This window comes from Pseudomonas sp. B19125 (assembly GCF_044218855.1).
Lineage (GTDB): Bacteria > Pseudomonadota > Gammaproteobacteria > Pseudomonadales > Pseudomonadaceae > Aquipseudomonas > Aquipseudomonas edaphica.
The window spans coordinates 1,734,941-1,849,372 of record NZ_CP162589.1; the positions used below are offsets into that span (position 1 = coordinate 1,734,941).

Consider the following 114,432-nt stretch of genomic DNA (forward strand, 5'->3'; position numbering starts at 1 on the left):
ACCCGTATGCCCGTGAGTGGCAGGGGGGCAATAGTCGTTGGGACTTGATCGATGTGGTTCGTACGGCTTACGCACTGCGCCCCGAAGGCATTGAGTGGCCGCAGCAGGACGGGCGTGTCACCCTCAAGCTGGAGCGTTTGACCCAAGCCAATGGCATCGACCATGGCCATGCTCACGATGCCCTGTCGGACGTGCGAGCCACCATAGCCCTGGCGCGGCTGATCCGCGACAAGCAGCCAAAGTTGTATGACTGGCTGTTTCAACTGCGCAGCAAGCAGCGGGTGATGGATCAGATCCGCCTGTTGCAGCCCATGGTGCATATTTCCGGGCGTTTCTCCGCCGAGCGTCATTACCTGGGTGTGGTACTGCCCCTGGCCTGGCACCCGCGCAATCGCAATGCGTTGATTGTCTGTGACCTTGGTCTCGACCCGCAGGGTTTGCTCGACCTGGACGCCGAAACCTTACGCCAGCGGCTTTACACGCGCCGTGATGAGTTGGCGCAAGGTGAGTTGCCAGTGCCGCTCAAGTTGTTGCATATCAACCGCTGCCCGGTGGTCGCGCCATTGAATGTGCTGCGCGCACAGGATCGCGAACGCCTGAACTTCGATATGGACGTGTGCCAGGCGCGGGCGCTGCGACTAACTGACGCACAGGAAGTTTGGCGCGACAAGTTGGCAGCCATTTATGCCGAGGAAGACTTTGCACCGAGCACAGACCCGGAGCAGCAGCTCTATGACGGTTTTATCGGTGACCGCGACCGACGGTTATGCGAACAAGTCCGTGTGGCTGAACCGTCACAGTTGGCACGTCAGCAGTGGCCTTTCGATGATCATCGATTGCCGGAATTATTATTCCGTTACCGTGCGCGTAACTTTCCTGACACCTTGGACAACGATGAGCAACAACGCTGGAAACTTTTCTGTCAGCAACGTTTGTCGAGCCCGGAGTGGGGCGCACCCAATACCCTGTTGGCATTTAAGCAGGCACGTGAGGAGTTGGCTGTTAGTGCTACAGCGTTTCAGCGCCAGGTGCTCGATGAATGGCAAGAGTATGCCGACTCTTTAGCCGCTCGCCTGGGCTTGTAGTCAGGCACTTGCAAAATATTCGGACAATAAAAAACGCCAGCAAGCTGGCGTTTTTATTGTGTTGCATATCAGGCAGAAGCCCGATCAGGCTTAGCCCAGCAGGGTAGCCCAACCTTCTACCACGTCGCCGCCCCACTTGGCTTTCCACTCTTTCAGAGTCTTGTGGTTGCCACCTTTGGTTTCAATCACTTCGCCGTTGTGCGGGTTTTTGTACTGCTTGACCTTGCGAGCACGCTTGGTGCCGGTAGTTTTCACAGCGCCACGTGGTGCTTTAACTTTGGATTCCGGATCCAGCAGCGCGATGATGTCACGCAGGGATTTGGAGTACTCACCCATCAGGGTGCGCAGTTTGCCTTCGAATTCCAGCTCGGTTTGCAGCTTGTCGTCTTGTGACAGGTTCTTCAAACGGGCTTGCAGTTCTTTGATAGCTTCTTCGGTGGCGCGGTATTCGTTGATCAGGGACATGTGGACTACCTTATGTAGAGCGCTGATTGACAGTGAGTGGCCTAATAATAGTCAGGCAATTTCCCCAAGTAAACATTTAAGAAGGCATTTATGTGAATTACGTTGAATGTTTGTGGCAATGCTATGCAATCGAGTTAATTAATAGGTGGTAGGTGTAAAAATAATTCTGTTTATTTTGCATAACTGTCTGAGCCTCGGAAGGGCGTTCATATAGCGGCGGTAAAACCTTACGCTATTAAGGGGTGTCGCCAGGACCGGGCGACAGAATAAGGTGCAAGGAGTACTGCAGTTTTTCTGCGTAATCGCTAGAATGGCGGCCTTTGCGAAGTTCTGGAGTTTCCCCCTAATGCGCACTTTTCGGCTGGTGATTGCTTGCCCGGACCGGGTTGGTATCGTTGCCAAAGTCAGTAACTTTCTGGCCTCCCACAACGGCTGGATCACCGAGGCGAGCCATCACTCGGACGATCTCAGTGGTTGGTTTTTCATGCGTCATGAGATACGTGCCGACACGCTGCCCTTCGGCCTCGAAGCGTTTCGCGAGGCGTTTGCGCCGATCGCTGAAGAGTTTTCGATGACCTGGCATATCACCGACACCGAGCAGAAAAAACGTGTCGTGCTGATGGCCAGCCGTGAATCCCACTGCCTGGCCGACTTGCTGCACCGTTGGCACAGCGATGAGCTGGACTGTGAGATCGCCTGTGTAATTTCCAACCATGATGACCTGCGCAGCATGGTCGAATGGCATGGCATCCCGTACTACCACGTGCCGGTCAACCCACAGGACAAGGAACCGGCATTCGCCGAAGTCTCCCGCCTGGTCAAGCAGCACGAAGCCGATGTAGTCGTGCTGGCGCGTTACATGCAAATCCTGCCGCCGGAACTGTGCAGCGAATATGCCGGTCGAGTGATCAACATTCACCACAGCTTCCTGCCATCGTTTGTGGGTGCCAAGCCGTATCACCAGGCCTCCCTGCGCGGTGTGAAGTTGATTGGCGCAACGTGCCACTATGTCACCGAGGAGCTCGACGCCGGCCCGATCATCGAGCAGGACGTAGTGCGCGTCAGCCACAGCGACAGCATTGAAGACATGGTGCGTTTCGGCCGTGACGTCGAGAAGATGGTGCTGGCCCGTGGCCTGCGTTACCACTTGGAAGATCGCGTGCTGGTACACGGCAACAAGACTGTGGTGTTCTGACAGCCGCGTTTAAGTTGAAGAAAAAAGGGCCTGGGCGTTAAATCGTCCCAGGCCCTTTTTTTGTCCGCCATGAAGGATTAAGCGATGAGCGATCCACTCGATAAAGCCACCTCCAAGGCCCCAGCGACGCTGGGCGAAGGGTGTTTGAGCCGTTTTGACCCGGATGACCTGGACGCGGAGGACGGCACCGAGTTTCCCGGTGCCGCCGAGCTGTGGCGGCAGGAACACACTAAAACCGATCCCGAGCAAGCCTAGCGGTCCGCCGCCTTAACGCTCGGCGGGCGCAGGGATCAGATCCGGAAGCTGCCCACCAGCTGTTTCAAGCGTGCGGCCTGTTGTTCCAGGTCGGTACAGGCGCGCAGGGTTGATTGCAGGTTTTCCACACCTTCCTGGTTGAGGGTGTTGATCTCGGTGATGTCCATGTTGATCGACTCCACCACCGAAGTCTGTTCCTCGGTGGCGGTGGCCACGGACTGGTTCATCCCGTCGATCTCGCCAATGCGTTGGGTCACGCTGTTGAGACGCTCGCCGGCCAGGTTGGCGATCTCGACGCTCTCCAGGCTATGGCGTTGGCTTTCACTCATGGTGCTGACCGAATCCCGGGCGCCGACCTGCAACTCTTCAATCATCTTTTGCACTTGTTGCGCCGATTCCTGAGTGCGATGTGCCAGGTTGCGCACCTCATCGGCCACCACCGCAAACCCGCGACCAGCTTCACCTGCACGTGCCGCTTCGATGGCGGCGTTCAGCGCCAGCAGGTTGGTTTGCTGGGAGATGCTGGTGATCACTTCCAGAATCTGCCCGATGTTCACGGTCTTGCTGTTGAGCGCTTCGATATTGCTGCTGGAGGCGCTGATCATCTCGGACAGTTGGTTCATTGCCTTGATATTACGCTCGACCACTTGCTGGCCGTCCTCGGCCAAGTGCCGGGCATCGCTGGCCTGATGGGAAGCCTGCGCGGCGTTACGTGCAATTTCTTGCGCAGCAGCGCCCAGTTCGTTGATGGCGGCGGCCACGCTGTTGGTGCGGTTGGCCTGCTCGTCAGAGTTGACCATCGACGAGTTGGAAGCGCTGACCACTCGCAGGGCCACTTCATTGACCTGCTCGGTGGCCGAGGACACTTCGCGAATCGAGGTGTGAATGCGCTCCACGAAGCGATTGAAAGCATTACCCAGCGTGCCGAACTCGTCGTGATTCTGGATGTTCAGGCGGCGGGTCAGGTCACCTTCGCCATCGGCGATGTCCTGCATGGCGCGGGTCATCACGTGCAGGGGTTGCAGCAGCACTCGGATCAGCATGCCGAGCAGCGCGATGATGATCACAACCGCAATGATCGTGGCGATAACGGCCGAGGTGCGAAATTTGCTGAGCATGGCGAAGGATTTATCTTTATCCACCGAAATACCCAGGTACCAGTTCACCGACGGCAGGCCTTTGATGGGGGTGAAGGTCACGATGTTGTCTTTGCCATTGGCTTCGACTTCGCTGAAATCACCACTGATCTTCGGGGTGTTTTTCGGGTACATGTCGGCCAGCGTCTTCATCACCAGGTTCTTGTCCGGGTGCACCAGCACTTTGCCGTCAGCGCTGACCAGGAACGCGTAGCCCATGCCGCCGAAGTTCAGCGCGCCGATGTTATCCACCAGCGTTTGCAGGCTCAGGTCGCCGCCGACCACGCCGATGCTTTGCCCCGCCTTGGCGCTGGGGGTAGCGACGGAAATGATCAACTGGCCGGTCGCTGCGTCGATGTAAGGTTCGGTCAGGGTTGAGCCGTTACTGCTTTGGGCGCCTTTGTACCAAGGGCGCACCCGTGGGTCGAAACCGTCCGGCATCTTGGTGTCGGGGCGGATGGTGAAGGCGCCTTTGCTGTCGCCCACGTAGGTGGCCATGAACGAGGATGTCAGGGTTTTCTGCTCGAGCAGGCCAGCAACTACGGCGGGTTCAGGGTTGATCGCGATGTTCTGTGCAGCGTTTTCGACCAGGGCAATACGTCCGGTGAGCCAGGTTTGAATGTTGCTGGCGGTGACATCGCCCATTTCATGCAGGTAATTATTGAGGTCGTCGCGAATCGCGTTGCGTTGCAGGTAGTCGTTGTAGAGGGTAAACAGTGCAAAAGCGGCGATGACGATAAGGGAGGCTGCAAGCAGGATTTTGTGGCTGAAGCGCAGGTTTTTATTCATGGCTTGTAGGGTCCGCTAAGGTCTTAATATCCGAAGCGCGTCCTTGTAGGATGCGCAAAATGACAGCGTCAAAAAAGGTGTGATACTGCTTGTGATAATTCCGGTGGTCCCTGTGAGAACTATCTGACCTATTTTTAGACTTTGTGGGTCTTACCTCTGTCTGTATCGACCTGACGGCACTAAAGATTAACCAAAGGTGACGAAATGCCTGATTCCTCGCAACTCCTTATCGGCGCCGGCCTGGACGGCCAGCCCATCGCCCAGGCCATGCGCTTGGCCAACCGTCACGGGTTGATTGCCGGCGCGACCGGCACAGGTAAAACCGTCACGTTGCAGCGCTTGGCGGAAGCCTTCAGCGATGCGGGTGTGGCCGTGTTTGCCGCTGATATCAAGGGTGACTTGTGCGGCCTTGGCGCTGCGGCCAATCCTCAAGGCAAGGTGGCCGAGCGCATTGCGGGCATGCCCTTCCTCAATTACAGCGCGAAGGCGTATCCGGTAACACTGTGGGATATCCACGGGCAGTCCGGTCATCCGCTTCGCACCACCATCAGCGAAATGGGGCCGTTGCTGCTTGGCAGCCTGCTGGAACTCACTGACAGCCAGCAATCGGCGCTCTATGCGACTTTCAAGGTGGCCGACCGCGAAGGCCTGTTGCTGCTGGACCTCAAAGACCTCAAGGCCTTGCTCAACCACTTGCGTTATCACCCGGAACTGCTGGGCGACGACGCGGCGCTGATGACCACCGGTTCCAGCCAGGCGCTGTTGCGGCGTTTGGCGGTGCTGGAGCAGCAGGGCGCCGAAGCCTTGTTTGGCGAGCCTGCCCTGCAGCTTGAAGATATCTTGCAGCCTGCCGGCGATGGTCGTGGGCGCATTCACCTGCTGGACGCGAGCCGCTTGGTGCACGAGGCGCCCAAGGTCTATGCGACCTTCCTGCTGTGGCTGTTGGCCGAGTTGTTCGAACAACTGCCGGAGCGTGGCGATGCCGATAAACCGTTGCTGGCGCTGTTTTTCGACGAGGCGCATTTATTGTTCGCCGATACGCCCAAGGCATTGCAGGATCGCCTGGAACAAGTGGTGCGTTTGATCCGTTCCAAGGGCGTGGGTGTGTACTTTGTCACTCAATCCCCAGGGGATTTGCCTGACACGGTATTGGCGCAACTGGGCTTGCGTATCCAGCATGGCTTGCGGGCGTTCACCACCAAAGAGCAGAAATCCCTGCGTGCGGTGGCGGACGGTTTTCGCCCCAACCCGGCGTTCGATACCTTGTCGGTACTGACTGAGTTGGGCACCGGTGAGGCATTGGTGGGGGCGTTGCAGGAAAAGGGCACGCCGGAAGTGGTCCAGCGCGTGCTGGTGGCGCCGCCGCAATCGCGGATCGGGCCGCTCAGCGAAGCCGAGCGTGCTGCGATCATCGCCAGTTCGCCTTTATTGGGGCGCTACGACAAGCCAATTGACCGTGAGTCGGCCTATGAGGTGCTGATGGCGCGCAAGGAGCTTGGCCCGACCGAGGAGGCCAAACCGGCCGCCGAAGAGCCGAGCTTTACCGACAAGGCCGGAGCGTTCCTGGGGACTACAGCAGGTAAGGCGCTCAAATCCGCCATGCAACAGGCGGCCAATCAAATGGGACGGCAGTTGGTGCGCGGGTTGTTGGGCTCGTTGCTGGGCGGCAGTAAACGCAAGTAGCGGTTCAGGGCTTGGGCCTGGCGTGGGCGGCCAACCGCTCCAACGCTGCGCGCAGGCCCGGATCGCTGATGCCGTCGGCCGTGGCTTGAATGGTTTCGGCCGCGTTCTGCGACAGGTCCATGGTGTGGCCCACTGCACCTTGCTGCACGGTGGGCGGCTGCACCTTGAACTGGATGCGGGTCAGGCTGGCAAACTCTTCAAATGCCATTAATTGCCGCTGCAAGCGTTTTTGCTGGTAGCGCAGGCGGGTGGCCCAATGCCCGTCGGTGACAATTAACAGTAAATTGCCTTCGCGCCACGACGCCACATGACAATGTTCGCGGGCGGCAGGTTGCAGTTGGCTTTCTACAAGGCGTTGCAAATGGCCCAAGCGTTGCGCGTGGCCGAAGATGGCTTTCAACGGTTTGGCTTCGCGGAGCAACACGCTGGGCGCGCGGGCTGTAAGTGGGCGAAACGCCATGTTTAGACACCTTAAGTAACAGAGCCGCCATCTTAGCAGAAAGCGCCTGTGCGGCCCCAGGCAAAGCGATAGCAGGGCAATGCGAGTGAAATCAATAGGTAACTTCTGCGCTTGATGGGTTGAAGTTCCAGCAAAAGCCCTTATTTTAAACAGGCCCTCTCACAGCGCCATGCCAGCATCGGGGAATAACGCCACTTTCCTCACCCACGATTCCGGGTAGAATGCGCGTTCGCATGCGGCCGTGAGGGCTGCTCGGGCCACTCACGGTGCGCCCTCCATCCCTATGTGTGGAAGAACCTGCCGATATGTTTGCGCCTTTGTTAAAGAAACTTTTTGGAAGCAAGAATGAGCGCGAAGTCAAACGCATGCTCAAGACGGTGCAGCTGGTCAATGCCTTCGAAGAGCAGATGGTTGCCCTGTCGGACGAGCAATTGCGCGCCAAGACCCAAGAGTTCAAGGCCCGCATAGCCAAAGGTGAAACCCTCGACAAGCTGTTGCCTGAAGCCTTTGCGGTCGCCCGTGAAGCCGGTAAGCGTGTCATGGGCATGCGCCACTTCGACGTGCAGTTGATCGGCGGCATGACCTTGCATGAAGGCATGATTGCCGAGATGCGTACCGGTGAAGGCAAGACCCTGGTGGCAACCCTGGGCGTTTACCTCAACGCACTGTCCGGCAAGGGCGTGCACGTTGTGACGGTGAACGACTATCTGGCCCGCCGGGACGCCAACTGGATGCGCCCGCTGTATGAATACCTCGGCCTGACCGTCGGCGTAGTCACGCCGTTCCAGCCGCCGGAAGAAAAGCGCGCCGCCTATGCGTGTGACATTACCTACGGCACCAACAACGAATTCGGTTTCGATTACCTGCGCGACAACATGGCGTTCAGCATGGAAGAAAAATTCCAGCGCGAACTCAACTTTGCCGTGATCGACGAAGTCGACTCCATCCTCATCGACGAAGCGCGTACCCCGCTGATCATCTCCGGCCAGGCCGAAGACAGCTCGCGCCTGTACACCGAGATCAACAAGTTGATCCCGCGCCTGGTGCAGCACGTTGAGGAAGTGGAAGGCGTGGTGACCAAAGAAGGTCACTTCACCATCGACGAGAAGACCCGCCAGGTTGAACTCAACGAAGCCGGTCACCAGTTTGTCGAAGAGATGCTGACCCAGATCGGCGAGCTGGCCGAGGGCGAAAGCCTCTACTCGGCGCACAACCTGGGCCTGTTGACCCACGTGTACGCCGGCCTGCGCGCCCACAAGCTGTTCCATCGCAACGTCGAATACATCGTCCAGGACGGCCAGGTCGTACTGGTTGACGAACACACCGGCCGTACCATGCCGGGTCGCCGTCTGTCCGAAGGCCTGCACCAGGCCATCGAAGCCAAGGAAATGCTCAACATCCAGGCCGAAAGCCAGACGTTGGCCTCCACCACCTTCCAGAACTACTTCCGTCTGTACAACAAACTGTCCGGCATGACCGGTACAGCTGACACCGAAGCGTTCGAATTCCATCAGATCTACAACCTGGCTGTGATGGTGATTCCACCGAACAAGCCGCTGGCGCGTAAAGACTTCAACGACCTGGTGTTCCTGACGGCCGAAGAGAAATACGCGGCAATCATCAACGACATCAAGGACGGCATGGCCCAGGGGCGTCCGATCCTGGTGGGTACTGCCACCATCGAGACTTCCGAGCACGTGTCCAACCTGCTCAACAAGGAAGGCATCGAGCACAAGGTTCTAAACGCCAAGTTCCACGAAAAAGAAGCCGAGATCATTGCCCAGGCCGGTCGCCCAGGCGCGCTGACCATCGCTACCAACATGGCCGGTCGTGGTACCGACATCCTGTTGGGCGGCAACTGGGAAGTGGAAGTTGCGGCACTGGAAAACCCAAGCCCTGAGCAAATCGCCCAGATCAAGGCCGACTGGCAGAAACGCCACCAGGCTGTGCTGGAATCCGGTGGTTTGCAGGTAATCGCCTCCGAGCGTCATGAATCGCGCCGTATCGACAACCAGCTGCGTGGTCGTGCCGGCCGTCAGGGTGACGCCGGTTCCAGCCGCTTCTACCTGTCGCTGGAAGACAGCCTGATGCGTATCTTCGCCTCGGATCGGGTGAAGAACTTCATGAAAGCCCTGGGCATGCAGTCCGGTGAAGCGATCGAGCACCGCATGGTGACCAACGCCATCGAGAAGGCCCAACGCAAGGTAGAAGGCCGTAACTTCGACATTCGTAAGCAACTGCTCGAGTTCGATGACGTTAACAACGAACAGCGTAAAGTGATTTATCACATGCGTAACACGTTGCTGGCCGCCGACAACATTGGCGAGACGATTGCCGATTTCCGTCAGGACGTGCTCAACGCTACCGTCAGCGCACACATCCCGCCACAGTCCCTGCCTGAGCAGTGGGATGTTGCCGGCCTGGAAGCCGCGTTGAAGAGCGACTTCGGTGTGGACTTGCCGGTTCAGCAGTGGCTGGACGAAGACGACCACCTGTACGAAGAAACCCTGCGCGAGAAGCTGATGACCGAGCTTTTGGCCGCATACAACGAGAAAGAAGAGCAGGCGAGTGCCGAAGCACTGCGCACCTTCGAGAAACAAATCGTACTGCGCGTGCTGGACGACCTGTGGAAAGACCACCTGTCGACCATGGACCACCTGCGTCACGGTATCCACCTGCGTGGCTACGCCCAGAAGAACCCGAAGCAGGAGTACAAGCGCGAGTCGTTCACGCTGTTCTCCGAGCTGCTGGATTCGATCAAGCGCGATTCGATCCGTGTGCTCTCCCACGTTCAGGTGCGTCGCGAAGACCCGATCGAGGAAGAAGCCCGCCTGCGTCAGGAAGCCGAGGCACTCGCTGCGCGCATGCAGTTCCAGCATGACGAAGCACCGGGTCTGGAAGCGCCGGAAGCCTTGGGCGAAGAGGTCGATGTGGCCTTGGCTCAAGCCCCGGTCCGCAATGACCAGAAGCTGGGCCGCAACGAGCTGTGCTGGTGCGGTTCGGGCAAGAAGTTCAAACACTGCCACGGCGAAATCAACTAAGATTTTTGCCTGACGCTGCAACACCCTGCGCCGCGACCGGCCTTTGCCGTCGCGGCGTTTTGCCATTAATTTCACCGTTGATCGCGACGGTACAGACATCACCTATTCTTTAAGGAGCGCATTCATGGCTGTTGGTCTTGGTCCTTTGCCCACTTTGTACCCGGTCGCCGGTTTTGAACTCGGTATCGCTTCGGCCGGCATCAAGCGCCCGGGGCGCAAAGATGTAGTGGTGATGCGCTGTGCCGAAGGCTCGACGGTTGCGGGCGTGTTCACGCTCAACGCGTTTTGCGCCGCACCGGTCATCCTGGCCAAGCAACGCGTGGCAGGTTCGATCCGTTACCTGCTGACCAACACCGGCAATGCCAACGCCGGTACCGGCGAGCCAGGCCTGGTTGCCGCTGCGCGCACCTGCGCCAAGCTGGCCCAGTTGACCGGCGTGGATGCCAGCCAAGTGCTGCCGTACTCCACCGGCGTGATCGGTGAGCCGCTGCCGGTGGAAAAAATCGAAGGCGCGCTGCAAGCCGCACTGGATGACCTGTCTGTGGATAACTGGGCGGCTGCGGCCACCGGCATCATGACCACCGACACCCTGCCCAAAGGCGCTAGCCGCCAGTTTGTACACGATGGCGTGACCGTTACCGTGACCGGCATCAGCAAGGGCGCGGGCATGATCCGCCCGAACATGGCCACCATGCTCGGCTACATTGCCACCGACGCCAAAGTCTCCCGCGACGTGCTGCAGCGCCTGATGCTCGACGGCGCCAACAAGTCGTTCAACCGCATCACCATCGATGGCGACACCTCGACCAACGACTGCTGCATGCTGATCGCCACCGGCCAGGCCAACCTGCCGGAAATCACCTCCACCGAGGGCGCGCTGTTCGCCGCATTGAAGCAGGCGGTGTTCGAAGTGTGCATGGACGTGGCCCAGGCCATCGTGCGTGACGGTGAGGGCGCAACCAAGTTCGTCACTGTTGAAGTGAACGGCGGCGCTAACCACCAGGAATGCCTGGATGTCGGTTACACCGTGGCCCACTCGCCCCTGATCAAGACTGCACTGTTTGCTTCCGACCCGAACTGGGGCCGCATCCTCGCTGCCGTCGGCCGTGCCGGTGTGCCGGACCTGGACGTCAGCAAGATCGACGTATTCCTTGGTGACGTGTGCATTGCCAGCCGTGGCGCTCGCGCTGAAACCTACACCGAAGCCCAGGGCTCGGCGGTGATGCAGCAAGAAGAAATCACTATCCGCATCGAGTTGGGTCGCGGCGAGTGCAGCGAAACCATCTGGACCACCGACCTGTCCCACGAGTACGTGAAGATCAACGCGGAATACCGCACCTGACAGCCAAGAGGAAAGCGTGGTGAAACGAGTGCATGTAGCAGCAGCGGTGATCCGTGGCGTCGACGGCAGGATCCTGCTGGCACGCCGTGCCGATACCCAGCACCAAGGCGGCCTCTGGGAGTTTCCCGGCGGCAAGGTGGAGGCTGATGAGTCGGTCGCAAGCGCTTTGTCCCGCGAGTTGCAGGAAGAACTGGGCATCCAGGTCACCACGGCGCGCCCGCTGATCAAGGTGCAGCATGACTACCCGGACAAGCAGGTGTTGCTGGATGTCTGGGAAGTCTCGGCCTTTACCGGCGAGCCCCATGGTGCCGAAGGGCAGCCGTTGGAATGGGTGACGCCGCGGGACTTGCTCAACTATGAGTTCCCGGCGGCGAATGCACCGATTGTTGCGGCTGCCCGTTTGCCCGCTGAATACTTGATCACACCAGGCGAACTGGAAGCCCCCACCTTGTTGCGAGGTGTCCAGAAAGCCATTGCCGGTGGCATCAAGCTGGTTCAACTGCGCGCGCCCAACGGTTACGACCCTAAATACCGTGACTTGGCGGTGGACGCGGTGGGCCTGTGTGCCGGCAAGGCGCAACTGATGCTTAAAGGGCCGTTCGAATGGCTGGGGGATTTCCCTGCCGCCGGCTGGCACATGACCTCGGCGCAGTTGCGTAAATACGCGAGCAAAGGCCGCCCGCTGCCGAAGGATCGCTGGTTGGCGGCTTCTTGCCACAACGCCGAAGAGCTGGCACTGGCAGAGATGATGGACGTGGATTTTGTCACGCTGTCGCCGGTGCAGCCGACCCAGACTCATCCCGATGCCCAGCCGTTGGGTTGGGAGCAGGCGGTAGAGTTGATCCGTGGGTTCAGTAAGCCGGTGTTTCTGCTGGGCGGGCTTGGGCCGGCTGAGCGGGAACAGGCTTGGGAAGCCGGGGCTCAGGGTGTGGCAGGCATTCGCGCGTTCTGGCCTGAGGCATGATGATCGTTCCCACGCTCTGCGTGGGAATGCCTCTTGTGACGCTCCGCGTCACGCTTTGGGGCGCGGAGCGTCCAGGGCTGCATTCCCACGCAGAGCGTCACTAGTGTCCGGTAAACATGTTTCATAGCTGAAGGCTGCCTTGGGCAGCCTTCAGCTTTTCTCGCTCCTGCCTTCGTCGATCCCTCAATTCTGGCGTCGCGGGCCGTTCGTGCAGGACATGAGATATGCGAACCGTCAGCTCAAACAACGAACCGGTAAATTCTGAGCGACGATGGTAAAGGTGCAATAACAAGTAGCTGATCAAGGCACTGTAAATCTGCAGACGCACGGCGTTTTCAGAGAATGCGTAGAAGCGTTTGAGTTTCAGATGTTGCTTGACCCACTTGAAAAACAGCTCGATCTTCCAGCGATCTTTATACAATCCCGCGATTTCTTCGGCTGATCTTACGAAGTCATTGGTCACCAGAATTAACGGCGTGGCGTGTCCCTCGCGTTCTACCACCACGCGTCTTGCCGGCGTTTCTCGGTAGTCATTAAGACGCTTGCCGCCTAGATGCTTTTTTCCGAACAGGATGACTTCGTCGGTCATGACGGGGCTTTGCTCGGCTGCGATCGAGTGCTTGTGCAGCACTTTGATATTGGCGTTTTTTTTCAGGCGGGTGACGAAAAAGGCTCCTTTGGTCTGCAACTGGTGCCACCAGTTGTAATCGCAATATCCCTTGTCAAAGACATACGTCATGCCGACCTGAATCGGCATTTCCAGCGCATCGCTCAGGTCGTTGACGTTGGCAGGAGTGATGTTGACGTACACCGGGGCCAACTGCGCCAAATCTAGTCCGACATGTACTTTCAGGCCCTGCGTGATGCGGGTTTTCGTGGAGGCTGTCCAGTCATCAAAGTGAGGTCCGCGCAAAGTGATTGACGTGGAATCAAGCAGGCTAATCATGGCACCGACTTCTTTGCGCTGCTGGCGGCTGATGCCGCTCAACAGCAATTGGCAAAGATCCTGGAATGGCCGGTAGTTTCGCTTGTTCAAGGCATCTGACAGGGTCGATCGGGCGACGGGCCCCGCTTTAAGATGGTAACTATGCGGACTTAGCGTTTCGGAAAAAGTGGCCAAGGACCGCAGGCTTAAAGCTTGGGTTATATGGCCGCTGACCAGTGTCACCAGCAATTGCCAGCTCGTGCAGCGTTTGACGTAGCGATCAGCCTGGTGCTTTTCGGTGGATTGCCGAAAGAACTGGCGCGGGATCGCACTGAGTAGGTGGGCTAAACGGGTACTGGTAAACATGGGTCAAAATCGAGTCTGAAAAATCCGATTATGACTGACAGTCGCGAACAACAAGGGGGAGCAAGCTCCCCCTTTGGTTTTTACCGGACACTAGTGACGCAGAGCGTGGGAACGATCTTAGTGAGGCTTGGCCGCCGCCTGCCACAACACTTCCACTACACCCTGACGCTTGGCAATCACCCGCGCCGCCACAAACAGCACATCCGACAACCGATTGATATACGCAAGCCCCACGCCTTCCAACGGCTCAATCGCATTCAACTGCTGACACCGCCGCTCCGCACTGCGCGCCAGGCTGCGGCACACATGGGCCTGGGCAATCAGCGCTGAACCGCCGGGCAAGATGAAGTTTTCCAGCGGCCCGACTTCCTCATTCCAACGGTCAATCGCCGCTTCCAGCCGGTCGACTTCTGCGGCATTCAACGCTTTGTACACGGGCATCGCCAACTCACCGCCCAAGTCGAACAAGCGGTGCTGGCACGGCGTAAGCACCTCGATCACCTCCTTGAGTTGCGGGTGCTGGCCGCTCTGTTCTTCAAGGTTGGCCAGCAGCAAACCCAACTGGCTGTTCAGCGTATCCACCTCGCCAATGGCTTCCACGCGAGGGTGGTCCTTGGGCACGCGACGGCCATCACCCAGGCCCGTCTCGCCCTTGTCGCCGGTGCGGGTGTAGATCTTCGACAGGCGAAAGCCCATGGTCATTGCTCCAGTTGAGTCAGTTCATAGGGTGGCATCTGGCTGCCGGCCAACGGCAGGCGCAGGGTAAAACAGGTGCCTTGGCCGAGGGTGGAATGCACTTCCATCTGGCCTTTATGGTTGTTGGTGATGATGAAGTACGACACCGACAGCCCAAGCCCGGTGCCTTGGCCGATTTCCTTGGTGGTAAAGAACGGCTCGAACGTGCGTTTGCGCACGTTCTCGCTCATGCCGATGCCATTGTCTTCCACCTGGATCTCCGCCCACGGCGGGTTGAGGCGGGTGCGCAAGATGATGCGCCCCGGCTCGCTGTCGTCTTCACGCAGGTGAATGGCTTGCGCAGCGTTTTTCAGCAGATTGAGCAGCACCTGTTCCAGCTCGTTGGCGGTACCGGGCACCGGGCCCAGTTGCGGGTCGAACTGGCGGATGATCGCCTGGCCCTTGAAGTCGAAGCCGATGGTCAGGTCGAAGTCGTTACCGGCAATTTCCACGGCCTGGTCGATCAGTGCCGGTAAGTCGCACGGCGCCATCTGGCGGTTACTGCGGCGGCTGAAGCTGAGCATATGGGTGACGATTTTCGCCGCCCGCGCGCCGGCTTGCTGGATGCCATCGAGCAATTGCGGGACTTCGCGGCTTTGCAGGTAGTGGTTGACCGTCTCCAGCTCGATACCGGCCTGTTCGGCGTGTTCCAGGTTCTTCGGCAGGTCGGGGGACAGGCGCCGGCGGATGTTCTGCACGTTATGCAGGATCGCCCCCAGCGGGTTGTTGATTTCATGGGCCATGCCCGCAGCCAGGCCGCCCACGGAGAGCATTTTTTCCGACTGCACCATCATTTCTTCCAGGGACAAACGCTGGGTGATGTCGTCGATACGGATCACCACGCCGCGCCCGGCACCGCCCATCAACGGGTAGAAGGTCAGGGCATAATGCTTGGGTTCGTCATCCTTGATCCAGGTGACACGCTCAATGCGCTCCACCGTGTGCTGCTCCACCGTGGCTTTTATCTGCGGCAGGTACGGTTTGAGCGGCTGGAAGGCGAGGAAGATCGGCTGGTTCAGCGCTTCATCCAGGCGCGTGCCGGAAAGCGCCGTGGCTTCCTGGTTCCATTGGGTGACGTAAAGCTGTTCATCCAGGGCGATCAGCGCCGACGGCATCGAGTCGATGATGCTGTTGAGGTAGTTCTGGAAGCCGGTGAGCTTTTTCTCGATCTTGCTGCGCACCTGCACTTCCAGTTCGAGCTTGCGGTTGGTGTGGCGTGTTTCTTCGGCCAGGCCCTGGGCTTGGTCGTAGGCGGCCTGAGAGTCGTCTCGCGCACGTTTGAGCTGCTGCTCGCGGGCTTCGATGCGCGACAACATGGTGTTGAAGGCTTCGGCCAGGCTGCCGATTTCATCATGGTTGCCGCGCCCGGCGCGCAGGGCGTAGTTCTCTTCGCGCGTCACCTGGCGTGAGAGTTCTTCCAGCTCATGGATCGGGCGGGTGATCAGGCGTTTGATCTGGCGGGCGATGATCAGCCACAGCAATACGCTGAAAATCAGGATGCCGAGGCTGGCGGTCAATGTGCCGGTATAGAACGCCATAGGCAGCTCACTGCTGGCCACCAACAGCAAATGCCCGGACGGCTGGCCGGCGCGGGGCAGGGTGATGACCTGGTTGCTGCGAAACTCAGTGAGGCGCCAGGCTTCGATATGCCGGTAGTTTTCCGGCAGGTGCAGGCGGTTGCCATGCTGCATCTGCGCGAGCAAGGTGCCGTCGCCGTCGTACAGCGCGGCGGCGCGTAATGGCGAATAGCTAGTCAGCTCATTGAGCAGGGCGTCGGCCTTGGCCGGGGATTCAAGGGCTTCGGCGGCCAGCGACGGGTTGGACACCAATCGACCGATGGCCTGCAACGCCTGGGGCGCCATGCTTTCCTGGGAGATCCAATAGGCGGCACTGATAAACGTCAGGTTGGCCACCAGTAATACCGTGGTCAACAGCACCAGCAGGGCGGCCAGCAGTTTCTGCCCTACCGGTAGATTTTCTAGACGCTGGCGCAGTGGCATCAGGTTTTTTCCAGGTGATAGACAGGTAGGCAGGGTAGCGCGTGCCTCAGTCGCTGGCCAATCCGCGTGTGTGCAAGTAGTCGACCAGGCGCGCCCGCAACTGTTGCAGATGCGGCAGCACCAATTGATGGCGCTCTGCCGCCTGGCACGCATAACCGAGCAGGTAGCTGATTTCGGTGCGACGGCTGGAGGCCACGTCCTGATACATGGACGAATAATTGGCCGCGGTGGCCTGGATCACCCGTTGCACTTCGCTGTGCAGGTCCTGGGCGGCGGCGGGTTGGCCGCAGCATTCGAGCAACTCGCTGAGTTCGGCGCACAAGGTCGCGACTTCGCATTGGTGGGCTTGCAGGCCGCCGTTGCGGCACTGGTAAAGCACGGTCAATGGGTTAATGGCGCAATTGAGCGCCAGCTTGCGCCATAAACGCGTCAGGATGTCGGTGCTCCACTCATGGGGAATGCCGGCGGCGTGCAGGTCGTCCAGCCACAGCGGGGGAGTGGGGTGCCGCGCGTCTCCCAGCCAGGTGTAGCCGTGGCCGGCGAAGACCACGCGCCAATCGCCGTCGCGAAACGCGCCTTCGGTGCTGGAGGCAAAGATACAGCGGGCCTGGGGCAGTTGCGCGGCCACCGCATCCTGGCTGCCAAGGCCGTTTTGCAGCAGGATCAGCTCAGCGTCCGGTACCAATCGGTGTTGCAGCTGTGCGATGGCGCTTTGGGCGTCGTAGGCTTTGCACGCCACCAGCAGGCGATGAATCGGCCCGGGGCTGTCAGGTGTTTCGCCGATCACCAGGTAAGTATTTTCTACGCCGTGTTCCACCAGGGTCAGGCCGCCCGCCTGGTGATAGCTGGCCAGGCGCGCGGCATCCCGCACTATCAGCCGCACGGGCAGGCCCGCGCGCGACAATCGTGTGGCCCAGAGGGTGCCCAGGCTGCCGGCGCCGAGAATATGCCAGGTGGTCGACATCAGTTTGTGCTCCGTAGGGTCGCCTGCGATGAATGGTGCGAAAGAACCGCTATAATGCCTCGGCATTTTAGCTTGGGCGCGCTCCATCTCTACTGAGCCCGCCCCTTATATTGGAGAAATGACATGCCTTCGTTCGACGTGGTATCCGAACTGGACAAACACGAAGTCACCAACGCCGTCGAAAACGCCGTCAAGGAACTGGACCGTCGCTATGACTTGAAGGGCAAGGGCAGCTTCGAGTTCAAGGAAAAGGAACTGACCGTCAACCTGACCGCTGAAGCCGATTTCCAGCTGGAAGCGATGATCGAGATCCTCAAGCTGTCGTTGGTCAAGCGCAAGATCGACGCGCAATGCCTAGAAATCAAGGACGCCTACGCCTCCGGCAAACTGATGAAGCAGGAAGCCGTGCTGAAGGAAGGCATCGACAAGGAGCTGGCGAAGAAGATCGTCGCTCACGTCAAAGATGCCAAGCTAAAGGTCCAGGCCGCCATCCAGGGCGAGCAGGTACGTATCACCGGCAAGAAGCGTGACGACCTGCAGGAAGCCATTGCTGCCCTGCGCGCCAAGACCTTTGACATGCCGCTGCAGTTCAATAACTTCCGCGACTGATGGCACATTGGGGAACCTGTGGGCGTTTTTGACGTCCCACGCCCCAGAAACAGTGCCTACACTTGAGCCCTTCGGGGCTCATTTGCGTTTTAAGGCAGTCAATTAAGCCGCACATCCGCGCAACAGGAGAAGATAGATGGATTTAAACGTTGAAATGGATCACCTGATCAAGACCTCTGAGTCTTGGCTCCCGATGATTATGGAATACGGCAGCCGGTTTTTGCTGGCCGTGGTCACCCTGGCCATCGGTTGGTGGCTGATTAACGTGTTGACCCACCGCGTGGGGCGTTTGCTGGCGCTGCGTAATGCCGACCTGGCGCTGCAACATTTCATCACTAACCTTGCCAACATCGCGCTCAAAGTCATGCTGGTGGTCAACGTGGCCTCGATGATCGGCGTGGCCACGACCTCGTTCGTGGCCGCGATTGGTGCCGCTACTCTGGCCATCGGCCTGGCATTGCAAGGCAGCCTGGCGAACTTCGCCGGTGGCGTACTGATCCTGTTGTTCCGTCCGTTTCGCATTGGTGACTGGATCGAAGCACAAGGCACTTCCGGTACCGTCGACAGCATCCAGATCTTCCACACCGTGTTGCGCACCGGCGACAACAAAACCGTGATCATCCCTAACGGTAGCCTGTCCAACGGTCTCATCACCAACACCAACCGTCAGCCGACCCGCAAGGTGGTGTTTGATGTGGGGGTCGACTACGAAGCCGATTTGCAGAAAGCCCGTGAAGTGCTGTTGGAGCTGGCCAAAGACCCACGCGTGCTGGCTGACCCTGCGCCTGTGGCAGTGGTGTCGACCTTGGGAGACAGTTCGATCACTGTCTCCCTGCGTTGCTGGACCAATACCCCGGATTATTGGGATGTGGTGTTTATGCTCAATGAACTGGCGCGTGATCGTTTGAAAGGGGCGGGTATTGATATTCCGTTTCCACAGCGAGTTATTCGTGTGATGCAAGAACCGCTTGCCAAATAACTAAGCGCGGGTTGTCGAACTTGGCCGATAGGTCAAGTTTGATGCGTAAGGCCAATGTAGTTACTTAGCTTGCTAGTTATTTTTTTTGTGTAATAAAACTGAAATAAAAAAGCCGCTCCCTTGCAAAGCAGGGTAGCGGCTTTTTAGTTAAGGCTTACGCCTTAAGTCATCATTGTAATTAAACAGCTAATTACAAGATGTTCAGCGGGTATTGCGCGATCAGACGCAGTTCGTCGATCGACGCCGAACCGTAGTACACGCCATCAGACGAACGATAGGTCGCTTGACGAACGCGCAGGCTCAGGTCTTTTGCCGGGCCGCTCTGAACCACGTACTTGGCTTCGATGTCGCGTTCCCACTCTTTGCCGTTCGAAGTGGTGCCAGTGTTGGCGCCGCTACCGCTGACATAACGAGTCATGAAGCTCAGGCCTGGCACGCCGAAAGTGGCCATGTTCAGGTCGTAGCGAGCTTGCCAGGATTTTTCGTCTTCAGCGTTGAAGTCGGAACGGGCGATGGAGTTGGCCAGGAAAATCGTGCCGCCGCCGTCTACGCCGTAGCCGTAGTCACCGTCACCGCTGACTTTCTGGTAGGCCAGGGTGAACGTGTGAGCCTGGATGGTGTACGCGCCTTGCAAGCTGTACGCACGGTTATCCAGTTTGGTGGTGTTGTCTTTTTCTGCGCGCTGCAGGCCGGCGCCATCGCTTTTGGTGCTGTAGATGTTGAAGTCAACGGCCAGGGACTGTTCGTTGCTCAGCGCGTGAGTCCAGTTCAGGTTGGCGTAGGTCTTCTTCCAGTAGTCTTCGGTCTTCGCGTAGTAGAGGCTGGCGCTGACTTCCGGCGTCAGGGCATAGACACCACCGATAAAGTCGGTTTTGGTCAGACCCAGGCTGTCACGGTATGTCTGTGCTTGTGCCACGCTCGAGGTGAAGTGACCGCCTTCGAGTTTCAGGCCCTTGATCTCGTTGCTGGTGATCGAGATACCTTGCGGCAGCTCTGGCAGCAAGCGGCTGTCGTCGGACGCGAACACAGGCGCGGTGGTGTACTGGTCGCCGACTTTAAGCACGGTGTCGGAGATGCGGAACTTAACGGCGCCGCCGCCTTTGGAGTAGTCGTCTTGCGAGCGACCGTCGGCACCGGTAGGGAACAGGCCAGTGCCCGAGCGACCCTTGCCGCTGTCCAGTTTCACGCCCAGCAGGCCGATCACGTCAACGCCGACACCGATAGTGCCCTGGGTGAAACCCGATTGGTACAGTGCGTTGAAGCCCAGGCCAGTTTCTTCGACACGGCTTTGAGCCTTGCCATTGATGATTTTGTAGCCGCCAGCCGGCTCATTACGGAAATCACGGCTGAAATACAACATACGAGTATTGATGCCGAAAGTGCTGTCTTCAACAAAGCCTTTGGAATCGTCCTGGGCGGACGCCATTGCGTACTGCGAAACGCCGGCTGAAACAGCCAGGGCGATCATGCTCCACTTCATCACGCGCATCGTGATTTGCTCCTTTGGTTTTAGGAAGAGTACTGCCGTCCCACCTGTATTTTTATCTGGGCGGCTCTTTCTTTTTTGTGTCGGCGCAAAGTTATATCACGCAGACCCTATTGACGATACTTACTCATCTATCCTTTCAGCTTCTTTACGAGGCTGTCGTAAATTGCTATTTCCCTGTCGCAAATTCACAGCCCGAGTGTGACCAGGCTGACAACTAAAGTGCAGTATTCATACCCCTTGCGAAGTTTGAACTCATCCTTGAAATGCACCTGAACGCTACTGTTTCTTATCGCGTAACACCTGTATCCATACGGGTGCCGTTGCCGACGATACGGGTGTGAATGCAACAAGCGTGCACAAAACGGTAACCGAATGTCATTTTTTCGTGAAAAACGTTACGGCCGTGTAAAAACCGCATAAGCACGGGCTTTTTACGTCGTTTGGTTTGGGCTTGACGCCCCGCTGAAACACCTGTTGGGAGGTACAAAAATCCTGTGCCAGGGCAAAGCGTTACCGGTTCACCCCTTGAGTGGGTAATTGGCGGATCCCTTTGAGGCACGGGTGGGTCATTTTGGTGCATCCCGCTGAGGCCCGATTTAGCGTAGCTCAAATATTTGCCTGCCTCGAAAGGGTGCGTGCTTTTTTGCCCGGTTGCCTGAACGCTCCCGCATTCGCCGTGAAGCCTCGGGCATTCGAAGGTATGCTGGGCACCTGAAATTGACCTGCCGAACGGAGTGCCGCGTGTTCGCCTTAGACCAACGCCTGCAACAAGACACACTGGCCATTGGGGACTTCCCGCTCTGCCGCCTGCTGCTGTCCAACGACGCCAATTACCCCTGGTTCATCCTGGTGCCGCGCATCAACGGTATCAGCGAAGTGTTTCAACTGGATGTCGCAGATCAACAGATACTGTGGCAAGAAACGACAGTCTTGGCGCAACAGCTCAACACGGGCTTTGCCGCCGACAAAATGAACATCGGCGCGCTGGGGAATGTCGTCAGTCAGTTGCATGTGCATGTGATCGTGCGCAAACGTGACGATGCGGCCTGGCCGGCACCGGTCTGGGGCAAGCACCCGGCCCGGCCTTATACCGAAGAGCAAGTGGCGGCGATTCGCAGCCAATTGCGCGGGCTATTGCCTGCCGACTTCATCTTTAGCCAGGACTGAATCATGGACCTGCAAGACCGCGTTACCGATCTGGAAAGCCGCCTGGCCTTCCAGGACGACACCATCGAGACCCTCAATGACATCCTGGTCACTCAGCAGCGTGCGGTTGAACGCCTGCAAATGCAGATGACGGCGCTGCTCAAGCGCCAGGAGGAAATGGGCGGGCAGTTCGAGACCTCCGAAGAAGAAGCACCGCCGCCACATTATTAATCGGTCCTTCGTTAAACAGCCGCGCATAAAAAACCGCGATCCAGCTCAGCCGGATCGCGGTTTTTTTATGCGCTGCGGGTAGGAATCAGCGACGCGGCAAGGCCGCAATCACGTCTTCGGCTTGCAGGCCTTTGTCGCGGTTCATGACGGAGAACTCCACGCGCTGGCCTTCGACCAGGACGCGATGGCCTTCGCCACGGATGGCCCGGAAGTGGACGAAGATATCGTCGCCCGAATCGCGGGAAATAAAGCCGAAGCCTTTGGAGGTGTTGAACCACTTGACGGTCCCGGTATCCCGGTTGGTCATGTCGTAGTTTTGCGACGCCGCGGCAGGCGACGAACGGTAGAAGCTGATGGCCAGGTGAAGAACGATGGCGACCACAGCAATCACCAGGCTGAGCAGGATGGCCGGGTGGCCGCCCACTTCAGGCATAGGTGCCAGGAGGGTGAGGGTTTGCACGACAACGGTCAGTACCAACAGCGCGCTGACCAGGTTTTGCAGTTGATGACGCGTGCCTTTGTTCCAGTAAGGGATTACCGGTGCGAGCGTCAGGTTAAGAAGGCCGAACAAGGCCAGGTACAGGGCGTCGTGTTGTTCCAGGTACGGCAGGCTTTCAGGCTGCAGACTCGGAATAAAGGACAGCAGCAACGCTGCAACGCCCGTCAGGAGGTGGACGATTTTCAACATTTTGATTAACTCACGTTAAGACGGATCACAAGGAAGAGCTGACTGGCACGGTTCGCTTCTGAACAATGGGAGGCGTTGAGCACGTGCGCGGGTATCAGCCTATGTGGCGTACCGCAGAAATGAACGGTAACCACACGCCGCCTATTTAACAGCAAAGGCTGTGCCTACTCAAATCAAGCATTTCGGGGCGTTGCAAGGGCAAAGGCATTTCTGCGTCAAACCCTTGTCCTAGACAGTGGCAGGGTTTGCGAGCGGTAATTTTAAAGTTTTCCGACTCGTCACAAAGGTTGGCCCGTCGCTCATAGGCACAGCCGTGGAGAGGGGCGATATGTCGCACGCTGTCTGCCTGTGTCGGGCTGCACACCGCCGGCACTCTTGCTAGAGTGGTCCTGCACCTGATCAATGAATGTTCGTCAATTGAAGGGGAAAAACATGGCAATCGATATTGGTATCAGTGAAGAAGATCGTAAATCCATCGTCGATGGGCTTTCACGGCTGCTGTCCGATACCTATGTACTGTATTTGAAAACCCACAACTTCCACTGGAACGTCACGGGTCCCATGTTTCGTACGCTGCACTTGATGTTCGAGGAGCAGTACAACGAACTCGCGCTGGCGGTGGACTCCATTGCCGAGCGTATCCGCGCCCTGGGCTTCCCGGCGCCGGGTGCCTATTCGATCTATGCCCGGCTGTCTTCGATCAAGGAAGAAGAGGGCGTGCCCAGCGCCGAAGAGATGATCAAGCAACTGGTGGCCGGCCAGGAAGCCGTCACCCGCACCGCGCGCGGTATTTTCCCACTGCTCGACAAGGTGAGCGATGAGCCGACCGCCGACCTGTTGACCCAGCGCATGCAGGTTCACGAGAAAACCGCGTGGATGCTGCGTTCGTTGCTTGAAAACCAGTAAAGCCCTCCCTGAGCGGCGCCTTCCCGGCGCCGCTCGCTTGTTTCTCCGCATTTCCTGCCGTTGTCCTACAACTTTCCAATCCGCGTCTTCTGGCTGCCCCTCTCGCCCTGCTGTTTTATAGGCCCACTGCCCAATGGGAGAAACCCATGGGCTGCTGTTTGGCAATGGAGTGTCAGGTGTATGTCACGCGGAGTGGGTAATGGAGTGATGGAAACCGCCGGTTTTCACAAGATAAAGGTCGACCCCTTTGCCAAAGGGTTCGACATGGGACTGGCCAAGCCATTGTCCCGGTCGGTCAGGCTCAATGGGTTTTCCACCTGCCTGCGTCTTGAGCAGATCTACTGGAATATCCTCACGGAGATAGCCAGGATCAATGCCTGTTCAGTCAGCGCGTTGCTGTCGTATGTCGATCGGGAAGTGCATTTGCGTTACGGGGGAGTGAAGAACTTCAGCGGGTTGGTGCGGGTGGTGTGCGTGGTCCACGTATTAAAAGATCGTGCCAGCGCCACGGGCCTGGATTAAACCGCCGGTTGCGAAGCAGGCCCACCGTCAAGGCGGGCCAGGCTTCGGGCAGAAAGCCGGCTGCGCTGTGTCGATTTACCAGATATAATCCCGCGCTTTGCTGCGCGCCCCTGGCTTATCCACAGGGTGGGCGTGGCGCAGTTACGATCTGATCGCCGAGACATCTCCATGCCCATGTACGATTATCAATGTGCTTCCTGTGGTCATCAGTTGGAAGCCATTCAGAAGATCAGCGCCGCGCCGCTGGTCGATTGCCCTGCCTGCCAGGCACCTGAGCTGAAGAAGATGTTGTCCATGCCGGGCTTCCGCCTGAGCGGCGGCGGCTGGTATGAGACCGACTTCAAGACCGGCGCCAAGAAGAATCTGGCGGGCGGCGACAAAGCAGACTGAGTTGAACTCTACGCGCAGGCTCCTGCATTATCCGTCCCCTGCTTAACTGTACGGTGACAAGGCGAGCCTCCACCGAATTTCGAATTACGAGAAGTGAAACCACTACCATGATGCGCAGCCACTATTGCGGCCAACTGAACGAGACCCTGGATGGTCAGGAAATCACCCTTTGCGGATGGGTTCACCGTCGCCGCGACCACGGCGGGGTGATCTTCCTCGATATCCGTGATCGTGATGGTCTGGCCCAAGTGGTGTTCGACCCGGACCGCGCCGAGAGCTTCGCCGCCGCCGACCGCGTGCGCAGCGAATACGTCGTGAAGATCACCGGCAAGGTGCGTCTACGCCCGGCCGGTGCTGTAAACGCCAACATGGCCTCCGGCGCCATCGAAGTGCTGGGCTATGAGCTGGAAGTGCTGAACGAGTCGGAAACCCCGCCGTTCCCACTCAACGAATACTCCGACGTGGGCGAAGAAACCCGCCTGCGCTACCGTTTCCTGGACCTGCGTCGTCCGGAAATGGCCGAGAAGCTGCGCCTGCGTTCGCGCATGACCACCAGCATCCGCCGCTTCCTCGACGAAAACGGCTTCCTCGACGTCGAAACGCCGATCCTGACCCGGGCCACCCCGGAAGGTGCGCGTGACTACCTGGTGCCGAGCCGTACCCACGCCGGTTCCTTCTTCGCATTGCCGCAATCGCCGCAGCTGTTCAAGCAACTGCTGATGGTCGCCGGCTTTGACCGCTACTACCAGATCGCCAAGTGCTTCCGCGACGAAGACCTGCGCGCTGACCGTCAGCCGGAATTCACCCAGATCGACATCGAGACCAGCTTCCTCGATGAAAAAGAGATCATGGGCCTGACCGAGCAAATGATCCGCAACCTGTTCAAGGAAGTGCTGGACCTGGAATTCGGCGAATTCCCGCACATGACCTTCGAAGAAGCCATGCGCCGCTACGGTTCCGACAAGCCAGACCTGCGTAACCCGCTGGAACTGGTGGACGTGGCCGACCAGCTCAAGGAAGTCGACTTCAAGGTGTTCAGCGGCCCGGCCAACGACCCGAAATGCCGTATCGCCGCCTTGCGCGTGCCTGGCGGCGCGAGCATGCCGCGCAAGCAGATCGACGACTACACCAAGTTCGTCGGCATCTACGGTGCCAAAGGCCTGGCGTACATCAAGGTCAACGAGCGTGCCAATGGCGTTGACGGCCTGCAATCGCCGATCGTGAAAAACATTCCGCTGGACAACCTGAACGCGATCCTCGACCGCGTCGGTGCAGTCGATGGCGACATCGTGTTCTTCGGTGCCGACAAGGCCAAGATCGTCAGCGAGGCCTTGGGCGCGCTGCGCATCAAGCTCGGTCACGACCTGGACCTGCTGACCTGCAAGTGGGCGCCGATGTGGGTCGTCGACTTCCCGATGTTCGAAGAAAACGAAGACGGCAGCTTCAGCGCCTTGCACCACCCGTTCACCGCGCCGAAGTGCTCGCCTGAAGAGCTGGAAGCCAACCCGGCGGGTGCTCTGTCGCGCGCCTACGACATGGTGCTCAACGGCACCGAGCTGGGTGGCGGTTCGATCCGTATCCACCGCAAAGAGATGCAACAAGCGGTGTTCCGCCTGTTGGGCATCAACGAAGCGGAACAGGAAGAGAAGTTCGGCTTCCTGCTCGACGCCCTTAAGTACGGCGCACCGCCGCACGGTGGCTTGGCGTTTGGCCTGGACCGTCTGGTGATGCTGATGACCGGCGCCCAGTCGATCCGCGAAGTGATCGCCTTCCCGAAAACCCAGAGTGCTGCGGACGTCATGACCCAGGCTCCGGGCGTGGTCGATGCCAAGGCGCTGCGCGAACTGCACATCCGTCTGCGCGAGACGCCGAAGGCTGAGTAAGGCTGCGGCGTGAAAGCGCAATAAGGTTTTACGCAGTCAAAAAGGCGCATCTTCGGATGCGCCTTTGCGTTTAAAAGAGGGAATTCCTGCCTGGGGCGGGATTGATAAGGTTTCTAGAGAATTTCGGAGTTGTGTTATGGCTGGCCATTCCAAGTGGGCGAACATCAAGCACCGCAAAGAGCGTCAGGATGCCAAGAAAGGCAAGATCTTCACCAAGTGGATTCGCGAACTGACCGTCGCCGCCCGTCAAGGCGGTGGTGACCCAGGTTCCAACCCGCGTCTGCGCCTGGCGCTGGACAAGGCCTTGGGCGCGAACATGAGCCGCGACATCATTGATCGCGCGGTGGCCCGTGGTGCCGGCGCTGCCGATACCGACGACATGGTCGAGCTGAGCTACGAAGGCTACGGCCCAGGCGGCGTGGCGGTGATGGTTGAGTGCATGACCGACAACCGCAACCGCACCGCGGCTGCTGTGCGCCATGCCTTCAGCAAGTGCGGCGGCAACCTGGGTACTGATGGCTCGGTGGCTTACCTGTTCGAGCGCAAGGGGCAGATCACGTTCGCCCCCGGCACCGATGAAGACGCCCTGATGGAAGCGGCCATGGAGGCAGACGCCGACGATGTGGTGACCAACGAAGACGGCTCCATCGACGTATTCACCTCGTTTGCCGGCTTCTACGCCGTGCGTAACGCGCTGGAAGCGGCGGGTTTCAAAGGCACCGACGCAGAAATCGTGATGTTGCCGACCACCAGCGCCGAGCTGGACCTGGACGGCGCGCAGAAAGTGCTGAAGATGCTGGATATGCTCGAAGACCTGGATGATGTGCAGAACGTCTACTCGAATGCCGACATCCCGGAATCCGTAGCCGAACAACTCACCTGAGCACCATGAAAATCGCCTGTGGGAGCTGGCTTGCCTGCGATAGCATCACCTCGGTTTGACGGAAATACCGAAGTGTCTGCATCGCAGGCAAGCCAGCTCCCACATTTGATTGTTGTTGGCCGCAAGAATCATGTTTTTCCCAACCCGCAGGCGTTATGACTTTAATCCTTGGTATCGACCCCGGTTCGCGCATCACCGGTTTTGGCGTGGTGCAACACACCCCGCGTGGCTGCGTCTATGTCGCTTCGGGCTGCATCCGTACCGGCGCGGGCGAGTTGGCTGAGCGCCTGCAGATTGTGTACCGCGGCGTGCGTGAAGTGATCCAGACCTACGGGCCGGTCACCATGGGCATCGAAAAGGTCTTCATGGCCAAAAACGCCGATTCTGCCTTAAAGCTCGGCCAGGCCCGTGGCGCTGCTATTGTGGCCGGTGCGGAGGAGGGCATGGAAATCGCCGAATACACCGCGACCCAGGTCAAACAGGCCGTGGTCGGCACCGGCGCGGCGAATAAAGAGCAGGTGCAGATGATGGTCATGCACATGCTCAAGCTCACCTCAAAGCCGCAAATCGACGCCTCCGACGCCCTGGCCATTGCCATTTGCCATGCACACACGCGTTCCAGCCTCTTGCCGCATGGCCTGGGCACCGCACGCAGTCGTGGCGGGCGGCTGCGTCTCTGATAGCATCAGCGCAATCGTTATTTCCGGTCAGGCCGTGCTCTGACCCCAAGCTTTAAGGATCTGAACCGTGATTGGACGCTTGCGCGGCACCCTGGCTGAGAAACAGCCGCCGCACCTGATTCTGGATGTAAATGGGTTGGGGTATGAGCTGGAAGTGCCCATGACCACCTTGTATCGCTTGCCGTCGATCGGTGAGCCGATAACATTGCACACGCATTTGGTGGTGCGCGAAGACGCGCAATTGCTCTATGGTTTCATTGGCAAGCGCGACCGCGACTTCTTCCGTGAGCTGATTCGCCTCAATGGCGTGGGGCCAAAGCTGGCGCTGGCGTTGATGTCGAGCCTGGAAGTGGACGAGTTGGTACGCGCAGTTTCGGCCCAGGACACGTCAGCGTTAACCAAGGTGCCTGGTGTCGGCAAGAAAACCGCCGAGCGCCTGCTGGTCGAACTCAAGGACCGTTTCAAGGCCTGGGAAGTGGTGCCGAACATGTTCGCGCTGGTACCGAATCAGCCGGACATGCCGGCCGGCCAGGTCGCCAGTGCCGAAAGCGATGCCGTGAGCGCGCTGATCTCCCTGGGCTACAAGCCCCAGGAGGCGAGCAAAGCCGTGTCGGCCATCAAGGACAAGAACCTGAGCAGCGAAGACATGATCCGCCGAGCCTTGAAGGGAATGATTTAAGTGATTGAAGCTGATCGTCTGATCGCGGCCACCGGCCCGCGCGACCGTGAAGAAGTCCAGGACCGCGCCATCCGCCCCGTCAGCCTTGCCGACTATATCGGCCAGCCGACCGTGCGCGAGCAGATGGAGCTGTTTATCCAGGCTGCGCGTGGGCGCAATGAGTCCCTCGATCACACGTTGATCTTCGGCCCGCCAGGCCTGGGCAAGACCACCCTGGCCATGATCATCGCCCAGGAGATGGGCGTGTCGATCAAGTCCACCTCCGGCCCGGTGCTGGAGCGTCCGGGTGACCTGGCCGCGCTGTTGACCAACCTTGAACCGCACGACGTGCTGTTTATCGACGAGATTCACCGGCTGTCGCCGATCGTCGAGGAAGTGCTGTACCCGGCCATGGAAGACTTCCAGCTCGACATCATGATCGGTGAAGGCCCGGCAGCCCGCTCGATCAAGCTCGACCTGCCGCCGTTCACGCTGGTCGGCGCCACCACGCGCGCCGGGATGCTGACCAATCCGCTGCGAGACCGTTTCGGCATTGTTCAACGTCTAGAGTTCTATAGCACTGCCGATCTTGCGACGATTGTCAGCCGTTCGGCGGGCATCCTGGGGTTGCCACTGGACCCGGAAGGCGCGTTCGAAATCGCCCGCCGCGCCCGTGGTACGCCGCGTATCGCCAATCGCTTGCTGCGTCGTGTGCGCGATTTTGCCGAAGTGCGGGCCAAGGGGCATATCACCAAGGCCGTGGCGGATTTGGCCTTGAACCTGCTGGATGTGGACGAGCACGGCTTCGACCACCAGGATCGACGTCTACTCTTGACCATGATCGAGAAGTTCGACGGCGGCCCGGTCGGTGTGGACAGCCTGGCCGCGGCGATCAGTGAGGAGCGCCATACCATTGAGGATGTGCTGGAGCCGTACCTGATCCAACAGGGTTACATCATGCGTACGCCAAGGGGCCGCGTGGTCACGCGCCACGCCTATTTGCACTTCGGGTTAAACATTCCGTCACGATTGGGCGAGATGCCTGTAGTAGACGAATTCCTCGATGCAGTGGACGATTAAAAACACCACGCCAGACGATTTATCTGAAGTTTGTGCTGTCCTAGTGGCTGGTGTCGTCATTCAGTCGTTAGAAATGCTGAATAGAATGCAAAAACAGTTGCCCAGCCGGATTGGCAACCTGAGGAGTAAGCACTAGAGTATGCGCGCGCAAAACGGGGATCAGTCGTTCGCACATCGCTGTCGCGTTTATTACGAGGACACCGATGCCGGCGGCATCGTTTATTACGTTAACTACCTCAAGTTCATGGAGCGGGCTCGAACCGAGCGGCTACGGGAGCTGGGCTTTGCCCAATCCCAGCTGGCAGGGGAGGACCTGTTATTCGTCGTGCATTCCAGCGAGGCGCGCTACCACGCACCGGCGCGACTGGACGACGAATTGCTGGTCAGCGCTGAAGTTATCGAATTGAACCGTGTCAGCCTGCGCTTTAAACAGCAGGTCAGGCGGGCAACGGATGCAACGCTGCTCTGTGAGGGGCAGTTCCTGGTGGCCTGTGTGCGCACCAATAGTTTGAAACCCCGGGCCATTCCCGAAGCTCTACGTGCGGCCTTTGCCGACGTAAGCGGCGCGGGTAAACAATCAAAGCAGGAGATTTAGCGTGGAACCTACCGTCGTCGACCATTCCTCCATGTGGAGCCTGGTCAGCAATGCCAGTGTTGTGGTTCAACTGGTGATGCTGGTCCTGGTAGCCGCATCGGTTACCTCTTGGGTCATGATTTTTCAGCGCAGCAACCTGCTGCGTGCCGGTCGACGTGCCCTGGAGAGCTTCGAGGAGCGCTTCTGGTCGGGTATCGACCTGTCCAAGCTGTACCGTCAGGCCGGTAGCAACCCGGACCCGGATTCGGGCGTAGAGCAGATCTTCCGCGCCGGTTTCAAGGAATTCTCGCGCCTGCGCCAGCAACCGGGTGTTGACCCGGAGGCGGTCATGGAAGGCGTGGCCCGTGCCATGCGCGTTGCCATCTCCCGCGAAGAAGAAAAGCTTGAACAAAGCTTGCCGTTCCTCGCCACCGTCGGTTCCGTGAGCCCGTACATCGGCCTGTTCGGTACCGTGTGGGGCATCATGAACTCCTTCCGTGGCCTGGCCCAGGCGCAACAAGCGACCCTGGCCACCGTGGCCCCGGGTATCGCCGAGGCGTTGATCGCCACCGCGATCGGCCTGTTCGCCGCTATTCCCGCAGTAATTGCTTACAACCGTTTTGCCGCTCGTGGCGAAACCTTGATCAGCCGTTACTACACCTTCGCCGATGAATTCCAGGCGATCCTGCACCGTAAAGTGCACACCAGCGAAGAATAAGCAGGTAATTTCCAATGGCTTTAATCGCTCGAGCTCGCAAAAAGCGCAAGCCGGTCGCCGAGATGAACGTAGTGCCTTACATCGACGTGATGCTGGTGCTGCTGGTTATCTTCATGGTGACCGCGCCGATGCTCAATCAGGGCGTGAAGGTTGATCTGCCCAAGGTTTCCAGCGAAGCCTTGCCGCAAGACAACAACACCCAGGTCCTGACCATTTCGATCAAGGCTGACAAGACCTATTACTGGAACCTTGGCAGCGAAGTCGACACCCAGAAACAGCAGGACAAGGCCATGACCTTGCCGCAGATGACGGACGCCGTGACCAAGATCATCCGGTCCGGCAACGAAGGCGGCAAGCACACGCAAGTGTTCATTCGCGGCGACAAAGTGGTCGACTATGGTTCCGTCATGGGCGCCATGGGCGGGCTGCAGAAGGCCGGCGTGGGTAACGTTGGCTTGATTACCGAGGCGCCCTGATGCAGCAACAGCGAGAGCCGTCCGCCTCGGAAAGCTACTTCTGGCCTAGCGTCTGGGCAATTGCCCTGCACGTCCTGGTGTTTGGCATGCTGTTCGTCAGCTTTGCCATGACCCCGGACCTGCCGCCAGCCAAGCCGATCGTGCAGGCGACCCTGTATCAGCTGAAATCGAAAAGTCAGGCCACCACCCAGACCAATCAAAAGATTGCGGGTGAGGCCCAGAAGTCGGCTGCGCGCCAGACCGAAGTCGAGCAGATGGAACAGAAGAAGGTCGAGCAGGAAGCGGTGAAGGCTGCTGCGGAACAAAAGAAAGAAGAGGCGGCTCAAAAGGCCGAGGAATCGAAAAAGGCTGACGAAGCCAAGAAAGCTGACGAGGCCAAAAAGGCTGATGAAGCCAAAAAAGCCGATAAAGCTGCCGAAGCTAAAAAGGCTGAAGAGAAACAATTGGCTGATATAGCCAAGAAGAAGTCTGAAGAAGAAGCCAAAAAAGCTGCCGAAGAAGAGGCCAAGAAAAAGGCCGCTGAAGACGCCAAGAAGAAGATAGTCGAAGACGCGAAGAAGAAAGCCGCCGAAGACGCCAAGAAAAAAGCTGAAGCAGACGAGGCGAAGAAGAAAGTCGCCGACGACGCGAAGAAGAAAGCTGCCGCCGACGCCAGCAAGAAAAAGGCCCAGGAAGCAGCGCGTAAATCCGCCGAAGAGAAAAAGGCCCAGGCCTTGGCAGATTTGCTCTCCGACACGCCGCAGCGTCAGCAAGCCTTGGCCGATGAGCGTGGCGATGAAGTCGCGGGCAGTTTCGACGACCTGATTCGGGCACGGGCAGCGGAGGGTTGGACACGTCCACCTTCGGCACGTAAAGGCATGACAGTAGTGCTGCAGATCGGCATGTTGCCGGACGGTACGGTGACTTCGGTCAGCGTGTCCAAGTCCAGTGGTGACGGTTCGTTCGACAGTTCGGCGGTTGCCGCGGTCAAGAACATTGGCCGGTTGACCGAGATGCAGGGAATGAAACCAAGCGACTTCGCTCCCTATCGTTCATTCAAGATGACATTCACACCTGAGGATCTAGCCTTGTGAGAAACCTTCTTCGAGGAATGCTTGTCGTTATTTGCTGTATGGCAGGGATAGCGGCGGCGGATGAAAAGAACATTCTGGTCACCAGCGGTAGCGATCGGGCCACCCCGATCGCGGTAGTGCCGTTCGGTTGGCAGGGCGGCAGCGTGCTGCCGGATGACATGGCCCAGATCGTCAGCGACGACCTGCGCAACTCCGGCTACTACGCGCCTATTCCAAAGGGCAACATGATCAGCCAGCCGACCCAGGCCAGCGAAGTCATTTTCCGTGACTGGAAAGCGGTAGGCGCCCAGTACCTGATGGTCGGCAGCATTACGCCGGCCGGTGGTCGCCTGCAAATCCAGTACACGTTGTTCAACGTGGCCACCGAGCAGCAGGTCTTGACCGGCAGCGTATCGGGCACCGCCGAACAACTGCGGGACATGGCGCACTACATCTCGGACCAGTCGTTTGAAAAACTCACCGGTATCAAGGGTGCGTTCTCGACACGTCTGCTTTATGTAACGGCTGAGCGTTTCTCCGTAGACAACACGCGTTACACCTTGCAGCGTTCGGACTACGACGGCGCCCGCGCCGTGACCTTGCTGCAGTCGCGTGAGCCAATCCTGTCGCCGCGCTTCGCGCCGGACGGCAAGCGTATTGCCTATGTGTCGTTCGAACAGCGCCGCCCGCGCATTTTCGTGCAGCACATCGATACGGGGCGTCGTGAGCAGATCACCAACTTTGAAGGCCTCAACGGTGCCCCTGCGTGGTCGCCGGATGGTTCGCGCCTGGCGTTCGTACTGTCCAAGGACGGCAACCCGGACATTTACGTGATGAACATGGCTTCGCGCCAGATCAGCCGTGTAACCAGTGGCCCGGGCATCAATACCGAACCTTTCTGGGGTAAGGATGGTTCGACCATCTACTTCACCTCCGACCGTGGCGGCAAGCCTCAAATCTACAAAACAAGCGTAGGTGGCGGTGGCGCGGAACGCGTGACCTTTATTGGTAACTACAATGCCAACCCTAAGCTTTCGGCCGATGAAAAGACGTTGGTGATGATTCACCGTCAGGATGGTTTCACTAATTTCCGGGTTGCGGCCCAGGATTTGCAGCGTGGAACGGTAAAAATCCTCACAGATACCAACCTTGATGAGTCAGCCACTGTTGCGCCCAACGGCACCATGGTAATCTACGCCACCCGCCAGCAGGGCCGGGGAGTCTTGATGCTCGTGTCCATTAATGGACGCGTAAGGCTCCCGCTTCCTACCGCACAAGGCGAAGTCAGAGAACCATCCTGGTCCCCTTACCTGAACTGACGCGGCGCTACAAAAAGAATTGCTTAACACACTGGGGTTCATTAGGAGTTTCACGATGGAAATGCTGAAGTTTGGTAAGTTTGCTGCTCTGGCTCTGGCTCTGTCCGTAGCCGTTGGTTGCTCGTCTAAAGGCGGCGACAATGCCGGTGAAGGCGCAGCTGTTGATCCAAACGCTGGTTACGGCGCTAACACTGGTGCAGTTGACGGCTCCCTGAGCGAAGAAGCTGCTCTGCGCGCTATCACCACTTTCTACTTCGAATACGACAGTTCTGACCTGAAGCCAGAAGCCATGCGCGCTCTGGACGTTCACGCGAAGGACCTGAAAGCTAACGGCGCTCGCGTTGTTCTGGAAGGTAACACTGACGCCCGTGGTACTCGTGAGTACAACATGGCACTGGGCGAGCGTCGTGCGAAAGCCGTTCAACGCTACCTGGTACTGCAAGGTGTTGCTCCAGGCCAACTGGAACTGGTTTCCTACGGTAAAGAGCGTCCAGTTGCAACTGGCAACGACGAACAGTCGTGGGCTCAAAACCGTCGCGTCGAACTGCGTAAGTAATTCGTCATGCGAACGTGCCGTCGTGCTCTAACTGTATTGGCTCTCAGCCTCGCACCGCTTGCGGTGTGGGCTGCGGTTCCTGTGGAAGATAGCAACTCTGGCTATAACAATAGCGGGAGCAGTTATCCGCCAGCGGGTTATGGCACGAACGGCGCCTATGCTGGGGGACCGGCAACTGCCGCTCCCTCGGCACAGGGCGAACTGTTCAACCAGCTGCAACGTATGCAGGATCAATTGTCGCAGCAACAAGGCACCATTGAGATCTTGCAGAACCAAGTGAACCAGCTGAAGCAAGAAGGCCTGGAGCGTTACCAGGATCTTGATCGACGCATTGGAGCCGGCGTAACACCTGCCGCAACTCCTGATAATTCTTCTGCCGGTGGCGCGCCAAGCGCTGCCGCCGGTGGTGCAGCAGCAGGCGCAGCGGCTAGCCAAGCGCCTGCTGCCAGCAGCGAACCGGGTGATCCGGCCAAGGAAAAGCTGTATTACGACGCAGCTTTTGACCTGATCAAAGCCAAGGATTTCGATAAGGCCAGCCAGGCCTTTACCGCATTCCTGCGCAAATACCCTAACAGCCAATACGCGGGCAATGCCCAGTACTGGCTGGGTGAGGTGAACCTGGCAAAGGGTGATTTGCAAGCGGCAGGCCAGGCATTTGCCAAGGTCAGCCAGCTGTACCCAAAGCATGCCAAGGTGCCTGACTCGCTGTATAAACTGGCTGATGTAGAACGCCGCCTGGGTCACACCGACAAGGTCAAAGGCATTTTGCAACAGGTGGTTGCCCAATATCCGGGTACCTCCGCAGCCCAGTTGGCCCAGCGGGATCTGCAGCGCTTGTAAGCGATGCAACCCGTTTAGAAGAAACCCGCGCCTGGCGCGGGTTTTTTCGTTAGAATCCACGCCCTTTTATGAAACACGCTTTTTGGGGCCTACGCGTTGGCGGGGTTCCTTGAAGTGCCTGACGGAGGCGGACAGCCTGTTTAGCTGTTACGCCCGTGGCGACTATGCAAGACACATTACGTATTACCGAAGTTTTTTACTCGTTACAGGGTGAAACGCGTACCGCTGGCCTGCCTACCGTATTTGTACGGTTGACCGGCTGCCCGTTGCGTTGCCAATACTGTGACAGCGCCTACGCCTTCAGCGGTGGCACCGTGCGCACCCTCGACGACATCATCGAGCAGGTTGCCGGCTTCAAGCCGCGCTACGTCTGTGTGACCGGTGGTGAGCCCCTGGCCCAGCCGAATGCCATCCCGTTGCTCAAGCGGCTGTGTGACGCTGGCTATGAGGTTTCACTGGAAACCAGCGGCGCCCTGGATATCTCCGCGGTTGACGCGCGCGTGAGCCGGGTGGTCGACCTCAAGACCCCGGGCTCCAAGGAAGCGCACCGCAACCTCTACGACAACATGGATTTGCTGACGGCCAACGATCAGGTCAAGTTCGTGATTTGTTCGCGGGATGACTATGACTGGGCGGCCTCCAAGCTGATCCAGTACAACCTCGACCGCCGTGCCGGCGAGGTGTTGTTCTCGCCGAGCCACCATGACCTCAACGCCCGCGACCTGGCCGATTGGGTCGTGGCGGACAACCTGCCGGTGCGCCTGCAATTGCAGTTGCACAAATACCTGTGGAACGACGAGCCGGGGCGCTGACATGACCGAGCAAAAGCGCGCGGTCATCCTGCTCTCTGGCGGTCTGGATTCCGCCACGCTGGTGGCCATGGTCCGCGCCCAAGGCTACAGCTGCTACACCCTGAGTTTCGACTACGGCCAACGCCACCGCGCCGAGCTGCACGCCGCCGAGCGTGTTGCCCGTGAGCTGGGCGTGGTCGAGCACAAGGTGATCGGCCTCAACCTCAACGGCATCGGCGGCTCGGCCCTGACGGACAGCAGCATCAATGTGCCTGAAGCGCCCAGCGAAGGCATTCCGTTGACCTACGTGCCGGCGCGCAACACCGTATTCCTGTCCCTCGCGCTTGGCTGGGCCGAAGTATTGAAAGCCCGCGACATCTTCATTGGCGTTAATGCCCTCGACTACAACGGCTACCCGGACTGCCGTCCGGAATACGTCGAGGCATTCGAACGCATGGCCAACCTGGCGACCAAGGCCGGAGTGGAAGGGCAGGGATTCCGCATTCAGGCGCCGCTGCAGAACATGAGCAAGGCAGACATCGTGAAGGCTGGCGTAGGACTGGGCGTCGATTACGCGCTGACAGTTTCCTGCTACCAGGCAGACGATTCCGGTCGTGCCTGTGGGAAATGTGACGCTTGCAGACTGAGAGCAGAAGGCTTCAAAAACGCCGCAATTGCGGACCCAACGCGTTATTTCTGATTTATTTAAAATAAGGTGTTGAATAATCCTTAGAAATCAGTATTATACGCGCCACCACACAGCGGGTCGTTAGCTCAGTTGGTAGAGCAGTTGGCTTTTAACCAATTGGTCGTAGGTTCGAATCCCACACGACCCACCATTTTTGGCGGTTTAGAAAATCCGGAAGGCCCACGCAAGTGAGGATTTCCGGGTTTTTTTTTGCCTGCAATTTGGCGCTGGTAAAAAACCGCCTCCAAGAGACGGCTCGTTGTCCGGCCTTAGCCAAACCGCCCCGTAATATAGTCCTCCGTCTGCTTCATCTTCGGCGTGGTAAAGATCTGATCGGTCTTGCCATGCTCAATCAATTCCCCCATGAACATAAACGCGGTGCTGTCCGACACCCGCGCGGCCTGCTGCATGTTGTGGGTCACGATGATCACCGTGTACTGCGCCTTCAATTCCGTAATCAACTGTTCGATACGCCCGGTGGAAATCGGGTCGAGGGCGGAGGTTGGTTCGTCCAGTAGCAGCACCTGCGGGCGCAGCGCGATGGTGCGGGCGATGCACAGCCGTTGTTGCTGGCCGCCGGAGAGGCTCTGGGCGCTCTGGTTGAGTTTGTCTTTGACTTCATCCCACAGCGCACCGCCGCGCAGGGCCTGTTCGACGCGGTCGTTCATTTCGCGGCGCGAGAGTTTTTCGTGGTGACGCACCGCGTAGGCGATGTTGTCGTAGATCGACATCGGAAACGGCACCGGCTTCTGGAACACCATGCCTACGTGGCTGCGCAGGCGGTTCATCGAGTAGCCGGGCGCGAGGATGTTTTCGCCGTTGAGCAGCACTTCGCCGCGCGCTTCCTGCTTGGGATACATCGAGTAGATGCGGTTGAACACCCGCAGCATGGTGGACTTGCCGCAGCCCGAAGGCCCGATGATGGCGGTAATGCGCTTTTCCGGAATATCCATGTTGATGGATTTGAGCGAGCGTTGGTTGTTGTAGAAGAACTCCAACCCACGCACCTGGATTTTGGTTTTGTCGGGAGCAATGCCGGTGGCGTCCATCAGTGAGACCTATTGCGTAAAAGAATCAGGCGGGATGCCAGGCTGAGTACCAGCACGAACAACGTCAGGACCAATGCGCCGGCCCAGGCAAGTGCATGCCAGTCGTCGAACGGGCTCATGGCGTATTGAAAAATAACCACGGGCACGCTGGCGATCGGCTTGAGCAGGTTGCTGCTCCAGAACTGATTGCCAAAGGCGGTGAACAGCAGCGGCGCGGTTTCCCCGGTGATGCGCGCCAGGGCAAGCAGGATGCCGGTGACTACGCCGGCCTTGGCCGCCCGCAGCACGATTTGCAGCGTCAGCTTCCACTGCGGTACACCGAGTGCCAGGGCCGCCTCGCGCATGGTGGAGGGTTGTAGCTGGAGCATTTCATCGGTGGTGCGCACCACCACCGGAATCACCAGCAGCGCCAGCGCCAGCGCACCGGCGATGGCAGAGAAGCCGACCTGATGATTGGTCAGCAGGTTCAGCGGCAGGATGACCCCGGTGTAGATGAACAAACCCAGCACAATCGAGGGGGCGGACAGCAGGATGTCATTGATGAAACGCACCGTAGTCCCCAGGCGCGAGTGGCGTGCGAACTCTGCCAGCCAGATGCCGGCCATCAGCCCGATGGGCGTACCGATCAGCAACGCGATACCCGACATCAACGCGCTGCCATAAAACGCATTGGCCAGGCCGCCCTCGGTGCCGGGCGGTGGGGTCATCTGGGTAAACAGGCGCAGGTTCAGGGCCTGGAACCCGTTGATAATGGTGGTCAGCAGAATCCACGTCAGCCACAGCAAGCCAAAGGCGGTGGCGCCGCAACTGAGGAACATGGCCACGCCATTTTTAAATGCGCGTTTGCGATACAGGCGTTCGTTGGCGTTCATAACCCTTCCTTGCGCGACAGGCGCATCAGCAGCAGTCGCGCGAGCGCGAGCACGACGAAGGTCACGATAAACAGCAGGAAACCCAAGGCAATCAGCGCAGAGCGATGCAGGTCGGTGTAGGCCTCGCTGAATTCGTTGGCGATGACCGAGGCGATGGAACTGCTGGGCATCAGCAACGAGGCGGAAAACTGTTGTGCGTTACCCAATACAAAGGTCACCGCCATGGTCTCGCCAAGGGCGCGGCCCAGGCCGAGGAAGATGCCGCCGACCACCGCCGAGCGGGTGTAAGGCAGAACAATGTCCCACACCACTTCCCACGTCGTGCTGCCCAAGGCGTAGGCGGATTCTTTCAACTGCGTGGGCACGCTGCGAAACACCTCATGCATCACCGAGGTGATAAACGGCATGATCATCACCGCCAGCACAATGCCGGCGGTGAGCATGCCGATTCCCAGTGGCGGCCCCTGGAACAGCGAGCCAACAAAGGGCAGGGCGCCCAGGTAGTCATTGATCAACGGCGACAGGTGTTCGGCCATGAAAGGCCCGAACACAAACAAACCCCACATGCCATAGATGATCGACGGGATACCGGCCAGCAGCTCAATCGCCGAGGCCACCGGCATTTTCAGCCAGGGCGGTGCAACTTCAGTCAGAAAAATCGCGATGCCGAAACTCACCGGAACGGCAATCAGCAAGGCGAGAAAGGAGGTGACCAAGGTGCCGTAAATCGGCACCACGGCACCAAAGTGGTTATTGACGGCATCCCACTCGGTGCTGGTGATGAAACCGAAACCAAACGTCTTGAACGCCAGCCCGCCGCCCCACAGGGTCGAGGCGGCAATGGCGCCCAGCAGCGCCAGTACCAGCATGGCGGCACCGAACATCGAGCGTTTGAACCACAGGTCGTGGCGTTGATCGCGGGCGGCGCGGCGGTCGCCCCCGGTGTCGCTCGCGTGAGTAGTCATAACCAGGGTGTGGACCGTGTCGTTCATATCAGAGGTGCTCAGCGCCTTCCTCAGTTATCGAGGAAGGCGGTCGTAGGGCGAATCAGTGGGCGAAGTCAGACTTCCAGTAATCTTCGATTCGCGACACCAGGGAGCCCGGCAATGCGACGTAGTCCAGGGCCGCAGCCTGTTCCTGGCCTTTTTCCAGCGACCACTTGAAGAAGTTGAACGCCGCCTGGCTTTGCTCGGCATTCTTGGGCTGCTTGTACATGATGATCCAGGTGGTGGCCGTGATCGGCCATGCGCCTTCACCTGGGGCGTTGGTCATGATCAGGTTGAAGTCTTTGGCACTGGCCCAGTCGGCGGTGTCGGCGGCGGCCTGGAACGCCTTGGCGTTAGGCTCGACGAACTTGCCGGACGCGTTCTTCAGTGAGGCAAAGGTCATTTTGTTCTGCAGGGCGTAGGCGTATTCCACAAAGCCGATCGAGTTCTTGATCTGCTTCACGTAGGCCGAAACGCCTTCGTTGCCCTTGCCGCCCACACCGACCGGCCACGGTACGGTGGTGCCGAAACCAATCCTGGTTTTCCAGCTGTCGCTGACTTTGGCCAGGTAGTTGGTGAAGTTATACGAGGTGCCGGAGCCGTCCGAACGGTGCACCACGGTGATGTTTGCGCTTGGCAACTTCACACCAGGGTTGAGCGCGGCGATGGCAGGGTCGTTCCAGGCCTTGATGTCACCGAGGAAGATCTTTGCCAGGGTGTCGCCGTCGAGTTTCAGCTGGCCTGCGGCCACGCCTTCGACGTTCATCACCGGCACGATGCCGCCGATCACGCTGGGAAACTGACCCAGGCCGCCGGCTTTGAGATCGTCGGCCGACAGTGGTGCGTCAGAGGCGCCGAAGTCAACGGTGGCTGCCTTGATCTGGGCGATGCCGCCGCCGGAGCCGATCGACTGATAGTTGATGCGGTTGCTGGAGTTCTTGCTGTAGTCCTGCGACCACTTGGACAGCACCGGGTAGACGAAGCTGGAGCCGGCACCGGTAACGTCGGTGGCGTGGGCCATGCCGCTCAGGCACAGGGCGCTCAACAATACAGACAGACTTTTTTTAGTCGGCAACATCACGACAACACCTCAAGGGAAGGGGTAAGTGGGTAGGCCCACCTGTCTAAGACGTGACGATTTAATTCCTGATATGTTGCTGTTTAATGACGGTTTGGCTTTATGAAGAAACATTTAGAAATGTTTGCCTGGGTGGCAGCGAGCATGGCTGCTGTCACCCAGGCGATGCTACTTAGCTGCCTTTCTGGTCAATCCCCGCCTGTAATTCCTGCTGGTCACTGTGCCCGCCGACCCGCAGCGGCCCAAGGTTGAAAGCCTGATCCTTGCGTGTGGCGTCGTCCTGTTTCTGGGTCAGTTCGTCCTTGGCGCCCAGCGCCAGGTTGACCGGCGATTTCGACAGGTTCAGCCCGACATCGGCGCGATAGTCGCTGCCTGCCAACGTCGTCGCCGTCACTTTGGAACCGCCCAACTCAACCTTGCCGCTTTCGGCGCTGATTCGCGCGCCAGTCAGCCGTGTGTCGCCAGCCACTTCAAGGTTTACGCCCTGAGCACCGCGAATGCCCGAGGCCTGATTAACGCTGTCTTTCACCACGTGGCTGACGTCCAGGTTCAGCGTCGGCGTGTAGCTGGTGTTGCCGCTCTTGTCACCGAACAGTACGTTTTGCGCGGTATCGGCCACCTTGCTGCCGGTGGTGTCCTTGCCGCTGACGGTGTAGCTGTCGCTGGTTTTTGGCCAGACTTTGTCCTTGAAGCTGGACAGGCGCGTGCCCAGTGCATCTTTCTTGTCCGCGAGGTAGGTCTTGGCCTGGTCCACGCGGGTGCCAAAGGCGCCACGGGGTTCAGGATTTACCTCGTAGCTGCCGCTGCGGCTGAGCTTTTCGCCCAGGCGCTCCTTGGCGTTGATCACGCTGTCCTTGGCCGAAGCGAGGTGCTCGGTGCCTTTGTCGACGGCGTTTTCCAACTTCTCCCGATGCTTGTCGAACGCGCCCTCGGCCTTGGCTTGCACCTTGTCCTTGAGCGGGCCGGTGGTCTTGGCGAGCTTGTTGACCACGCCGGGTTGGTTTTTTTCGACATCAAGCTTGGCGTCGACGTTGACCTTAGTGCTGCTGACGTGATCTTTGCGGCTCTCGACCACAAGATCCCCGCCGACGTTGCCGCTGACCTGATCCGCCTCGATCCGCGCACCCGCCAGATGGGTATCACCGGCACTGTTGATGGCTACGCTATCGGCCTTGATCAGGCTGTCGTGCTGGGTGGTGCCTTGCACGTGGTCCACATCGACCTTGGCGCGGGCATTGATGCCCAGCTGGGTCTTGGGTGTGTCGTGTTCACCGGCGTCGCCCCGTGTTGTTTTACCGCCGCTGCCACCCGCGCCGAGGGTCACGCCCCAGCTGTTGTGAGCCTGGGTGGATTGCGCCGACTCTTGCAGGATGCCGCCGTTTTGCGCATCGAGGGTGACCGTTTTGGCGGCAATCTGCGTACCTTGCAGATGGAGATCATCGGCGCTGGAGAGGCTCACGTTGCCCTTGCTGTGCAACTGCCCGACAACCACGCCCTGATCGTTTTCCGCCACCTTGCCGATATTGAAGTTGGCACTCAGGCTGCCAGTCTTGGCGCTGCTGTCGGCGCCACTGGTTTTTCCGGCACCGACGCTCAGGCCGCCGCCGAGGTTGCTGCCATTGCTGACATGCGTATTGGTGGCCGCTCGCAGGTCCAGCTTGCCGCCGGCATTCAGGCTGATATCACCGTTGCTGGCGATCTGCGTGCCTTGCAGGGTCATGTCGGCGCCGCTGCTGAGCTGGATCGGCCCGCTGCCTTGAAGCGTCGCGACCCGCGCCTGGCTGTCTTGGGTGGCCAGCTGCTTGTTATCCAGTTGCACACCAGCACCGAGGTTGACGTTGGTACCGTTGGTGCCCGGTGCGGTGCCCACGGTCAATGAACCATTACCGCGCAGGCTGTTGCTGGTTGTGCTTTGCGTGTCGCTGGCCTGATCAAGCGCCAACTCGCCACCGGCCTTGAGGTTGACGCCCGCCTGGCCACCGTTGAACTGGCTGCCCGCGTAACGCGCATCGGCCTTGGCCGTGATGTTCACGCCCTGAGTGCCCGCGTAGCTGCCGACCACCGCCGTGCTGCTGGCTTCGCGCACATCGCTGCTGCCGCCTGCGCCGCTGCCGCGCACGTTCACGTCTTCACCGGTGGTGGTGTAGACCCGCACGCCTGCCTTGGCGTCCACGCTTTGTTCGCTGCTGCTGTGGGTGTTGGCTGCGGCGCTGGCGATATGCTCGCCGGCATCGATCTTCAGCCCGCCATCGGTGGCGCGGTACTGAGTGCCTTCATCCTGCAACTTACCGGCGACATCCACCTGCACCGTGGCGCCACTGAACTGGCTGACCACCGCCGTGCTGTCCTGCTGGGTGCGGGTCTTGTTGGTGTGACCGACTTCCACGTCCAGCCCGACATTCGGCTGCTCGAAAGCATCGAGCAAACCGGGTTGATGGAATTTGGCCTGGGCCACACCTTCGACGGCTTTTTCGATTGGTCGGGTGATGCCTTTGTATTCGACATTGACGCCGACATCGGCGGTCCAACCGTTTTCCTTGTGGGTACTGGTCTGGCTGTTGTGCGCCGCCTGGTTATCGACGGTGCCGGCGTTGACCTGCAATTCGGAGCCTGCCTTGACCTGCGCGCCCTGGCTGGTGAGGGTGTTGCCGGCGTTGATGGTCAGTTTGCCAGCCGCTGCCACGTTGCTGGTTTGCGCGGTGGTGTTGCTGCTGTTGTCGTGGCTGCTTTGATGGCTGAACTGTGCGCCGTTGCCAGCCTTGTCCAGACCGCCGGTGTAGTACACGCCACCGCCGGTGGTGGTTTTGTCGGTGGTGTTGCGCGTGCTGTTATCGGTCGCCAGCAACTCGACGTTTTTGCCGCTCAAAATTGCATCGCCCTGGGTGGCTTGGACGCCGGAACCCTTGATGCTCACATTGCCATCGGCGGTGACCGCCACGCTGGCGCCGCTGAGGCTGGAAGCTTGTTGTTTTGTGGTGTCGGTCTTGCTGGTTTGCTGCTGGTCCTCAAAGCTCACGCCAGCGCGGTACTGGCGGGTGCCTTCGGCGTTTTCCTTGGCGTAGCCATCGAAACCACGGGTGTGAGTGGTGGTGGTGTCGTGTGTAGTGTTGTCAGCCGAAGCGATCTTGATATCGCCCTTGGCGTCCGCCTGTAATTTACCGGCGGCCGACACCTGAGAGCCACTGACTTGAATGTCCTTGGCGCTTTGCAGCTTGAGGTTGCTGTCCGAGCGCAGGTTGCTGGCCACGACAGTGCTGTCCTTGAGTTGCTTGCGGCTTTCATCCTTGGAAATGCCGAAGAACTTGCTGTCGTTGCTGTAGCTATTGTCGTGGGAGGTGTCTTTTACGCCGTCGATCACCAGCGAGCCTTTGTCGCTGATCACGCTGGCCTGCTTGCCGCCACGCGCCTGGCTGCCGCTGATGCGCACGTCGTCGGCCTTGACGAGCAGTTTGCCGTCGGCGTTGACCTTGCTGCCGGTGTTCAAGGTTTTGCCCTTGTCGCCGTCGCCGCTCTTGCCAAAGAAGCTGCCGCCGGTCAGGTCGCCGGAGTAAGCGTTGTCGCGGCTTACCTGGGTGCGGCTGGCGCTGCTGATCTCCACTTGGCGGCCGGCCAATTGAATATCGCCGGGTGTTTTCAGTTCGGCGCCTTGCAATTGCAGTTTCTGCTGGCTGGTCAGCTCCAGCGTTTTGCCGGCCTTGAGGCTGCTGGTGACGCTGCGTTGCTCGCTGGAAGATTTATCCCAGTTGGCTTTCCACAGATGTTTGCGATGGTTGCCCTGATCGCGGGTTTCATGGGTTTCAGTCGCGGCGTTCACCAGCAGGTCGGCGCCGCTGTTGACACGTAAGGCATTGCCCGCTTCGACTTGGCTGGCCTTGATCTCGGCCTTGGCGCCGGAAGACAGCGTTGCATCCTGCTGCGCTACGACCTTGTTACCGTGCTGGCGCGAGTCTTTATCAGTGGTGGTGCGGTCGTAGGTTTCGTAGGTGAACAGGAAGTTGCTGTTGTCCCACTGTTCACGTTTTTCCTGGAGTTTGCGGCTTTCCAGGCTACTGAGGGTCAGGTTGCGACCGGCGTCGAGCTTGACGTTGCGCCCACTGACGTCGGTGGCGGCCAGGTTCAAATCCTTGGCGCTGTGCAAGTCCACATCGCCATGCTGGCTTTGCACGCCGGCGCGGGTGGCGTCCAGGCTGTTGGCGTGGACTTGGCCGCTGATGTCGAGGTCGCCGGCCGAGCTGACGTTGACCCCGTCACGACCTTCCACTTGCACCGCGCCTACGCGCACGCCAGCACCTTCGGCCGTGCTGATGATGTTGATGCGTCCGGCCTGCATCGCCCCAAACAGGCTGGCGTCGATGCGCTGGTCCTGGGTCTTGCTGGCCGGGTCGACCTGGCGCACTTGGCCACTGGCGAAATCGACCTGGTTGCGGCCTGCGGTGAGGTTCAGTTGATCGCGGGCACTCAAGCGCCCGTCGCTGTCGATGCGCGGCGCGATCAGGTTGATCGAGCCCGCGCGGTTTTGCAGGCCTTGGCCGTGCACCGTCAGTTGGCCGCTTGCGTCGCGGGTGTCCAAGGCTTGCAGCTTGCCGTCATTGAGTTCGGGGCGGCCCACCACCAGGTTGGCGTTCGGGGTGTTGATGAAGCTCCCGCCATTCACCGAAATACCGTTGGGGTTGGCCAACACATAATCGGCCGCCTTACCGAAAATCTCTTGGGCGCCGTTTAAGGTCGAGGCGTTGCGGCTGATCACTTCGTTGAGGATCACGCTCGCCGCCTGGCCCTGGAACTGCGGGTTCGCCGCCAGTTGCCCGGCGAGTTGCGACTGGCCGGCCTGCAGGGCGTTGTTCAGCACCACGCCTTGACGGTCGACGTTGTAGTCCAGGAACTGGTTATGGGACAGGCCGCCGGCATTCGGTGCGACGATATTGACGATGGGCACGCCCTGCTGGTTTTGCAGTTGCGGTATCCCGCCAGGCCCTTCGACCACGGTGATGCCGGCGGCCAGTACCAGTTGCGGCAGCAGGAACAGGCTGGCGATGGCCCAGCGCAGTTTGCCCTGGGGTGAAAGGTGAAACGTGTGGGTGTCAGTCGGCATAAGTAAGTTCGCTCTATGTTGGCTGAGCCGCCTCGTGCGTTGTTCGTTGCAACGCTACTGGGGTGGTCAGGTACGGCGGTTGTTTCAGGCTAATCGGGTGTTGGTTTAAATCTGCACACTCATATCTGCACGCTCATATCTGCAAGCTAAGGCGCGTCAGCCAGACCTCCGGCTCCTGGCCAAAGCCTGTTGGCGTGTGCAAATTGCGTTGGTAATCGACGTCGAGCTGCACGTTCTTCCAGCTCAGGTTGAGCCCGGCACTCGCGCCGCTCAGGCGTTGGCCCGGGGCGCCGTGTTCGCGCTTGACCCAACCGTTGTCCAGGCCCAGGCGCGGGGTGATTTTTACCGGAAGGTCGCTGTTGAGCGGCAGGCGCAAGGTGTTGCGCCACACCGCACCGATGGCGCCCGAGGCACTGTTTTCGCGGTAGCCACGCACAGCCGAATCGTCGGTGCCCAGCAGTTGCTCAATGGCAGGCAAACGGTCCGGGCTGTATTGCGCAGACAGCTGGCTCTGCCACTGCCAGGGTTGCGTGCGCCATTGGCCGTTGCGCCATTGAGTGAGGTTGGCGCGGTATTTGTGAAACTGCGCCTGGGGCAGGTTTTTCTGCACTTGGTCAGCGTCGCGATCAGCGCCGAACCAGGTCAGGCCCTGGGCGTAATTGACGTCCAGGTTCCACACCGCGCTGTTGAGCCAGAACAGGTTCAAACCGGCCTCGGCCACGCTCAGCGTTGGGCTCTGGATGCCCAAGCGGACCTTTTGCAGGTAGCTGTCGACGTCCTTGTAGGCCAGTTGCAGGTTGGCGCTGAGTTGATGGCCCTGGTCGCGCCACAACACGCGGTCGGTGCGCAGGCTGATCTGATCGGTACGGCCGCTGTTGTACAGCATGGTGTTGCTGACCTTGAGCGGTGAGCGGTATTCGGCATGGCTGGCGAACAGGCTGTAGGTCCAGTAGCCGTAGGGGATCGAATAAAACAGGCTGTTGCTGCGGCTGTAACGCGGGCCGTGGTTGAGCGTGTCGCTGAAGCTCAGGTTGAGTGAATCGTTGAGCTGCAGCGGGCTGTCCAGGCTCAGGCTGATGGCGTTGCGATCACGCCCGGTGCCGGCGCTGCCAAGGTTATCCACTCCCAGGCCCAACCCCCAACGTGAGGCGCTACTGCGCGAACGCAGGATGATGCGCGAGGCACCAGGTTCACGGCCAGGGGCGATATCCGCGGTGAGGTCCACCGAGCGCAGGCGGTTGAGCTGGTCCAGGCCTTGCTCCAGGTCGCGCAGGTTCAGTGGCTTGCCGAGCAGCCCGGGGAAGGCGCCGGCCAGGGACACGGGCAAGCTTTGGTCGGCCAGTTCGATGGCTTCCAGGTAGCCTTCTTCGACATGGATATCCAGCGGTTGCCCGGCAGCCGGGGTGCTGATCAGGTACGGGCGGCTGGCGATATAACCGGCCTCGACGTACAGGCGAGTGATCTCGGCCAGCAGGCGGTTGATCTGGGTGACGCCCATGCACGGGGCGACATAGGGCTCGATGTGTTTATTCATCTCGGCCCTGCTGAACAGCGTGACACCGGCCAGGCGTGTGCCGCTCAGCGGCCAGCAGCGTTCATCTTTGACATTGTCTGCTGGCACAGTGGGGGCGGCCGTCGGTGTGCCGAAGCTGCCTTTCTGGAGCTGGCGCTGGCGTTGCTCCAGCTGTAATTGCTGCAGGTCGCGCTGCTGTTGTTGCTGCAAACGCAGGGCTTCCTGGCCTGGCTGCGGGCCGTCGGCGGCGGACGCGGGCAGCGCGCACACGCAGAGCAGGGCGATACCCAATGGGTGGAGATTGCACAAGCGTTTGAGTGAGGGCAGGTTCGGCACTCGACATCCTTAACGTAGAAATACACACGATTCATGCCCCGGAGCCAAACCGTGAGCTCGGGGGGCTTGCCGCTCTTGAGTCATGATTAAACGGATTGTTACATCGTCTGTAGGATTTATTACATAAAACGTGAGGAATGCCGCGTTATTCAGCAAATAAATGCACAAAATCAGTGCAAATTGACTGATGGGGGCTATCAGGTCCCTGAATTTACGGGGTGGGTATGTGGATCAGGCGATGTGGGAGGGTTTTGATTGTTGCAGCAAGATGACTTAATCGGCGTGTTTATAGAGATGCACGCATCCCATGTCGTCAACGTGGCTATCGAGGGGTATTTGCGTTCAAATTGACAGCTTTACGACGATGAAACCAGGCAGTCACGATCCGGTTAAAAAGTCATAAAAAGACACGGAAAATCAGGCGAAGTCTTTGAAAATACTGAGATTGTCCGACAATCAAAAGCATGAAAAACTCTTCATAAACGCCTCGCTCGAACGTTGGTAGTTTCCCCTGCGCTGCCCAATAATTCGAGTCCTAATAATGAATAACAAAACTCTTAAAAGCGCCTTGGCGCTCTCCATTTCGCTCGCCTCCACACACCTGTTCGCCGGTGGTTTTGCCCTCAATGAGCAAAGTGTCAGCTCAATGGGTACAGGCTACGCCGGGCGTTCTTCCTCGGCGGATGACGCCAGCACGGTGTTCGGTAACCCGGCCGGCATGTCGCGCATCAAGCACAATGAAGTCAGCATCGGCGCCACCTACCTCGATGCCAAATCCAACATCAAGGACGCCAGTTCCTCTCAAGGCGGTGTCGACAATCCTGGCACCAACAAAGGCGATATGGTCCCCGGCATTGCCGTGCCGATGGGTTACCTGGTGACGCCGATCGATGAACACTGGGCCTTTGGCCTGGGGGTCTACGCGCCGTTCGGTCTGGTGACCGACTATGAACACGGGTTCCAGGGCAATGGCTTTGGTAACAAAAGCAAGATTCAGGTCATCACCGTGCAGCCGACGGTCAGCTATGCGTTCAACGACAAGGTTTCGGTAGGTTTCGGCCCGACCTTCAACAAAATCAGCGGCGAGCTGGATTCCAAAGTCCCGGCGTTTGGCTTGGGCACCGAGACGGCCAAGATCAAGGGTGACGACACCGCGATGGGCTTCAACGCCGGTATCCTGGTGCAGGCCCTGGACAGCACCCGCGTCGGCGTCACCTACCACTCGCAAGTCGTCTATCACCTGAGCGGCCATACCAACGCCTCCGGCGTGCTCTCCGATGTGCTGGACGGCGGGGCGCAGAAGTATGACGCCAAGCTGAATGTCACCACGCCGTCGTCCGTGGACTTCTCGGTCACGCACCAACTGACCGACGCCTTGACCCTCTACGTGGGTAGCACCTACACGCGCTGGAGCCAGTTGAAGAAGATCACGGTCAACAACGCCGGCGTGTCGGACATTACCGCTGAGCTGGCCGGCCTGGGCTCCATCACCGAAGAGCAGCATTGGCACGACACCTGGTCCCACGCGATAGGCCTGTCGTACCAGCTCAACAAGCAGTTGGTGCTGCGTACCGGCTTCTCGGTGGACCAGACGCCAACCAACAACACCGACCGTTCGGTGCGTATTCCGACCGGCGACCGCACCGTCTTCAGCCTCGGTGCCGGCTGGACGCCTGTGGATAACCTGACCTTTGACGTGGCCTATTCCTACCTGAAGGAAGAGCCCATCAAGGTGCGCAACAACAATCCTCAGTTGGCGCTGACCTACGACGCCAAGTATGAAAACAGTGCCAATGGTTTTGGTGGTTCGGTGACTTACCGCTTCTGACCTGTGGATAACGGCAAAGGGCCGGTTTTTTGGCGTGGTCCTTTGCCGTAAGTTTTGACCTCAATGCTGTCAATCGCGGCGTGTCTTGGTTAGATTGAAGGCTAATCAGCTTTTAGGACACGGACTGTCATGACTACGCTAACGCCGATCATCGCGACCAATCCCCTCATTCTTCGCGCCGCCACGACCTCACCGCCGGCAGCGCTTGCGAACACCCTCGACGTCTCACCGGCCCGGCCGTCTTCCGTGGTCAGCCTCGGAAATCCCGTGGCCGACGTTATCGATCTCTATTCCAAAAACGGGCAGCTCCCCGGCCGCGAAACCGTGTGGGCCTGGGAAAACGATAATCAGGACGCAGTCACCCAGGCGATCAGCCAACGCTTCGGTTCAATCTCCACGGCCAGCCGTTACAGCGGTCTCGGTGCTGCGTTGGTGGATCAGTTCACCGGGGGCGGCGGGGCGGGGATTTCACAATCGGTGCTCAACACCACGGCAGAGCGTGCCGGTGATACGGGCGGGATCAAGGCCGACCAGGCGGTGTTGCACAGCAAGGCCGACAACCAAATCAGCCTCAGCATCAAGACCGCCAGCGGTAAGACTGTGACGTTCAGCCTGTTCAGTCAGAAAGACGGCTTGGGCGTGCAGGCCACCGTCGACGGCGGCGATTTGACCGCGGATGAACTCAAAGCCGTCGGCCAATTGGGGACGGCGTTCCAGGCTTCGGTCGATGGGTTGACCGCCGTACCGCCGAAACTCGACCTGAGCAAACTGACCCAGTTCGACACCAGCGTGTTGGCGTCGGTGGACCTCAACGCCAAAGTCAAAACCCAGGGGGGCGAGGACATGAGCCTGGCGTTCCACGCCGACAGCCAAAGCCGCACCACACGTATGAGTGGCCCGGCCGGCGACGTCGACCTGTCTGTGGACCTGAAAAACCGCGCAATCCTGGGTGACTCCAAACAGCAGGCCAATGCGATGAAAACCTACCTCGCCCAGTTCGACCGGGTGCAACAGCGCGGTAGTGCCAATGCTGATTTGATGGCGATATTCAAGGATGCGTTCAGCGCCATGAACAGCAACTATCCCCAAGGCGCTGGCGCAACGAATGCATTGAGCAACAACCCGACCGACAAAGGTTTGCTGACAGGGCTGGCGGACTTCAAGGTTTCGATCAAGCAGGCCGTAGGTGCGTCCAACGCAATGCGTCCTACGGAAGTCGACAGCTTCTCCTACACCGTGTCGCAGAAGACCCAGGTCAATGGCCGCAGCAGCGCGGACCGCAGCGTGACCCAGAACCAGCAGTCGGTGCTGTCGGCAAACTTCCACAAAAGCCTCAGCGGTGGCGAGCCACCGGTGTTGGATGGCACCCGCGAATCGCAGAACTACCTGTATGTGCAAGTGCAGGACAAGGCCAGCAGCACCGCGAGCTTCTCCTATAAGGATGGCCAACTGGCGAGTGCTTCTGTGTCGCAGTCGGCGGTGCAGAACACCCGGACCCAGAAGTACGAGATGGCCCAGTTGGTGTCAGACACGGTGGTGCCGAAAGATGGCTCGTCCAAACGCGACTACCTGGCGTTGCTGGAGCACGCAGCCCAGGAGGTTAAAAAGTCCAAGGACGCGCTGGAGCAATCAACCTTGAAGGACGCCCTGGCGGCCATGCAGGATTCGGTGCTGCTAAAGGACTATCCCGCTGTACTGATGCGCTGAGGTTGCGCGCCATGAAAGCGGGAAGGCTCATCACGGGGCCTTCCCGTTTTTTTTGCCCGACAGGCGTGCGCCTGGATGCCAGATTAGGCTTTTGAATCGATTCGATATTCTGTAGCCTTGCGCAGCTTCAACCGTGCTTGATGAACACAATCACTTCGTCCGGCGGCGCCCGAAGGGCTCCAGAGCCGGTGGTACACTCGACTTTCGCGCTTACTGCGCTTGCAGGTCTTGCGAACATGACGCAAATTTCCGAACGCCTACTGGTTCAAGCCCACCTCGACGCCAAGCAGCCCAAGGCCCTGAGCGCCGATGAAGAGGCGAGCCTGCGCAGCGCCATCGCCGCCGAGCTCAAGGCTCAGGACGCGGTGCTGGTTGCCCACTTCTATTGCGACCCGGTGATTCAGGCCCTGGCCGAAGAAACCGGAGGCTGTGTCTCCGACTCCCTGGAAATGGCCCGCTTTGGCGCTGCCCACCCGGCCAAGACTGTGTTGGTGGCCGGTGTACGTTTCATGGGCGAGACCGCCAAAATCCTCACCCCCGAAAAACGCATCCTCATGCCCACCCTGGAAGCCACCTGCTCCCTGGACCTGGGCTGCCCGGTGGAGGAATTTTCAGCGTTCTGCGACCAGCACCCCGAGCGCACGGTGGTGGTTTACGCCAACACTTCGGCGGCGGTCAAAGCCCGTGCCGACTGGGTTGTTACCTCCAGCTGCGCGCTGGAAATCGTCGAAAGCCTGATGGACAACGGCGAGACGATTATCTGGGGGCCGGACAAGCACCTGGGCACTTACATTCAGCGCCAGACCGGCGCAGACATGTTGCTCTGGGACGGCGCGTGCATTGTCCACGAAGAGTTCAAGTCCAAGCAGCTTGAAGACATGAAGGCGCTGTACCCGGACGCTGCGATCCTGGTGCACCCGGAGTCGCCGACGGCGGTGATTGAATTGGCTGACGCGGTGGGTTCCACCAGCCAACTGATTGCCGCAGCCCAGCGCTTGCCGAACAAGACCTTTATCGTCGCCACCGACCGCGGCATCTTCTACAAGATGCAGCAGTTGTGCCCGGATAAAGTCTTCGTTGAGGCACCGACCGCCGGCAACGGCGCGGCGTGCCGCAGTTGCGCGCACTGCCCGTGGATGGCGATGAATACGCTGGAGCGCACGCTGCAGTGTTTGCGTGAGGGCAGTAATGAGATCTTCGTCGAGCCGTCGGTGATCCCGCACGCCGTGCGCCCGCTCAAACGCATGTTGGACTTTACCCAGGCTGCGCGCCTCAAGCTGGCTGGCAACGCCTGACCTGAAGTTGAACACATAGACAAAATGTGGGAGCTGGCTTGCCTGCGATAGCGGTCTATCAGTCAATGCTGCTGTGACTGAACGATCGCCATCGCAGACAAGCCAGCTCCCACACTTGATCTCTAGTGTTCTTGGGTTACTTTGTCTGCTTTGGAATGTGCACCAGCTGCGTATCCGAGTAGATGTCATGCCAGCTGCGCTTGCGCTTATCAAACACCGACCAGACAAACCCCAGCCCCACGCACAACCACGATGCAATCGCCACCACAAAGCGCAGCAGCGCCTGCCACAGGCTGATGCGCGAGCCGTCGGCGTTCTGCACGCGCACGCCCCACACCTGCATGCCCAATGTCTGCCCCGAATGGGTCCAGAACTTGGCGAAGAAACCAAACAGCACAAAAAACAGGATCGTCGACAGCAGCGGGTCGCCGTCCAGCGCGCCGGACTCGGTGAGCGTGCGCATCCTGGCTTCGCCGATAAACGCCATCCACACCAGCTTGTAGATAAACGCGGTGACGATCAGCAGCGCGGTGCACAACAGGAAGTCATAGAACATCGCTGCCAGACGACGGCCCAGGCCAACGGCGGGGAATTCGCCTTGGGGGCTCAACAAAGGTTTGGGCATGGCCGTCTCTCTTGAGAAAAAAGCCATTTTACGAGCAAACGCACATAAAAAAGCCCCTGATGTCACCATCAGGGGCTTTTTGTCGCAGTAAGGATCAGCCTTCTGCTTGTACTTCGTCAGCCTGCATGCCTTTCTGGCCTTGCACGGCGATGAAAGACACTTTCTGGCCTTCTTTCAGGCTCTTGAAGCCATTGCCCTGAATAGCGCGGAAATGCACGAACAGATCCGGACCGCTTTCTGGAGTGATAAAACCAAACCCTTTCTCGTCGTTAAACCACTTGACGGTACCGCTCTGACGATTCGACATTTCTTATTTCCTTTGACGCTAAAAATTAATGACAGCCCCTTTCACATGAAAGAGTACTGGGCTGGGTTGCAGGAAAGTAAGAGACGTCGAACGGGTTGTAGCAAACTTATGGCTACTGCCCAGGTCCAGGTTCAAAGCGACCCATGCAAACACAGTGGCTAAACTCTACGTCAACTAATATGGAAAAAACAAGCCCCGGAGAATCCCCAGGTTTTGCTCGGCCATATGACACTTCGTTGACTAAAAGTGGATCCCACATATTCGATAGCGTTGCTCACTTGTTATAGGTTTGCGCCTATTAAAATGACTATCGTCAATGCACTCTTTTATGGCGGTTGCGTTACAAATTAGTGCGCGTTAACGCAACCGCGTTACTTATAGGAACAGTCAATCAGCCACGGTAGTAACGTTGCGGTACAAATGGCATTTTACTTACACGTAGTGGCACCTTTTTCCCACGTACCAACGCAGACACTTCGGTATCCAGTGCGACAAATGCGCTATCCAGGTAACCCATGGCCAGTGGGCCGCCCAGTGTCGGGCCAAAACCGCCGCTGCACACGCTGCCGATCACCGTGCCGTGTTCGTCGACGATTTCTGCGCCTTCACGCACCGGGGTCCGTTCCTGTGGCAGCAGGCCCACGCGCTTGCGGCTTACGCCGGCTTGTTGCTGGGTGAATATGCGGTCAGCGCCCGGGAAGCCGCCGGCACGTGCGCCATCGGCACGGCGGGCCTTGGAGATCGCCCAGAGCAGGCTGGCTTCAATTGGCGTGGTCTCGGTGTTCATGTCATGGCCGTAGAGGCACAGGCCGGCTTCCAGGCGCAGGGAATCGCGGGCGCCCAGGCCGATGGCTTGAACTTCGGTTTCGGCCAGCAGGCTGCGCGCCAGGCTCTCGGCATTGGCCGCCGGTACGGAAATCTCGAAACCGTCTTCACCGGTGTAGCCCGAGCGGCTCACGTAGCAGTCCACGCCCAGCAGGCGCAGGGTGGCGAACTGCATGAAAGTCATCTTGGTGACTTCCGGCGCCAGGCGCGCCAGCACTTTCACTGCCTCCGGGCCTTGCAAGGCCAGCAGGGCGCGCTCTTCGAACAGCGGTTCGATGCTGCACTGCTCGCCAATGTGTTTGCGCAGGTGGGCCAGGTCCTGGTCCTTGCAGGCTGCGTTGACCACCAGGAACAGCTCGTCGTTGCCCAGGTTGGCCACCATCAGGTCATCAAGGATGCCGCCCTGGTCGTTGGTGAACATGGCGTAGCGCTGCATGCCGACTGGCAGGTCGATGATGTCGACCGGCACCAGGGTTTCCAGGGCCTTGGCGGCGTTGGCGCCGGTCAGGCGGATCTGGCCCATGTGGGACACGTCGAACAACCCGGCTTGATCACGGGTGTGCAGGTGTTCCTTCATCACGCCCAGCGGGTATTGCACCGGCATGTCGTAGCCGGCGAAGGGCACCATGCGCGCGCCCAACTCGATGTGCAGCGCGTGCAATGGGGTTTTCAACAGGGTTTCGGTGGACATGTTCAGCTCCTGAAAAACGTGCGGACGCGCTCGTAGGCGTCAGCACTCGATAATGTTGACGGCCAAACCGCCACGGGCGGTTTCCTTGTATTTGCTTTTCATGTCGGCGCCAGTCTGACGCATGGTGCGGATGACCTTGTCGAGTGAGACAAAGTGCTGCCCGTCACCACGCAAGGCCATGCGCACGGCATTGATCGCCTTGACCGAGCCCATGGCGTTGCGCTCGATGCACGGTACCTGCACCAGCCCGCCAATCGGGTCGCAGGTCAGGCCGAGGTTGTGTTCCATGCCGATCTCGGCAGCGTTTTCCACTTGGGACACGCTGCCGCCCAACACTTCGCACAAAGCGCCTGCGGCCATGGAACAGGCCACGCCGACTTCGCCCTGGCAGCCAACTTCGGCGCCGGAAATCGAGGCGTTTTCCTTGTACAAAATCCCGATAGCGGCGGCGGTGAGCAGAAAGCGCACCACGCCGTCCTCGTTCGCGCCGGGGATAAAGCGCATGTAGTAATGCAGCACCGCCGGCACGATCCCGGCCGCACCGTTGGTGGGCGCGGTGACCACGCGCCCGCCGTTGGCGTTTTCTTCGTTGACCGCCAGCGCATACAGGTTGACCCAATCCAGCACCGACAACGGGTCGCGCAATGCCGATTCGGGGTTCTTGCACAGCTGCCGATGCAGCGCCGCTGCACGGCGCTTGACCTTCAAGCCGCCGGGCAAGATGCCTTCGTTGCGACAACCGGCATCCACGCAGTCCTGCATCACTTGCCAGATGTTCAGCAAGCCGGCGCGGGTTTCCGCCTCCGGGCGCCAGGCACTTTCATTGGTGAGCATCACCTGGCTGATGGACAGTCCGTAGGTGGCGCAATGGCCGAGCAAGTCCTTGGCGTGCTTGAAAGGGAAGGTCAGCGGCGTGGTGTCTTCGACAATCCGGTCAGCGCCGGCAGCGTCTTCATCCACCACAAACCCACCGCCGACCGAGTAATACTCGCGGCTGCGGATCTGGATCCCGGCGGTGTCGAAGGCGCGAAAAATCATGCCATTGGGGTGGTAGGCGAGAGGCTTGCGAATCATCGCCAGGTGTTCTTTCTCGTTGAACGCAATGCTGTGTTCACCGAGCAGGTTCAAGCGACCGTCACCGCGCATTTGCGCAAGGCGTGCGGCGACGGTTTCAGTATTCACGGTGTCTGGGTGTTCGCCTTCCAGGCCCAGCAACACGGCCTTGTCGCTGCCGTGACCTTTGCCGGTGGCGCCCAGCGAGCCATAGAGCTCCACCTTGATGCCGCTGGTGGCGCTCAGCAGGTTGTCGCGCTTGAGGCCTTCGACGAATCGAGCGGCGGCGCGCATCGGGCCGACGGTATGGGAGCTGGAGGGGCCGATGCCAATCTTGAACAGGTCGAACACGCTAAGGGACATGGTTGTTCTCCGGTTTCTTATTATTTTGGAAGACTTGCTCGCTCAGTGCAGAAACCGGGCTTGTGTGGGAGCTGGCTTGCCTGCGATAGCATCACCCTGGTCTACCTGATAGACCGAGGTGCCTGCATCGCAGGCAAGCCAGCTCCCACAAAAGCCAGCTCCCACATTGACCGAGTTCAGTCAGATCACGCGTAGCTCTCGATCGACGGGCACGCACACACCAGGTTACGGTCGCCAAACACGTTGTCGACCCGGCCAACCGGCGGCCAGTATTTGCCTTCGATCAACGACGCCACCGGGTACACCGCCTGTTCACGGCTGTACGGGTGGCTCCATTCACCGACGATTTCAGCCGCCGTGTGCGGGGCGTTTTTCAGTGGGTTGTCGTCCTTGTCCAAGGTGCCGTTTTCCACTGCGCGAATTTCCTCGCGGATGGCGATCATGGCGTCACAGAAACGGTCCAGTTCTTCCCTGGATTCGCTTTCGGTCGGCTCGATCATCAAGGTGCCCGCTACCGGGAACGACATGGTCGGCGCATGGAAGCCAAAGTCGATCAGGCGCTTGGCCACGTCATCCACGCTGATGCCGCTGCTGTCTTTCAAGGGGCGCAGGTCCAGGATGCACTCGTGTGCCACCAGGCCGTTGCTGCCGGTGTAGAGCACGGGGTAATGCTCTTCAAGGCGACGGGAAATGTAGTTGGCGTTCAGGATCGCCAGCTGCGAGGCGCGCTTGAGGCCCGCGCCGCCCATCATGCTGATGTACATCCAGGTGATCGGCAAAATGCTCGCGCTGCCAAATGGCGCCGCGCACACCGCGCCTTCCTTGCGCTCCATGGCCGCGTGGCCTGGCAGGAATGGCGTGAGGTGGGATTTAACCCCAATCGGGCCAACGCCCGGGCCGCCACCGCCGTGCGGAATGCAGAAGGTTTTGTGCAGGTTCAGGTGGGACACGTCGCCACCGAACTTGCCCGGTGCGCACAGGCCGACCATTGCGTTCATGTTGGCGCCGTCGATGTACACCTGGCCGCCGTTGTCATGAATGATCCCGCAGATTTCGCGGATGCCTTCTTCGAACACGCCGTGGGTGGACGGGTAGGTGATCATCAGCGCAGCGAGGTGCTCGCGGTGCTCGATGGCTTTGGCGCGCAGGTCTTCGATGTCGACGTTGCCGCGTGCGTCGCATGCGGTCACCACCACGCGCATACCGGCCATGTTGGCGGTCGCAGGGTTGGTGCCGTGGGCCGAAGACGGGATCAGGCAGATGTCGCGGCGTTCTTCGCCACGGCTCTGGTGGTAAGCACGAATGGCCAGCAGGCCTGCGTATTCACCTTGGGAACCGGCGTTCGGCTGCAGGGAGATCGCGTCGTAGCCGGTGGCCGCGCAGAGCATGGCTTCCAGGTCGGAAGTCAGCTCCAGGTAGCCGGCGCTTTGTGCGGCCGGGGCGAAGGGGTGCAGGGCACCGAATTCGGCCCAGGTTACCGGGATCATTTCGCTGGCGGCGTTGAGTTTCATGGTGCACGAACCCAGCGGGATCATGGTGCGGTCCAGCGCCAGGTCCTTGTCGGCCAGCTTGCGCAGGTAGCGCATCAGCTCGGTTTCGGAGTGGTAACGGTTGAACACCGGGTGGCTGAGGATCGGCGACTGGCGCAACAGCGCGGCGGGCAAGGTGCTTTCAGTCGCAGCAAAGGCGGGCAGCGCCTTGCCGTCGGCGAAGATCGACCACAGGGCTTCGATGTCAGCCTGGGTGGTGGTTTCGTCGACCGACAGGCCAACGCGTTCAGCATCGACCACACGCAGGTTGATGCGCTGGGCGCGGGCCTTGTCGTGCAGGGCGGCGGTGTTGGCGCCCGTGTTGAGGGTGATCGTGTCGAAGAAGTTTGCCTGCTCAACCTTAAGGCCCAGGGCGGTCAAGCCTTTGGCCAGGATCGCGGTCAGTTGGTGAATGCGCTGGGCGATCTGGGTCAGGCCTTTAGGGCCGTGGTACACGGCGTACATGCTGGCGATGTTAGCCAGTAGCACTTGCGCGGTGCAGATGTTGCTGGTGGCTTTCTCGCGACGGATATGTTGCTCGCGGGTCTGCATGGCCAGGCGCAGGGCCGGCTTGCCGAAACGGTCGACCGACACACCGACCAGACGGCCGGGCATGTCGCGCTTGAACGCATCCTTGGTGGAGAAGTACGCCGCGTGCGGGCCACCAAAGCCCAGCGGCACGCCGAAGCGTTGCGCGCTGCCGATGGCCACGTCGGCGCCGAACTCACCCGGCGGGGTCAGCAGGGTCAGGGCCAGCAGGTCGGCGGCGACCGCGACCAAGGCATTGGCAGCGTGGAAACGCTCGGTCAGTTCGCGGTAATCAAACACATCACCGTTGCTGGCCGGGTATTGCAGCAGGGCGCCGAAGAATGCGCTGACGTCGCTCAGCTCGCGTTCATCGCCCACCACCACGTCGATGCCCAACGGCTCGGCACGGGTGCGCAGTACGTCGAGGGTCTGTGGGTGGCTATGCACGGAGGCGAAGAAGGCATTGCTGCCCTTGTTCTTGCTCAGGCGCTTGCAGAAGGTCATGGCTTCGGCGGCGGCGGTGGCTTCGTCGAGCAAGGAGGCGTTGGCGATCGGCAGGCCGGTGAGGTCGCTGATCAGGGTCTGGAAGTTCAACAGCGCTTCCAGGCGGCCTTGGGAAATTTCAGGTTGATACGGGGTGTAGGCGGTGTACCAGGCCGGGTTTTCCAGCAGGTTGCGCAGGATCGGCGACGGCGTGTGGCAGTTGTAATAGCCCTGGCCGATGTAGGTCTTGAACAGTTGGTTCTTGCCGGCGATGGCCTTGATCTTGGCCAGGGCCTGGGCTTCGCTCAGGCCGTCTTCCAGGCCGAGCACGCTGGTGCCCTTGATGCTTTCCGGGATCACGCTGGCGCTGAGGGCTTCGAGGGAATCAAAGCCCAGGCTTGCGAGCATGTGCTGCTCATCTTCCTGGCGCGGGCCGATGTGGCGGGCGATGAATTCGTTGGCGGTGCTGAGATTGATGGTCATGGCGCGCTCCTCAGGCTTCAGCGTTGGCTTTGATCAGGCGGTCGTACGCATCCTGATCCAACAGCTTAGCCACTGCATCGGCATCGGCGGGTTTAAAGCGGAAGAACCAACCTTCGCCCATCGGGTCTTCGTTGACCAGTTCCGGGCTGTCGCTGAGTGCTTCGTTCACTTCGAGCACTTCACCGGTCAGCGGCATGTACACGCCGCTGGCTGCCTTGACCGATTCCACGGTGGAGGCTTCGGCGCCCTTGTCGTAAGCCTGCAACTCCGGCAGTTGCACGAAAACCACATCACCCAGTGCGTTTTGCGCGAAAGCGGTGATACCCACGGTGACGCTGCCATCGGCTTCGGCGCGCAGCCATTCGTGATCTTCAGTGAAACGCAACTCGCTCATGGAAACTCCTCAGGGCCAGATTCGTCTGGTGGACGGGATTGGAATAATGGGGAGTTACTTAGCAATATTGCGGCCAATGTTATTAAGTCGTTATAAATCAGATACTTAACGATTTTGGTTATGACGATATGATTTTCAGCTGTAGCGATTTCGCTACACTCGGGCACACCAAAAAAAGCCTATGCGGATCAAAGCCTTGCATGGCGCGCAAAAAACAGGGTTGTAGCGATATCGTTACGCTGTAGCGCTTTCAGTACAGCGGATGTCGTTCTCAGACCAAAACTTGGATGCCCTCCATGGGGGAGGGGGCTTGTGTGGGAGCTGGCTCCCACACAAGCCCCACATTTTGATCTCTACATTTTCAGGTTTTGTTTGGAATGCCGTACTTGCGCAAGCGATGGGCGATCGCCGTGTGGGACGTTTGCAAGCGGCTGGCCAGTTGGCGGGTCGAGGGATAACTGGTGTAAAGCGTTTCCAGCAGGTTGCGCTCGAAGTCTTCCACCGCTTGCTCCAGGCTGTCGACTTCACCGTCGCTCTGGCGCGCCACTGAGGTGCCGGCGATGTCGAGGTCACCGATGTCCACCAGGCTGCTTTCGCAGATGGCGGCGGCGCGGAAGATCACGTTCTGCAGCTGGCGCACATTACCCGGCCAGCGGTTGCCCAGCAGCGCCGGATAAGTGCCAGGCGCCAGGCGGCACACCGGGCGCTGGATCTGCGCACAGGCCTGCTGCATGAAGTAGCGCGCCAGCAGCAGAATGTCCTGGCCGCGCTCGCGCAGCGGCGGCACTTCGACGTTGAGCACATTAAGGCGGTAGAACAGGTCTTCGCGGAAGGTGCCCTCGCTGACCATCTTTTCCAGGTCGCGGTGAGTAGCGCTGAGAATACGCACATTGACCTTCACTTCGCGGTCGCCGCCCACCCGGCGAAAGCTGCCGTCGTTGAGAAACCGCAGCAGCTTGGCCTGCAAATACGGCGACATCTCACCGATCTCATCAAGGAACACCGTGCCCTGGTTGGCCAACTCCATCAGCCCCGGCTTGCCGCCACGCTGCGCGCCGGTAAAGGCGCCAGGCGCATAACCGAACAATTCACTTTCGGCGAGATTTTCCGGTAGCGCCGCGCAGTTCAACGCTAGAAACGGCGCACTGTGCCGCGCACTGATCGCATGGCAGGCGCGTGCGACCAGCTCTTTGCCGGTGCCGGTTTCGCCCTGGATCAACAGCGGTGCATCCAGCGCCGCCACCCGTTGCGCCCGCGCCTTGAGCGTGCGAATCACCGGCGACTCGCCCAGCAGCGCATCAAAACCTTCGGCATGGTCATGGTGCAGCGCCGACAGCTGTTCGCCGATGCGGTTGGGTTGGTACAGAGTGAGCAGGGCGCCGGCGTCAGTGATCGGCGTGGCGTCGAGCAAAAAGGTCTGGCCGTTGACGCTGATTTCGCGCAACGGCAAACGAAAGCCCTGTTCGAGCAAGGTTTCCAGCAACGCCGGGTCATTGAACAACGCGCTGATGCTTTCACCCGCCGGTTCGCGGCCATACAGCGCGATCAGCGCCGGGTTGGCCAGCAGGATCTTGCCCGCGCTGTCCAGGGCCAGCACCGGGTCGGTCATGGCCGCGAGCAACGCGTCGAGTTGCAGGTGGCGGCGTTGGCCGGGAAGGATATCCACCACGGTGACCGCCTGTACGCCGTGCACGCTGAACAGCGCATCGCGCAGCTCTTCGAGCACCTCGGCGCTCAGGGTCGGCGCGTCGATGTACACGTTGGGCGGCACCATCTCCACCGCATCCAGGTTGAGATTGCGCCCACCGAGCAGGGCCAGGACTTCCTGGGTAATGCCGACGCGGTCGATGAAGCTGACGTGGATACGCATGGGGCTGGCAATTCTGGGGAACTGGAGGCGGCAAGTATGCCTTGGAGCGCAGGGAGATCAAAATGTGGGAGCTGGCTTGCCTGCGATAGCATCACCTTGGTCTACCTGATACACCGAGGTGACCGCATCGCAGGCAAGCCAGCTCCCACACAAGCCAGCTCCCACATTGGACTTACTGTGTTGTTACTCCAGGTGTTCCGGTTTGACCGGATCGCCGGATTTCACATCCAACTGATGCCGCACATCCTCAAACATCAAGTCGTACTGCTTGTGCATCTGGCCGTTAAGCGTCGCAGCCTTCGGCATTCCATATTTCTGCGCGATGTTCATCGCATGCCGGGCAAAGTCGAAGGCCTGATCCTTGGGTAAAAAGAATTCCTCCTTGAGGTCCTTGCCCTGCACCGAGCCGTGCAGCTTGAAGAGCATTCCCTTGCCTTCCTTTGGATCCTGGCTGACCTCGTAGTCGATGCACAGGTTGTAGCTGTAGTCATCCTTGTTGAGCGCGTGACGTTCGATGTGCAGGTGACCGGGTTCAAAGGTGGCCATAGGCGTTTCTCCTCTACTTCACAGGTAGGTGATGCCAGGTTTAGCCGTGCTGATACGCGTGCCGGCGCTGCCCTGGACGATGGCTTCGATATCCGAGAGTGAACCGATGACGGCAGTTTTGCCAGTTTGGCGGGCGAACTCGCAGGCCGCTTGTACCTTCGGCCCCATGGAGCCGGCGGCGAAGCCGAGTTTCTCCATGTCATCGGGATGGGCCTGGCCGATGGCCTTTTGGGTCGGCTTGCCGAAGTCGATAAAAGCCGCATTGACGTCGGTGGCAATCACCAGCAAATCCGCGTCCAGTTGTGATGCCAGCAAGGATGAGCACAGGTCTTTGTCGATCACCGCTTCAATGCCGCGCAGCGTGCCGTCGTCGCCATACATGGTCGGGATGCCGCCACCACCGGCGCAGATCACAATGGCGCGTTTTTCCAGCAGCCACTTGATCGGGCGGATTTCGAAGATGCGTTTCGGGCGTGGGCTGGCCACCACACGGCGGTATTTATCGCCATCGGGCGCGATGGCCCAGCCTTTTTCGGCGGCGAGTTTTTCGGCTTCGGCTTTGGAGTACACCGGGCCGATGGGCTTGGTCGGGTTCTGGAAGGCCGGGTCTTTGGCGTCGACTTCCACTTGGGTGAGCAAGGTGGCGAACGGCACCTCGAAGTCCAGCAGGTTGCCCAACTCCTGTTCGATGATGTAGCCGATCATGCCTTCGGTCTCGGCACCGAGCACGTCCAGCGGGTACGGCGAAACCTGGGTGTAAGCCGCTGCCTGCAACGACAGCAGGCCGACTTGCGGGCCATTGCCGTGGGCGATCACCAATTCGTTGCTGGGGTGGATTTTGGCGATCTGTTCGGTGGCGATACGGATATTGGCGCGTTGGTTGTCCGCCGTCATGGGTTCACCACGGCGGAGCAGGGCGTTACCGCCCAGGGCTACGACGATGCGCATAATGCATTCCTTTTAGAAGGATCGTTCCCACGCTCTGCGTGGGAATGCCTCACTGGACGCTCTGCGTCCGCTCTTGTGACGCAGAGCGTCACTGGCTGCATTCCCACGCAGAGCGTGGGAACGATCAGAGTGGGGTTAGATATCCGCCAGCGCCGACACCAGAATTGCCTTGATGGTATGCATGCGGTTTTCCGCCTGCTCAAACGCGATGTTGGCTGGCGACTCGAACACTTCCTCAGTCACTTCCACACCATTGGCCAGGTTCGGATAGCGCGCGGCGATGTCCTTGCCCACCTTGGTCTCGCTGTTATGGAACGCCGGCAGGCAGTGCATGAACTTCACGCGTGGGTTGCCCGAGGCTTTCATCATCTTGGCGTTGACCTGGTACGGCAGCAGTTGCTCGATACGCTCGTCCCACGCTTCCACCGGCTCACCCATCGACACCCAGATATCGGTGTGGATGAAGTCGACGCCTTTGACCGCTTCTTTCGGGTCTTCGGTGATGGTGATGCGCGCGCCGCTTTCTTCGGCAAACGCCTGGCACTGCTTGATGAAGTCTTCGTGTGGCCACAGCGCTTTCGGCGCGCTGATGCGCACGTCCATGCCCAGTTTGGCGCCGATCATCAGCAACGAATTGCCCATGTTGTAGCGCGCGTCGCCCAGGTACGCGTAGCTGATGTCATGCAGCGGCTTGTCGCTGTGCTCGCGCATGGTCAGGGTGTCGGCGATCATTTGGGTCGGGTGGAATTCGGCGGTGAGGCCGTTGAATACCGGCACACCGGCGAACTTGGCCAGCTCTTCGACGATTTCCTGTTCAAAGCCACGGTACTCGATGGCATCGAACATGCGGCCCAGGACGCGGGCGGTGTCTTTCATGCTTTCTTTGTGGCCGATCTGCGACGACACCGGGTCAATGTAGGTGACGTGGGCGCCCTGGTCATGGGCCGCCACTTCGAACGCGCAACGGGTGCGAGTCGAGGTTTTTTCGAAGATCAGCGCGATGTTTTTGCCTTGCAGGTGCGGACGCTCGGTGCCGGTGTACTTGGCGCGTTTGAGGTCGCGGGACAGGTCCAGCAGGTAGTTCAGCTCGCGGGTAGTGTGGTGCATCAGCGAGAGCAGGCTGCGGTTGCGCATATTAAAAGCCATGATGGATCTCCTTAGGTTTCGGTTATCCCCCTGGCCGCTGCTGGATAAGCAGCGGCCAAGGCCAAAAAATCAATAGTCGATGGGGTCGCGGATGATCGGGCAGGTCATGCAGTGGCCACCGCCACGGCCTCGGCCCAGTTCACCGGCGCTGATGGTGATGACTTCCACACCGGCCTTGCGTAGCAAGGTGTTGGTGTAGGTGTTGCGGTCATAGCCGATCACCACGCCAGGCTCCACGGCCACCACGTTGTTGCCGTCATCCCATTGCTCGCGTTCGGCGGCGAAGCTGTTGCCGCCGGTCTCGACCACTCGCAGCGCCTTGAGGTTAAGGGCTGCGGCCACGGTTTCGAGGAAGTTGGTTTTCTCCCGCTGGATGTCGATGCCGTGTGGTTTGCTTTCATCCGGGCGCAGGGTGAAGGGCACGATCTGGTTGACCACTTCGGGGAAGATGGTCACCAGGTCGCGGTCGCAGAAGCTGAACACCGTATCCAGGTGCATCGCCGCGCGGGACTTCGGCAGGCCGGCAACGATCACGCGTTCCACGGCTTTGTTCTTGAACAGGTTGCGCGCCAGTTGGCCAATCGCCTGGTGCGAAGAACGCTCGCCCATGCCGATCAACACCACGCCATTGCCAATCGGCATCACGTCGCCGCCTTCCAGTGTGGCGGCCCCGTGTTCCTGGTCGGGGTCGCCGTACCAGATCTGGAAGTCGGCGTTGGTGAACTCGGGGTGGAATTTATAGATGGCGCTGGCCAACAGGGTTTCCTGACGTCGCGCCGGCCAGTACATCGGGTTGAGCGTCACACCGCCGTAGATCCAGCAGGTGGTGTCGCGGGTGAACTGAGTGTTGGGCAGCGGCGGCAGAATGAAGCTTGAGTGGCCGAGGAAGTCGCGGAACATCTCGATGGTCCGGCCGCCGAAGCTGCTCGGCAGGTCATCGGCCGACACGCCGCCAATCAGGAACTCGCTGATTTTGCGCGGCTCCAGGCTGCGCAGCCACGAGCCGACTTCATCGACCAGGCCCAGGCCCACCGTATTGGCGGTGATCTTGCGCTCCAGAATCCAGTCCAGCGCTTCGGGGATGGCGACGATATCGGTCAGCAGGTTGTGCATTTCCAGCACATCAATGTCCCGCTCGCGCATCTTGGTCACGAAGTCGAAGTGGTCGCGCTTGGCCTGGGCCACCCACAGCACGTCATCGAACAGCAGTTCATCGCAGTTGTTGGGGGTCAGCCGCTGGTGGGCCAAACCTGGGGAGCACACCATGACTTTGCGCAGTTTGCCGGCTTCGGAATGTACGCCGTACTTCACTTTTTCCGTGGTCATTACAGATCCTCCAGTGAACAAAAGTTACAGAGTCAGGAAGCCGGCGTAGAGGCCATAAGCAGCCACCAGGGCGCCAATGACTACCGCGGCGAAAATCAGCTTCTCGACGTTGGTGAAAATCGGTTTGCCCAGTTCATGCTTGGCCTTGGCGAACAGGATCACGCCGGGGGCATACAGCAGGGCGGAGAGCAGCAGGTACTTGGTGCCACCGGCGTAGAGCAGCCACACCGCGTAGATCAACGCGATGGCGCCGATGAACAGGTCTTTCTTGCGCTCGCGCAGGGCGTTTTCGTAGGTCTCGCCGCGCACCGCCAGCAGCAGTGCATAGGCCGCCGACCACAGGTAAGGCACCAGGATCATCGAGGTGGCGAGGTAGATCAGCGACAGGTAAGTGCTGGCCGAAAACAGCGTGATTACCAGGAAAACCTGGACCATCGCATTGGTCAGCCACAGGGCGTTGACCGGCACATGGTTGGCGTTTTCCTTACGCAGGAACTCCGGCATGGTGTGGTCCTTGGCGGCGGCGAACATGATCTCCGCACACAGCAGCACCCACGACAGCAGCGCACCCAACAGCGAGATGATCAAGCCGACGCTGATCAACACCGCGCCCCAGTGGCCCACCACATGCTCCAGCACGGCAGCCATCGAAGGGTTCTGCAGTTTGGCCAGTTCCGGTTGGGTCATGATGCCCAGGGACAGCACGTTCACCAGCATCAAAAACAGCAGCACGGTGATAAAACCGATTACGGTGGCCTTGCCGACGTCGCTACGTTTTTCCGCACGGGACGAGAAGATGCTCGCGCCTTCGATGCCGATAAACACCCACACGGTGACCAGCATCATGTTGCGCACCTGGTTCATCACGCTGCCCAGGTCGGGGTTTTTCAGGCCCCAGATGTCGGCGGTGAAAATGTCCAGCTTGAACGCGAACACAGCGATCAACACGAACAGCACCAGCGGCACCACTTTGGCGACGGTGGTCACCAGGTTGATGAACGCCGCTTCCTTGATGCCGCGCAGTACCAGGAAATGCACGGCCCACAGCAGCACCGAGGCGCCAATCACCGCAGCGGGTGTGTTGCCTTCGCCAAAGATCGGGAAGAAGTAACCGAGGGTGCTGAACAGCAACACGAAGTAACCGACGTTGCCCAGCCAGGCGCTGATCCAGTAGCCCCAGGCCGACGAGAAACCCATGTAGTCGCCGAAGCCGGCCTTGGCGTAGGCGTACACGCCGCCGTCGAGGTCAGGTTTGCGGTTGGCCAGGGTCTGGAACACGAAAGCCAGGGTGAGCATGCCGATGGCGGTAATGACCCAGCCGATCAACACCGCGCCGACATCGGCGCTGGCGGCCATGTTTTGCGGCAGTGAGAAGATCCCGCCGCCAATCATTGAGCCCACGACCAGCGCAACCAGGGCGCCGAGTCGAAGTTTTCCGGGAGTGTCAGACATTGCATGACTCCAATGCAGGAGAAGAGAGAGCACAGAATAATTCCGTGCGCTGATCAAACAGCTGACTCAGATCACTTCATTGGCACATTCCATTGTGAATTAATGACTTAAGGGTAAAATCCCGAGGTAATAGTTTCCCCCGCAAAGGCGCTGTCTAGAGCGGCTCCTGCGTGTTGATTAATCATTTAGTCCGAGGTATGGACGTTTGACGCTTGCCCGTTTTGCAGAATGTGCAAACTTTTCTCAATTAAGTGTCTAGGGCTGCGCAAACTGGCAAAGTGCCTGCTCTATTTAAATTCTAAATAAGCCTAAACTTTATAAATTGTCATGCCATTGCGTTATGAGCGTGGTGGTTTTATCGCGGTCTTTAATAAACGCTACACTCGCTGAGTTAATTAGTTGAGTGCGCGCGTGTTCTCTCAAACTATTTTATTTCAGGAGTTTTCATGTCCCAACCGGCCGAGAAACTACGCCTCAGCGCGTTGATTGCCCTGGTGGTGGGGTCGATGATCGGCGGCGGGATTTTCTCTTTGCCGCAGAACATGGCCGCACGCGCCGAAGTGGGCGCCGTGCTGATCGGCTGGGCCATCACCGCCGTCGGCATGCTCACCCTGGCGTTTGTGTTCCAGACCCTGGCCAATCGCAAACCCGAACTGGATTCCGGCGTGTACGCCTATGCCAAGGCCGGGTTCGGTGACTACATGGGGTTTTCGTCGGCCTGGGGTTATTGGATCAGTGCGTGGATGGGCAACGTCGGTTATTTCGTGTTGCTGTTCAGCACCCTCGGCTACTTTTTTCCGGTGTTCGGCCAGGGCAATACGCCGGTCGCCATCGGCTGCGCCTCACTGCTGCTGTGGGCCGTGCATTTTCTGGTGCTGCGCGGCATCAAGGAGGCGGCGTTCATCAACCAGATCACCACCGTGGCGAAGATCGTGCCGTTGCTGATGTTTATCGTGATCGCCGCCGTGGCGTTCAAGGCGGATATTTTCACCCGTGATATCTGGGGCCTGGGCAACCCGCAATTTGGCAGCGTGGTCGATCAGGTGCGCAACATGATGCTGGTTACCGTGTTCGTGTTTATCGGCATCGAGGGCGCCAGCGTGTATTCGGCGCGCGCCGAGAAGCGCTCGGACGTGGGCCGCGCCACCGTGATCGGCTTTCTCGGCGTGCTGGCACTGCTGGTGCTGGTGAATGTGCTGTCCCTGGGGATCATGAGCCAGCCGGAGCTGGCGCAATTGCAAAACCCGTCCCTGGCAGGTGTGCTGGAACATATCGTCGGGCCGTGGGGCGCGATGGCGATCAGCATCGGGTTGGCCGTGTCACTGCTCGGCGCCTTGCTCTCATGGGCGCTGCTGTGTGCGGAAATCCTCTACGCCACTGCCCATGACAAGACCATGCCGGCCTTCCTGAAAAAGGAAAACCCCAACCGGGTGCCGGTCAACGCGCTGTGGCTGACCAACCTGATGATCCAGGTGTTCCTGGTGATCACGCTGTTTTCCCACAGCACTTACACCACCCTGATTTACCTGGCCTCGTCGATGATCCTGGTGCCCTACCTGTGGTCGGCGGCCTACGCGGTGCTGTTGAGCGGGCGCGGTGAAACCTATGCCGGTGCCCAGCGCCAGCGCTATAAGGATTTGCTGGTCGGCCTGATCGCTCTTGGCTATGCCGTCTGGCTGCTGTACGCCGGCGGCTTGAAGTACCTGCTGCTCTCGGCGCTGTTGTATGCGCCCGGCGTGATCCTGTTTGCCCTGGCCAAGCGCGAGCAGGGCCAGCCCTTGTTTACGCACATGGAAAAGGGCATTTTCAGCTGCGTGATCGCGGGCGCGGGGCTGGCGGCTTATGGGCTGTATAGCGGGGTGTTGTCGTTGTGAGATTGGCATATCAGTCGCCCTATGACTGGGCGGCAATGCTGGGTTTTTTATCGGCGCGGGCCATCACCGGGCTGGAGACCGTTGAGGCCGGCGTGTATCGGCGCAGCATCAGCGTGAACGGGCAGCACGGCTGCATCAGCGTGGCACCGGGTGCGGGCGATTGGCTGGAAGTGGGTGTTGAGTTCCCCGACGCGGCGGCGCTGCCCGAGATCGAGCGGCGCCTGCGGGCCATGTTCGATCTGGACGCCCGGCCTGGGTTGATCAATGCGCAGCTGGCCGCCGACCCGTTGATGGCACAACTGGTGGCTGCCCGCCCTGGCCTGCGTGTACCGGGGACGTGGGACGGTTTGGAACTGGCGATTCGTGCGGTGCTGGGCCAGCAGATCACGGTGGTCGCGGCCATTCGCCTGGCGGGTAAATTGGTGGCGCAGTATGGCCAGCCGCTGCAAACGCCCTATGCCGGTATTACCCATGTGTTTCCTGTTGCCGAAGTCTTGGCGGCGGCGGACCTCGCGACCTTGGGCATGCCCAAGGCGCGGGGCCGTACTTTGTCAGGTGTGGCTCAGGCGTTGCTGGATGATCCGCAGTTATTTGCACCCAAGGCCAACCTCAAGGACGGCGTGGCGCGGCTGGTGGCCTTGCCGGGAATCGGCGACTGGACCGCGCAGTACATCGCCATGCGTCAGTTGCGTGAGCCGGATGCGTTTGCGTCGGGGGATATTGGCTTGATCAATGCGCTGGCGGCACTGGAAGGCGGGCCGGTGTCGGCGCGGCAGTTGTTGGCGCGTGCCGAGGCGTGGCGGCCTTTAAGGGCGTATGCGGCGCAGCATTTGTGGACGTCGTTGAGCCGGGTGGACTGAGGGTGGCTGTCAGGGCCTCATCGCAGGCAAGCCAGCTCCCACATTTGACTGTGGCCACACTTTCAATGTGTGAGAGCCAGCTCCCACATTTGACTGTGACCACACTCTCAATGTGTGAGAGCCAGCTTCCACATTTGACTGTGGCCACACTTTCAATGTGTGAGAGCCAGCTTGTGTCTTGATCTGGGAATAAACTCTGAGGTGAGAGGGGTGGATGGCAAGCTGTGAGTCCGCGGTGCTAGAAGCACGAGTGGGAGCAAAGCTGCCATCCACCTTTCCACTCTGGCCGACAAGCCCGAACAGTTGGACGAGCACCACTCGAATCACAAGCGTGGGCATAGCCAGAGCACTCTCACTCCTGAGTGTAAGAGGGTTTTGCCATGATTTCCTGGGTCGGCATCGATATCTCTAAATTAAACCTTGTTGTCTGGGTTCAACCTCAGAAAGAAGGCTTCGAGATTCCAAACACATCTGAAGGCTTTGTTGAGCTGATCAAACGATTGAGCTGCTATGAGGTTGGCCGGGTATTGCTGGAGGCCACGGGAGGCTACGAGCGCCAGGTCATGGCGGCACTGCAACAGACGAATTTCCAAGTGCTCCGAATCAATCCTCGTCGGGCCAGAGCCTTCGCGGTGGCCATGGGCAAAAATGCCAAGACCGACCCGATTGATGCGGCAGTTCTGGCTGATTTTGCCGAAGTGCTGCATGGGTCTCACGAAAAGGTCATTTCTCCTGAGCGCGAAGCTCTGCGCGAACTGATCCAATTACGTGAGCACTTCGTTCAGCAGCGCGACGACAATAAGCGTCGACTTCAGCAGGCTCAGTTGCCAACCGTTGTCAGCGCTACCAAAGATCATATTCGCTACCTGCAAGCGCAGATCAAAGCCCTGGAAAAACACCTCGTTCAGGGCATGTTTGATTTGGATGCAGAAAAGGCCAGGCGACTCATGTCTGTGAAGGGGATTGGCAAAGTCGCGGCCGCCAGTTTGCTGGTTTACTTGCCGGAGTTGGGCGAGTTGGATCGCAGAGAAGTGGCGGCGTTAGCGGGCATAGCCCCTTACAACGACGACAGCGGAAACCACAATGGAAAACGGCAGATATACGGAGGAAGAACCCGTGTCAGGCATGCGTTATACATGTCGAGTTGGGTTGTTATCCGCTTTCAAGCAGACTTTAAAACGCGCTACGAGGCTCTAAGGGAGCGAGGCAAGAGCGCGAAAGTCGCGCTCATCGCCTGCATGCGGATACTGCTGATCAGACTAAATGCCATGCTGCGAGACGGTACAGAATGGCGCTGACGGACGGTGGGTTAAGACAGTTGCTCCCACATTTGACTGTGGCCACACTTTCAATGTGTGAGAGCCAGCTCCCACATTTGACTGTGTTCACACATCCAATGTGGGAGCTGGCTTGCCTGCGATAGCGATCTCAAGTCACCACTGAGCCCGATGTGAGCCCAATTCGCCGGCGGGCAAATCCCACTGCAACGGCGTGCCACTGATGCTCACCGGCGCCAGCAAACGATGCGCCTGGCCCCACGCCGTCTGCTCCACCACCAAGCCCTGATCGCCCGGTTCTTCAGCCCGCAACGCCGGCTGCTCCGGCACGTGCCCGGCCTCCACCAGCAACTTCGCCGTGCGCGCCAATGACAACCGCGCCGAACCACCGCGCCCGGTTTTCAGCCGCTCACTCAACGCTTGAATCGCACTGGCCGCCATCAAATACCCGGTCGCATGATCCAGCGCCTGCAACGGCAGCGGCACCGGTTTATCTGCCTGTTTCCACGCCATGCCAGCGTCGGCAATCCCGCTGCTCATCTGTACCAAACTGTCGAAGCCGCGACGGTTACGCCACGGGCCGCTCCAGCCGTAGGCGTTGAGGCTCACGTCGATCAGGCCGGGGGCGAGGTTTTGCAGTTCAGTGGCGGTGTAGCCCAACTGCTCCAGTGCGTCGGCGCGGTAGCCGTGGAACAGGATGTCGGCGTCCTTGAGCAAGCTTTCGAACACCTGGCGGTCTTCAGCACTTTTAAGGTCCAGGCGTGCGCAGCGTTTGCCCAGGGTCATTTCCGGTACTACGCCGGGCTCGTTCCAGGTCGGCGAGTCGATGCGCAGTACATCTGCGCCCAAACCTGCGAGAAAACGGCTGGCCACGGGGCCGGCCAACACGCGGGTCAAATCCAGCACCTTGATGCCTGCCAGTGGGCGTGCCACCGAGCCGAGCCAAGGTTTGTCGCAGGGGGTGTCGAAGGCCTGGCGCTGCACCAATGCCTCGGCGTTCACCGCCAACCCTTGCGGATGGGTTTGCCAGGCCCGCCAAGTACGCATCTGCGCCGCGCAACCGCCGGCATCGACGATCGCCTGCTCCAGTTCGGCGGCGTTCCAGGTCGCGACTTTACTGGCCATCTCGGCGCGGTCCTTGACCTTGCCCAGCACGCGCTCGGCAGCGGCACGGTGGTGGGGCGCATTGGTATGCAAACGGATCCAGCCGTCGGCGCTGGCGTAGTCGCCGGCTACCGGGTCCCACAGCGGCGGTACTTGCCAGCCCACCGGGCGAATCGAGGAGGAGAACCAGAAGGAAGCGAGGCGCCGGTCCACGCTTACGCTGGGCAAGCGTCCGGTCTGTTGCTGGATAAGTTGAGCAACCGCCTGGCCGGCAGCGCCGAGGCTGGCGCTGGCCAGTTCGGTTACGGCAAAGGTCGAGGGCAGGGCGCCGGCCTCGGTAAACGTCAGCGGGGTTTGCGGTAGATCGAGTGCGGCTTGGATGGATGTCAGCAGGTCAGTCATCAAAGGCCCTCCGTTAGAGAAGGGCCACTATAGAAGATCCTCACACGGCTGTGACCACTCCCGGCTCCAACGGCAAGTCGATGCTGGCGATAAAACCGCCGTCCGGGTGATTGCCCAGGATCAGGCTGCCGCCATGGCGTTCGGCGGCGCGACGGGCAATCGCCAGGCCCAGCCCGTGGCCTTGTGCGGCCTGGCCAGGCGCGCGATAAAACGGCTCGCCCAACTGGCTCAGGTGTTCGGCTTCAACGCCGGGGCCGTGGTCGCGCACGCTGATCAGGATGCGCTCGCCCTGGTGCCGGGCGCTTAGCTCGATCGGCTGGCCCACGGGGTTAAAGCGCTGGGCGTTACGCAGCAGGTTGTCCACGGCGCGCTCGATCATGGTCGGCCAGCCCTTGAGGTGCAGCTCGGGTTCGGCGCTCATTTGCACCATCTGTTCCGGCGCACTGAGTTGGGCATCCTTTTGCAAGGTCCTGAGCAGTGGGGTGAGGTCGACGTCTTCGGCGCTGGCGTTGTCGGCATCCACGCGGGCCAGCACCAGAATCTCGCTGATCAGCGCTTCCAGGCGGTCGCACTCGCGGGTCAGGCGCGGCCACAGCCGTTCGCGTTCTTCCGGGCTGGCGCGTTCGGCCAGGGCCAGGGCAATACGCAGTCGGGCCAGCGGTGAGCGCAGTTCGTGGGACACATCGCGCAGCAACTGGCGCTGGCTGCCGATCAGGCTTTGCAGGCGCGCGCCCATGCGGTTGAAGTCGGTGGCGAGCACGCCGAACTCATCGCGGCGGTTGGCCAGTTGCGCCAGGCTGTTTTGCTGATAGGTGGTCTGGCCCAGGTCATGCACCGCACCGCGCAGGCGGCTGAGTGGGCGGGTGATGGACAAGGTCACCAGCAGGCTGAACAACGTCAGTACCACCAGGGCAATCGCCAGCGCGCTAAACGGCCACAGCAGGCTGCTGCGGTGCCAGGCGTCCAGTTCCGGGTTGGGGATGCGGTAGATCAGCAGGTACGTGTCCCCGGTTTTTTCACTGGTGTACTCGGCGGTCAGGCGGCGCCAGGGCAAGTGGCTGTCCTGGTTGTCATTCTGGCGGGCTTCGAAGGCGGCGGCGCGACGTGGGAACGTGCCGCGTACCACCGGGTCGCCGCTTTCGTTGAGTACCTGCACGTCGATGTGGTACTGGCGTTTGCGTTGTTGCAGCAAATCCTGGGCGGCGTCCTCACCTTGGGCTTCGTAGAGTTGCGTCCACTCTTGCGCCAGGTTGTTGAGGCCGGGATGGCGGCTGAGAATCCAGGCGTCCTGGTTGAGCATGTGCCCAAGCAGGATCGACAGCCCGGCAACCAAGGCGATGGCCAGCCAGAAACTGGCCAGGATGCGCCAGAACAATGAACGCACAGGAAACCCTCAAGCAGGAAAAGCCCAGCGGCGTGAGCCACTGGGCTGGGGAGGTAACGCTAGAGCATTATTGCGCTTTTTGCGGCTGTTGCGCTTTCCAGGCCTGGAATTCCTTCCACTCGGCGCGGCGCTCGGCTTGCTTCTTGACGATCTCGTCGAATTTCTTCTGTTGATCGGGTTTTAGCACGGCACGGATGTCAGCCTGGGTTTTCTGTTTGCCGGCGGCGATTTCATCCTGCATGGCTTTCTGGTCAGCAGCCGGCAGCTTGTCCAGGTACTTTTTGACCAGGTCTTTGCGGGCGTGCCATTGGTCACCCATCAATTTGCCGATTTGCTGGCGCTGTTCCTTGGTCAGGTCCAGCTGGCTGAAGGGGCCGCCTTTGCCACGCGGACCGTGTTCACCGCCGTGGCCCGGGCCACCCATCATGTGGCCTTCTGGGCCGCCCATCGGGCCTGGGCCTTCTGGCATTGCGGCCATGGCAACGGTCGGCAGGGCAGCGGCGAACATCAGAGCGATAAGGGTCTTGCGCATGGTGTTTCTCCTGTCTCTATTCCGGTGAGTCCGGATGTGAGTAGGTTACGCAGCGCAAGGTCAGCGGCGGTCAGGGGAGGGTAAAGCTTGGGTAAAGAGGGTTTTGATGTGAACTGACAAAACTGTCGGATTGATGCGATCAAGTGTGGGAGCTGGCTTGCCTGCGAATGCGGCGGGTCAGCTACATAGATGCAAGCTGACCCTACGCTATCGCAGGCAAGCCAGCTCCCACTGGGCAATTGATCGTTCCCACGCTCTGCGTGGGAATGCATACCGTGACGCTCTGCGTCACCGGCGTACACAGCGGGACGCAGAGCGTCCCCGGCGGCATTACCACGCGGAGCGTGGGAACGATCTTTAAACGATCTTTAAAGGCTGTAGTAGTAGCCGCGGCTGCGCAGCGCCACGATCCGTGGCCGACCATCCGGGTGTGGGCCGATCTTTTTGCGCAGGTTGCTCACGTGCATGTCCAGGCTGCGGTCGTACAGAGTGAGCTTGCGGCCCAGGGCGATCTGCGCCAGTTCCTGCTTGTCCAGCGGCTCGCCGGGCTGGCGCAGCAAGGCTTCGAGCAGGCGGCTTTCGGACACGGTGAGGGTGAATTCCTGCTCGTCGATGCTGACCACACCGCGCACCGGGCTGAAGCACAAATCGCCCAGTTCCATCTGCGTCGACACGGCGGCCGGGTGGCTGCGGCGCAGCACGGCGCGCAGGCGCGCAGTCAGCTCGCGCGGGTCACAGGGCTTGGCCAGGTAATCGTCGGCACCCAGTTCCAGGCCGAGGATACGGTCCAGCGGTTCGCCACGGGCCGAGAGCATCACCACCGGCAATTCCGGGTGGTCATTGCGCAATTGCTTGAGCAACTCCAGGCCGCTGCCATCCGGCAGCATCACGTCAAGCACGACGGCGGCGGGAGCGGCTTCGGCCAGGGCTTTGCGCGCGCTCACGCCATCGTGGCAGGCGCGCACCTGGAAACCCTCCTGGCTCAACCAACTGGTCAGCAGCTCACACAGCTCCTGGTCATCATCTATCAGTAACAGCTCGCTCATGACTCACTCAATTTAGCCATTGTCGACGGCGACGGTGCCCACCACTGGCGAAGATCCCGCACAGCAGGGCGATCAGTGCGACGGCCGCGCCCGTGACAAACCACTGTTGTTGCTCGGTCAGCCAGCGGGTCAAGGCGCCGCCTTGTGTCTCTTTGAGTTGCTGGACCAGGCGTTGGTTCTCCTGGCGCAAGCGACTCAGTTGGGCGCTTTCGCGAGCAGTATCTGCACTTTGCAGTTGTTTGCTCAGTTCTTCACGCAGCCGTTCGCTTTCTTTCAAGCGTTGCTGCAACTCGGTGATCTGGCTGCCGGCGGCCAGGGACAAGGGCGTGGAGCTGCCAGTGTTCGAGGTTTCTTCAGCGTGGGCGCTTGCCCCGATCATTAACACTGCCAACAGACACAACGGACGTAAGCGCATCGGAACTCCTGATTCCACACGAATATTCAGAACGTTGTCGGCAGGTTACCGAGAATAATGAGCAATTAGGAGCGCGCCGAACCGATTAGGTTCAGCGCAGCCGGGCTTAAGGCAGGACTTGCTTGAACGGCTTGATCACTACATCAGCGTAGACGCCTGCGGCGATGTACGGGTCGGCGTTGGCCCAGGCCTTTGCGTCGGCAAGGGAGGCGAACTCGGCAATGATCAGGCTGCCGGTGAAGCCGGCGGCGCCTGGGTCATTGCTGTCGACGGCCGGGTGCGGGCCTGCGATCACCAGGCGACCTTCGGCTTGCAGGGTTTTCAGGCGCTCAACGTGCGCCGGACGCACGCTCAGGCGTTTTTCCAGCGAATCGGCAACGTCGGTGGCAATGATGGCGTAGAGCATGTCAGTCCTCGGTTTTCGGCGTGGTAGGGGCGGTGTCATGCAGATGGCGCGACAGGTAGATACCTTGGCCGATCAGGAACAATACGGTCATGCCCAGGCTACCGAAGACTTTGAAGTCGACCCAGTAATCCTGGAAGGTAAAGGCCACGAACAGGTTGGCGGCGCCGCAGAACAGGAAAAACACGATCCAGGCCACGTTCAAACGCGTCCATACCGGCTCCGGCAGGGTCAGCGCGTGGCCCATGATGCGCTTGATCAACAAGCGGTCACCAATGAAGTGGCTGCCGATAAACACCAGCGCGAACAGCCAGTTCACTACCGGGGCTTTCCATTTAAGGAAGGTTTCGCTGTGAAAGGCCAGGGTCAGGCCGCCGAACACCAGGCAGGCAACCAGGGTGAGCCATTGGCTTTTTTCCAGTTTGCGCTGGGAAATGAAAATGGCGCCGTAGACTACGATAGAACTGACGATCAGCACGGCAGTGGCGCTGTAGATGCCCCCGAACGAGAGCGGATGACCGGCGATATCGATGACCCTGGGGTCGAGTTTGGTAACGATGAAAAACAGCAACAGCGGGATGAAGTCGATGAATTGTTTCACAGTAAGAGCCAGAAGCTGGATGTGGCGGCATAATAACAAACATCCTTGGTAGCGAAAGCGCCAGCTGACTTGAGGTTACACACTCCCGTGAATGTTGATTTGCACTGCCACAGCACGGCCTCCGATGGCGCCCTGGCGCCCGCGGTACTGGTTGCGCGTGCGTTTGAAAAAGGCGTGCGAGTCTTGTCGTTGACCGACCACGACACCCTCGAAGGCCTCGACGAGGCCCGCACGGCGGCGCATGCCTTGGGCATGCAACTGGTCAACGGCGTGGAATTGTCCTGTACCTGGGGCGGCGCCACCATTCATGTGCTCGGCTACGGCTTCGATCAAAACGCCGCGCCTTTGGTGGCGGCCATCGCCCAATTGCACGATGGCCGTTGGCTGAGGTCCGAAGAAATAAGCCGCAAGCTCAGCCTTAAAGGCATGCCCAATGCGCTCGACGGCGCCCGCGCCATCCAGCAAGAGCTGGGCGACAGCGGCAACGCACCGGCCCGCCCGCACTTTGCCGACTGGATGGTGCGTGAAGGTTTCGTCAAGGACCGCGCCGAAGCGTTTCGCAAATGGCTGGGCGCCGGCAAGTTGGGTGATGTGAAGCAACACTGGCCGACGCTGGAAGATACCGTCGGCACATTGCGTGCCTCCGGAGCCTGGGTGAGCCTGGCGCATCCCTGGCATTACGATTTCACCCGCAGCAAGCGCCGCAAGCTGATTGCCGACTATATTGGAGCGGGCGGCCACGCAATCGAAGTGGTCAACGGGCATCAACCCGCTGAGCAGGTGGGCAGCCTGGCGATTCTTGCTCGCGAATTTGGTCTGCTGGTCAGCGCCGGCAGTGATTTTCATGGCCCAGGCGGCTGGTCCGAGATTGGCGAGTACCGCCAGGTCCCGGAAGACTTGCCGCTGTTGTGGGGGCGATTCAAGCATGACCCCATTATTGCCACCGTCTGAACAGGTAGAACACGTGAGTCAATTCTTCCAGATTCATCCGGAAAACCCTCAAGCGCGCCTGATTAAACAGGCCGTGGAGATCATTCGCGCCGGTGGCGTGGTGATCTACCCAACGGATTCGTCCTATGCCATTGGTTGCCAGATCGGCGACAAGAGCGCAGTTGAACGGGTCAGACGCCTGCGTGACCTGGACAAAAACCACAACTTTGCGCTGATCTGCAGCGACTTGTCGCAACTGGGGCTGTTCGCCAAAGTCGACACCGGCACCTTCCGCCTGCTCAAGGCGCACACGCCGGGGCCGTACACCTTTATTCTGAATGCCACCCGCGAAGTGCCGCGCCTGTTGCTGCACCCCAAAAAGCGCACCATCGGCCTGCGTGTGCCCGAGCACCCGATTGCCCTGGCGTTGCTGGCAGAACTGGGTGAGCCGTTGATGAGCGTGTCGCTGATTTTGCCCGGTGAAGAAGAGCCGCTGTACGACCCTTACGAGATGCGCCGCCTGCTGGAAAAACACGTCGATCTGATCATTGACGGCGGCTACGGCGGCAACAAGGCGTCCACTGTGATCAACCTGGCCGACGGCGAGCCGGAAGTGGTACGCGTGGGCTGCGGCGACCCGACGCCGTTTATGGTCGAGGCCTGAATGTCGGCCGTGGAAACCGCTGATCCCCAGGCGGGCGCCCAGCAGGAACTGCCATTTGCCATGGTGTATGGCCAGGCGGTCATGGAAATGCCGCTGGACCTGTATATTCCGCCGGATGCGCTGGAGGTCTTTCTTGAGGCCTTCGAAGGCCCGCTGGATTTGCTGCTGTACCTGATTCGCAAGCAGAACATCAATATCCTCGACATCCCGGTGGCAGAAATCACTCGCCAGTACATGGGGTATGTCGAGTTGATGCAGTCGGTACGCCTGGAATTGGCCGCCGAGTACCTGGTGATGGCCGCCATGCTCGCCGAGATCAAGTCGCGCATGCTGTTGCCGCGTTCCGAGACCATTGAGGCCGAAGAAGACGACCCGCGGGCCGAGCTGATCCGCCGTCTGCAAGAATATGAACGCTTCAAGGCCGCCGCCGAAGGCATCGACGGCTTGAGCCGCGTGGGCCGTGATGTGGTGGTGCCCAAGCTCGATGCCCCGGAAGCCCGGGCGCGCAAGCTGTTGCCGGATGTGAGCCTGGAAGAATTGCTGATGTCCATGGCCGAGGTGCTGCGCCGGGGTGACATGTTTGAAAGCCACCAGGTCAGCCGCGAAGCGCTGTCGACCCGCGAGCGCATGAGCGATGTGCTGGAGCGCCTCAAGGGCGGCGGCTTTGTGCCGTTTGTCGAGCTGTTTACCAAAGAGGAAGGGCGCCTGGGGGTGGTGGTGACCTTTATGGCCATCCTCGAACTGGTCAAGGAATCCTTGGTCGAGCTGGTCCAGAATGAGCCTTTTGCGGCTATCCACGTGCGGGCGCGAGCCGAATAAAGAGCTGAATCGATGAATCTGACTGAACCCCGCGAACTGGCGCCCTTGCTGGAAGCCTTTCTCCTGGCCTCGGGTAAACCGCAATCCCTGGAACGCTTGTTCGAGTTGTTTGAAGAGGCCGAGCGCCCTGAACCACCGGTGTTCAAGAAGGCGCTGGAGATTCTGCGCAAGTCCTGCGACGGCCGCGCCTTTGAACTGCGCGAAGTGGCGTCAGGTTATCGCTTGCAGATCCGTGAGAAATTTTCCCCGTGGGTCGGCCGCTTGTGGGAAGAGCGCCCGCAGCGTTATTCCCGCGCGATGCTGGAGACCATGGCACTGATTGCCTACCGCCAGCCCATCACGCGGGGCGAGATTGAGGATGTGCGGGGTGTGGCGGTCAACAGCCATATCGTCAAGACACTGCTGGAGCGCGAGTGGATCCGCATCGTCGGCTACCGCGACGTGCCCGGCAAACCGGCGATGTTTGCCACCACCAAGGTGTTTCTCGACCACTTCAACCTGAAAAACCTCGACGACCTGCCGCCGCTTGCCGAACTGCGCGAGATGGAAGCCGAGCCGGTGCTCGACTTCGACGACGCGCCGGTGCCGGCCAGCCTGCAGGAGCTGGCCGACGCCACCGCCGAGCCGGAAGAGCCGAAGGACGAAACCAGTTTCCATACCTTGCTGCTTGAACTGGATGATATGGAGCAGGGCATCAAGACTGACTTTGATGACTTGCTGCGTGATGGCGCGGCTGAGCCTGAAACCCAGGTGAACGTTGAGGTTGAAGCTGAAGTCGAACCGGAACCGGAACCGGAACCGGAACCGGAACCGGAAGAAGATATCCTCGGCGTGGCTCAAGCCCGTGAAAAACTCTTGGCCGCCGTTGCCGCCCTTGAACAGCCGCCGCTGAGCGACGAGGAAGACGAAGCCCGGGCGCTGGCTGAAGCCATCGAAGCCGAACGGCGCCAGTTTGAGGACTGACCCGGTCTGCCAGACACATGGAAACCCTGTGGGAGCTGGCTTGCCTGCGATGCGGGCGCCCCGGTCTGTCGGTTGTACCGAGGTGATGCCATCGCAGGCAAGCCAGCTCCCACAGAAAAGCCAGCTTACTGGGAGGATTCAAATGAGTTCCACCAAAGACCCTTGCATCAGCATCTGCAAATTCGCCGATGACATCTGCGTCGGCTGTGGCCGCAGCAAGCGCGAAATCCGCGCCTGGAAGAAGCTCGACAAAACCGACAAACGCACCGTTCTGGCCGAAGCCGAGCTGCGCCTGCTGGCCCTGGGCGCCACCGGTCGGCGGAAAAGCAAATGACTTGGGCCTTATCGACTAGTCTGTGATGCGAAACCCGCGCCATGCGCGTATGATTCGCGACCCTTTGCCGATCTATTCGGCCAAAGCCCCGCTTTCAATACTCTTCAGGCCACGCCTGAATCGACCCACCGGGAGGTGCTTAAGATGAACGACCAAGACCAGAACGACAGCCAGGAAATCGGCCCAGCAGGCGAAAAACTGCAAAAGGTGCTGGCGCGTATCGGCGTGGGCTCACGCCGCGACGTCGAAGCCTGGATCACCCAGAAGCGCATCAAGGTCAATGGCGTCGAGGCTACCCTCGGCCAGCGCGTCGACCTGCACGATGCAATCACCATTGATGGCAAAGTCATCAAGCGTGAAGAGGCCGCCGAATCGGTGCGCCGCGTGATCATGTACAACAAGCCCGACGGCGAGATCTGCACCCGTGACGACCCGGAAGGCCGTCCGACCGTGTTCGACAAGATGCCCAAGCCCAAAGAAGGCCGCTGGATCAACATCGGCCGCCTGGACATCAACACCACTGGCTTGCTGATGTTCACCACCGACGGTGAGCTGGCCAACCGCTTGATGCACCCGTCCTACGAGATGGACCGTGAGTACGCTGTACGTGTACGCGGCGAAGTCGATGACGAGATGATCGAACGCCTGAAGGCTGGCGTGGTGCTGGAAGACGGCCCGGCCAAGTTCACCGACATCAAGCAGGCGCCCGGTGGCGAAGGTTTCAACCACTGGTACCACTGCGTGGTGATGGAAGGCCGTAACCGTGAAGTACGTCGCCTGTGGGAATCCCAGGGCCTGGTGGTCAGCCGCCTGAAGCGCGTGCGTTTCGGCCCGGTGTTCCTCAACTCCGACCTGCCGATGGGCCGCTGGCGCGAAATGAGCCAGTACGAAGTCGACATCCTCAGTGCCGAAGTCGGCCTGACGCCGGTGGCCATGCCGCAGATGAACGCCAAGAGCAAAGACAAGCTTGAGCGTATGCAGCGTAAATCTTCGCGTCCTGTGGCGCGTACCGAGCGTGTTGCACGCACCTTGCGCCCGGCGCTGAATGCACCGGCGACCGGTGGGCGTATCTCCCGTGAGCCGCACATCGAAGGCGAGCGTCGCCCAACCGCGCCATCGCGTCAGGAAGGCGAGCGTGCGCCACGCACCCCGCGTCCTGCCCGTGGTGAAGCGCCAAGCGGCGGCCGTAGCAACCGTGGTGAAGCGGACCGCCCAGCGGACAACGCCAGCACCAAGCGCCCAGCCAAGCCAGCGGCGAACAAGCGCCCCGGCCCGAAACTGGTCGCCGACGAGCCGTCGGGCAAGCGCCGTGGCGCGCCGGCCGGTTCCGGTCAGCGTCCGGGGTTTGGTCGCAAGAAGCCGCAGTGATTTAACCGCTGTATAAAAAAACGCCAACCTTAGGGTTGGCGTTTTTTTTGCTCTGAAAGTTGGTAACCCAATCAAGTGTGGGAGCTGGCTTGCCTGCGATGCGGGCACCTCGGTTTACCAGGCAAACCGCAGTGATGCTATCGCAGACAAGCCAGCTCCCACAGGGATCCGCTTTGTTTCAACGAGGTGTGTTTAGAACGCAAATCTGCCATCAAACACTGGCTTGTCATCCAGCGCCAACACCCCGCTGGCGAATATCAGATCCAAGTGATGGCTGCCTTTCTGCCCGCCACCCAAGCCCAGGTGCAGGCCGCAATGGCGCTCCTCGAAGCCGGCATTGCGTGCATACAAGTCTTTTACGCCCTCGTTGGTGCCAATCCCCAATTCCTCCACGCGGCGGTTGGACGGGTTGGCATTCAGGTATTTATTGAAGTCGTCCGCCAGCCCTGGCACCTCGCTGGCCACGCTGCAAACCGTCGAGTTTTCGATCCACAGCTCCAGCGGTGATTGCAGCACGCCGTATTTGCGCGCAAACGGGATGGTGCTGAGGAAGGTGCCAACAAACCGCACCTGGCCATTGATGGCTTCGCTGTGGGTGGCGATTTCGCCTGGTGCCAGGTCGTGGTTGCCGACCCCGTTGATATTGGTCCACTTCTTGATGCTGCTCAGTGGCGCTTCAAGGCGGGAGCCGTGTTTGTCGGTAAAGCTCAGCACGTTGGCCTGGGACATGCGCCGGATCAGCGTAGCGTTGAGGTCGGCGATGCGCTGCGGCTCGACGCTGAAGGTGTCGTAGAAATAGTCGCCATAATCCTTGAACAGCAGGGATTTCTTCCAGTGTTCGGCCATCACGCCTTGCAGGGCGCGAATAAAATCCGGGCCTTCGGCACGTGGGTTGGGCAGGGTCGAAGAGTCATACAGAAACAGGTACAGGTCGCAGGCTTCGATGGCGTGGGCCAGGGTGTCGCTGGGCGTGAGGTCCAGGCGCTGGCATTGGAAGTTGAAGCGTGCGGCGCTGCTGTGGGTGATTGCTTCGGCGATGGCGTCGTAGCGCTCGGTATGGCCCAGCAACACCGTCGGGCGGCTCAGGCCGTTGAGTGCCGGGTGGTGTGCGAGGTAGTAGAGGAAGTGTTCGACGGCGCGGGCCTTGTCCATGACGGGTGTCCTTCTGTGCCTTGGGTAAGGGGGCAGGTGCCGTGCACAGCACCTGCCGGATGCCTGCCGGGTGTTAGAAAGGCCACATCGCAGTGCCAAAGGGCACGACGGCATCGGCTTGCATCATTTCAACGGCGGCCTCATGGGTCGGCGCTTCAAACCAATCGTCGAGTTGCAGTTCGGTTTCCAGGTCGTTTTCCAGTGCTTGCATGGTATTTCTCCTAGAGGACGTTGTTTGAGAACGGCTTGCCAACGGGCTTCGCTGGCAAGTGAAAGAACCTAGGAGAGAGTGTTTGGAAATGCAAAATATTTATTGACACGGTCTCATTTGAATTTTTTCTTCTGTTTTTTCAGTGTGTTTTTTTATCCAGAAAAAACAGCAAATTGGCTGAACCGATTTTTCAAAAACTTCCCACTGACAGTTTTCCGTTAGCTGACGAAAAAGTCTGCCTGTAACGCTGATTTTCCGGGGTGTAACGTTTAATTTACGAGTTTGTCCGGGTGTTACTGAGTGCCGTCCAGCTGTAAGGATTAGCTTACAGTTTGGTGTGTGCACTCTGTTGGGGCGTGCTGAAGCTGTCGAGCGGTGTACAATGCGCCGCGTTTTACTGTGACTCCCTTGCGTATCCACGCAAAAGGCCAAGACCTCAGGGTTTACCCACCCTGATCACTCCGTGCGGCCACGAGTCGGACGGGTTCGATTTCGTCACAGATAAAAACAAACAGGTGACGCATGACCGTTAGAAAGACGCTGTACTCCTGGTGCCTGCGCTGGGGTTTGAGCGGCGCTGCTTGAGTCGGTAATTCAAGGCAGCAACCTGCATTCGACATTCTCAAACCTTGCGTGAGACCCTTTTCATGAGTGGACCCCAATCTTCTTCAGGCGAGCTGAAACGCGGCCTGAAAAATCGGCATATCCAGTTGATCGCCCTCGGTGGCGCCATCGGCACCGGCCTGTTCCTGGGCTCGGCCGGCGTGCTCAAATCCGCCGGCCCTTCGATGATCCTGGGTTATGCCATCTGCGGCTTCATCGCCTTCATGATCATGCGCCAGCTCGGCGAAATGATCGTCGAAGAGCCGGTCGCCGGTTCCTTCAGCCACTTTGCCCATAAGTACTGGGGCGGTTTCGCCGGCTTCCTGTCGGGCTGGAACTGCTGGATTTTGTACATCCTGGTAGGCATGTCGGAGCTGACTGCGGTCGGCAAGTATGTGCACTACTGGTGGCCAGAGATCCCGACCTGGGTCTCGGCGGCGGCGTTCTTCGTATTGATCAACCTGATCAACCTGGCCAACGTCAAAGTCTTCGGTGAGGCCGAATTCTGGTTCGCCATCATCAAAGTCGTGGCTATCGTCGGCATGATTGCCCTGGGCAGCTATTTGCTGGTCAGCGGCAGCGGCGGTCCGCAAGCGTCGGTGAGCAACCTGTGGGACCACGGTGGGTTCTTCCCCCATGGCGTCGGCGGTTTGGTGATGGCCATGGCGATCATCATGTTCTCGTTCGGTGGTCTGGAAATGCTCGGTTTTACCGCTGCTGAGGCCGATCAGCCACGTACGGTGATCCCCAAGGCGATCAATCAGGTGATCTACCGCATCCTGATTTTCTACATCGGCGCCCTGGTGGTGCTGTTGTCGCTGACGCCGTGGGACAGCCTGCTGGCGACCCTTAACGCGTCCGGCGATGCCTACAGCGGCAGCCCATTCGTGCAGGTGTTCTCGATGCTGGGCAGCAACACCGCCGCGCACATCCTCAACTTTGTGGTGCTGACGGCGGCATTGTCGGTGTACAACAGTGGCACCTACTGCAACAGCCGCATGCTGCTGGGCATGGCTGAGCAGGGCGACGCGCCCAAGGCATTGGCCAAAATCGACAAGCGCGGCGTGCCGGTGCGCTCGATCCTCGCCTCGGCAGCGGTCACTCTGGTGGCGGTGTTGATGAACTACTTCATCCCGCAACACGCGCTGGAGTTGTTGATGTCGCTGGTGGTTGCCACCCTGGTAATCAACTGGGCGATGATCAGCTTTTCGCACTTCAAGTTCCGCCAACACATGAACCGCACCGGCCAGGTGCCGCTGTTCAAGGCGCTGTGGTATCCGTATGGCAATTACATCTGCCTGGCGTTCGTGGTGTTTATCCTGGTGATCATGCTGATGATTCCGGGGATTCAGGTGTCGGTATACGCAATCCCGGTGTGGGTAGCGTTCATGGCGGTGTGTTACTGGATCAAGAACAAGCGCAGTGCTGAAGCCGCATTGACCACGGCAAATGCAGCGCTGAAGTAAGCGACGCTCCATCGGCGATTAATACCCCTCTATTGAGGGGTATTTTTTTGCGATGCGATTCATCGGCTGTTTGCAATAACGCCACTCATGTAGGCGTTCAAGTCGCGAAAATCCTTGACGCTCCAGGCATGCGGCGCAACCTTCACACCATTGTCTTGCAGGGTTTTTGGGATCAGGTTGCCATTCGGGCGAAGGATCACCGAAGACACAATAACGCCCGGATAATCTGCCAGCCGTTTTTTGAAAGCAGGCGTTGTGAGGTCGGGCGTGGGCGGGCTGCTTTTCCTGGCCAATGGCCCGGAGGCCTTGAGGTCCGGGCCGTGGCACATGGCGCATCGCTGTGAATACAGGTTTTTGCCGTTGGCAGTGTCCGCGACGGACAGTGGCGTTTGAATGAGTGATAAAGTGCCGAGCACAGTGATGAATAGCCTTTTCATATTGCTGCGTCCTTGTTGTTTATGTTGTTGTGGCCCGTTGCCTAAGGTTTTTGATTGATGCTGGTAATTTCCAACAACGTGCACTTGCCCGATGCCGAGATCGAGTTGACCGCCATTCGCGCCCAGGGCGCCGGTGGGCAGAACGTCAACAAGGTGTCGAGCGCGGTGCACCTGCGGTTTGATATCCCGGCTTCATCGTTGCCGGCGTTCTATAAGGAGCGTTTGCTGGCACTGCGTGACAGTCGTATCACCAGTGAAGGTGTGTTGGTGCTCAAGGCTCAGCAATACCGCACTCAGGAACAGAACCGTGCCGATGCGCTGGAGCGCCTGGTGGAGTTGATCCTCAGCGCCACCAAGGTCGAAAAAAAGCGCCGCCCGACCAAACCCACCCTGGGTTCGAAAAAGCGTCGCCTGGAATCCAAGACCAAGCGCGGCAGCATCAAGGCCGGGCGCGGCAAGGTCGACTTCTAGGCGCCTCTCGCCTCGCGGGCCTTGGGGGCTTGCCGGTACAGGTAAACACTCAGCAGCAGACCACCGACCGATGCGAGGGCGGCAAACAGGAATATCGACGCAAAGCCGAAGCCTGCCGCCACCGCCCCGGCCAGTGGGCCGGTGATACCCAATGACAAGTCGATAAACAGCGAATAAGCCCCCACCGCTGCGCCACGGCTGGAGGCCGGCACCAGGTTGACGGCTTCTACGCCCAGTGCTGGAAACACCAGCGAAAAGCCAAATCCGCTCAACGCCGCACCGGCCAGCGCCCATTGCGCGTCGGGTGCCAGCCATAGCAACAACAGGCCAAGGGCTTCTACCGACAGGCAGGCAATCGCCACACGAAAGCCGCCGATCCGGTTGATCAAATTGCCGAACAACAGGCGCGCGCCGATAAAACTGGCGCCGAACAGGCTCAATGCCCACACCGCGTTGTCCCAATGCTGGGTGGTGTAATACAGGGTGATAAAGGTGGCGATGGTGCCAAAACCAATCGAACCCAACGCCAGGGCACAGCCGTGTGGCAACACGCGGCCCAGCACATTCATGAAGGGCAGGCGCACGCCGGCCACAATTGGCGCGGCTTCCTTGTTCCAGGCCAACAGCACGCCGAGCACCGCCAGCAGGATGATGCTGACGCCCATGCTCCACAGCCCCAAGTGGCTGACCAGCAGCACGCCCAGCGGCGCACCGATGGCCAGCGCGCCGTAGCTGGCGATGCCATTCCACGAGATGACCTTGGCCGTGTTGGCGGCGCCGACCCGGCCGATGCCCCAGCCGATGGCGCCAGAGCCCACCAGGCTTTCCGCGCTGCCCAGCACCAGTCGGCCAATCAGCAGGCTGATCAGGCTGATGCCCGGCAGGCTGGAAAACCACGCCGCCAGCAACATGAACACGCCGCTCAGGCCGCAACCGACCAAGCCGATCAGCACCGCGCGCTTGCTGCCCAGGTTATCGATGATTTTGCCGGCATACGGACGGCTCAGCAGGGTGGCCAGGTATTGCACGCTGATTACCAAGCCCGCGATAACTGCGCCGTAGCCCAGTTGGCTGTGCACATAGCCCGGCAATACGGCCAGGGGAATACCGATGTTGAGGTAGCCGATAAAGGTAAACAGCACGATGGAAACGACTTGCAGCGTGACCGCCATGGGGCGCTGGGTATCTGGCATGGGGGAGGTCCACCGTCGCAGCAGGTAAAGATAGGCTGCTAATGATACCGATGCTTTGGCTTGTGCAGGGCGGTAAAAAGCAAAACGTCAGCTCAAAAAGACATCAGGCTTGAGGCGGGGCCAGCATTTGCGTGGTCACCAGGGCGGCCAAGGCGTTTTCCTGGGTGCCAAAACGCTTGAGCAGCAGGGCTTGTTTGTCGGCGCTGAGGCGGTTCCAGACTTCGATCATCTGCAAGGCAGCGTCCAGTACTGCGGCGTCGGGGGTGTCGGGGAGGGTGTCGGTCATGGCGGGGGTCTCGATGATTCAGGCAGTGTGGAAAGCGCTTGAAGTGCGCTTTCCACACGGTCTGGTACGGCGTCAGTCCTGGCGTTTGCTGTCGACTGGTTTTGCTTCTTTGGCTTCAGGCTGTTTGTCACTGGCCTGCTGCGGTGTTGGCTGCTCAGTTGGGTGCAGGCTTGGGAAGGGGAGATTAGGTATCTCGTGCATCGTCGTCGCTCCTCGCAAGATCTGTTTTATCAATCGCAGGTGATTCCGCGCTCTCAAAAAGCCTTGGCAGGATACAGCACTGAAAATGACAAAAAGAATTTTATGTCGGCGGATGTGCGAATTTTTATTTTTTTGCGCAAGTGGCATGGGGTCGCAGGCTGGGTGGCTGGGTGGCTGGGTGGGTGTTGGGTTTGGGGGCATATCCGTTATTTGGGTGATGGCTGAGTAGGGTTCCGCTCTTACAGCGGGTCACTTTTGGAAAGACCTCAAAAAGGCACCTTCCCCAAAATCATGTCGCGATACATCACAAAATCCCCCAGCAAACTGTAGAAGGGATGTTGAAACGTTGCAGGCCGGTTCTTTTCGAAGAAGAAGTGCCCGATCCAGGCAAAGGTGTAGCCGGCGACCGGTAATGCGAGCAGTAACCCCAACGAGCCACGGCCAATGGCATAAGCCAGAATCCCAATCACCAGGGTGGTGCCAATAAAGTGCAGGCGCCGGCAGGTGCTGTTGGCGTGCTCGCTCAGGTAATAAGGGTAGAACTCAGCGAAACTGTTGAATTGCTTGACGTTTTCCACAGTGATCGGCCCTGGGCTGGTGATGCCGCCCAACAGATGTTCGGCGGGGAGCTTATTTGAGTCTAGAGTGATCAGTGGTAACAGCCAGTGACAATAGATGCCACTTTAGTATCCTTGGCTTCCTGGCTGCCGTTTAAGCCTGCTTTTTTCAAGAAGACGCCATGAGCGAACGAACAACTTCTGCAAGCTGGGCAATGGGCATCGTCAAAGCGTTGGAAATGGACGGCCTGGATTGCCGCGTCCTGTTCAAGCAACTGGGCCTGGACTACGCCGCGCTCAGTGACCCTGATGCACGTTTTGCGCAAGACTCCATGACCCGGCTGTGGCAGCGCGCTGTCGAGCTGTCAGGCAACCCCGCGATCGGCTTGAACATGGGCAAGGTGGTGCGCCCGGCGTCGTTTCATGTGGCGGGTTACGCCTTGATGTCCAGCAACACCCTGGCCGAAGGTTTTATGCGCCTGGTGCGTTACCAACGCATCATCGCCGAAAGCGCCGACTTGAGTTTTCGCCTGTTACCTGAAGGCTATGCGCTGATTCTGACGGTACATGGCGATCACCTGCCGCCGACCCGGCAAAGCGCTGAAGCCTCGTTGGCCAGTGCCCTGGCATTATGTGGCTGGCTGACTGGCCGCACCCTGCAGCCACGCAAGGTAATGTTGCAAGGTGACCAACCGGCCGATCTGGCGCCCTATAAGCAAGCATTCCATGCGCCTATGGAGTTCAATGCGCCCTACGATGCGCTGATTTTCGAACAGGCCGACATGGATGCGCCGTTGCCCACCGCCAATGAGGCGATGGCGCTGCTGCATGATCGGTTTGCCGGTGAATACCTGGCGCGGTTTTCCGAGAGCCGCGTGACCCACAAGGCGCGCCAGGTGCTGTGCCGCTTGTTGCCCCAGGGTGAGCCCAAGCGCGAAGTGGTGGCACAGACCCTGCACTTGTCTCAGCGCACGTTACAGCGGCGTTTGCAGGAGGAGGGCACCAGTTTCCAGACGTTGCTCGACGATACGCGTCGCGAGCTTGCCGAACAGTACCTGGCGCAGCCGAGTATGACCTTGCTGGAAATCGCCTACCTGTTGGGCTTTGCCGACCCGAGTAATTTCTTCCGCGCGTTCCGCCGCTGGTTCGACGTCACGCCCGGCGAGTATCGGGTGCGGCTGCTGCAGGCATCGACGGTCAGTGGCGCCAAAACGCCGGAATGCACAGAACAAACACGGTAATAATCTCCAGCCTTCCCAGCAGCATGCCGAATGACAAGATCCACTTGGCCGCATCCGGCAGGCTGGCGAAGTTACCGGCCGGGCCGATGGTTTCGCCCAGGCCCGGGCCAACACCGGACACGGTGCTGGCGGCACCGGTCAGTGCGGTCATCCAGTCCAGACCCAGCAGTGACAGGGCCAGGGCGATGGCGCAGATGGTGATAGCGAAGAAAAACGAAAAGGTCAGGATCGAGCGCACGATCTCTTCGTCGAGACGGTGGCCGTTGTACTTCTGCTTGATCACTGCGCGTGGGTGGATCAGTTGGTTCAGGTTGGCCTTGAGCAGGATGTAGGCGACCTGGAAGCGGAAGATCTTGATCCCGCCCGCCGTCGAGCCCGAACAGCCGCCGATAAAACCCAGGTAGAAGAACAGCATCAGCGAGAAATTGCCCCACAGGCTGTAGTCCCCCAGCGCAAAGCCGGTCGTGGTCACCACCGACGTAACGTTCAGGGCGACATGGCGCAGGGCATCCAGCCAGTGCAGGTTGGTCGTCCACCAGTACCAGGTGCCGAGTACCAGCCACGTCACGATCAGCAAACCGAGCAAGCCTTGCACCTGCTGATCCTTGATCAGCGCCCGGCGGTTGCCGCGCAATGTGGCCACATACAGGGTGAACGGCAAGCTGCCGAGGATCATCACCACCACCGCTACCCAGTGCACCGCCGGTTGTTTCCAGTGGGCCAGGGATTCATCGGAGGTGGAAAACCCGCCGGTGGAAATTGCTGACATCGCGTGGTTGATCGCATCAAACAAGCCCATGCCGGCCCACCAGAACGCCAGGCTGCCCAGGATGGTGATGCCCACATACGCTGCCACGATCAGGCGCGCCACCATGTGCGAGCGCGGCATGACTTTTTCTGAGCGGTCCGAGGATTCGGTCTGGAACAGGCGCATGCCACCAATGCGCAGCAGCGGCAGGATCGCCACCGCCATGCCGATAAAGCCGATGCCGCCCAGCCAGTGCAACATTGAACGCCACATCAGGATGCCAGGGGACATGCTGTCCAAACCGCTCAGGACGGTGGAGCCGGTGGCGGTGATGCCCGACATGCTTTCAAAGAACGAATCGGTGTAGCTGATGTGCTGGGTCAGCAGAAACGGCAGCGCGGCGAAGATGCACACCACCAGCCAGCTGGTGACGGTCAGCAGGTACATGTCACGGGGGCGCAGGTGCACGTGTTCGGGGCGGCCGGGGATAACCAGGGCCAAACCCGCAAGGAAGGTGATCATGCTGGCCCACAGGAACGAGGGCAGGTCGCTGGTGCGTTCGAAGATCACCAGGGTGGCCATCGGGATGACCATGGCGATCGCGAGGGTGATCAGGAAGATGCCGATGATGAAACCGATGATACGCAGGGTCGGCAACGCCATGAAGAAAGCTCGGGTTTGAGAGAGTGGCGCCATTCTACCTGCGGTGCGGGTCTTGTAAACCGGGGTGTACGAGGCGAAGCAGTTCGACTGTGTGAGCTGGCTTGCCTGCGATGGCGACCTGTCAGCCACCCATCTGTAGCAGACCCATCGCTATCGCAGGCAAGCCAGCTCCCACAGTGGGTATGGGAAGGGGGGAACGCGCACAAAAAAGGCGACCCGAAGGTCGCCTTATTCAGCGCAGGATCAATCAGAACTCGTGATCAGCGTTATCCGGGTTCAAATCACTGATGCCCAGCTTGCCCGCGGCGGTTTCGATCGCGCCGGTCTGCTTGACCAGTGCCGCAATCGCGTCACGCACGATCTGGTTGCCCTTGTCGTTACCGGCCGCGATCAGTTGGTCGTAGTGCTCACCGGCGTTGGCCTGGTCAACCATGACCTGGATCTTCGCTTCGGTCGACGCCAGGTCGGCCTTGAGCGCCGAGTCGGCGGCTGGATCGGCCTTGGCCACCAGCGACGAGAGGCTTGCGCCGGTCATTTTGGTGCCGTCGGTGCGGGTGTACTCGCCCAGGTAGACGTTGCGGATGCCCTTGGCGTCGTAGAAGTGCGAGTTGTGGGTGTTGTCGCTGAAGCAATCCTGTTCGTCTTCCGGCGAGTTGGCTTCCAGGGAAACCTTCATGCGCTCACCGGCCAGTTCGCCCAGGGACAGGCTGCCCATGCCGAACAGCATTTTGCGCAGGCCGTCGGTGGCAGGTTCTGCTTCCAGGGTGGCGCGGTAGTTGTCGTCGACCTTGGGTTTCCAGTTGCCGACCATTTCTTCCAGGTCGCTGACCAGCAGTTGGGTCACAGCGCGCAGGTAAGTGCGACGGCGCTCGTTGTTACCGCCGGTGGCACCGTCGCCGGTCATGTAGTCGGATGCCGGGCGGTTGCCTGCGCCTGGGCCGGTGCCGTTGAGGTCCTGGCCCCAGAGCAGGAACTCGATGGCGTGGTAGCCGGTGGCGACGTTGGCTTCGGAACCGCCCAGTTCATTGAGGCTGGCGAGTTTTTCCGGGGTAATTTCCTTGACGTCGACCTTGTCTTCGCCCACCTGGATCTCGGTATTGGCGATGATGTTGGCGTTGGCGCCCGGGTTACCCAGCGCGTGCTCGTAGGATTTGTCTACGTAGTCGATCAGGCCTTCGTCCAAGGGCCAGGCGTTCACTTGGCCTTCCCAGTCGTCGATGATGGTGTTGCCGAAGCGGAACACTTCACTTTGCAAGTACGGCACACGGGCGGCGACCCAGGCGGTGCGGGCTGCTTTCAGGGTGTCGTCGCTCGGGTTGGCGAGGAAGGTGTCGATTGCGGTTTGCAGGGTCTTCGCGGTGGATTCGGCGTCGCTGTACACCGCGAACACCATGTCGGCGTAATGCGCGACAACGGCCTTGGCGGCTGCTTCGTCGACCTGGCCGGCAGGCGTGGCAGCCGCTGGAGCGGTGGTGCTGACTGCCGGGGTCGGCGCGGCGGCCTTGTCTTTACCTTCGCCGCAACCGGCGAGAGAAATGGCAATGGCCAGCAGACTGGCGGTGGCCAGGGGCATACGAATCATGGCGAACATCCTGCTTCGGTTGTTGATAGGGCGCGCGGGGAAGCGCAAAAACTGCGACATAATGCGAAAGATTTGCATTTTGTGTAAAGGTTTATGCGAGGGAAATATTTGGTATCGATTTGTCGGTTCAGAGAATCGCCGCGTTGTTGCGCTCGGACTGTTTCAAAAACGCCGCCAGCTCACGGGCCTGCAGCGGTTTGCTGTAGTGGTAGCCCTGGCCCTCATGGCACCCTTCGGAAATGATATAGGCCTCCTGCTCGGCGGTTTCCACGCCTTCGGCAATCACCTGCATGCCCAGGCTTTTGCCCAGTTGGATAATGGCGCGCACGATGGTTGCATCGTCGTCGTCATCCAGCAGGTCCTGGACGAAGCTCTTGTCGATCTTGATCTTGTCCAGTGGCAGGCTCTTGAGGTAGCTCAAGGATGAATAGCCGGTGCCGAAGTCATCAATCGCGATCAAGGCACCGGAGCGGCGCAGGCTCAGCAGGTGCTGGGCGGCGGTGCTGATGTCCTCCATCAGGCCGGTCTCGGTCACTTCCAGCTCCAGGCTGCGTGGCGGCAGGCGATAGATCTGCATCAGGTTGTTGACCACCCGTGGCAACTCGGTGTGGTGCAACTGCACGGTGGACAGGTTGACCGCCATGCGCAGTTCGGTGAAGCCCAGGTCATGCCATTCGCGCAACTGCCGGCAAGCCTGGTCCAGCACCCATTCACCAATCGGAATAATGGTGCCGTTCTGCTCCGCCAGCGGGATGAACAAGTCCGGCGGCACCAGGCCGTGTTCCGGGTGCTGCCAGCGAAGCAATGCCTCTACGCCCACCACGCGGTGGTCGAGGTAGCTGATCTGCGGTTGGTAGACCAAGTGGAACTGCTCGCGACCCAGGGCATCGCGCAGGTCTTTTTCCAGTTCGCGGCGCCGGCGCATTTCGCTGTCGACACTGGCGATATAGAACTGATAGCGGTTGCGCGAGCGGCTCTTGGCCAGGGTCATGGTCTGTTCGGCTTTTTGCAGCAGCTTCTCGGTGCTGTCGCCGTCCTCCGGGAACAGGGTGATGCCGATGGTGGCGCGCAGGCGAATCTGGTCCTGGTCGAGGGCGAATTCGGCTTCCAGGTCGTCGAGGATACTTTGCGCCAGCTCGGCGGCCTCGTAAGGCTGGTCGATATCGGCCTGCACCAGTGCAAACTGGTCGCCGCCCAAGCGGGCGAGGGCGCCGAGGCGGCCGCTGTGGGCGCGCAGGCGGTCGGCCAGGGCCAGCAGTAATTTGTCGCCGGCCTGGTAGGTGAACTGTTCGTTGACGCTTTTGAAGTCATCCAGCCCCACGCACAGCACCGCCACCCGGCGCTGTCGGCGGCCGGCATCGGTGAGGATCTTGTCCAACTGCTCCTGCAGCTTCTGACGGTTCGGCAGCCCGGTCAGGAAGTCGTACTGGGCCATGCGCAACAGGCTCGATTCCGCCTCATGCCGCAAGTGCGTATTGCGCTCGATGGACTCGAGCAACTGGTTGGCAGTGTTGATCCACAGCCCCAGCTCGTTGCGTTCATGGCCCTTGAGCTGGGGGATCTTGTGTTCGCTGGGGCGGTCGGGGTTGATTGAGGTCAAGTGCTCGATAATCCGCGACAACGGCTTGGTCAGCAGCCAGTGATACACCAGGTACAGCACCAGGCCCATGGCCAGGGCGCGCAGCACGCCGGAAATAAAGATGATCACCGAGCTGACAATAAAACCTTTGCCGTAGGTGGCTGTGTCGAGGGTAATGCTCAGGTCGCCGTAGTACTCGCTATAGGGGCCTTTGCCAACCAGTGCAGTCGTAAAGGTGCGTTCCTGGCCAAGAATCAGGTCGGTCAACCAGCGGGTGGGTGATTGCTGCAAGGCGCGGCTTTTTTCCGCCAGCATGGTTTCGTTGGGGTGGCCGATGGAGGCCATGCGCACGGCGTCGTCCTGAAACAGGCCCTCGATCACCTGCATGCCCATCTCGCGGTCCAGGCTGTAGACAGCCTGGGTCGAGGGGTCGCGAAACATGTCGAGGATCCGCTGCGCGTCACCGGCCACGGCCTGACGCGTCTTGTAGGCATCAAACACGATCTGCGCCACGCTCAGCGTCACGCCCACGATCAATGCCGAGAGCAGCACAACCCGTAGCAACTTCACCGACAAGCTGTTTTTGAGTTCCAGCTTCAAAGGGTCATTCCTTGTTCCGTGCGGGTAGCCTCAATATGCCATGAGTATTGGCAATCTCGGGATGGCAGTCAAAGGGACATTGCTGCTAAGGCTTCTGGAGGCTGTAAAGGGCGTGTCTGGAAGGAAGAGGGCGATGATATCCATCGCCCTCGGGTACCGCGCAGGAAAGGAAGGGAATGCCTTCGACATCCCGACATCGAGTGTTGCGGGCTTAAGATAATTTGATCGAGTTTTCGTTTACGTTGTTGAACGTGATCTGATGTTCGTTCTTCTGGTGGGCATCACCGCCGATTTTACCTTGCGCCCTGCCGGCGGCCTGACTGGCTGAATTGACCAGCGTGCCCAGCAAGTCCATGCCCTTGCTCACCAGGTCCATGCCTTTGCCTGCGAGTGGCAACACTGAAGACACAGCTGACATACCCATCGATAACGGATCCATTGCGGACTCTCCTACAGGATAAAATGAGAGAGTTATTTCTCTCGCATGCTGGGTGGCCTGTTCCTCTCGGTGAGTTCCACACATTCTGCATTACGTCCAGTTTTCGTCGGCCACAAAAAAGCCCGGCAATTGCCGGGCTCTTTCTACTGCAAACGTTGCTCAGGCAGTAAAGGTTTTGCCTTCGAACTGCTCAGCCACGAACTTCCAGTTGACCAGATTCCAGAACGCTTCCACATACTTTGGACGCACGTTGCGGTAGTCGATGTAGTAGGCGTGTTCCCACACGTCGCAGGTCAGCAGCGGGGTGTCGCCGCTGGTCAGCGGGTTGCCGGCGCCGATGGTGCTGGCCAGGGCCAGGGAACCGTCAGCTTTTTTCACCAGCCAGCCCCAACCGGAACCGAAGGTGCCGACGGACGTCTTGGTGAACTCTTCCTTGAACTTGTCGAACGAACCGAAGGCTGCGTTGATGGCTTCAGCCAGTGCGCCGGTCGGTTGGCCGCCGGCGTTTGGCGCCAGGCAGTTCCAGTAGAAAGTATGGTTCCAGACCTGAGCGGCGTTGTTGAAGATGCCGCCCGAAGAAGACTTGACGATTTCTTCCAGGGTCTTGCCTTCGAACTCGGTGCCAGGCACCAGGTTGTTCAGGTTCACGACATAGGTGTTGTGGTGCTTGTCGTGGTGGTACTCCAAGGTTTCCTTGGAGATGTGCGGCTGCAGGGCATCGTGTGCGTAGGGCAGCGGCGGCAATTCGAAAGCCATGATGATTCTCCTAATCAGGTCAGTTGCGGTGAGCGCAAGGCCGATCACGGGCGGCCAAACAAGCGCCGGGGAGTTTGTACTCTTTGCGGCGCAGGGTCCGGATCATAGCACCGGGGGTGCGGCAAAACCACGCAACAACTGTGTGGGATAGAGGTTCCAGAGCGTTTTGGAATATTCATCCGGCACTGATCAATTGGTAGGCCACGCTGAACATCATCACCGCGACCAGAAGGTCGAGCAGGCGCCAGGTCGCCGGGCGCGCCAGCCAAGGTGCCAACCACGCCGCGCCGAGTGCCAGGGTGGCGAACCACAGGAACGAGGCGCTGGCAGCGCCGGCCACATAGGCGCCGGGCTCGGTTTGTTGCGCGCCCAATGAGCCGATCAGCAGCACGGTGTCCAGGTACACATGGGGATTGAGCAGCGTTACTGCCAAGGCACTGAGCAACACGGCGCGCAATGAACGCACTTTGAGGTGTGCCCCCTGTTCCAGGCTTTGTCGGGAACACGCTCGACGCAACGCCAAGGTGCCGTACCACAACAGGAATGCCGCACCACCCCAGCGGGCAACGGCCAGCAGCAGCGGGTTTTGCGCCAGCACGGTAGCCAGGCCAAATACCCCGAGTGCGACCAGAATTGCATCACACACGATGCACAGCGCCGCCACCGGCAAGTGATGTTCACGGCGCAGGCTTTGCGCCAATACAAACGCGTTCTGGGTGCCGATCGCCATGATCAGGCCGAGAGCCACCAGCAGCCCGTTTACGTAGCTTTGCCACATAGCCATTACTCCGCGTTTGCTGCCAGTTGGCGCAATACATCCATGGCCCGCTCGGCATCGGCGCGGCCCACGAACAAGTGGTCGTGATAAAACCCGGCAATCACGTTGCAACTGATACCGGCGCTGCCCAGCGCGCTGGCAAACGCCGCCGTCAGGCCCACGGCTTCAAGGGCCGAATGCACATTCAGGGTGATCCAGGCGGCCACATAGTCGAAGGCCAGCCCGGCGTGTTCCGCCTGCTCACGCTCCACAATCAGGGTCAAACCTTCCTGCTCGCGAAAGCTGCCGATGATCTCGCAACCTGCCGGGATACGTGAGTCGGGCAGGGTGCAGAACACGTAGTCGCCTTCGTTTAGATGAGGGCTCATGCTGCGCAGCAGGGTTGCCAGGGCGGTTTCGCCAGCCATGTGTGGATTCCTTTAATAAAGAGAAGCAATGCTGGTCATTCTCCCGGCCCACGCTGTATAAGAAAAACCAATATTGCTGATCGCTCATTAGAGAAACTGATGTTCGACTATAAATTGCTTTCCGCCCTGGCGGCGGTGGTGGAGCAGGCCGGCTTCGAGCGTGGCGCGCAGGTACTGGGGCTTTCTCAGTCAGCGATTTCCCAGCGCATCAAGTTACTGGAGGCGCGTATTGGCCAACCGGTGCTGGTGCGGGCCACGCCACCTACACCCACCGACATCGGGCGACGTTTGCTCAACCATGTGCAACAGGTGCGCTTACTCGAGCGCGACCTGCAAAGCCAGGTGCCAGCGCTGGACGAGGAGGGCATGCCCGAGCGCCTGCGCATCGCCTTGAACGCCGACAGCCTCGCCACCTGGTGGGCCGAGGCCGTCAGCGACTTTTGCGCCGAGCAGCATTTGTTGCTGGACCTGGTGGTGGAAGACCAGACCGTGGGCCTCAAGCGCATGCGCGCCGGTGAAGTGGCGGCCTGTATCTGCGCCAGCGAACGCCCGGTGGCCGGGGCGCGCAGTCTGTTGCTCGGTGCCATGCGCTACCGTGCGTTGGCCAGCCCTGCATTTATAACGCGGCATTTTCCCGAGGGCGTGCGTGCCGATCAGTTGGCACGCACGCCGGCGCTGGTGTTCGGCCCGGACGATTTCCTGCAGCACCGCTACCTGGCATCGCTGGGCGTGGACGGCGGTTTCGAGCACCATTTGTGCCCGTCCTCCGAAGGTTTTATTCGCCTGACCGAAGCCGGACTGGGTTGGGGCCTGGTGCCGGAATTACAGGTGCGCGACCAGTTGCAAAGCGGCGCTTTAGTCGAGTTGTTGCCAGATAAGCCCATCGACGTGCCGTTGTACTGGCATCATTGGCGCAGTGGTGGGCAATTGTTGGGGCTGCTGACCGATCACTTGGCCCAGGCCTGTGGCCAATGGTTGGTGCCGTTGGACTGATGGCGTGCGTCAAGGCAACAGCGATGAAAAACGAAAGAGCATGGGGTAACAAATGAAAATTCTGGTCACCGGCGCAAGCGGCTTCATCGGCGGGCGTTTTGCGCGTTTCGCCCTGGAGCAGGGCCTGGACGTGCGGGTCAACGGGCGGCGTGCCGAAGGTGTGGAGCACCTGGTAAGGCGCGGCGCCGAGTTTATCCAGGGTGATCTCAATGATGCCGACCTGGTGCGCGAGCTGTGCCGCGATGTCGAAGCCGTGGTGCATTGCGCCGGCGCCGTCGGGTTGTGGGGCAAGTACCAGGACTTCCACCAGGGCAATGTGCTGGTCACCGAAAACGTCGTCGAGGCCTGCCTCAAGGAGCGTGTCGGGCGCCTGGTGCACTTGTCGTCGCCGTCGATCTACTTTGATGGCCGCGACCACCTGGGGCTGACCGAGGAGCAAGTGCCAAAGCGCTTCAAGCATCCCTACGCCGCCACCAAATACCTGGCGGAGCAGAAGGTGTTTGGCGCCCAGGAATTCGGCCTCGAAGTACTTGCGCTGCGCCCGCGTTTTGTCACCGGGGCCGGCGACATGAGCATCTTCCCGCGCCTGCTTAAAATGCAGCGCAAGAACCGCCTGGCTATCGTCGGTGATGGTTTGAACAAGGTCGACTTCACCAGTGTGCACAACCTCAATGAGGCACTGCTCAGCAGCTTGCTCGCCACCGGCTCGGCGTTGGGCAAGGCCTACAACATCAGTAATGGCGCGCCGGTGCCAGTGTGGGATGTGGTCAATTATGTAATGCGCCAGATGGACATGCCCCAGGTCACCCGGTATCGGTCGTACGGTTTGTCCTACAGCGTGGCGGCGTTGAACGAGGCATTCTGCGCAATGTGGCCGGGCCGCCCGGAGCCGTCGTTGTCGCGCCTGGGCATGCAGGTCATGAACAAAGATTTCACCCTGGACATCAGCCGTGCCAGGCATTATCTCGACTACGAGCCCAAGGTCAGCCTGTGGACGGCGCTCGATGAGTTCTGCAGTTGGTGGAAAGCTCAGGAGCCGGGGCTGAAATAAGCTCACAACCAGCAACACATCGGGAACCGAATTCAGGCTTCCGGGTCGATCAATGCGGCGCCAACGGGGTTTATACTCCGCTCGCTCGGCTTTTCCGGTCGCCATCTCACCGATTCAGGGTTGATTCATGCGTAACGATGCCAAAGACGATTTCGACAACGTTCCCAGCCTGCGGGCCGACATCGGGGACGATGATGATTTCGAGCCGACTCCCGCCACCTCCGTGCGCTCGCGCACAACCAAGGTGGTCAAGGTCAAGAGCGCCAGCACCGGCCCCCTGTGGGCCTTGGTCGGTGCGCTGCTGATCGCCTTCGCCGGGCTTGCCTGGTGGAGCTTCCAGCAGATTTCCCTGATGGGCCAGCAGTTGGTCGCCACCCAGGAAAGCTTTGCACGCATCAGCGAAGAAGCGGCGGGGCGCCTGCAAGACATTTCCGGCAAGGTGGTGGCCAGCGAGGCCAACGTCAACAACGGCAGCGAAGCCCTCAAGTTGCAGATCAAGCAGTTGGAAACCCAATTGCTGGAGCAAGGCAAGCAGCAAGTCGGCGTGGCCGGGCAGGCAACCGAACTCGACCAGCGCCTGGCACAGATGAGTGCCAGCACCACTGAACTGTCGAACGCGAATGCCAAGCTACAAGGCCAGGTGCAGGCGCTGACCGATGCCGTGGCCACACTTAAGGCGGCGCAGGGTGAGGTCAAGGATCTGTCCGCCGACGTGGCGGCCCTTAAAAAGCAAGGCAACCCGAGCGCGGCCATCGCCCGCCTGGAACAGGACCTGGTGGTGCTCAAAAGCGCGCAGGAGAACCAGCCCGCCAATAGTGATGCGCCAACCAATAAAGAGTTTGATGTGTTCCGCATCCAGACCACGCGCAACATCACCACGTTGCAGAGCCAGGTGCAGAACCTTAACCAACAGCTCAACGCGCCAGCGCGGGTCACCCCACTGGGCCAATAACCCAATGATCGTTCCCACGCTCTGCGTGGGAATGCCGCCATGGACGCTCCGCGTCCCGCTGTAGCGCAGAGCGCCACGGGCTGCATTCCCACGCGGAGCGTGGGAACGATTAATGTCACAGCCTTGTGACATTTCCCCTCCCCTTCGTTACTTGCCCTCGTCTCGCCCTTGTTTAGACTCCGGTCATCCCATAAAAAATAAAAAGGGCTACCCATGACCATGCAACCACTGCCTGCCAGCAGTTGGCTGAACGCACCTGCCCATCACGCCTGGCTCGCCAGCGAAGGCCAACGTCTGCTGGCGTTCGCCAAAGCCTCACGCCTGCCAGACGGCTTTGGCAACCTTGACGGCAACGGCCAACTGCCGGCCGACGCCCACGCCGAAACCATGAACACGGCGCGCATGACCCACAGCTTTGCCATGGCCCATGCCATGGGGGTGCCGGGTTATGCCGACCTGGTTGCCCATGGCGTTGCCGCCCTCAGTGGCCCCTTGCGCGATAGCGAACACGGCGGCTGGTTCGCCGCGCCCAACGCCTTGGATGGCAACCGTGGCAAAGCCGCTTACCTGCACGCGTTCGTTGCCCTGGCTGCCAGCTCTGCCGTAGTGGCCGGCGCACCCGGTGCGCAGAACCTGCTCCACGACGCCGTGCATATCATCGACCAGTTCTTCTGGAGCGAGGAGGAGGGCGTGATGCTCGAGTCCTTCGCCCAGGACTGGAGCGGCGTCGAAGCCTATCGCGGCGCCAACAGCAACATGCACGCCACCGAAGCCTTCCTGGCACTGGCCGATGTCACCGGTGAAACACGCTGGCTGGACCGCGCGCTGCGCATTGTCGAGCGCGTTATCCACACTCACGCTGCCGGCAACCAGTTCATGGTGATCGAGCATTTCGACACGCACTGGCAACCCTTGCTCGGCTACAACGAAGACAACCCTGCCGATGGCTTCCGCCCGTATGGCATCACCCCCGGCCACGGTTTCGAATGGGCACGTTTGGTGCTGCACCTGGAAGCCGCACGCCTGCAAGCCGGGCTGGCCACGCCGGACTGGCTGGTGAGCGACGCCCGCGGCCTGTTCGCCAGCGCCTGCGAATACGCCTGGGCCGTGGACGGCGCTCCCGGCATCGTCTACACCCTGGACTGGAAGCACCAGCCAGTGGTGCGCGAGCGCCTGCACTGGACCCACGCCGAAGCCAGCGCGGCGGCCCAGGCTTTGCTCAAACGCACCGGCGAGCTGCATTACGAAACCTGGTATCGGCGCTTTTGGGAGTTCTGCGAAAGCCACTTTATCGACCGTATCAACGGCAGCTGGCACCACGAACTCAGCCCGCACAACCAACCCAGCAGCAAGATCTGGGGTGGCAAGCCGGACCTGTACCATGCCTGGCAAGCGGTCGTACTGCCTGCACTACCCTTGTCACCGAGTATGACCAGCGCATTGGGCCAAGGATGTTATGTCACCAAGTGGTGACATTTGTGCGTCCCTTTGTTACCTGCGCGCTAAAAATCCATGTTTAAACTCCGTGCAGCGCAAGCTCTAGACTTGCATGCATAACAACAAGAAAAGGTATTCAGATGAACGCGATTAATCGCCTCGCCGTTGCTATTTCCATTGCCTCGTTGTTTCCCCTCAGTGCATTTGCCGCCGACTCGAAAGGGACGGTTGAAGTTGTGCATTGGTGGACCTCAGGCGGTGAAAAAGCAGCAGTAGACGTACTGAAGGCTCAAGTTGAGAAAGATGGCTTCGTCTGGAAAGACGGCGCCGTAGCCGGTGGCGGTGGCGCCACTGCAATGACTGTGCTGAAAAGCCGCGCAGTCGCTGGCAACCCGCCAGGCGTTGCCCAGATCAAAGGCCCGGACATTCAGGAATGGGCGTCCACTGGCTTGCTCGACACCGACGTGCTTAAAGACGTCGCCAAAGAAGAAAAGTGGGACTCGCTGCTCGACAAGAAAGTCTCCGATACCGTGAAGTACGAAGGTAACTACGTTGCCGTGCCGGTCAATATTCACCGCGTAAACTGGCTGTGGATCAACCCGGAAGTCTTCAAGAAAGCCGGTATCACCAAGAACCCGACCACCCTCGAAGAATTCTACGCAGCCGGCGACAAGCTCAAGGCCGCAGGCTTCATCCCGCTCGCCCACGGTGGCCAGCCTTGGCAGGACAGCACCGTATTTGAAGCGGTCGTACTGTCGGTGATGGGTGCCGACGGCTACAAGAAAGCCCTGGTTGACCTGGATAACGACGCGCTGACCGGCCCGCAAATGGTCAAGGCCCTGACTGAGCTTAAAAAGGTCGCGACCTATATGGACGTCGACGGCAAAGGCCAGGACTGGAACCTGGAAGCCGGCAAAGTCATCAACGGCAAGGCCGGCATGCAGATCATGGGTGACTGGGCCAAGTCCGAGTGGACTGCCGCCAAGAAAGTCGCCGGCAAAGACTACGAGTGCGTAGCTTTCCCAGGTACCGACAAAGCCTTTACCTACAACATCGACTCCCTGGCGGTGTTCAAAGTTAAAGACAAGGGCACTCAGGAAGGTCAGAAGGACATCGCCAAAGTGGTACTGGGTGAAAACTTCCAGAAAGTCTTCAGCATCAACAAAGGCTCGATCCCGGTTCGTACCGACATGCTCAATGAAATGGACAAGCTCGGTTTCGACTCCTGCGCCCAGACCGCTGCCAAAGACTTCCTGGCGGACGCCAAGACCGGTGGCCTGCAGCCAAGTATGGCCCACAACATGGCCACTACCCTGGCGGTACAAGGTGCGTTCTTTGATGTCGTGACCAACTACATCAACGACCCGAAAGCCGACCCGGCCGACACCGCCAAGAAACTCGGCGCTGCGATCAAGTCTGCCAAGTAACGGTTAGCACGGCTGGTCCTTGTGAGGGGAAACCCCCTGACCCCTCACAAGGCTTGCTCCTGTAGTCCTTTTTCCCTGTACTGGATTTTCCCATGAGTTCTGTTGCTGTGTTCAGCAAGGCCTCGCCGTTCGATGCGCTGCAGCGCTGGCTCCCTAAGCTGGTGCTGGCGCCGAGCATGTTCATCGTGCTGGTGGGCTTCTACGGCTACATCCTGTGGACATTCGTGCTGTCGTTCACCACGTCCACGTTCCTGCCCAGCTACAAATGGGCTGGTCTTGCACAATACGCGCGGTTGTTCGACAACGACCGTTGGTGGGTGGCGAGCAAGAACCTGGCGCTGTTCGGCGGGATGTTTATCGGCATCACCTTGGTGATCGGCGTGACACTGGCGATTTTCCTCGACCAGAAAATCCGCCGCGAAGGCTTTATCCGCACCATTTACCTGTACCCGATGGCGCTCTCGATGATCGTGACCGGTACGGCCTGGAAATGGCTGCTCAACCCGGGCATGGGCCTGGACAAACTTCTGCGTGACTGGGGCTGGGAAGGCTTCCGTCTCGACTGGCTGATCGACCCCGACCGCGTGGTGTACTGCCTGGTGATTGCCGCCGTGTGGCAAGCCTCGGGCTTCATCATGGCGATGTTCCTGGCCGGCCTGCGTGGCGTTGATCAGTCGATCGTGCGCGCCGCGCAAATCGATGGCGCCAGCCTGCCGCGCATCTACTGGAGCGTGGTGCTGCCAAGCCTGCGCCCGGTGTTCTTCAGTGCGGTGATGATCCTCGCGCACATCGCGATCAAGAGCTTCGACCTGGTAGCGGCCATGACCGCCGGCGGCCCGGGCTACTCGTCCGACCTGCCTGCGATGTTCATGTACTCGTTCACCTTCAGCCGTGGCCAGATGGGCATGGGCTCGGCCAGTGCAATCCTGATGCTCGGCGCGATCCTCGCGATCATCGTGCCTTACCTGTATTCCGAGCTGAGGACCAAGCGCAATGACTAGTCTCGCCTCCAAACCTGCCATCAGCCTGAGTCGCATCGCGATCTACGCGGTGCTGATCCTCGCCGTGCTGCTGTACCTGGTGCCGCTGGTGGTGATGCTGCTGACCAGCTTCAAAACCCCCGAAGATATCAGCACCGGCAACCTGCTGAGCTGGCCGACCGTCGTGACCGGCATCGGCTGGGTCAAGGCCTGGGCCACCGTTGACGGTTACTTCTGGAACTCGATCAAGATCACCGTTCCGGCGGTACTGATCTCCACCGCCATCGGCGCGTTGAACGGCTATGTGCTGTCGTTCTGGCGCTTCAAAGGTTCGCAGCTGTTCTTCGGCTTGCTGCTGTTCGGCTGCTTCCTGCCGTTCCAGACCGTGCTGCTGCCGGCCTCGTTCACCCTCGGCAAGATGGGCCTGGCCAGTACCACCACGGGCCTGGTGTTTGTGCACGTGGTCTACGGGTTGGCGTTTACTACGCTGTTCTTCCGTAATTACTACGTGAGCATTCCAGATGCTCTGATCAAGGCGGCGCGACTGGACGGTGCAGGTTTCTTCACCATCTTCCGGCTGATCATTCTGCCGATGTCGACGCCGATCATCATGGTCTGCCTGATCTGGCAGTTCACCCAGATCTGGAACGACTTCCTGTTTGGCGTGGTGTTCTCCAGCGGCGACTCGCAGCCCATTACGGTGGCGCTGAACAACCTGGTCAACACCAGCACCGGGGCCAAGGAATATAACGTGGATATGGCGGCGGCGATGATCGCCGGGCTGCCGACCCTGCTGGTCTATGTGATCGCAGGCAAGTATTTCGTGCGCGGCCTCACGGCCGGCGCGGTCAAGGGGTAATCATGGCTACGCTCGAACTTCGCAATGTAAACAAGACCTATGGCGCCGGCCTGCCCGACACCTTGAAGAACATCGAACTGTCGATCAAAGAGGGTGAGTTCCTGATTCTGGTCGGCCCTTCCGGGTGCGGTAAATCCACGCTGATGAACTGCATCGCCGGCCTTGAGACCATCACCGGCGGCGCGATCATGATCGGCGACCAGGACGTGAGCGGCATGAGCCCCAAGGACCGTGACATCGCCATGGTGTTTCAGTCCTACGCGCTGTACCCGACCATGAGCGTGCGCGAGAACATCGAGTTCGGCCTCAAGATCCGCAAGATGCCCCAGGCGGATATCGACGCCGAAGTGGCGCGCGTGGCCAAGCTGCTGCAGATCGAGCACCTGCTTAACCGCAAGCCAGGTCAATTGTCCGGTGGCCAGCAACAGCGTGTGGCCATGGGCCGCGCCCTGGCACGTCGGCCGAAGATCTACCTGTTCGACGAACCGCTGTCCAACCTCGACGCCAAGCTGCGTGTCGAGATGCGCACCGAAATGAAACTGATGCACCAGCGCCTGAAAACCACCACCGTGTACGTCACCCACGACCAGATCGAAGCAATGACCCTGGGCGATAAAGTGGCGGTGATGAAGGACGGCATCATTCAACAATTTGGCACGCCGAAAGAAATCTATAACGACCCGGCCAACCTGTTTGTGGCAAGCTTTATCGGTTCACCTCCAATGAACTTCATACCTTTGCGCCTGCAACGCAAGGACGGTCGCCTGGTGGCACTGCTCGACAGCGGCCAGGCCCGTTGCGAGCTGCCGCTGGGTATGAGTGATGCTGGGCTTGAAGATCGCGATGTGATCCTGGGTCTGCGCCCGGAGCAAATTGTTCTGGCCACGGGTGAAGCGAATGGGTCGTCGAGCATTCGTGCCGAAGTCCAGGTCACTGAGCCGACCGGTCCGGACACGTTGGTGTTTGTGCAACTCAACGACACCAAAGTCTGCTGCCGCCTCGCGCCGGACGTTGCACCGCAGGTCGGTGAGACCCTGACCCTGCAATTCGACCCGGCCAAGGTATTGCTGTTCGACGCCAAAACCGGCGAACGCTTGGGCACTGCTGCCTCATTGCCTGCACACGGGCATGCCGACAACGTGGCCCAATTCAAAGGCCGCTGAAGCAGATAACTTGTTGTTTTGGTTAAAAAAAAGTAACCCGCGTTAGATAAAAACAGTTAAATAACAATAAAGACGAGGATGTAGGGATGAAAAAGCAACACAACAACACTCGGCTGATCTGCCAACTGTCAGCAGCAGCAGCCCTGGTATTGTCCGCCAATGCGATGGCGGCCGATGCATTCAGCGCCGACTCCAAATGGATGACCGGTGATTGGGGTGGCGAGCGTACCAAGCTGATCGAGCAAGGTATCGACATCAAGGCTGACTACGTAGGGGAAATGGGCGCCAACCTGCACGGCGGCTATAACGACGACAAGACCGGCCGTTACTCCGACCAGTTTGGGTTGGGCGTAGCGCTCGATCTGCAAAAGTTGTGGGGCTGGGACAACACCCAGGCCAAGATCCAGTTGACCAACCGTAATGGCCAAAACATCTCCAACGACCGTATCGGTGACCCGCGTGCCGGCACGCTGAGTTCGTCGATGGAAGTCTATGGTCGTGGCCACATGGTGCGTCTGACCCAGTTCTGGATTCAGCACCAGATGTTCGATAACAAGCTGGACGTGAAACTCGGTTACTTCGGTGAAGGCGAAGACTTCAACACCTTCCCATGCGACTTCCAGAACCTGTCGTTCTGCGGCTCGCAGGTGGGTAACTATGTAAACACCTGGTACAACTGGCCGGTCGCCCAGGCCGCTATCCGCGTGAAGTACAACATCACGCCTGAGCTGTATGCGCAGATCGGTGCGTACAACCAGAACCCGTCGCAGCTTGAGCACGGCAATGGCTTCAAACTCAGCGGCAGCGGCACCAAGGGCACCGTGATTCCGGTGGAGTTGGTCTGGTCGCCGAAGGTCAATGGCCTGCCGGGCGAATACCGCGTGGGTTACTACAAGAGCGCCGCGGATGCCAGCGACGTACGTGAAGACGTTAACGGCAACGATGCCGCCACCTCAGGCTTGGCTTACCGTACCCGTAGCAGCAAAAGCGGCTATTGGGGCGTTGTGCAGCAGCAACTTACCACCCATAACGGCGACGCGTCGCGCGGCCTGAACATCGCGGCCAACGCCACCTTCCACGACAAGGACACCAACCTCGTCGACAACTATCAGTCGTTGATGCTGGTCTACAAAGGCCCGTTCGATGCGCGTCCAAAAGATGACGTCGGTATCGGTTTCTCCCGCATCCATGTCAACCAGGACGTGAGGAAAAACGCAGAGTTGCTGAACGCAGCCGGTGGTTTCACCGACTACGATCAGGTGGGCTACGCGCCGCTGCGTGACACCGAGTACAACACTGAAATCAACTACGGCTTCCACGTCACCAACTGGCTGACCGTGCGTCCTAACCTGCAATACGTTACCCACCCAGGTGGCGTCGATAAAGTCGACAACGCGTTGGTAGCGGGCCTGAAAATTCAGTCTACGTTCTAACGCTGTTGCGATAAGCTCCTTCTCTCTGTGCGCATTTTGCGGGTAGCCATGGCTACCCGCTTTTTTTGGGGCGCGCTGCACTACCCATGTGGGAGCTGGCTTGCCTGCGATGCAAACGACGCGGTCTGCCTGGATGGCCGAGGCGATGCCATCGCAGGCAAGCCAGCTCCCACAGGGTAACCAAGCTTGAGCAACCATGAACTCCAGGACCGTGGCACATGCATGAGCATCCGCTGCAACGCTTTTTCAAATCCCTGCGTGAACAACCGGTGTTCGCCTGGGAGCGCTTTCAGATGCGCGATGTATTGGTGATCGACCATCCGCTGTGCCAGGCGGTGTTCAGCCGCCAGGGTGCGCAATTGCTGCACTTTCAGCCCACAGGCCAGAAACCCTGGCTGTGGTGCGCAGCCAAGTGGCCACAAGTCGGCGCCATCCGTGGTGGCGTGCCGGTGTGCTGGCCCTGGTATGGGCGCCATCCGAGCGAAAACGCCTGGCCGTCCCATGGCTGGGCGCGGCTGATCGACTGGAAACTGCTCGACAGCAGCACCGACGACGACGGCGTGCGCCTGCACTGGCAATTGCAGCTGTGCGACTGGCAGGTCGACCTGCACGCGCACCTGGGCGAAACCCTTGAGTTGCGCTTGAGCACCGAGCACCAGGACGAATTGCCGTGCCAGCTGAGCCATGCGTTGCACGCTTACTGGCGTATTGGTCACGTCGACGAGATAGCGCTGTCTGGGCTCGATGGCGCGCAAGGTTATGACCAGCTCAGTCGCCAGGTTTGCCAGCAGGAAGGCGAGCTAAGGGTGGATGGTGGATGCCAGCGGGTGTTCCAGCATGAGGGTGAACTGCAGCTCAAGGACCACGCCTGGCAACGTGAGCTGTGCATCGACACCGGCGACAGCGCTGACACCGTGGTGTGGCATCCAGGCAGCCGGCCGTTGTTGGGCGTGAGCTTTAACGAGGCGTCGGGGTTTGTGTGTGTGGAGTCGGCGATGGCGGCAGCCAGTCTGGCGCCGGGGGAGCGGGCGCACCTGAGTTTGCAGGCGCGGGCCGGGGTTTAGTGGTGGAGCTTATGGCGCTATCGCAGGCAAGCCAGCTCCCACAGGGGAATGCATTCCAAATGGGCAGCTCGGTCCACTGTGGGAGCTGGCTTGCCTGCGATAGGGTCGGTACTGCTGGTGGAGATTGCTGCTAGTTAAACTCATCCCCCACCGGATACCGGCTGTCATTCAAGCTCTCTTTGATCTTGCGCAGATGCGGCTGGAAATCCACCCCGCGGCGCAAGGTCATGCCGGTTGCCAGCACGTCCAGCACCGTTAACTGAATGATCCGCGACGTCATCGGCATGTAGATGTCAGTGTCTTCCGGCAATGGAATGTTCAAGCTCACCGTACTGGCCTTGGCCAAGGGCGAGTTCTCGGCAGTCACGCCCAGTACCGACGCACCGTTTTCCCGGGCGATACGCGCCACTTCCACCAGCTCCCGGGTACGCCCGGTGTAGGAAATGATCACAAACAGCTCGCCCGTATGCGCCACAGACGCGATCATGCGCTGCATCAGCACGTCGGCATGGGCGGTCACGGCCAGGTTGAAGCGGAAGAACTTGTGCAGCGCATCCATGGCCACCGGTGCCGAAGCGCCCAGGCCAAAGAAATGGATCTGCCGCGCCTGGATCAACAAATCCACGGCCTTGCTGATCAGCGCCGGGTCGAGGGCCTGGCACGCACTGTCCAGGGAGGCAATGGCGCTGCCAAAGATCTTCTGGGTGTAGGCCTCAGGGTTATCATCGGCCTCCACGGCGCGGCTCACATACGCCGCACCACTGGCCAGACTTTGCGCCAGCTGCAATTTAAGTTCAGGGTAACCGCTGACGCCGAACGAACGGCAGAAACGGTTGACCGTCGGTTCACTGACCGAGGCGGCTTGGGCGAGGGCGGCGATCGAGAAGCGGGTCGCCTGCTGTGGGTTTTGCAGGATGACCTCGGCGACTTTTTTCTCGGCCTTGTTCAATTCTTCGAGGCGGTTCCGGATCTGTTCCAGAAGATTTCGCACGCGGTCCATTCAGTCTTTCCTTCGGGCGACGATGCAAATAAAGGGCGGTAACCCATCGACGAGTGGCCCTTTGCGGTGGCCTATCCTACTGAGGGTAGCTGAACACCACCACTCGGAATGCGTATTTCGGGAAAATGTTGTGGTTATTACTACATTTTTCCTTGAGTGATGCCTTGAAAAAAGGTATTTGTAGCTTAACTTGATAAAAGAACAAACATCATGCCTTCGATAACCGTAGAACCCTGCACCTTTGCCCTGTTTGGCGCCTTGGGTGATCTGGCGCTGCGCAAGTTATTTCCTGCCCTCTACCAACTCGATGGCGCCGGGCTGCTGCACGACGATACGCGCATCCTGGGCCTGGCCCGTGAAGCCGGTTCCGAGCAGGAGCACCTGGCCCATATCGAAAAAGAACTGCGTAACTACGTCGGCAAGGAACTCGACGAAGCTGTGGCCGCGCGCTTCCTGGCGCGTCTGGCCTACGTGCACGTCGACTTCATGAAAGCCGATGACTACGTCGCTCTGGCCGAAAAAGTCGGCAGCGACCAACGCCTGATCGCCTATTTCGCCACCCCGGCGGCGGTGTATGGCGCGATCTGCGAGAACCTCGCCAAGGTCGGCCTGGCGGACAACACCCGCGTGGTGCTGGAAAAACCCATCGGTTCGGACCTGGAATCCTCGCGCAAGGTCAACGACGCCGTGGCGCAGTTTTTTCCGGAAAACCGCACCTACCGCATCGACCACTACCTGGGCAAAGAAACCGTACAGAACCTGATTGCGCTGCGTTTCGCCAACAGCCTGTTCGAAACCCAGTGGAACCAGCACTACATTTCCCACGTGGAAATCACCGTGGCCGAGCAGGTCGGTATCGAAGGCCGTTGGGGTTACTTCGACAAGGCCGGCCAACTGCGTGACATGATCCAGAATCACTTGCTGCAGCTGCTGTGCCTGATCGCCATGGACCCACCGGCCGACCTGTCCGCCGACAGCATCCGTGACGAGAAGGTCAAGGTGCTCAAGGCGCTGGCGCCGATCAGCCCGGAAGGCCTGACCACCCAAGTGGTGCGCGGCCAGTACATCGCCGGCTACAGCGCCGGCAAGCCGGTGCCGGGCTACCTGGAAGAAGAGAACTCCAACACCCAGAGCGACACCGAGACGTTCGTCGCCCTGCGTGCCGATATCCGCAACTGGCGTTGGGCTGGCGTGCCGTTCTACCTGCGTACTGGCAAACGCATGCCGCAAAAGCTGTCGCAGATCGTCATTCACTTCAAGGAACCGTCCCACTATATCTTCGCCCCCGAGCAGCGCCTGCAGATCAGCAACAAACTGATCATCCGCCTGCAGCCGGACGAAGGTATTTCCTTGCGCGTGATGACCAAAGAGCAAGGCCTGGACAAGGGCATGCAACTGCGCAGCGGCCCGCTGCAACTGAATTTTTCCGACACCTATCGCAGCGCACGGATTCCCGATGCCTACGAGCGGCTGTTGCTGGAAGTAATGCGCGGCAATCAGAACCTGTTTGTTCGCAAAGATGAAATCGAAGCCGCGTGGAAGTGGTGTGACCAGTTGATCGCCGGGTGGAAAAAATCCGGTGATGCACCCAAGCCGTATGCGGCGGGGTCCTGGGGGCCGATGAGCTCAATTGCACTGATCACGCGGGATGGGAGGTCGTGGTATGGCGATATCTGAATTGAAACTGCCTCAGGGCGTGACAGCCCATGAGTACCGCACGCCGGTGTTGCTGGCCGATGGCCTGGCCACTGACGTGGCCGAGCAACTGCGCGCGGCCATCAGTGCCCGTGGCGAAGCGACCCTGGTCGTGTCCGGTGGCCGCAGCCCCGTGGCGTTTTTTCAGAACCTGGCCAAACAAGGCCTGGACTGGTCCAAGGTCACCATCACCCTGGCCGACGAGCGCTGGGTGCCGGTGGAACATGCCGACAGCAATGCCGGCCTGTTGAAAAAGTATTTGCTCCAGGGCCCGGCGGCCAAGGCCAAGTTCCTCAGCCTGTACAACGTTGCCGCGAACCTGGAAGACGCCGCCGAACTGGCCGATCGCCAGTTGGCAGAGCTACCCGCGATCGATGTGCTGGTACTCGGCATGGGCGATGACGGCCACACCGCATCGCTGTTCCCCAACAGCCCCAACCTGGGCGAGGCGCTCAAGCCTGACGGCACGCGCCGTTGCTGGCCGATGCTGGCGCCGACTGTGCCGCACCAGCGCCTGACCATGAGTCGCGCGCTGCTGGCCACGGCCCATTACACCGTGCTGTCGATTTCCGGCAGTTCGAAATTGACCACCTTGAGCGCCGCGCTGGCCAGTGACGACGTTGCTGCCATGCCGATTCGCGCGTTTTTGCAACCTACTTTAGAGATTTACTGGTGCCCATGAGCCAAGGATCAGCCGCTATGAAAAGCCCTCAACCGACCGTGTCCATGGCGGACAAAGTTGCCCTGATCGACAGCCTCTGCGCCAAGGCGCGGATCCTGCCGGTGATCACCATCGCCCGCGAACAGGACATCCTGCCGCTGGCCGATGCCCTGGCAGCCGGCGGTTTGACCGCATTGGAAGTGACCCTGCGCTCCGAGTTCGGCCTCAAGGCCATTCAGGTACTGCGCGAGCAACGCCCTGAACTGTGCACCGGTGCCGGCACCGTACTCGACCGCCACATGCTCGAAGCGGCCGAGGTTGCCGGTTCGCAGTTTATCGTCACCCCCGGCATTACCCGTGACCTGCTGGAAGCCTCGGTGCACAGCCCGATTCCGCTGTTGCCTGGCATCAGCAATGCTTCCGGCATCATGGAAGGCTATGGCCTGGGTTATCGCCGCTTCAAGCTGTTCCCGGCCGAAGTCAGCGGCGGCGTGGCTGCAATCAAGGCCCTGGGCGGCCCGTTCGGCGAAGTTAAATTCTGCCCAACCGGCGGCGTTGGCCCGGCCAACATCAAAAACTACATGGCGTTGAAAAACGTGATGTGCGTGGGCGGTAGCTGGATGCTGGACCCTGAATGGGTCAAGAACGGCGACTGGGCCCGTATCCAGGAAGTCACCGCACAGGCGCTGGCACTGCTGGACTGATCTGATTTACCGAATCGTTGTTGCTGTGCTTAACGGCATTTTTGCGGTGCACTTGGTCGGTGTACCGCTTTTTTTTGCCTGCAAAAAACTCACATTCAACTCCGATCAACTGTGGGAGCTGGCTTGCCTGCGATAGCGGTGGGTCAGGTTAGGATGTTTCTACTGATACACCGCCATCGCAGGCAAGCCAGCTCCCACAGTTTTAGTCCGTGCTTAACTCAGTTATTGCGTTGACCAACACATCGATGTCTGCCGCCGACGTCACCAGCCCAGGCGTCACCCGAATACAGGTTCCAAACGCCGCACCCGTGCGCGTGGTGGTAAACAGGTCGTACTCCTTGAGCAACCGATCCGCCATCGCCGTCTGATCCCGCCCAGTAAACTTGAACGCCGTAATCGCGCAATACAGCCGCGGATCATCCGGTGTCAGCACCTCAAGCCCCGGCAACCCGCGCACCTGGCTGACCCAGCGATCACGCAGGTAATTGACGCGCGCGCCCTTGGCCGCCGAGCCGCCGAGGTTGCGATGTTCCTCCAGTACCAACGGCAAGGTCATCAACGCCGGAAAATTCGGCGTGCTGTAGGAGGTGCGCGCACGCACGTCGCTGGCGGGGTAGTGAAACTCACCCATGTCCGGGTCGATATCGGCCAGGCGCTCCGGGGCGATGTACAGGAAGCCCAGGGTCAGCGGCGCACCGATCCATTTATGCAGGTTGAACCCGGCGAACTGAATGCCCAGTTCGGCGAGGTTGAAGTCAATCTGGCCCAACGCATGGGCGCCATCAAGAATCACGTCCACGCCATGCCCACGGGCCGCTTTAGCGATGGCTGCGACCGGCATCACCAGGCCGGTGCGGTGGGTGACATGGGTCAGCGCCATCAGCTTGAGGCGCGGGTACTGCACGAACGCATTGCGATAGGTCTGCACCAGGCTGTCGAAACTGGCCGGGTGGGCGTGGGCAAGTTCGACTACCTCCACACCGCGAACACCAGCCAACCAACGCATGGCACCTTTGACCGTGTCGTACTCCAGATCACTGATCAGCACCTGATCGCCTGGTTGCAGGCCGTTGTAGTTGCGGATCAGCGATTGCAGAGCCTCGGTGGCGTTGCGGGTGAAAGCGATCGCCTCCGGGTCGGCATCGATCAGCCCGGCCAGTTGCTGACGGATCTCGACATTTTCACCTTGCTCGAAGCGCTGACGCACATACAGCGAGTTGCTGCGGTTAATAAAGGCCACATGCTCCAGATACTGCGCCTGCACAGCACGGCTCATGCGCCCGAAGTAGCCGTTTTCCAGATTGATCGGGCCAGGCTCCAGCTCATAGCGCTGGGCGATGGCGTGCCAGTGACATTCGTTGTCTGCATTCCTTGGCATAGCGTGGGCTCTTAATGGCGGGGGGCAGGTTTGCCGTGTTTTACGCGCAGCGGCTCCAGCAGTTCGGACAGGCCGTTGTGGTCGATTTCCTGCATCAAAGCGAGCAAACCGCCCAGCTCGCCGTGAGGAAAACCCTCACGGGCAAACCAGTTCAGGTAGGGGCCGGGCAGGTCGGCGATGATGCGTCCCTTGTACTTGCCGAAGGGCATTTCGCGGGTGATCAGCAATTCGAGTTTTTCGGGGTTCATGGGCTTCAAGGGTTGGCGTCGAGTCCTTGGAAAATACAGGCATTCTGCATGAAGGCCAAATGACAGATCATGCAAATAACGTACATACAGATGGTTCAATATTTTGTAAGTAGCTGATATATATCAATAAATTAATTTTTCAAAACCTGGCAC

Annotated in this window: 107 protein-coding genes, 1 tRNA gene and 1 pseudogene (1 of these 109 running past the window's edge); 58 read left to right on the top strand and 51 right to left on the bottom strand. The window is 59.7% G+C overall.

Going from position 1 to position 114,432, the window contains the following annotated elements:
* Positions 1-1,085, top strand: the 3' portion of a protein-coding gene (gene sbcB, locus AB4P96_RS07890) for an exodeoxyribonuclease I (RefSeq protein ID WP_017139790.1). It extends 343 nt beyond the left edge of the window; only the last 1,085 of its 1,428 coding nucleotides appear in the window; the start codon falls outside the window, past its left edge; its stop codon occupies positions 1,083-1,085.
* 90 nt (positions 1,086-1,175) lie between these two features.
* Here sbcB and mvaT read toward each other — a convergent pair whose 3' ends face one another.
* A complete protein-coding gene (mvaT, locus tag AB4P96_RS07895; RefSeq protein ID WP_005790963.1) occupies positions 1,176-1,550 on the bottom strand; it encodes a histone-like nucleoid-structuring protein MvaT in 375 nt (124 codons plus the stop codon).
* A 346-nt stretch (positions 1,551-1,896) separates the two neighbouring features.
* Between mvaT and purU the strand changes: the two genes are divergently transcribed.
* Together purU and AB4P96_RS07905 are read left to right on the top strand one after the other, a co-directional pair.
* Positions 1,897-2,745: a formyltetrahydrofolate deformylase gene (purU, locus tag AB4P96_RS07900; protein ID WP_017139791.1), complete on the top strand. Its 849-nt coding sequence runs from the start codon at positions 1,897-1,899 to the stop codon at positions 2,743-2,745.
* An 84-nt stretch (positions 2,746-2,829) separates the two neighbouring features.
* Positions 2,830-3,000, top strand: coding sequence for a hypothetical protein (locus tag AB4P96_RS07905; RefSeq protein WP_017139792.1), 171 nt, complete (start codon positions 2,830-2,832; stop codon positions 2,998-3,000).
* Between the two features lie 35 nt (positions 3,001-3,035).
* Here the strand turns inward: AB4P96_RS07905 and AB4P96_RS07910 are convergent, their stop codons facing one another.
* A complete protein-coding gene (locus AB4P96_RS07910; RefSeq protein WP_370589484.1) occupies positions 3,036-3,800 on the bottom strand; it encodes a methyl-accepting chemotaxis protein in 765 nt (254 codons plus the stop codon).
* Positions 3,801-3,893: 93 nt separating this feature from the next.
* Positions 3,894-4,925, bottom strand: a pseudogene (locus AB4P96_RS07915) (cache domain-containing protein); the annotation flags it as partial.
* 204 nt (positions 4,926-5,129) lie between these two features.
* Here AB4P96_RS07915 and AB4P96_RS07920 point away from each other — a divergent pair.
* Positions 5,130-6,608: a helicase HerA-like domain-containing protein gene (locus AB4P96_RS07920; protein ID WP_017139794.1), complete on the top strand. Its 1,479-nt coding sequence runs from the start codon at positions 5,130-5,132 to the stop codon at positions 6,606-6,608.
* A 4-nt stretch (positions 6,609-6,612) separates the two neighbouring features.
* Here the strand turns inward: AB4P96_RS07920 and AB4P96_RS07925 are convergent, their stop codons facing one another.
* The gene (locus AB4P96_RS07925; protein ID WP_017139795.1) at positions 6,613-7,068 is read right to left on the bottom strand and encodes a DUF721 domain-containing protein; all 456 of its coding nucleotides are present in this window, start codon (positions 7,066-7,068) and stop codon (positions 6,613-6,615) included.
* Between the two features lie 305 nt (positions 7,069-7,373).
* Between AB4P96_RS07925 and secA the strand changes: the two genes are divergently transcribed.
* The 3 genes from secA (at position 7,374) to AB4P96_RS07940 (ending at position 12,415) form a co-directional block, all read left to right on the top strand.
* Entirely contained in the window at positions 7,374-10,109 is a 2,736-nt protein-coding gene (secA, locus tag AB4P96_RS07930) for a preprotein translocase subunit SecA (protein WP_017139796.1), read from the top strand.
* Positions 10,110-10,233: 124 nt separating this feature from the next.
* Positions 10,234-11,451, top strand: coding sequence for a bifunctional glutamate N-acetyltransferase/amino-acid acetyltransferase ArgJ (argJ, locus tag AB4P96_RS07935; protein WP_138452094.1), 1,218 nt, complete (start codon positions 10,234-10,236; stop codon positions 11,449-11,451).
* Positions 11,452-11,470: 19 nt separating this feature from the next.
* On the top strand, positions 11,471-12,415 hold the full coding sequence (locus AB4P96_RS07940) for a Nudix family hydrolase (RefSeq protein WP_169985148.1): 945 nt from the start codon (positions 11,471-11,473) through the stop codon (positions 12,413-12,415).
* A gap of 121 nt (positions 12,416-12,536) precedes the next feature.
* Here AB4P96_RS07940 and AB4P96_RS07945 read toward each other — a convergent pair whose 3' ends face one another.
* The 4 genes from AB4P96_RS07945 to AB4P96_RS07960 all read right to left on the bottom strand — a co-directional run bounded on the left by AB4P96_RS07945 (position 12,537) and on the right by AB4P96_RS07960 (position 17,405).
* The gene (locus AB4P96_RS07945) at positions 12,537-13,706 is read right to left on the bottom strand and encodes an IS4 family transposase (RefSeq protein ID WP_099549335.1); all 1,170 of its coding nucleotides are present in this window, start codon (positions 13,704-13,706) and stop codon (positions 12,537-12,539) included.
* 117 nt (positions 13,707-13,823) lie between these two features.
* Complete coding sequence (locus AB4P96_RS07950) at positions 13,824-14,402, bottom strand: cob(I)yrinic acid a,c-diamide adenosyltransferase (RefSeq protein WP_017139799.1); 579 nt, start codon at positions 14,400-14,402, stop codon at positions 13,824-13,826.
* Between the two features lie 2 nt (positions 14,403-14,404).
* Positions 14,405-16,441 (bottom strand): ATP-binding protein, encoded by a 2,037-nt coding sequence (locus AB4P96_RS07955; protein ID WP_017139800.1) that lies wholly within the window; start codon positions 16,439-16,441, stop codon positions 14,405-14,407.
* Positions 16,442-16,487: 46 nt separating this feature from the next.
* Complete coding sequence (locus AB4P96_RS07960) at positions 16,488-17,405, bottom strand: putative 2-dehydropantoate 2-reductase (protein WP_395600657.1); 918 nt, start codon at positions 17,403-17,405, stop codon at positions 16,488-16,490.
* Positions 17,406-17,528: 123 nt separating this feature from the next.
* Between AB4P96_RS07960 and AB4P96_RS07965 the strand changes: the two genes are divergently transcribed.
* Both AB4P96_RS07965 and AB4P96_RS07970 read left to right on the top strand, forming a co-directional pair.
* Positions 17,529-18,014 carry a YajQ family cyclic di-GMP-binding protein gene (locus AB4P96_RS07965; RefSeq protein WP_003209785.1) on the top strand — a complete coding sequence of 162 codons (486 nt, stop codon included), beginning with the start codon at positions 17,529-17,531 and terminating at the stop codon, positions 18,012-18,014.
* A gap of 136 nt (positions 18,015-18,150) precedes the next feature.
* Complete coding sequence (locus AB4P96_RS07970; RefSeq protein ID WP_099549392.1) at positions 18,151-18,993, top strand: mechanosensitive ion channel family protein; 843 nt, start codon at positions 18,151-18,153, stop codon at positions 18,991-18,993.
* Positions 18,994-19,183: 190 nt separating this feature from the next.
* Here the strand turns inward: AB4P96_RS07970 and AB4P96_RS07975 are convergent, their stop codons facing one another.
* Positions 19,184-20,482 (bottom strand): OprD family porin, encoded by a 1,299-nt coding sequence (locus AB4P96_RS07975; protein ID WP_395600658.1) that lies wholly within the window; start codon positions 20,480-20,482, stop codon positions 19,184-19,186.
* A 741-nt stretch (positions 20,483-21,223) separates the two neighbouring features.
* On the opposite strand from AB4P96_RS07975, the gene AB4P96_RS07980 reads away from it, so the two are divergent.
* Together AB4P96_RS07980 and AB4P96_RS07985 are read left to right on the top strand one after the other, a co-directional pair.
* Positions 21,224-21,649: an HIT domain-containing protein gene (locus AB4P96_RS07980; RefSeq protein WP_017139804.1), complete on the top strand. Its 426-nt coding sequence runs from the start codon at positions 21,224-21,226 to the stop codon at positions 21,647-21,649.
* 3 nt (positions 21,650-21,652) lie between these two features.
* Positions 21,653-21,859 carry a SlyX family protein gene (locus AB4P96_RS07985; RefSeq protein ID WP_017139805.1) on the top strand — a complete coding sequence of 69 codons (207 nt, stop codon included), beginning with the start codon at positions 21,653-21,655 and terminating at the stop codon, positions 21,857-21,859.
* An 85-nt stretch (positions 21,860-21,944) separates the two neighbouring features.
* On the opposite strand, the gene AB4P96_RS07990 is transcribed toward AB4P96_RS07985, so the two are convergent.
* A complete protein-coding gene (locus AB4P96_RS07990) occupies positions 21,945-22,547 on the bottom strand; it encodes a cold-shock protein (protein WP_003193875.1) in 603 nt (200 codons plus the stop codon).
* A gap of 432 nt (positions 22,548-22,979) precedes the next feature.
* On the opposite strand from AB4P96_RS07990, the gene AB4P96_RS07995 reads away from it, so the two are divergent.
* The 18 genes from AB4P96_RS07995 (at position 22,980) to AB4P96_RS08080 (ending at position 36,714) form a co-directional block, all read left to right on the top strand.
* Positions 22,980-23,453: a Dps family protein gene (locus tag AB4P96_RS07995; protein WP_003193874.1), complete on the top strand. Its 474-nt coding sequence runs from the start codon at positions 22,980-22,982 to the stop codon at positions 23,451-23,453.
* 180 nt (positions 23,454-23,633) lie between these two features.
* Complete coding sequence (locus AB4P96_RS08000) at positions 23,634-23,975, top strand: ribbon-helix-helix domain-containing protein (protein WP_017139807.1); 342 nt, start codon at positions 23,634-23,636, stop codon at positions 23,973-23,975.
* Positions 23,976-24,143: 168 nt separating this feature from the next.
* On the top strand, positions 24,144-24,365 hold the full coding sequence (locus AB4P96_RS08005) for an FmdB family zinc ribbon protein (RefSeq protein WP_017139808.1): 222 nt from the start codon (positions 24,144-24,146) through the stop codon (positions 24,363-24,365).
* Between the two features lie 107 nt (positions 24,366-24,472).
* Positions 24,473-26,248 (top strand): aspartate--tRNA ligase, encoded by a 1,776-nt coding sequence (aspS, locus tag AB4P96_RS08010; RefSeq protein WP_395600659.1) that lies wholly within the window; start codon positions 24,473-24,475, stop codon positions 26,246-26,248.
* Between the two features lie 136 nt (positions 26,249-26,384).
* On the top strand, positions 26,385-27,131 hold the full coding sequence (locus tag AB4P96_RS08015) for a YebC/PmpR family DNA-binding transcriptional regulator (protein WP_017139810.1): 747 nt from the start codon (positions 26,385-26,387) through the stop codon (positions 27,129-27,131).
* 155 nt (positions 27,132-27,286) lie between these two features.
* Complete coding sequence (gene ruvC, locus AB4P96_RS08020; protein WP_024077147.1) at positions 27,287-27,811, top strand: crossover junction endodeoxyribonuclease RuvC; 525 nt, start codon at positions 27,287-27,289, stop codon at positions 27,809-27,811.
* Positions 27,812-27,878: 67 nt separating this feature from the next.
* On the top strand, positions 27,879-28,490 hold the full coding sequence (gene ruvA, locus AB4P96_RS08025; protein ID WP_056858571.1) for a Holliday junction branch migration protein RuvA: 612 nt from the start codon (positions 27,879-27,881) through the stop codon (positions 28,488-28,490).
* Positions 28,491-29,549, top strand: coding sequence for a Holliday junction branch migration DNA helicase RuvB (gene ruvB / locus AB4P96_RS08030; protein ID WP_017139814.1), 1,059 nt, complete (start codon positions 28,491-28,493; stop codon positions 29,547-29,549).
* 139 nt (positions 29,550-29,688) lie between these two features.
* Positions 29,689-30,144, top strand: coding sequence for a tol-pal system-associated acyl-CoA thioesterase (ybgC, locus tag AB4P96_RS08035; RefSeq protein ID WP_015885610.1), 456 nt, complete (start codon positions 29,689-29,691; stop codon positions 30,142-30,144).
* A 1-nt stretch (position 30,145) separates the two neighbouring features.
* The gene (gene tolQ, locus AB4P96_RS08040; RefSeq protein WP_003209819.1) at positions 30,146-30,841 is read left to right on the top strand and encodes a protein TolQ; all 696 of its coding nucleotides are present in this window, start codon (positions 30,146-30,148) and stop codon (positions 30,839-30,841) included.
* A 23-nt stretch (positions 30,842-30,864) separates the two neighbouring features.
* Positions 30,865-31,317 (top strand): protein TolR, encoded by a 453-nt coding sequence (tolR, locus tag AB4P96_RS08045; RefSeq protein ID WP_161630238.1) that lies wholly within the window; start codon positions 30,865-30,867, stop codon positions 31,315-31,317.
* Positions 31,317-32,390, top strand: coding sequence for a cell envelope integrity protein TolA (tolA, locus tag AB4P96_RS08050; RefSeq protein WP_017139816.1), 1,074 nt, complete (start codon positions 31,317-31,319; stop codon positions 32,388-32,390). The genes tolR and tolA overlap by 1 nt, the downstream gene beginning before the upstream one ends.
* 17 nt (positions 32,391-32,407) lie before the next feature.
* Entirely contained in the window at positions 32,408-33,688 is a 1,281-nt protein-coding gene (gene tolB, locus AB4P96_RS08055; protein WP_032865998.1) for a Tol-Pal system beta propeller repeat protein TolB, read from the top strand.
* A 55-nt stretch (positions 33,689-33,743) separates the two neighbouring features.
* Positions 33,744-34,244: a peptidoglycan-associated lipoprotein Pal gene (pal, locus tag AB4P96_RS08060; protein WP_003193861.1), complete on the top strand. Its 501-nt coding sequence runs from the start codon at positions 33,744-33,746 to the stop codon at positions 34,242-34,244.
* 6 nt (positions 34,245-34,250) lie between these two features.
* Positions 34,251-35,084 carry a tol-pal system protein YbgF gene (ybgF, locus tag AB4P96_RS08065; protein ID WP_017139818.1) on the top strand — a complete coding sequence of 278 codons (834 nt, stop codon included), beginning with the start codon at positions 34,251-34,253 and terminating at the stop codon, positions 35,082-35,084.
* A 164-nt stretch (positions 35,085-35,248) separates the two neighbouring features.
* Positions 35,249-35,896 (top strand): 7-carboxy-7-deazaguanine synthase QueE, encoded by a 648-nt coding sequence (gene queE / locus AB4P96_RS08070; RefSeq protein WP_017139819.1) that lies wholly within the window; start codon positions 35,249-35,251, stop codon positions 35,894-35,896.
* Position 35,897: 1 nt separating this feature from the next.
* Positions 35,898-36,575: a 7-cyano-7-deazaguanine synthase QueC gene (gene queC, locus AB4P96_RS08075; protein WP_099549396.1), complete on the top strand. Its 678-nt coding sequence runs from the start codon at positions 35,898-35,900 to the stop codon at positions 36,573-36,575.
* Between the two features lie 63 nt (positions 36,576-36,638).
* Positions 36,639-36,714, top strand: a tRNA-Lys gene (locus AB4P96_RS08080).
* 118 nt (positions 36,715-36,832) lie between these two features.
* Here the strand turns inward: AB4P96_RS08080 and pstB are convergent.
* From pstB to AB4P96_RS08110, 6 genes are all read right to left on the bottom strand, one after another.
* Positions 36,833-37,612, bottom strand: coding sequence for a phosphate ABC transporter ATP-binding protein PstB (gene pstB / locus AB4P96_RS08085; RefSeq protein WP_017139133.1), 780 nt, complete (start codon positions 37,610-37,612; stop codon positions 36,833-36,835).
* Positions 37,612-38,484, bottom strand: a complete 873-nt coding sequence (pstA, locus tag AB4P96_RS08090; RefSeq protein WP_017139134.1) for a phosphate ABC transporter permease PstA — start codon at positions 38,482-38,484, stop codon at positions 37,612-37,614. The genes pstB and pstA overlap by 1 nt, the downstream gene beginning before the upstream one ends.
* Complete coding sequence (gene pstC, locus AB4P96_RS08095; RefSeq protein WP_017139135.1) at positions 38,481-39,476, bottom strand: phosphate ABC transporter permease subunit PstC; 996 nt, start codon at positions 39,474-39,476, stop codon at positions 38,481-38,483. The genes pstA and pstC overlap by 4 nt, the downstream gene beginning before the upstream one ends.
* Positions 39,477-39,531: 55 nt before the next feature.
* The gene (gene pstS / locus AB4P96_RS08100) at positions 39,532-40,548 is read right to left on the bottom strand and encodes a phosphate ABC transporter substrate-binding protein PstS (protein WP_176991495.1); all 1,017 of its coding nucleotides are present in this window, start codon (positions 40,546-40,548) and stop codon (positions 39,532-39,534) included.
* Positions 40,549-40,720: 172 nt separating this feature from the next.
* Positions 40,721-45,640 (bottom strand): hemagglutinin repeat-containing protein, encoded by a 4,920-nt coding sequence (locus AB4P96_RS08105; protein ID WP_395600660.1) that lies wholly within the window; start codon positions 45,638-45,640, stop codon positions 40,721-40,723.
* A 133-nt stretch (positions 45,641-45,773) separates the two neighbouring features.
* Entirely contained in the window at positions 45,774-47,489 is a 1,716-nt protein-coding gene (locus tag AB4P96_RS08110; protein ID WP_138450401.1) for a ShlB/FhaC/HecB family hemolysin secretion/activation protein, read from the bottom strand.
* 541 nt (positions 47,490-48,030) lie between these two features.
* Between AB4P96_RS08110 and AB4P96_RS08115 the strand changes: the two genes are divergently transcribed.
* The 3 genes from AB4P96_RS08115 (at position 48,031) to nadA (ending at position 52,319) form a co-directional block, all read left to right on the top strand.
* The gene (locus tag AB4P96_RS08115) at positions 48,031-49,317 is read left to right on the top strand and encodes an OmpP1/FadL family transporter (RefSeq protein WP_176991492.1); all 1,287 of its coding nucleotides are present in this window, start codon (positions 48,031-48,033) and stop codon (positions 49,315-49,317) included.
* Positions 49,318-49,584: 267 nt separating this feature from the next.
* Entirely contained in the window at positions 49,585-51,024 is a 1,440-nt protein-coding gene (locus AB4P96_RS08120; protein WP_176991508.1) for a lactate dehydrogenase, read from the top strand.
* A gap of 236 nt (positions 51,025-51,260) precedes the next feature.
* Entirely contained in the window at positions 51,261-52,319 is a 1,059-nt protein-coding gene (gene nadA, locus AB4P96_RS08125; protein WP_017139141.1) for a quinolinate synthase NadA, read from the top strand.
* Positions 52,320-52,455: 136 nt separating this feature from the next.
* Here nadA and AB4P96_RS08130 read toward each other — a convergent pair whose 3' ends face one another.
* From AB4P96_RS08130 to arcD (AB4P96_RS08185), 12 genes are all read right to left on the bottom strand, one after another.
* Positions 52,456-52,944: an RDD family protein gene (locus tag AB4P96_RS08130; protein ID WP_395600661.1), complete on the bottom strand. Its 489-nt coding sequence runs from the start codon at positions 52,942-52,944 to the stop codon at positions 52,456-52,458.
* Positions 52,945-53,038: 94 nt separating this feature from the next.
* Positions 53,039-53,251: a cold-shock protein gene (locus AB4P96_RS08135; RefSeq protein WP_017139143.1), complete on the bottom strand. Its 213-nt coding sequence runs from the start codon at positions 53,249-53,251 to the stop codon at positions 53,039-53,041.
* 391 nt (positions 53,252-53,642) lie between these two features.
* Positions 53,643-54,767, bottom strand: a complete 1,125-nt coding sequence (gene gcvT / locus AB4P96_RS08140) for a glycine cleavage system aminomethyltransferase GcvT (protein ID WP_138453676.1) — start codon at positions 54,765-54,767, stop codon at positions 53,643-53,645.
* A gap of 39 nt (positions 54,768-54,806) precedes the next feature.
* Positions 54,807-56,183, bottom strand: coding sequence for an L-serine ammonia-lyase (locus AB4P96_RS08145; protein ID WP_176991491.1), 1,377 nt, complete (start codon positions 56,181-56,183; stop codon positions 54,807-54,809).
* Positions 56,184-56,368: 185 nt separating this feature from the next.
* On the bottom strand, positions 56,369-59,206 hold the full coding sequence (gcvP, locus tag AB4P96_RS08150; protein WP_395600662.1) for an aminomethyl-transferring glycine dehydrogenase: 2,838 nt from the start codon (positions 59,204-59,206) through the stop codon (positions 56,369-56,371).
* 10 nt (positions 59,207-59,216) lie between these two features.
* Positions 59,217-59,600, bottom strand: coding sequence for a glycine cleavage system protein GcvH (gene gcvH, locus AB4P96_RS08155; protein ID WP_017139147.1), 384 nt, complete (start codon positions 59,598-59,600; stop codon positions 59,217-59,219).
* A gap of 361 nt (positions 59,601-59,961) precedes the next feature.
* Positions 59,962-61,470 carry a sigma-54-dependent transcriptional regulator gene (locus AB4P96_RS08160; RefSeq protein ID WP_099549404.1) on the bottom strand — a complete coding sequence of 503 codons (1,509 nt, stop codon included), beginning with the start codon at positions 61,468-61,470 and terminating at the stop codon, positions 59,962-59,964.
* A gap of 183 nt (positions 61,471-61,653) precedes the next feature.
* Complete coding sequence (locus AB4P96_RS08165; protein ID WP_099549405.1) at positions 61,654-62,016, bottom strand: DUF5064 family protein; 363 nt, start codon at positions 62,014-62,016, stop codon at positions 61,654-61,656.
* 18 nt (positions 62,017-62,034) lie between these two features.
* Complete coding sequence (gene arcC / locus AB4P96_RS08170) at positions 62,035-62,964, bottom strand: carbamate kinase (protein WP_099549406.1); 930 nt, start codon at positions 62,962-62,964, stop codon at positions 62,035-62,037.
* A gap of 135 nt (positions 62,965-63,099) precedes the next feature.
* A complete protein-coding gene (locus AB4P96_RS08175; RefSeq protein ID WP_236447132.1) occupies positions 63,100-64,110 on the bottom strand; it encodes an ornithine carbamoyltransferase in 1,011 nt (336 codons plus the stop codon).
* 69 nt (positions 64,111-64,179) lie between these two features.
* Positions 64,180-65,436, bottom strand: a complete 1,257-nt coding sequence (gene arcA, locus AB4P96_RS08180; RefSeq protein WP_058422253.1) for an arginine deiminase — start codon at positions 65,434-65,436, stop codon at positions 64,180-64,182.
* Positions 65,437-65,460: 24 nt separating this feature from the next.
* A complete protein-coding gene (arcD, locus tag AB4P96_RS08185; protein WP_395600663.1) occupies positions 65,461-66,888 on the bottom strand; it encodes an arginine-ornithine antiporter in 1,428 nt (475 codons plus the stop codon).
* Positions 66,889-67,334: 446 nt separating this feature from the next.
* Between arcD (AB4P96_RS08185) and arcD (AB4P96_RS08190) the strand changes: the two genes are divergently transcribed.
* From arcD (AB4P96_RS08190) to AB4P96_RS08200, 3 genes are all read left to right on the top strand, one after another.
* Complete coding sequence (arcD, locus tag AB4P96_RS08190; RefSeq protein WP_056858596.1) at positions 67,335-68,762, top strand: arginine-ornithine antiporter; 1,428 nt, start codon at positions 67,335-67,337, stop codon at positions 68,760-68,762.
* Positions 68,759-69,622, top strand: a complete 864-nt coding sequence (locus AB4P96_RS08195; RefSeq protein ID WP_395600664.1) for a DNA-3-methyladenine glycosylase family protein — start codon at positions 68,759-68,761, stop codon at positions 69,620-69,622. The genes arcD (AB4P96_RS08190) and AB4P96_RS08195 overlap by 4 nt, the downstream gene beginning before the upstream one ends.
* Before the next feature lie 380 nt (positions 69,623-70,002).
* Positions 70,003-70,920, top strand: coding sequence for an IS110 family transposase (locus AB4P96_RS08200; RefSeq protein WP_017139096.1), 918 nt, complete (start codon positions 70,003-70,005; stop codon positions 70,918-70,920).
* Between the two features lie 135 nt (positions 70,921-71,055).
* Here AB4P96_RS08200 and AB4P96_RS08205 read toward each other — a convergent pair whose 3' ends face one another.
* The 7 genes from AB4P96_RS08205 to AB4P96_RS08235 form a co-directional block, all read right to left on the bottom strand.
* Positions 71,056-72,405, bottom strand: a complete 1,350-nt coding sequence (locus tag AB4P96_RS08205; RefSeq protein ID WP_395600665.1) for a CoA transferase — start codon at positions 72,403-72,405, stop codon at positions 71,056-71,058.
* A gap of 40 nt (positions 72,406-72,445) precedes the next feature.
* Complete coding sequence (locus tag AB4P96_RS08210) at positions 72,446-73,789, bottom strand: sensor histidine kinase (protein ID WP_395600666.1); 1,344 nt, start codon at positions 73,787-73,789, stop codon at positions 72,446-72,448.
* A gap of 67 nt (positions 73,790-73,856) precedes the next feature.
* Positions 73,857-74,321 (bottom strand): LTXXQ domain-containing protein, encoded by a 465-nt coding sequence (locus AB4P96_RS08215; protein ID WP_017139156.1) that lies wholly within the window; start codon positions 74,319-74,321, stop codon positions 73,857-73,859.
* Positions 74,322-74,689: 368 nt separating this feature from the next.
* Positions 74,690-75,367: a response regulator transcription factor gene (locus AB4P96_RS08220; protein ID WP_017139157.1), complete on the bottom strand. Its 678-nt coding sequence runs from the start codon at positions 75,365-75,367 to the stop codon at positions 74,690-74,692.
* A gap of 7 nt (positions 75,368-75,374) precedes the next feature.
* The gene (locus tag AB4P96_RS08225; RefSeq protein ID WP_176991485.1) at positions 75,375-75,782 is read right to left on the bottom strand and encodes a translation initiation factor 2; all 408 of its coding nucleotides are present in this window, start codon (positions 75,780-75,782) and stop codon (positions 75,375-75,377) included.
* Between the two features lie 106 nt (positions 75,783-75,888).
* The gene (locus AB4P96_RS08230) at positions 75,889-76,188 is read right to left on the bottom strand and encodes a YciI family protein (protein WP_017139159.1); all 300 of its coding nucleotides are present in this window, start codon (positions 76,186-76,188) and stop codon (positions 75,889-75,891) included.
* A 1-nt stretch (position 76,189) separates the two neighbouring features.
* Positions 76,190-76,786, bottom strand: a complete 597-nt coding sequence (locus tag AB4P96_RS08235) for a septation protein A (protein ID WP_099549410.1) — start codon at positions 76,784-76,786, stop codon at positions 76,190-76,192.
* Between the two features lie 87 nt (positions 76,787-76,873).
* Between AB4P96_RS08235 and AB4P96_RS08240 the strand changes: the two genes are divergently transcribed.
* From AB4P96_RS08240 to rluB, 6 genes are all read left to right on the top strand, one after another.
* Positions 76,874-77,737: a PHP domain-containing protein gene (locus AB4P96_RS08240; RefSeq protein WP_099549411.1), complete on the top strand. Its 864-nt coding sequence runs from the start codon at positions 76,874-76,876 to the stop codon at positions 77,735-77,737.
* A gap of 13 nt (positions 77,738-77,750) precedes the next feature.
* Complete coding sequence (locus tag AB4P96_RS08245) at positions 77,751-78,380, top strand: L-threonylcarbamoyladenylate synthase (RefSeq protein ID WP_017139161.1); 630 nt, start codon at positions 77,751-77,753, stop codon at positions 78,378-78,380.
* Positions 78,381-78,500: 120 nt separating this feature from the next.
* A complete protein-coding gene (locus AB4P96_RS08250) occupies positions 78,501-79,199 on the top strand; it encodes a ScpA family protein (RefSeq protein WP_169875663.1) in 699 nt (232 codons plus the stop codon).
* A 12-nt stretch (positions 79,200-79,211) separates the two neighbouring features.
* Complete coding sequence (scpB, locus tag AB4P96_RS08255) at positions 79,212-80,162, top strand: SMC-Scp complex subunit ScpB (RefSeq protein WP_395600667.1); 951 nt, start codon at positions 79,212-79,214, stop codon at positions 80,160-80,162.
* Between the two features lie 142 nt (positions 80,163-80,304).
* Positions 80,305-80,496, top strand: coding sequence for a DUF1289 domain-containing protein (locus AB4P96_RS08260; RefSeq protein ID WP_138454185.1), 192 nt, complete (start codon positions 80,305-80,307; stop codon positions 80,494-80,496).
* A gap of 144 nt (positions 80,497-80,640) precedes the next feature.
* Entirely contained in the window at positions 80,641-81,864 is a 1,224-nt protein-coding gene (rluB, locus tag AB4P96_RS08265) for a 23S rRNA pseudouridine(2605) synthase RluB (RefSeq protein ID WP_017139164.1), read from the top strand.
* Between the two features lie 192 nt (positions 81,865-82,056).
* Here rluB and AB4P96_RS08270 read toward each other — a convergent pair whose 3' ends face one another.
* Together AB4P96_RS08270 and AB4P96_RS08275 are read right to left on the bottom strand one after the other, a co-directional pair.
* Positions 82,057-83,016, bottom strand: a complete 960-nt coding sequence (locus AB4P96_RS08270; protein WP_017139165.1) for a hypothetical protein — start codon at positions 83,014-83,016, stop codon at positions 82,057-82,059.
* Between the two features lie 73 nt (positions 83,017-83,089).
* Complete coding sequence (locus tag AB4P96_RS08275; protein WP_003175756.1) at positions 83,090-83,227, bottom strand: hypothetical protein; 138 nt, start codon at positions 83,225-83,227, stop codon at positions 83,090-83,092.
* A 647-nt stretch (positions 83,228-83,874) separates the two neighbouring features.
* On the opposite strand from AB4P96_RS08275, the gene AB4P96_RS08280 reads away from it, so the two are divergent.
* Complete coding sequence (locus AB4P96_RS08280) at positions 83,875-85,296, top strand: amino acid permease (RefSeq protein ID WP_017139166.1); 1,422 nt, start codon at positions 83,875-83,877, stop codon at positions 85,294-85,296.
* Positions 85,297-85,355: 59 nt separating this feature from the next.
* Here AB4P96_RS08280 and AB4P96_RS08285 read toward each other — a convergent pair whose 3' ends face one another.
* Positions 85,356-85,733 carry a cytochrome c gene (locus tag AB4P96_RS08285; protein ID WP_138453797.1) on the bottom strand — a complete coding sequence of 126 codons (378 nt, stop codon included), beginning with the start codon at positions 85,731-85,733 and terminating at the stop codon, positions 85,356-85,358.
* 57 nt (positions 85,734-85,790) lie between these two features.
* On the opposite strand from AB4P96_RS08285, the gene arfB reads away from it, so the two are divergent.
* Positions 85,791-86,204: an alternative ribosome rescue aminoacyl-tRNA hydrolase ArfB gene (gene arfB, locus AB4P96_RS08290; protein WP_017139168.1), complete on the top strand. Its 414-nt coding sequence runs from the start codon at positions 85,791-85,793 to the stop codon at positions 86,202-86,204.
* Here the strand turns inward: arfB and AB4P96_RS08295 are convergent.
* Positions 86,201-87,397: an MFS transporter gene (locus AB4P96_RS08295; protein ID WP_099549416.1), complete on the bottom strand. Its 1,197-nt coding sequence runs from the start codon at positions 87,395-87,397 to the stop codon at positions 86,201-86,203. The two genes, arfB and AB4P96_RS08295, sit on opposite strands and share 4 nt — an antisense overlap.
* 103 nt (positions 87,398-87,500) lie before the next feature.
* On the bottom strand, positions 87,501-87,683 hold the full coding sequence (locus AB4P96_RS08300) for a hypothetical protein (RefSeq protein ID WP_017139170.1): 183 nt from the start codon (positions 87,681-87,683) through the stop codon (positions 87,501-87,503).
* A 195-nt stretch (positions 87,684-87,878) separates the two neighbouring features.
* Between AB4P96_RS08300 and AB4P96_RS08305 the strand changes: the two genes are divergently transcribed.
* Entirely contained in the window at positions 87,879-88,109 is a 231-nt protein-coding gene (locus tag AB4P96_RS08305) for a hypothetical protein (protein WP_395601010.1), read from the top strand.
* A 41-nt stretch (positions 88,110-88,150) separates the two neighbouring features.
* Here AB4P96_RS08305 and AB4P96_RS08310 read toward each other — a convergent pair whose 3' ends face one another.
* Positions 88,151-88,462 (bottom strand): DUF962 domain-containing protein, encoded by a 312-nt coding sequence (locus AB4P96_RS08310; RefSeq protein ID WP_099550496.1) that lies wholly within the window; start codon positions 88,460-88,462, stop codon positions 88,151-88,153.
* A 161-nt stretch (positions 88,463-88,623) separates the two neighbouring features.
* Between AB4P96_RS08310 and AB4P96_RS08315 the strand changes: the two genes are divergently transcribed.
* On the top strand, positions 88,624-89,682 hold the full coding sequence (locus AB4P96_RS08315) for an AraC family transcriptional regulator (RefSeq protein WP_017139172.1): 1,059 nt from the start codon (positions 88,624-88,626) through the stop codon (positions 89,680-89,682).
* Here AB4P96_RS08315 and AB4P96_RS08320 read toward each other — a convergent pair.
* The 7 genes from AB4P96_RS08320 to AB4P96_RS08350 all read right to left on the bottom strand — a co-directional run bounded on the left by AB4P96_RS08320 (position 89,639) and on the right by AB4P96_RS08350 (position 97,234).
* Positions 89,639-91,093 carry a TrkH family potassium uptake protein gene (locus AB4P96_RS08320; protein WP_017139173.1) on the bottom strand — a complete coding sequence of 485 codons (1,455 nt, stop codon included), beginning with the start codon at positions 91,091-91,093 and terminating at the stop codon, positions 89,639-89,641. The two genes, AB4P96_RS08315 and AB4P96_RS08320, sit on opposite strands and share 44 nt — an antisense overlap.
* 247 nt (positions 91,094-91,340) lie before the next feature.
* Positions 91,341-92,675 carry an imelysin family protein gene (locus AB4P96_RS08325; protein ID WP_017139174.1) on the bottom strand — a complete coding sequence of 445 codons (1,335 nt, stop codon included), beginning with the start codon at positions 92,673-92,675 and terminating at the stop codon, positions 91,341-91,343.
* A 127-nt stretch (positions 92,676-92,802) separates the two neighbouring features.
* The gene (locus tag AB4P96_RS08330; protein ID WP_017139175.1) at positions 92,803-94,854 is read right to left on the bottom strand and encodes a bifunctional diguanylate cyclase/phosphodiesterase; all 2,052 of its coding nucleotides are present in this window, start codon (positions 94,852-94,854) and stop codon (positions 92,803-92,805) included.
* 211 nt (positions 94,855-95,065) lie between these two features.
* On the bottom strand, positions 95,066-95,293 hold the full coding sequence (locus AB4P96_RS08335; RefSeq protein WP_017139176.1) for a hypothetical protein: 228 nt from the start codon (positions 95,291-95,293) through the stop codon (positions 95,066-95,068).
* Between the two features lie 159 nt (positions 95,294-95,452).
* Positions 95,453-96,049, bottom strand: coding sequence for a superoxide dismutase (locus AB4P96_RS08340; RefSeq protein ID WP_003212997.1), 597 nt, complete (start codon positions 96,047-96,049; stop codon positions 95,453-95,455).
* Positions 96,050-96,224: 175 nt separating this feature from the next.
* Positions 96,225-96,827: a LysE/ArgO family amino acid transporter gene (locus AB4P96_RS08345; protein ID WP_026013850.1), complete on the bottom strand. Its 603-nt coding sequence runs from the start codon at positions 96,825-96,827 to the stop codon at positions 96,225-96,227.
* Positions 96,828-96,832: 5 nt separating this feature from the next.
* Positions 96,833-97,234, bottom strand: a complete 402-nt coding sequence (locus AB4P96_RS08350; protein ID WP_017139178.1) for an ACT domain-containing protein — start codon at positions 97,232-97,234, stop codon at positions 96,833-96,835.
* 99 nt (positions 97,235-97,333) lie between these two features.
* On the opposite strand from AB4P96_RS08350, the gene AB4P96_RS08355 reads away from it, so the two are divergent.
* The 10 genes from AB4P96_RS08355 to AB4P96_RS08400 all read left to right on the top strand — a co-directional run bounded on the left by AB4P96_RS08355 (position 97,334) and on the right by AB4P96_RS08400 (position 108,593).
* Positions 97,334-98,227, top strand: a complete 894-nt coding sequence (locus tag AB4P96_RS08355) for a LysR family transcriptional regulator ArgP (protein WP_017139179.1) — start codon at positions 97,334-97,336, stop codon at positions 98,225-98,227.
* 52 nt (positions 98,228-98,279) lie between these two features.
* Positions 98,280-99,278, top strand: a complete 999-nt coding sequence (locus AB4P96_RS08360) for an NAD(P)-dependent oxidoreductase (protein ID WP_099550447.1) — start codon at positions 98,280-98,282, stop codon at positions 99,276-99,278.
* A gap of 127 nt (positions 99,279-99,405) precedes the next feature.
* Entirely contained in the window at positions 99,406-100,230 is an 825-nt protein-coding gene (locus AB4P96_RS08365) for an ATPase (RefSeq protein WP_169985124.1), read from the top strand.
* 213 nt (positions 100,231-100,443) lie between these two features.
* Positions 100,444-101,703 carry an AGE family epimerase/isomerase gene (locus AB4P96_RS08370; protein ID WP_395600668.1) on the top strand — a complete coding sequence of 420 codons (1,260 nt, stop codon included), beginning with the start codon at positions 100,444-100,446 and terminating at the stop codon, positions 101,701-101,703.
* Positions 101,704-101,807: 104 nt separating this feature from the next.
* A complete protein-coding gene (locus AB4P96_RS08375) occupies positions 101,808-103,094 on the top strand; it encodes an ABC transporter substrate-binding protein (protein WP_017139182.1) in 1,287 nt (428 codons plus the stop codon).
* A 92-nt stretch (positions 103,095-103,186) separates the two neighbouring features.
* The gene (locus AB4P96_RS08380) at positions 103,187-104,095 is read left to right on the top strand and encodes a carbohydrate ABC transporter permease (protein WP_017139183.1); all 909 of its coding nucleotides are present in this window, start codon (positions 103,187-103,189) and stop codon (positions 104,093-104,095) included.
* Positions 104,088-104,933, top strand: a complete 846-nt coding sequence (locus tag AB4P96_RS08385) for a carbohydrate ABC transporter permease (RefSeq protein ID WP_017139184.1) — start codon at positions 104,088-104,090, stop codon at positions 104,931-104,933. Before AB4P96_RS08380 ends, AB4P96_RS08385 begins: the two co-directional genes overlap by 8 nt.
* Before the next feature lie 2 nt (positions 104,934-104,935).
* Complete coding sequence (locus tag AB4P96_RS08390) at positions 104,936-106,096, top strand: ABC transporter ATP-binding protein (protein ID WP_017139185.1); 1,161 nt, start codon at positions 104,936-104,938, stop codon at positions 106,094-106,096.
* Between the two features lie 86 nt (positions 106,097-106,182).
* Positions 106,183-107,529 carry a carbohydrate porin gene (locus AB4P96_RS08395; protein ID WP_017139186.1) on the top strand — a complete coding sequence of 449 codons (1,347 nt, stop codon included), beginning with the start codon at positions 106,183-106,185 and terminating at the stop codon, positions 107,527-107,529.
* Positions 107,530-107,747: 218 nt separating this feature from the next.
* Positions 107,748-108,593: a D-hexose-6-phosphate mutarotase gene (locus AB4P96_RS08400; RefSeq protein ID WP_017139187.1), complete on the top strand. Its 846-nt coding sequence runs from the start codon at positions 107,748-107,750 to the stop codon at positions 108,591-108,593.
* 130 nt (positions 108,594-108,723) lie between these two features.
* On the opposite strand, the gene AB4P96_RS08405 is transcribed toward AB4P96_RS08400, so the two are convergent.
* Entirely contained in the window at positions 108,724-109,584 is an 861-nt protein-coding gene (locus tag AB4P96_RS08405; protein ID WP_169985276.1) for a MurR/RpiR family transcriptional regulator, read from the bottom strand.
* A 219-nt stretch (positions 109,585-109,803) separates the two neighbouring features.
* On the opposite strand from AB4P96_RS08405, the gene zwf reads away from it, so the two are divergent.
* From zwf to AB4P96_RS08420, 3 genes are read left to right on the top strand one after another with little or no spacing between them, the layout of a single operon-like run.
* Positions 109,804-111,270, top strand: coding sequence for a glucose-6-phosphate dehydrogenase (zwf, locus tag AB4P96_RS08410; protein WP_099550450.1), 1,467 nt, complete (start codon positions 109,804-109,806; stop codon positions 111,268-111,270).
* Entirely contained in the window at positions 111,257-111,970 is a 714-nt protein-coding gene (gene pgl, locus AB4P96_RS08415; RefSeq protein ID WP_026013851.1) for a 6-phosphogluconolactonase, read from the top strand. The genes zwf and pgl overlap by 14 nt, the downstream gene beginning before the upstream one ends.
* 17 nt (positions 111,971-111,987) lie before the next feature.
* Positions 111,988-112,653 carry a bifunctional 4-hydroxy-2-oxoglutarate aldolase/2-dehydro-3-deoxy-phosphogluconate aldolase gene (locus AB4P96_RS08420; RefSeq protein ID WP_026013852.1) on the top strand — a complete coding sequence of 222 codons (666 nt, stop codon included), beginning with the start codon at positions 111,988-111,990 and terminating at the stop codon, positions 112,651-112,653.
* 202 nt (positions 112,654-112,855) lie between these two features.
* On the opposite strand, the gene AB4P96_RS08425 is transcribed toward AB4P96_RS08420, so the two are convergent.
* Both AB4P96_RS08425 and AB4P96_RS08430 read right to left on the bottom strand, forming a co-directional pair.
* On the bottom strand, positions 112,856-114,031 hold the full coding sequence (locus AB4P96_RS08425; RefSeq protein ID WP_395600669.1) for an aminotransferase class V-fold PLP-dependent enzyme: 1,176 nt from the start codon (positions 114,029-114,031) through the stop codon (positions 112,856-112,858).
* Between the two features lie 11 nt (positions 114,032-114,042).
* Complete coding sequence (locus AB4P96_RS08430; RefSeq protein ID WP_017139191.1) at positions 114,043-114,279, bottom strand: DUF3820 family protein; 237 nt, start codon at positions 114,277-114,279, stop codon at positions 114,043-114,045.
* Positions 114,280-114,432 lie beyond the last annotated feature (153 nt).

Coding starts and splice junctions, on each gene's coding strand:
- mvaT (WP_005790963.1), bottom strand. CDS start 1,550: ATGTCCCTGATCAACGAATACCGCGCCACCGAAGAAGCTATCAAAGAA.
- purU (WP_017139791.1), top strand. CDS start 1,897: ATGCGCACTTTTCGGCTGGTGATTGCTTGCCCGGACCGGGTTGGTATC.
- AB4P96_RS07905 (WP_017139792.1), top strand. CDS start 2,830: ATGAGCGATCCACTCGATAAAGCCACCTCCAAGGCCCCAGCGACGCTG.
- AB4P96_RS07910 (WP_370589484.1), bottom strand. CDS start 3,800: ATGGTCAACTCTGACGAGCAGGCCAACCGCACCAACAGCGTGGCCGCC.
- AB4P96_RS07920 (WP_017139794.1), top strand. CDS start 5,130: ATGCCTGATTCCTCGCAACTCCTTATCGGCGCCGGCCTGGACGGCCAG.
- AB4P96_RS07925 (WP_017139795.1), bottom strand. CDS start 7,068: ATGGCGTTTCGCCCACTTACAGCCCGCGCGCCCAGCGTGTTGCTCCGC.
- secA (WP_017139796.1), top strand. CDS start 7,374: ATGTTTGCGCCTTTGTTAAAGAAACTTTTTGGAAGCAAGAATGAGCGC.
- argJ (WP_138452094.1), top strand. CDS start 10,234: ATGGCTGTTGGTCTTGGTCCTTTGCCCACTTTGTACCCGGTCGCCGGT.
- AB4P96_RS07945 (WP_099549335.1), bottom strand. CDS start 13,706: ATGTTTACCAGTACCCGTTTAGCCCACCTACTCAGTGCGATCCCGCGC.
- AB4P96_RS07950 (WP_017139799.1), bottom strand. CDS start 14,402: ATGGGCTTTCGCCTGTCGAAGATCTACACCCGCACCGGCGACAAGGGC.
- AB4P96_RS07955 (WP_017139800.1), bottom strand. CDS start 16,441: ATGCCACTGCGCCAGCGTCTAGAAAATCTACCGGTAGGGCAGAAACTG.
- AB4P96_RS07960 (WP_395600657.1), bottom strand. CDS start 17,405: ATGTCGACCACCTGGCATATTCTCGGCGCCGGCAGCCTGGGCACCCTC.
- AB4P96_RS07965 (WP_003209785.1), top strand. CDS start 17,529: ATGCCTTCGTTCGACGTGGTATCCGAACTGGACAAACACGAAGTCACC.
- AB4P96_RS07970 (WP_099549392.1), top strand. CDS start 18,151: ATGGATTTAAACGTTGAAATGGATCACCTGATCAAGACCTCTGAGTCT.
- AB4P96_RS07975 (WP_395600658.1), bottom strand. CDS start 20,482: ATGCGCGTGATGAAGTGGAGCATGATCGCCCTGGCTGTTTCAGCCGGC.
- AB4P96_RS07985 (WP_017139805.1), top strand. CDS start 21,653: ATGGACCTGCAAGACCGCGTTACCGATCTGGAAAGCCGCCTGGCCTTC.
- AB4P96_RS07990 (WP_003193875.1), bottom strand. CDS start 22,547: ATGTTGAAAATCGTCCACCTCCTGACGGGCGTTGCAGCGTTGCTGCTG.
- AB4P96_RS07995 (WP_003193874.1), top strand. CDS start 22,980: ATGGCAATCGATATTGGTATCAGTGAAGAAGATCGTAAATCCATCGTC.
- AB4P96_RS08000 (WP_017139807.1), top strand. CDS start 23,634: ATGTCACGCGGAGTGGGTAATGGAGTGATGGAAACCGCCGGTTTTCAC.
- AB4P96_RS08005 (WP_017139808.1), top strand. CDS start 24,144: ATGCCCATGTACGATTATCAATGTGCTTCCTGTGGTCATCAGTTGGAA.
- aspS (WP_395600659.1), top strand. CDS start 24,473: ATGATGCGCAGCCACTATTGCGGCCAACTGAACGAGACCCTGGATGGT.
- AB4P96_RS08015 (WP_017139810.1), top strand. CDS start 26,385: ATGGCTGGCCATTCCAAGTGGGCGAACATCAAGCACCGCAAAGAGCGT.
- ruvC (WP_024077147.1), top strand. CDS start 27,287: ATGACTTTAATCCTTGGTATCGACCCCGGTTCGCGCATCACCGGTTTT.
- ybgC (WP_015885610.1), top strand. CDS start 29,689: ATGCGCGCGCAAAACGGGGATCAGTCGTTCGCACATCGCTGTCGCGTT.
- tolA (WP_017139816.1), top strand. CDS start 31,317: ATGCAGCAACAGCGAGAGCCGTCCGCCTCGGAAAGCTACTTCTGGCCT.
- tolB (WP_032865998.1), top strand. CDS start 32,408: ATGCTTGTCGTTATTTGCTGTATGGCAGGGATAGCGGCGGCGGATGAA.
- pal (WP_003193861.1), top strand. CDS start 33,744: ATGGAAATGCTGAAGTTTGGTAAGTTTGCTGCTCTGGCTCTGGCTCTG.
- ybgF (WP_017139818.1), top strand. CDS start 34,251: ATGCGAACGTGCCGTCGTGCTCTAACTGTATTGGCTCTCAGCCTCGCA.
- queE (WP_017139819.1), top strand. CDS start 35,249: ATGCAAGACACATTACGTATTACCGAAGTTTTTTACTCGTTACAGGGT.
- queC (WP_099549396.1), top strand. CDS start 35,898: ATGACCGAGCAAAAGCGCGCGGTCATCCTGCTCTCTGGCGGTCTGGAT.
- pstB (WP_017139133.1), bottom strand. CDS start 37,612: ATGGACGCCACCGGCATTGCTCCCGACAAAACCAAAATCCAGGTGCGT.
- pstA (WP_017139134.1), bottom strand. CDS start 38,484: ATGAACGCCAACGAACGCCTGTATCGCAAACGCGCATTTAAAAATGGC.
- pstC (WP_017139135.1), bottom strand. CDS start 39,476: ATGAACGACACGGTCCACACCCTGGTTATGACTACTCACGCGAGCGAC.
- pstS (WP_176991495.1), bottom strand. CDS start 40,548: ATGTTGCCGACTAAAAAAAGTCTGTCTGTATTGTTGAGCGCCCTGTGC.
- AB4P96_RS08105 (WP_395600660.1), bottom strand. CDS start 45,640: ATGCCGACTGACACCCACACGTTTCACCTTTCACCCCAGGGCAAACTG.
- AB4P96_RS08115 (WP_176991492.1), top strand. CDS start 48,031: ATGAATAACAAAACTCTTAAAAGCGCCTTGGCGCTCTCCATTTCGCTC.
- nadA (WP_017139141.1), top strand. CDS start 51,261: ATGACGCAAATTTCCGAACGCCTACTGGTTCAAGCCCACCTCGACGCC.
- AB4P96_RS08130 (WP_395600661.1), bottom strand. CDS start 52,944: ATGCCCAAACCTTTGTTGAGCCCCCAAGGCGAATTCCCCGCCGTTGGC.
- AB4P96_RS08135 (WP_017139143.1), bottom strand. CDS start 53,251: ATGTCGAATCGTCAGAGCGGTACCGTCAAGTGGTTTAACGACGAGAAA.
- gcvT (WP_138453676.1), bottom strand. CDS start 54,767: ATGTCCACCGAAACCCTGTTGAAAACCCCATTGCACGCGCTGCACATC.
- AB4P96_RS08145 (WP_176991491.1), bottom strand. CDS start 56,183: ATGTCCCTTAGCGTGTTCGACCTGTTCAAGATTGGCATCGGCCCCTCC.
- gcvP (WP_395600662.1), bottom strand. CDS start 59,206: ATGACCATCAATCTCAGCACCGCCAACGAATTCATCGCCCGCCACATC.
- gcvH (WP_017139147.1), bottom strand. CDS start 59,600: ATGAGCGAGTTGCGTTTCACTGAAGATCACGAATGGCTGCGCGCCGAA.
- AB4P96_RS08160 (WP_099549404.1), bottom strand. CDS start 61,470: ATGCGTATCCACGTCAGCTTCATCGACCGCGTCGGCATTACCCAGGAA.
- AB4P96_RS08165 (WP_099549405.1), bottom strand. CDS start 62,016: ATGGCCACCTTTGAACCCGGTCACCTGCACATCGAACGTCACGCGCTC.
- arcC (WP_099549406.1), bottom strand. CDS start 62,964: ATGCGCATCGTCGTAGCCCTGGGCGGTAACGCCCTGCTCCGCCGTGGT.
- AB4P96_RS08175 (WP_236447132.1), bottom strand. CDS start 64,110: ATGGCTTTTAATATGCGCAACCGCAGCCTGCTCTCGCTGATGCACCAC.
- arcA (WP_058422253.1), bottom strand. CDS start 65,436: ATGACCACGGAAAAAGTGAAGTACGGCGTACATTCCGAAGCCGGCAAA.
- arcD (WP_395600663.1), bottom strand. CDS start 66,888: ATGTCTGACACTCCCGGAAAACTTCGACTCGGCGCCCTGGTTGCGCTG.
- arcD (WP_056858596.1), top strand. CDS start 67,335: ATGTCCCAACCGGCCGAGAAACTACGCCTCAGCGCGTTGATTGCCCTG.
- AB4P96_RS08200 (WP_017139096.1), top strand. CDS start 70,003: ATGATTTCCTGGGTCGGCATCGATATCTCTAAATTAAACCTTGTTGTC.
- AB4P96_RS08205 (WP_395600665.1), bottom strand. CDS start 72,405: ATGACTGACCTGCTGACATCCATCCAAGCCGCACTCGATCTACCGCAA.
- AB4P96_RS08215 (WP_017139156.1), bottom strand. CDS start 74,321: ATGCGCAAGACCCTTATCGCTCTGATGTTCGCCGCTGCCCTGCCGACC.
- AB4P96_RS08220 (WP_017139157.1), bottom strand. CDS start 75,367: ATGAGCGAGCTGTTACTGATAGATGATGACCAGGAGCTGTGTGAGCTG.
- AB4P96_RS08225 (WP_176991485.1), bottom strand. CDS start 75,782: ATGCGCTTACGTCCGTTGTGTCTGTTGGCAGTGTTAATGATCGGGGCA.
- AB4P96_RS08230 (WP_017139159.1), bottom strand. CDS start 76,188: ATGCTCTACGCCATCATTGCCACCGACGTTGCCGATTCGCTGGAAAAA.
- scpB (WP_395600667.1), top strand. CDS start 79,212: ATGAATCTGACTGAACCCCGCGAACTGGCGCCCTTGCTGGAAGCCTTT.
- AB4P96_RS08260 (WP_138454185.1), top strand. CDS start 80,305: ATGAGTTCCACCAAAGACCCTTGCATCAGCATCTGCAAATTCGCCGAT.
- rluB (WP_017139164.1), top strand. CDS start 80,641: ATGAACGACCAAGACCAGAACGACAGCCAGGAAATCGGCCCAGCAGGC.
- AB4P96_RS08270 (WP_017139165.1), bottom strand. CDS start 83,016: ATGGACAAGGCCCGCGCCGTCGAACACTTCCTCTACTACCTCGCACAC.
- AB4P96_RS08275 (WP_003175756.1), bottom strand. CDS start 83,227: ATGCAAGCACTGGAAAACGACCTGGAAACCGAACTGCAACTCGACGAT.
- AB4P96_RS08280 (WP_017139166.1), top strand. CDS start 83,875: ATGAGTGGACCCCAATCTTCTTCAGGCGAGCTGAAACGCGGCCTGAAA.
- AB4P96_RS08285 (WP_138453797.1), bottom strand. CDS start 85,733: ATGAAAAGGCTATTCATCACTGTGCTCGGCACTTTATCACTCATTCAA.
- arfB (WP_017139168.1), top strand. CDS start 85,791: ATGCTGGTAATTTCCAACAACGTGCACTTGCCCGATGCCGAGATCGAG.
- AB4P96_RS08295 (WP_099549416.1), bottom strand. CDS start 87,397: ATGCCAGATACCCAGCGCCCCATGGCGGTCACGCTGCAAGTCGTTTCC.
- AB4P96_RS08300 (WP_017139170.1), bottom strand. CDS start 87,683: ATGACCGACACCCTCCCCGACACCCCCGACGCCGCAGTACTGGACGCT.
- AB4P96_RS08315 (WP_017139172.1), top strand. CDS start 88,624: ATGAGCGAACGAACAACTTCTGCAAGCTGGGCAATGGGCATCGTCAAA.
- AB4P96_RS08320 (WP_017139173.1), bottom strand. CDS start 91,093: ATGGCGTTGCCGACCCTGCGTATCATCGGTTTCATCATCGGCATCTTC.
- AB4P96_RS08325 (WP_017139174.1), bottom strand. CDS start 92,675: ATGATTCGTATGCCCCTGGCCACCGCCAGTCTGCTGGCCATTGCCATT.
- AB4P96_RS08335 (WP_017139176.1), bottom strand. CDS start 95,293: ATGGATCCGTTATCGATGGGTATGTCAGCTGTGTCTTCAGTGTTGCCA.
- AB4P96_RS08340 (WP_003212997.1), bottom strand. CDS start 96,049: ATGGCTTTCGAATTGCCGCCGCTGCCCTACGCACACGATGCCCTGCAG.
- AB4P96_RS08345 (WP_026013850.1), bottom strand. CDS start 96,827: ATGTGGCAAAGCTACGTAAACGGGCTGCTGGTGGCTCTCGGCCTGATC.
- AB4P96_RS08350 (WP_017139178.1), bottom strand. CDS start 97,234: ATGGCTGGCGAAACCGCCCTGGCAACCCTGCTGCGCAGCATGAGCCCT.
- AB4P96_RS08355 (WP_017139179.1), top strand. CDS start 97,334: ATGTTCGACTATAAATTGCTTTCCGCCCTGGCGGCGGTGGTGGAGCAG.
- AB4P96_RS08360 (WP_099550447.1), top strand. CDS start 98,280: ATGAAAATTCTGGTCACCGGCGCAAGCGGCTTCATCGGCGGGCGTTTT.
- AB4P96_RS08365 (WP_169985124.1), top strand. CDS start 99,406: ATGCGTAACGATGCCAAAGACGATTTCGACAACGTTCCCAGCCTGCGG.
- AB4P96_RS08370 (WP_395600668.1), top strand. CDS start 100,444: ATGACCATGCAACCACTGCCTGCCAGCAGTTGGCTGAACGCACCTGCC.
- AB4P96_RS08375 (WP_017139182.1), top strand. CDS start 101,808: ATGAACGCGATTAATCGCCTCGCCGTTGCTATTTCCATTGCCTCGTTG.
- AB4P96_RS08380 (WP_017139183.1), top strand. CDS start 103,187: ATGAGTTCTGTTGCTGTGTTCAGCAAGGCCTCGCCGTTCGATGCGCTG.
- AB4P96_RS08385 (WP_017139184.1), top strand. CDS start 104,088: ATGACTAGTCTCGCCTCCAAACCTGCCATCAGCCTGAGTCGCATCGCG.
- AB4P96_RS08390 (WP_017139185.1), top strand. CDS start 104,936: ATGGCTACGCTCGAACTTCGCAATGTAAACAAGACCTATGGCGCCGGC.
- AB4P96_RS08395 (WP_017139186.1), top strand. CDS start 106,183: ATGAAAAAGCAACACAACAACACTCGGCTGATCTGCCAACTGTCAGCA.
- AB4P96_RS08400 (WP_017139187.1), top strand. CDS start 107,748: ATGCATGAGCATCCGCTGCAACGCTTTTTCAAATCCCTGCGTGAACAA.
- zwf (WP_099550450.1), top strand. CDS start 109,804: ATGCCTTCGATAACCGTAGAACCCTGCACCTTTGCCCTGTTTGGCGCC.
- pgl (WP_026013851.1), top strand. CDS start 111,257: ATGGCGATATCTGAATTGAAACTGCCTCAGGGCGTGACAGCCCATGAG.
- AB4P96_RS08420 (WP_026013852.1), top strand. CDS start 111,988: ATGAAAAGCCCTCAACCGACCGTGTCCATGGCGGACAAAGTTGCCCTG.
- AB4P96_RS08425 (WP_395600669.1), bottom strand. CDS start 114,031: ATGCCAAGGAATGCAGACAACGAATGTCACTGGCACGCCATCGCCCAG.
- AB4P96_RS08430 (WP_017139191.1), bottom strand. CDS start 114,279: ATGAACCCCGAAAAACTCGAATTGCTGATCACCCGCGAAATGCCCTTC.